The sequence below is a fragment of the Paenibacillus camelliae genome (assembly GCF_023715345.1).
Lineage (GTDB): Bacteria > Bacillota > Bacilli > Paenibacillales > Paenibacillaceae > Pristimantibacillus > Pristimantibacillus camelliae.
On record NZ_JAMBNY010000002.1, the window covers coordinates 1 to 113,354 of the forward strand.

General features: G+C 41.4%; 139 protein-coding genes, 1 rRNA gene and 3 pseudogenes. 26 read left to right on the forward strand and 117 right to left on the reverse strand.

Going from position 1 to position 113,354, the window contains the following annotated elements; genetic code table 11:
- Both M3180_RS05895 and M3180_RS05900 read right to left on the reverse strand, forming a co-directional pair.
- A 16S ribosomal RNA gene (locus tag M3180_RS05895) occupies positions 1-108 on the reverse strand; the annotation flags it as partial.
- Between the two features lie 742 nt (positions 109-850).
- Positions 851-1,237: a LysM peptidoglycan-binding domain-containing protein gene (locus M3180_RS05900; RefSeq protein ID WP_251666375.1), complete on the reverse strand. Its 387-nt coding sequence runs from the start codon at positions 1,235-1,237 to the stop codon at positions 851-853.
- Between the two features lie 166 nt (positions 1,238-1,403).
- On the opposite strand from M3180_RS05900, the gene lexA reads away from it, so the two are divergent.
- The 5 genes and pseudogenes from lexA to ku all read left to right on the forward strand — a co-directional run bounded on the left by lexA (position 1,404) and on the right by ku (position 4,904).
- Positions 1,404-2,039, forward strand: a complete 636-nt coding sequence (lexA, locus tag M3180_RS05905) for a transcriptional repressor LexA (protein ID WP_251666376.1) — start codon at positions 1,404-1,406, stop codon at positions 2,037-2,039.
- Between the two features lie 363 nt (positions 2,040-2,402).
- Positions 2,403-2,756: pseudogene (locus M3180_RS05910) on the forward strand (excalibur calcium-binding domain-containing protein); the annotation flags it as partial.
- A gap of 84 nt (positions 2,757-2,840) precedes the next feature.
- Positions 2,841-2,966: an excalibur calcium-binding domain-containing protein gene (locus tag M3180_RS05915; RefSeq protein WP_251666773.1), complete on the forward strand. Its 126-nt coding sequence runs from the start codon at positions 2,841-2,843 to the stop codon at positions 2,964-2,966.
- A 201-nt stretch (positions 2,967-3,167) separates the two neighbouring features.
- On the forward strand, positions 3,168-3,455 hold the full coding sequence (locus M3180_RS05920) for a phosphatidylinositol kinase (RefSeq protein ID WP_251666377.1): 288 nt from the start codon (positions 3,168-3,170) through the stop codon (positions 3,453-3,455).
- A gap of 615 nt (positions 3,456-4,070) precedes the next feature.
- On the forward strand, positions 4,071-4,904 hold the full coding sequence (gene ku, locus M3180_RS05925; protein WP_251666378.1) for a non-homologous end joining protein Ku: 834 nt from the start codon (positions 4,071-4,073) through the stop codon (positions 4,902-4,904).
- Positions 4,905-4,991: 87 nt separating this feature from the next.
- Here the strand turns inward: ku and M3180_RS05930 are convergent, their stop codons facing one another.
- From M3180_RS05930 to M3180_RS06120, 39 genes and pseudogenes are all read right to left on the reverse strand, one after another.
- Positions 4,992-5,180 (reverse strand): hypothetical protein, encoded by a 189-nt coding sequence (locus M3180_RS05930; protein WP_251666379.1) that lies wholly within the window; start codon positions 5,178-5,180, stop codon positions 4,992-4,994.
- A gap of 283 nt (positions 5,181-5,463) precedes the next feature.
- Positions 5,464-6,792: a type I glutamate--ammonia ligase gene (gene glnA / locus M3180_RS05935; protein WP_251666380.1), complete on the reverse strand. Its 1,329-nt coding sequence runs from the start codon at positions 6,790-6,792 to the stop codon at positions 5,464-5,466.
- A gap of 30 nt (positions 6,793-6,822) precedes the next feature.
- A complete protein-coding gene (locus M3180_RS05940) occupies positions 6,823-7,233 on the reverse strand; it encodes a MerR family transcriptional regulator (RefSeq protein WP_213513186.1) in 411 nt (136 codons plus the stop codon).
- 58 nt (positions 7,234-7,291) lie between these two features.
- Positions 7,292-8,581 (reverse strand): methionine gamma-lyase family protein, encoded by a 1,290-nt coding sequence (locus M3180_RS05945; RefSeq protein WP_251666381.1) that lies wholly within the window; start codon positions 8,579-8,581, stop codon positions 7,292-7,294.
- A gap of 62 nt (positions 8,582-8,643) precedes the next feature.
- The gene (locus M3180_RS05950; protein ID WP_251666382.1) at positions 8,644-9,612 is read right to left on the reverse strand and encodes an AAA family ATPase; all 969 of its coding nucleotides are present in this window, start codon (positions 9,610-9,612) and stop codon (positions 8,644-8,646) included.
- 123 nt (positions 9,613-9,735) lie between these two features.
- Positions 9,736-10,680, reverse strand: a complete 945-nt coding sequence (locus tag M3180_RS05955; protein WP_251666383.1) for a YdcF family protein — start codon at positions 10,678-10,680, stop codon at positions 9,736-9,738.
- Positions 10,677-11,231 carry a ribonuclease FAU-1 family protein gene (locus M3180_RS05960; RefSeq protein ID WP_251666384.1) on the reverse strand — a complete coding sequence of 185 codons (555 nt, stop codon included), beginning with the start codon at positions 11,229-11,231 and terminating at the stop codon, positions 10,677-10,679. The genes M3180_RS05955 and M3180_RS05960 overlap by 4 nt, the downstream gene beginning before the upstream one ends.
- Before the next feature lie 165 nt (positions 11,232-11,396).
- Positions 11,397-13,937 (reverse strand): transglycosylase domain-containing protein, encoded by a 2,541-nt coding sequence (locus M3180_RS05965; RefSeq protein ID WP_251666385.1) that lies wholly within the window; start codon positions 13,935-13,937, stop codon positions 11,397-11,399.
- A 242-nt stretch (positions 13,938-14,179) separates the two neighbouring features.
- A complete protein-coding gene (gene hfq, locus M3180_RS05970; RefSeq protein ID WP_251666386.1) occupies positions 14,180-14,416 on the reverse strand; it encodes an RNA chaperone Hfq in 237 nt (78 codons plus the stop codon).
- Positions 14,417-14,433: 17 nt separating this feature from the next.
- Entirely contained in the window at positions 14,434-15,477 is a 1,044-nt protein-coding gene (gene miaA / locus M3180_RS05975) for a tRNA (adenosine(37)-N6)-dimethylallyltransferase MiaA (RefSeq protein ID WP_432806904.1), read from the reverse strand.
- A 31-nt stretch (positions 15,478-15,508) separates the two neighbouring features.
- Positions 15,509-16,294, reverse strand: a complete 786-nt coding sequence (locus M3180_RS05980; protein ID WP_251666387.1) for a class I SAM-dependent methyltransferase — start codon at positions 16,292-16,294, stop codon at positions 15,509-15,511.
- Positions 16,291-18,483: a DNA mismatch repair endonuclease MutL gene (gene mutL / locus M3180_RS05985; protein ID WP_251666388.1), complete on the reverse strand. Its 2,193-nt coding sequence runs from the start codon at positions 18,481-18,483 to the stop codon at positions 16,291-16,293. Before mutL ends, M3180_RS05980 begins: the two co-directional genes overlap by 4 nt.
- A 57-nt stretch (positions 18,484-18,540) precedes the next feature.
- A complete protein-coding gene (mutS, locus tag M3180_RS05990) occupies positions 18,541-21,396 on the reverse strand; it encodes a DNA mismatch repair protein MutS (RefSeq protein WP_251666389.1) in 2,856 nt (951 codons plus the stop codon).
- Positions 21,397-21,423: 27 nt separating this feature from the next.
- Positions 21,424-21,726 (reverse strand): hypothetical protein, encoded by a 303-nt coding sequence (locus M3180_RS05995; RefSeq protein WP_251666390.1) that lies wholly within the window; start codon positions 21,724-21,726, stop codon positions 21,424-21,426.
- A gap of 121 nt (positions 21,727-21,847) precedes the next feature.
- The gene (locus M3180_RS06000) at positions 21,848-23,371 is read right to left on the reverse strand and encodes a putative amidoligase domain-containing protein (protein WP_251666391.1); all 1,524 of its coding nucleotides are present in this window, start codon (positions 23,369-23,371) and stop codon (positions 21,848-21,850) included.
- 104 nt (positions 23,372-23,475) lie between these two features.
- Complete coding sequence (locus M3180_RS06005) at positions 23,476-24,051, reverse strand: outer spore coat protein CotE (protein ID WP_251666392.1); 576 nt, start codon at positions 24,049-24,051, stop codon at positions 23,476-23,478.
- A 281-nt stretch (positions 24,052-24,332) separates the two neighbouring features.
- The gene (locus M3180_RS06010) at positions 24,333-25,319 is read right to left on the reverse strand and encodes an aromatic acid exporter family protein (RefSeq protein ID WP_251666393.1); all 987 of its coding nucleotides are present in this window, start codon (positions 25,317-25,319) and stop codon (positions 24,333-24,335) included.
- A 44-nt stretch (positions 25,320-25,363) separates the two neighbouring features.
- On the reverse strand, positions 25,364-26,203 hold the full coding sequence (locus M3180_RS06015) for an ABC transporter permease (RefSeq protein ID WP_251666394.1): 840 nt from the start codon (positions 26,201-26,203) through the stop codon (positions 25,364-25,366).
- Positions 26,175-26,963 carry an ABC transporter ATP-binding protein gene (locus tag M3180_RS06020; RefSeq protein WP_251666395.1) on the reverse strand — a complete coding sequence of 263 codons (789 nt, stop codon included), beginning with the start codon at positions 26,961-26,963 and terminating at the stop codon, positions 26,175-26,177. The genes M3180_RS06015 and M3180_RS06020 overlap by 29 nt, the downstream gene beginning before the upstream one ends.
- Positions 26,964-26,986: 23 nt before the next feature.
- A pseudogene (locus M3180_RS06025) lies at positions 26,987-27,571 on the reverse strand (ABC transporter substrate-binding protein); the annotation flags it as partial.
- Positions 27,572-27,614: 43 nt separating this feature from the next.
- The gene (locus tag M3180_RS06030; RefSeq protein ID WP_251666396.1) at positions 27,615-27,803 is read right to left on the reverse strand and encodes a hypothetical protein; all 189 of its coding nucleotides are present in this window, start codon (positions 27,801-27,803) and stop codon (positions 27,615-27,617) included.
- Positions 27,804-27,856: 53 nt separating this feature from the next.
- Positions 27,857-28,381, reverse strand: a complete 525-nt coding sequence (locus M3180_RS06035; RefSeq protein ID WP_251666397.1) for a sigma-70 family RNA polymerase sigma factor — start codon at positions 28,379-28,381, stop codon at positions 27,857-27,859.
- 44 nt (positions 28,382-28,425) lie between these two features.
- Positions 28,426-28,965, reverse strand: a complete 540-nt coding sequence (locus M3180_RS06040) for a hypothetical protein (RefSeq protein WP_251666398.1) — start codon at positions 28,963-28,965, stop codon at positions 28,426-28,428.
- Between the two features lie 24 nt (positions 28,966-28,989).
- Positions 28,990-29,145 carry a hypothetical protein gene (locus tag M3180_RS06045; protein ID WP_251666399.1) on the reverse strand — a complete coding sequence of 52 codons (156 nt, stop codon included), beginning with the start codon at positions 29,143-29,145 and terminating at the stop codon, positions 28,990-28,992.
- Positions 29,142-29,630, reverse strand: a complete 489-nt coding sequence (locus M3180_RS06050) for a hypothetical protein (RefSeq protein ID WP_251666400.1) — start codon at positions 29,628-29,630, stop codon at positions 29,142-29,144. The genes M3180_RS06045 and M3180_RS06050 overlap by 4 nt, the downstream gene beginning before the upstream one ends.
- Before the next feature lie 74 nt (positions 29,631-29,704).
- On the reverse strand, positions 29,705-30,055 hold the full coding sequence (locus tag M3180_RS06055) for a dATP/dGTP diphosphohydrolase domain-containing protein (protein ID WP_251666401.1): 351 nt from the start codon (positions 30,053-30,055) through the stop codon (positions 29,705-29,707).
- A 13-nt stretch (positions 30,056-30,068) separates the two neighbouring features.
- Complete coding sequence (locus M3180_RS06060) at positions 30,069-31,772, reverse strand: DNA cytosine methyltransferase (protein ID WP_432806911.1); 1,704 nt, start codon at positions 31,770-31,772, stop codon at positions 30,069-30,071.
- A gap of 103 nt (positions 31,773-31,875) precedes the next feature.
- Positions 31,876-32,382 (reverse strand): pyrophosphohydrolase domain-containing protein, encoded by a 507-nt coding sequence (locus tag M3180_RS06065; protein WP_251666402.1) that lies wholly within the window; start codon positions 32,380-32,382, stop codon positions 31,876-31,878.
- A complete protein-coding gene (locus tag M3180_RS06070; protein ID WP_251666403.1) occupies positions 32,379-32,627 on the reverse strand; it encodes a hypothetical protein in 249 nt (82 codons plus the stop codon). Before M3180_RS06070 ends, M3180_RS06065 begins: the two co-directional genes overlap by 4 nt.
- Complete coding sequence (locus tag M3180_RS06075; protein WP_251666404.1) at positions 32,624-32,794, reverse strand: hypothetical protein; 171 nt, start codon at positions 32,792-32,794, stop codon at positions 32,624-32,626. The genes M3180_RS06070 and M3180_RS06075 overlap by 4 nt, the downstream gene beginning before the upstream one ends.
- A 55-nt stretch (positions 32,795-32,849) precedes the next feature.
- The gene (locus M3180_RS06080) at positions 32,850-33,242 is read right to left on the reverse strand and encodes a DUF1064 domain-containing protein (protein WP_285855652.1); all 393 of its coding nucleotides are present in this window, start codon (positions 33,240-33,242) and stop codon (positions 32,850-32,852) included.
- Between the two features lie 52 nt (positions 33,243-33,294).
- Positions 33,295-33,606, reverse strand: coding sequence for a LexA family protein (locus M3180_RS06085; protein ID WP_251666406.1), 312 nt, complete (start codon positions 33,604-33,606; stop codon positions 33,295-33,297).
- 134 nt (positions 33,607-33,740) lie between these two features.
- A complete protein-coding gene (locus tag M3180_RS06090; RefSeq protein ID WP_251666407.1) occupies positions 33,741-34,115 on the reverse strand; it encodes a BC1872 family protein in 375 nt (124 codons plus the stop codon).
- Positions 34,116-34,118: 3 nt separating this feature from the next.
- Positions 34,119-34,502 carry a YopX family protein gene (locus M3180_RS06095; RefSeq protein ID WP_251666408.1) on the reverse strand — a complete coding sequence of 128 codons (384 nt, stop codon included), beginning with the start codon at positions 34,500-34,502 and terminating at the stop codon, positions 34,119-34,121.
- Complete coding sequence (locus M3180_RS06100) at positions 34,495-34,734, reverse strand: hypothetical protein (RefSeq protein ID WP_251666410.1); 240 nt, start codon at positions 34,732-34,734, stop codon at positions 34,495-34,497. Before M3180_RS06100 ends, M3180_RS06095 begins: the two co-directional genes overlap by 8 nt.
- Positions 34,721-35,071 carry a hypothetical protein gene (locus M3180_RS06105; protein WP_251666412.1) on the reverse strand — a complete coding sequence of 117 codons (351 nt, stop codon included), beginning with the start codon at positions 35,069-35,071 and terminating at the stop codon, positions 34,721-34,723. Before M3180_RS06105 ends, M3180_RS06100 begins: the two co-directional genes overlap by 14 nt.
- Positions 35,064-35,261: a DUF7167 family protein gene (locus M3180_RS06110; protein WP_251666413.1), complete on the reverse strand. Its 198-nt coding sequence runs from the start codon at positions 35,259-35,261 to the stop codon at positions 35,064-35,066. The genes M3180_RS06105 and M3180_RS06110 overlap by 8 nt, the downstream gene beginning before the upstream one ends.
- Positions 35,254-35,499 carry a hypothetical protein gene (locus tag M3180_RS06115; protein ID WP_251666414.1) on the reverse strand — a complete coding sequence of 82 codons (246 nt, stop codon included), beginning with the start codon at positions 35,497-35,499 and terminating at the stop codon, positions 35,254-35,256. The genes M3180_RS06110 and M3180_RS06115 overlap by 8 nt, the downstream gene beginning before the upstream one ends.
- Positions 35,492-35,737 (reverse strand): hypothetical protein, encoded by a 246-nt coding sequence (locus M3180_RS06120; protein ID WP_251666415.1) that lies wholly within the window; start codon positions 35,735-35,737, stop codon positions 35,492-35,494. The genes M3180_RS06115 and M3180_RS06120 overlap by 8 nt, the downstream gene beginning before the upstream one ends.
- 105 nt (positions 35,738-35,842) lie before the next feature.
- Here M3180_RS06120 and M3180_RS06125 point away from each other — a divergent pair, with 105 nt between their 5' ends.
- Positions 35,843-36,088 carry a hypothetical protein gene (locus tag M3180_RS06125; RefSeq protein ID WP_251666416.1) on the forward strand — a complete coding sequence of 82 codons (246 nt, stop codon included), beginning with the start codon at positions 35,843-35,845 and terminating at the stop codon, positions 36,086-36,088.
- A gap of 119 nt (positions 36,089-36,207) precedes the next feature.
- Here M3180_RS06125 and M3180_RS06130 read toward each other — a convergent pair whose 3' ends face one another.
- From M3180_RS06130 to M3180_RS23030, 17 genes are all read right to left on the reverse strand, one after another.
- The gene (locus M3180_RS06130) at positions 36,208-36,372 is read right to left on the reverse strand and encodes a hypothetical protein (protein WP_251666417.1); all 165 of its coding nucleotides are present in this window, start codon (positions 36,370-36,372) and stop codon (positions 36,208-36,210) included.
- 54 nt (positions 36,373-36,426) lie between these two features.
- Positions 36,427-36,786 carry a hypothetical protein gene (locus M3180_RS06135; RefSeq protein ID WP_251666418.1) on the reverse strand — a complete coding sequence of 120 codons (360 nt, stop codon included), beginning with the start codon at positions 36,784-36,786 and terminating at the stop codon, positions 36,427-36,429.
- Positions 36,783-37,097 (reverse strand): hypothetical protein, encoded by a 315-nt coding sequence (locus M3180_RS06140; RefSeq protein WP_251666419.1) that lies wholly within the window; start codon positions 37,095-37,097, stop codon positions 36,783-36,785. Before M3180_RS06140 ends, M3180_RS06135 begins: the two co-directional genes overlap by 4 nt.
- Complete coding sequence (locus M3180_RS06145; protein WP_251666420.1) at positions 37,094-38,491, reverse strand: replicative DNA helicase; 1,398 nt, start codon at positions 38,489-38,491, stop codon at positions 37,094-37,096. Before M3180_RS06145 ends, M3180_RS06140 begins: the two co-directional genes overlap by 4 nt.
- Positions 38,484-38,819: a replicative helicase loader/inhibitor gene (locus M3180_RS23025; protein WP_432806907.1), complete on the reverse strand. Its 336-nt coding sequence runs from the start codon at positions 38,817-38,819 to the stop codon at positions 38,484-38,486. The genes M3180_RS06145 and M3180_RS23025 overlap by 8 nt, the downstream gene beginning before the upstream one ends.
- A complete protein-coding gene (locus M3180_RS06150; RefSeq protein WP_251666421.1) occupies positions 38,752-39,660 on the reverse strand; it encodes a replication protein in 909 nt (302 codons plus the stop codon). The genes M3180_RS23025 and M3180_RS06150 overlap by 68 nt, the downstream gene beginning before the upstream one ends.
- Positions 39,661-39,668: 8 nt before the next feature.
- A complete protein-coding gene (locus M3180_RS22700; RefSeq protein WP_285855640.1) occupies positions 39,669-39,800 on the reverse strand; it encodes a hypothetical protein in 132 nt (43 codons plus the stop codon).
- Positions 39,787-39,978, reverse strand: coding sequence for a hypothetical protein (locus M3180_RS06155; protein WP_251666422.1), 192 nt, complete (start codon positions 39,976-39,978; stop codon positions 39,787-39,789). Before M3180_RS06155 ends, M3180_RS22700 begins: the two co-directional genes overlap by 14 nt.
- Positions 39,979-40,740: an MBL fold metallo-hydrolase gene (locus tag M3180_RS06160; RefSeq protein WP_251666424.1), complete on the reverse strand. Its 762-nt coding sequence runs from the start codon at positions 40,738-40,740 to the stop codon at positions 39,979-39,981. It abuts the gene before it with no gap.
- Entirely contained in the window at positions 40,733-41,695 is a 963-nt protein-coding gene (locus tag M3180_RS06165; protein ID WP_251666425.1) for a recombinase RecT, read from the reverse strand. The genes M3180_RS06160 and M3180_RS06165 overlap by 8 nt, the downstream gene beginning before the upstream one ends.
- Complete coding sequence (locus M3180_RS06170; RefSeq protein ID WP_251666426.1) at positions 41,695-43,269, reverse strand: coiled-coil domain-containing protein; 1,575 nt, start codon at positions 43,267-43,269, stop codon at positions 41,695-41,697. Before M3180_RS06170 ends, M3180_RS06165 begins: the two co-directional genes overlap by 1 nt.
- Positions 43,270-43,280: 11 nt before the next feature.
- Positions 43,281-43,565 (reverse strand): hypothetical protein, encoded by a 285-nt coding sequence (locus tag M3180_RS06175; RefSeq protein WP_251666427.1) that lies wholly within the window; start codon positions 43,563-43,565, stop codon positions 43,281-43,283.
- 79 nt (positions 43,566-43,644) lie between these two features.
- The gene (locus M3180_RS06180; RefSeq protein ID WP_251666428.1) at positions 43,645-43,908 is read right to left on the reverse strand and encodes a hypothetical protein; all 264 of its coding nucleotides are present in this window, start codon (positions 43,906-43,908) and stop codon (positions 43,645-43,647) included.
- A 41-nt stretch (positions 43,909-43,949) separates the two neighbouring features.
- Complete coding sequence (locus M3180_RS06185) at positions 43,950-44,357, reverse strand: hypothetical protein (protein WP_251666429.1); 408 nt, start codon at positions 44,355-44,357, stop codon at positions 43,950-43,952.
- A 56-nt stretch (positions 44,358-44,413) separates the two neighbouring features.
- Positions 44,414-44,620, reverse strand: coding sequence for a helix-turn-helix domain-containing protein (locus M3180_RS06190; RefSeq protein WP_251666430.1), 207 nt, complete (start codon positions 44,618-44,620; stop codon positions 44,414-44,416).
- Between the two features lie 283 nt (positions 44,621-44,903).
- Positions 44,904-45,656: a phage antirepressor KilAC domain-containing protein gene (locus M3180_RS06195; RefSeq protein WP_251666431.1), complete on the reverse strand. Its 753-nt coding sequence runs from the start codon at positions 45,654-45,656 to the stop codon at positions 44,904-44,906.
- Between the two features lie 80 nt (positions 45,657-45,736).
- The gene (locus M3180_RS23030; protein WP_432806908.1) at positions 45,737-45,988 is read right to left on the reverse strand and encodes a helix-turn-helix domain-containing protein; all 252 of its coding nucleotides are present in this window, start codon (positions 45,986-45,988) and stop codon (positions 45,737-45,739) included.
- 152 nt (positions 45,989-46,140) lie between these two features.
- Between M3180_RS23030 and M3180_RS06200 the strand changes: the two genes are divergently transcribed.
- Positions 46,141-46,587 (forward strand): helix-turn-helix domain-containing protein, encoded by a 447-nt coding sequence (locus M3180_RS06200; RefSeq protein ID WP_251666432.1) that lies wholly within the window; start codon positions 46,141-46,143, stop codon positions 46,585-46,587.
- Positions 46,588-46,796: 209 nt separating this feature from the next.
- Positions 46,797-47,021, forward strand: coding sequence for a helix-turn-helix transcriptional regulator (locus M3180_RS06205; RefSeq protein WP_251666434.1), 225 nt, complete (start codon positions 46,797-46,799; stop codon positions 47,019-47,021).
- Positions 47,022-47,397: 376 nt separating this feature from the next.
- Here the strand turns inward: M3180_RS06205 and M3180_RS06210 are convergent, their stop codons facing one another.
- The 4 genes from M3180_RS06210 to M3180_RS06225 all read right to left on the reverse strand — a co-directional run bounded on the left by M3180_RS06210 (position 47,398) and on the right by M3180_RS06225 (position 50,391).
- Positions 47,398-47,946 carry a putative periplasmic lipoprotein gene (locus tag M3180_RS06210; RefSeq protein ID WP_251666436.1) on the reverse strand — a complete coding sequence of 183 codons (549 nt, stop codon included), beginning with the start codon at positions 47,944-47,946 and terminating at the stop codon, positions 47,398-47,400.
- 217 nt (positions 47,947-48,163) lie between these two features.
- The gene (locus M3180_RS06215; protein ID WP_251666437.1) at positions 48,164-49,201 is read right to left on the reverse strand and encodes a hypothetical protein; all 1,038 of its coding nucleotides are present in this window, start codon (positions 49,199-49,201) and stop codon (positions 48,164-48,166) included.
- A 607-nt stretch (positions 49,202-49,808) separates the two neighbouring features.
- Positions 49,809-50,138 (reverse strand): YolD-like family protein, encoded by a 330-nt coding sequence (locus M3180_RS06220; protein WP_251666438.1) that lies wholly within the window; start codon positions 50,136-50,138, stop codon positions 49,809-49,811.
- Entirely contained in the window at positions 50,128-50,391 is a 264-nt protein-coding gene (locus M3180_RS06225) for a hypothetical protein (protein WP_251666439.1), read from the reverse strand. The genes M3180_RS06220 and M3180_RS06225 overlap by 11 nt, the downstream gene beginning before the upstream one ends.
- A 193-nt stretch (positions 50,392-50,584) precedes the next feature.
- Here M3180_RS06225 and M3180_RS06230 point away from each other — a divergent pair, with 193 nt between their 5' ends.
- Positions 50,585-51,307, forward strand: coding sequence for a stalk domain-containing protein (locus M3180_RS06230; RefSeq protein WP_251666440.1), 723 nt, complete (start codon positions 50,585-50,587; stop codon positions 51,305-51,307).
- Positions 51,308-51,761: 454 nt separating this feature from the next.
- On the opposite strand, the gene M3180_RS06235 is transcribed toward M3180_RS06230, so the two are convergent.
- Positions 51,762-52,355, reverse strand: a complete 594-nt coding sequence (locus M3180_RS06235) for a restriction endonuclease (RefSeq protein WP_251666441.1) — start codon at positions 52,353-52,355, stop codon at positions 51,762-51,764.
- 155 nt (positions 52,356-52,510) lie between these two features.
- Between M3180_RS06235 and M3180_RS06240 the strand changes: the two genes are divergently transcribed.
- Positions 52,511-53,578, forward strand: a complete 1,068-nt coding sequence (locus M3180_RS06240; RefSeq protein ID WP_251666442.1) for a type I restriction endonuclease — start codon at positions 52,511-52,513, stop codon at positions 53,576-53,578.
- Between the two features lie 95 nt (positions 53,579-53,673).
- On the opposite strand, the gene M3180_RS06245 is transcribed toward M3180_RS06240, so the two are convergent.
- Positions 53,674-53,874 (reverse strand): helix-turn-helix domain-containing protein, encoded by a 201-nt coding sequence (locus tag M3180_RS06245; protein ID WP_251666443.1) that lies wholly within the window; start codon positions 53,872-53,874, stop codon positions 53,674-53,676.
- Between the two features lie 138 nt (positions 53,875-54,012).
- Here M3180_RS06245 and M3180_RS22705 point away from each other — a divergent pair, with 138 nt between their 5' ends.
- The 4 genes from M3180_RS22705 (at position 54,013) to M3180_RS06260 (ending at position 57,001) form a co-directional block, all read left to right on the forward strand.
- The gene (locus M3180_RS22705) at positions 54,013-54,144 is read left to right on the forward strand and encodes a hypothetical protein (protein WP_285855641.1); all 132 of its coding nucleotides are present in this window, start codon (positions 54,013-54,015) and stop codon (positions 54,142-54,144) included.
- A gap of 79 nt (positions 54,145-54,223) precedes the next feature.
- Positions 54,224-54,451, forward strand: coding sequence for a hypothetical protein (locus M3180_RS06250; RefSeq protein ID WP_251666445.1), 228 nt, complete (start codon positions 54,224-54,226; stop codon positions 54,449-54,451).
- 382 nt (positions 54,452-54,833) lie between these two features.
- Positions 54,834-55,757: a copper amine oxidase N-terminal domain-containing protein gene (locus M3180_RS06255; protein ID WP_251666446.1), complete on the forward strand. Its 924-nt coding sequence runs from the start codon at positions 54,834-54,836 to the stop codon at positions 55,755-55,757.
- 251 nt (positions 55,758-56,008) lie between these two features.
- Positions 56,009-57,001 (forward strand): DUF3644 domain-containing protein, encoded by a 993-nt coding sequence (locus M3180_RS06260; RefSeq protein WP_251666448.1) that lies wholly within the window; start codon positions 56,009-56,011, stop codon positions 56,999-57,001.
- A gap of 207 nt (positions 57,002-57,208) precedes the next feature.
- On the opposite strand, the gene M3180_RS06265 is transcribed toward M3180_RS06260, so the two are convergent.
- The 34 genes from M3180_RS06265 to M3180_RS06430 all read right to left on the reverse strand — a co-directional run bounded on the left by M3180_RS06265 (position 57,209) and on the right by M3180_RS06430 (position 84,268).
- On the reverse strand, positions 57,209-57,871 hold the full coding sequence (locus M3180_RS06265; RefSeq protein ID WP_251666450.1) for a peptidoglycan recognition protein family protein: 663 nt from the start codon (positions 57,869-57,871) through the stop codon (positions 57,209-57,211).
- Positions 57,871-58,134: a phage holin family protein gene (locus M3180_RS06270; protein WP_251666451.1), complete on the reverse strand. Its 264-nt coding sequence runs from the start codon at positions 58,132-58,134 to the stop codon at positions 57,871-57,873. The genes M3180_RS06265 and M3180_RS06270 overlap by 1 nt, the downstream gene beginning before the upstream one ends.
- Before the next feature lie 18 nt (positions 58,135-58,152).
- Positions 58,153-58,446 (reverse strand): BhlA/UviB family holin-like peptide, encoded by a 294-nt coding sequence (locus tag M3180_RS06275; RefSeq protein WP_251666453.1) that lies wholly within the window; start codon positions 58,444-58,446, stop codon positions 58,153-58,155.
- Positions 58,447-58,479: 33 nt separating this feature from the next.
- Positions 58,480-58,617 carry an XkdX family protein gene (locus M3180_RS06280; RefSeq protein ID WP_251666454.1) on the reverse strand — a complete coding sequence of 46 codons (138 nt, stop codon included), beginning with the start codon at positions 58,615-58,617 and terminating at the stop codon, positions 58,480-58,482.
- Positions 58,617-58,919 carry a hypothetical protein gene (locus M3180_RS06285; RefSeq protein ID WP_251666456.1) on the reverse strand — a complete coding sequence of 101 codons (303 nt, stop codon included), beginning with the start codon at positions 58,917-58,919 and terminating at the stop codon, positions 58,617-58,619. The genes M3180_RS06280 and M3180_RS06285 overlap by 1 nt, the downstream gene beginning before the upstream one ends.
- Positions 58,920-58,932: 13 nt before the next feature.
- Entirely contained in the window at positions 58,933-62,676 is a 3,744-nt protein-coding gene (locus tag M3180_RS06290; RefSeq protein WP_251666458.1) for a hypothetical protein, read from the reverse strand.
- A gap of 184 nt (positions 62,677-62,860) precedes the next feature.
- The gene (locus M3180_RS06295) at positions 62,861-63,424 is read right to left on the reverse strand and encodes a phage tail protein I (protein WP_251666459.1); all 564 of its coding nucleotides are present in this window, start codon (positions 63,422-63,424) and stop codon (positions 62,861-62,863) included.
- A complete protein-coding gene (locus tag M3180_RS06300) occupies positions 63,417-64,547 on the reverse strand; it encodes a baseplate assembly protein (RefSeq protein WP_251666460.1) in 1,131 nt (376 codons plus the stop codon). Before M3180_RS06300 ends, M3180_RS06295 begins: the two co-directional genes overlap by 8 nt.
- Complete coding sequence (locus M3180_RS06305; protein ID WP_251666461.1) at positions 64,544-64,861, reverse strand: GPW/gp25 family protein; 318 nt, start codon at positions 64,859-64,861, stop codon at positions 64,544-64,546. Before M3180_RS06305 ends, M3180_RS06300 begins: the two co-directional genes overlap by 4 nt.
- A 10-nt stretch (positions 64,862-64,871) precedes the next feature.
- Entirely contained in the window at positions 64,872-65,261 is a 390-nt protein-coding gene (locus M3180_RS06310) for a phage tail protein (protein WP_251666462.1), read from the reverse strand.
- Positions 65,258-65,512, reverse strand: a complete 255-nt coding sequence (locus M3180_RS06315) for a hypothetical protein (RefSeq protein WP_251666463.1) — start codon at positions 65,510-65,512, stop codon at positions 65,258-65,260. The genes M3180_RS06310 and M3180_RS06315 overlap by 4 nt, the downstream gene beginning before the upstream one ends.
- Positions 65,512-66,528: a phage late control D family protein gene (locus tag M3180_RS06320; protein ID WP_251666464.1), complete on the reverse strand. Its 1,017-nt coding sequence runs from the start codon at positions 66,526-66,528 to the stop codon at positions 65,512-65,514. Before M3180_RS06320 ends, M3180_RS06315 begins: the two co-directional genes overlap by 1 nt.
- Positions 66,529-66,530: 2 nt before the next feature.
- Entirely contained in the window at positions 66,531-66,731 is a 201-nt protein-coding gene (locus tag M3180_RS06325; RefSeq protein WP_251666465.1) for a tail protein X, read from the reverse strand.
- Positions 66,728-69,655, reverse strand: coding sequence for a phage tail tape measure protein (locus M3180_RS06330; RefSeq protein WP_251666466.1), 2,928 nt, complete (start codon positions 69,653-69,655; stop codon positions 66,728-66,730). Before M3180_RS06330 ends, M3180_RS06325 begins: the two co-directional genes overlap by 4 nt.
- A gap of 148 nt (positions 69,656-69,803) precedes the next feature.
- Positions 69,804-70,094: a phage tail assembly protein gene (locus M3180_RS06335; protein WP_251666467.1), complete on the reverse strand. Its 291-nt coding sequence runs from the start codon at positions 70,092-70,094 to the stop codon at positions 69,804-69,806.
- A gap of 11 nt (positions 70,095-70,105) precedes the next feature.
- The gene (locus M3180_RS06340) at positions 70,106-70,624 is read right to left on the reverse strand and encodes a phage major tail tube protein (RefSeq protein ID WP_251666468.1); all 519 of its coding nucleotides are present in this window, start codon (positions 70,622-70,624) and stop codon (positions 70,106-70,108) included.
- 15 nt (positions 70,625-70,639) lie between these two features.
- Complete coding sequence (locus M3180_RS06345; RefSeq protein WP_251666469.1) at positions 70,640-72,073, reverse strand: phage tail sheath family protein; 1,434 nt, start codon at positions 72,071-72,073, stop codon at positions 70,640-70,642.
- Complete coding sequence (locus M3180_RS06350) at positions 72,073-72,390, reverse strand: hypothetical protein (RefSeq protein ID WP_251666470.1); 318 nt, start codon at positions 72,388-72,390, stop codon at positions 72,073-72,075. Before M3180_RS06350 ends, M3180_RS06345 begins: the two co-directional genes overlap by 1 nt.
- Entirely contained in the window at positions 72,383-72,889 is a 507-nt protein-coding gene (locus M3180_RS06355) for a hypothetical protein (protein ID WP_251666471.1), read from the reverse strand. Before M3180_RS06355 ends, M3180_RS06350 begins: the two co-directional genes overlap by 8 nt.
- A complete protein-coding gene (locus tag M3180_RS06360) occupies positions 72,886-73,482 on the reverse strand; it encodes a phage tail protein (RefSeq protein WP_251666472.1) in 597 nt (198 codons plus the stop codon). Before M3180_RS06360 ends, M3180_RS06355 begins: the two co-directional genes overlap by 4 nt.
- Positions 73,479-73,799: a hypothetical protein gene (locus tag M3180_RS06365; RefSeq protein WP_251666473.1), complete on the reverse strand. Its 321-nt coding sequence runs from the start codon at positions 73,797-73,799 to the stop codon at positions 73,479-73,481. The genes M3180_RS06360 and M3180_RS06365 overlap by 4 nt, the downstream gene beginning before the upstream one ends.
- Before the next feature lie 2 nt (positions 73,800-73,801).
- Positions 73,802-73,981, reverse strand: coding sequence for a DUF7210 family protein (locus M3180_RS06370; protein ID WP_251666474.1), 180 nt, complete (start codon positions 73,979-73,981; stop codon positions 73,802-73,804).
- Between the two features lie 13 nt (positions 73,982-73,994).
- Positions 73,995-75,029 (reverse strand): major capsid protein, encoded by a 1,035-nt coding sequence (locus tag M3180_RS06375; RefSeq protein ID WP_251666475.1) that lies wholly within the window; start codon positions 75,027-75,029, stop codon positions 73,995-73,997.
- Positions 75,030-75,031: 2 nt separating this feature from the next.
- Positions 75,032-75,412, reverse strand: a complete 381-nt coding sequence (locus M3180_RS06380) for a head decoration protein (protein ID WP_251666476.1) — start codon at positions 75,410-75,412, stop codon at positions 75,032-75,034.
- A gap of 1 nt (position 75,413) precedes the next feature.
- A complete protein-coding gene (locus M3180_RS06385; RefSeq protein WP_251666477.1) occupies positions 75,414-76,526 on the reverse strand; it encodes a head maturation protease, ClpP-related in 1,113 nt (370 codons plus the stop codon).
- Positions 76,504-78,081, reverse strand: coding sequence for a phage portal protein (locus M3180_RS06390; protein WP_251666478.1), 1,578 nt, complete (start codon positions 78,079-78,081; stop codon positions 76,504-76,506). The genes M3180_RS06385 and M3180_RS06390 overlap by 23 nt, the downstream gene beginning before the upstream one ends.
- A gap of 53 nt (positions 78,082-78,134) precedes the next feature.
- The gene (locus M3180_RS06395; protein WP_251666479.1) at positions 78,135-78,362 is read right to left on the reverse strand and encodes a DUF6148 family protein; all 228 of its coding nucleotides are present in this window, start codon (positions 78,360-78,362) and stop codon (positions 78,135-78,137) included.
- Between the two features lie 24 nt (positions 78,363-78,386).
- Positions 78,387-80,258, reverse strand: a complete 1,872-nt coding sequence (locus M3180_RS06400) for a phage terminase large subunit family protein (protein ID WP_251666480.1) — start codon at positions 80,256-80,258, stop codon at positions 78,387-78,389.
- A complete protein-coding gene (locus M3180_RS06405; RefSeq protein WP_251666481.1) occupies positions 80,248-80,775 on the reverse strand; it encodes a hypothetical protein in 528 nt (175 codons plus the stop codon). The genes M3180_RS06400 and M3180_RS06405 overlap by 11 nt, the downstream gene beginning before the upstream one ends.
- A 288-nt stretch (positions 80,776-81,063) precedes the next feature.
- Positions 81,064-81,258 carry a hypothetical protein gene (locus M3180_RS06410; RefSeq protein WP_251666482.1) on the reverse strand — a complete coding sequence of 65 codons (195 nt, stop codon included), beginning with the start codon at positions 81,256-81,258 and terminating at the stop codon, positions 81,064-81,066.
- Between the two features lie 178 nt (positions 81,259-81,436).
- Entirely contained in the window at positions 81,437-82,171 is a 735-nt protein-coding gene (locus M3180_RS06415) for a hypothetical protein (RefSeq protein WP_251666483.1), read from the reverse strand.
- A gap of 118 nt (positions 82,172-82,289) precedes the next feature.
- Entirely contained in the window at positions 82,290-83,108 is an 819-nt protein-coding gene (locus M3180_RS06420; protein WP_251666484.1) for a coiled-coil domain-containing protein, read from the reverse strand.
- A gap of 100 nt (positions 83,109-83,208) precedes the next feature.
- Positions 83,209-83,439 carry a hypothetical protein gene (locus M3180_RS06425; protein ID WP_251666485.1) on the reverse strand — a complete coding sequence of 77 codons (231 nt, stop codon included), beginning with the start codon at positions 83,437-83,439 and terminating at the stop codon, positions 83,209-83,211.
- Between the two features lie 613 nt (positions 83,440-84,052).
- Complete coding sequence (locus M3180_RS06430) at positions 84,053-84,268, reverse strand: hypothetical protein (RefSeq protein ID WP_251666486.1); 216 nt, start codon at positions 84,266-84,268, stop codon at positions 84,053-84,055.
- Positions 84,269-84,962: 694 nt separating this feature from the next.
- On the opposite strand from M3180_RS06430, the gene M3180_RS06435 reads away from it, so the two are divergent.
- Positions 84,963-85,172: a DUF6471 domain-containing protein gene (locus M3180_RS06435; protein WP_285855642.1), complete on the forward strand. Its 210-nt coding sequence runs from the start codon at positions 84,963-84,965 to the stop codon at positions 85,170-85,172.
- On the forward strand, positions 85,165-86,610 hold the full coding sequence (locus M3180_RS06440) for a recombinase family protein (RefSeq protein ID WP_251666487.1): 1,446 nt from the start codon (positions 85,165-85,167) through the stop codon (positions 86,608-86,610). Before M3180_RS06435 ends, M3180_RS06440 begins: the two co-directional genes overlap by 8 nt.
- A 16-nt stretch (positions 86,611-86,626) precedes the next feature.
- On the opposite strand, the pseudogene M3180_RS06445 reads toward M3180_RS06440, so the two are convergent.
- A pseudogene (locus tag M3180_RS06445) lies at positions 86,627-87,061 on the reverse strand (ABC transporter substrate-binding protein); the annotation flags it as partial.
- Positions 87,062-87,214: 153 nt separating this feature from the next.
- Entirely contained in the window at positions 87,215-88,717 is a 1,503-nt protein-coding gene (locus M3180_RS06450; protein WP_251666488.1) for a carboxypeptidase M32, read from the reverse strand.
- A 122-nt stretch (positions 88,718-88,839) separates the two neighbouring features.
- Here M3180_RS06450 and M3180_RS06455 point away from each other — a divergent pair, with 122 nt between their 5' ends.
- The gene (locus M3180_RS06455) at positions 88,840-89,151 is read left to right on the forward strand and encodes an iron-sulfur cluster biosynthesis family protein (protein ID WP_251666489.1); all 312 of its coding nucleotides are present in this window, start codon (positions 88,840-88,842) and stop codon (positions 89,149-89,151) included.
- A 115-nt stretch (positions 89,152-89,266) separates the two neighbouring features.
- Here the strand turns inward: M3180_RS06455 and M3180_RS06460 are convergent, their stop codons facing one another.
- The gene (locus M3180_RS06460) at positions 89,267-89,788 is read right to left on the reverse strand and encodes a DUF309 domain-containing protein (protein WP_251666490.1); all 522 of its coding nucleotides are present in this window, start codon (positions 89,786-89,788) and stop codon (positions 89,267-89,269) included.
- A 117-nt stretch (positions 89,789-89,905) separates the two neighbouring features.
- On the opposite strand from M3180_RS06460, the gene M3180_RS06465 reads away from it, so the two are divergent.
- The 4 genes from M3180_RS06465 to M3180_RS06480 all read left to right on the forward strand — a co-directional run bounded on the left by M3180_RS06465 (position 89,906) and on the right by M3180_RS06480 (position 93,244).
- Positions 89,906-90,409, forward strand: coding sequence for a hypothetical protein (locus M3180_RS06465; protein ID WP_251666491.1), 504 nt, complete (start codon positions 89,906-89,908; stop codon positions 90,407-90,409).
- Between the two features lie 2 nt (positions 90,410-90,411).
- Positions 90,412-90,699 carry a YxcD family protein gene (locus tag M3180_RS06470; protein WP_251666492.1) on the forward strand — a complete coding sequence of 96 codons (288 nt, stop codon included), beginning with the start codon at positions 90,412-90,414 and terminating at the stop codon, positions 90,697-90,699.
- 237 nt (positions 90,700-90,936) lie between these two features.
- Positions 90,937-92,844 (forward strand): glycosyl hydrolase family 18 protein, encoded by a 1,908-nt coding sequence (locus M3180_RS06475; protein ID WP_251666778.1) that lies wholly within the window; start codon positions 90,937-90,939, stop codon positions 92,842-92,844.
- Between the two features lie 184 nt (positions 92,845-93,028).
- Positions 93,029-93,244: a hypothetical protein gene (locus M3180_RS06480; RefSeq protein ID WP_251666493.1), complete on the forward strand. Its 216-nt coding sequence runs from the start codon at positions 93,029-93,031 to the stop codon at positions 93,242-93,244.
- Positions 93,245-93,323: 79 nt separating this feature from the next.
- Here the strand turns inward: M3180_RS06480 and M3180_RS06485 are convergent, their stop codons facing one another.
- From M3180_RS06485 to M3180_RS06535, 11 genes are all read right to left on the reverse strand, one after another.
- Positions 93,324-93,509, reverse strand: coding sequence for a hypothetical protein (locus M3180_RS06485; RefSeq protein ID WP_251666494.1), 186 nt, complete (start codon positions 93,507-93,509; stop codon positions 93,324-93,326).
- Between the two features lie 51 nt (positions 93,510-93,560).
- A complete protein-coding gene (locus tag M3180_RS06490; RefSeq protein ID WP_251666495.1) occupies positions 93,561-94,091 on the reverse strand; it encodes a PadR family transcriptional regulator in 531 nt (176 codons plus the stop codon).
- 87 nt (positions 94,092-94,178) lie between these two features.
- The gene (locus M3180_RS06495) at positions 94,179-94,925 is read right to left on the reverse strand and encodes an ABC transporter permease (RefSeq protein ID WP_251666496.1); all 747 of its coding nucleotides are present in this window, start codon (positions 94,923-94,925) and stop codon (positions 94,179-94,181) included.
- Positions 94,918-95,625 carry an ABC transporter ATP-binding protein gene (locus M3180_RS06500; RefSeq protein ID WP_251666497.1) on the reverse strand — a complete coding sequence of 236 codons (708 nt, stop codon included), beginning with the start codon at positions 95,623-95,625 and terminating at the stop codon, positions 94,918-94,920. The genes M3180_RS06495 and M3180_RS06500 overlap by 8 nt, the downstream gene beginning before the upstream one ends.
- 186 nt (positions 95,626-95,811) lie before the next feature.
- Complete coding sequence (locus M3180_RS06505) at positions 95,812-96,942, reverse strand: YheC/YheD family endospore coat-associated protein (RefSeq protein WP_251666498.1); 1,131 nt, start codon at positions 96,940-96,942, stop codon at positions 95,812-95,814.
- A gap of 24 nt (positions 96,943-96,966) precedes the next feature.
- On the reverse strand, positions 96,967-97,911 hold the full coding sequence (locus M3180_RS06510) for an NAD-dependent epimerase/dehydratase family protein (protein WP_251666499.1): 945 nt from the start codon (positions 97,909-97,911) through the stop codon (positions 96,967-96,969).
- A 1-nt stretch (position 97,912) separates the two neighbouring features.
- Entirely contained in the window at positions 97,913-99,238 is a 1,326-nt protein-coding gene (locus M3180_RS06515) for a UDP-glucose dehydrogenase family protein (RefSeq protein WP_251666500.1), read from the reverse strand.
- Positions 99,235-100,053: a GT-D fold domain-containing protein gene (locus M3180_RS06520; RefSeq protein ID WP_251666501.1), complete on the reverse strand. Its 819-nt coding sequence runs from the start codon at positions 100,051-100,053 to the stop codon at positions 99,235-99,237. Before M3180_RS06520 ends, M3180_RS06515 begins: the two co-directional genes overlap by 4 nt.
- A complete protein-coding gene (locus tag M3180_RS06525) occupies positions 100,050-100,895 on the reverse strand; it encodes a glycosyltransferase family 2 protein (RefSeq protein WP_251666502.1) in 846 nt (281 codons plus the stop codon). The genes M3180_RS06520 and M3180_RS06525 overlap by 4 nt, the downstream gene beginning before the upstream one ends.
- 5 nt (positions 100,896-100,900) lie before the next feature.
- Positions 100,901-101,974, reverse strand: coding sequence for a glycosyltransferase (locus tag M3180_RS06530; RefSeq protein ID WP_251666503.1), 1,074 nt, complete (start codon positions 101,972-101,974; stop codon positions 100,901-100,903).
- Positions 101,967-102,992 (reverse strand): phosphotransferase, encoded by a 1,026-nt coding sequence (locus M3180_RS06535; protein WP_251666504.1) that lies wholly within the window; start codon positions 102,990-102,992, stop codon positions 101,967-101,969. The genes M3180_RS06530 and M3180_RS06535 overlap by 8 nt, the downstream gene beginning before the upstream one ends.
- A 172-nt stretch (positions 102,993-103,164) precedes the next feature.
- Between M3180_RS06535 and M3180_RS06540 the strand changes: the two genes are divergently transcribed.
- The gene (locus M3180_RS06540) at positions 103,165-104,949 is read left to right on the forward strand and encodes a glycosyltransferase (RefSeq protein WP_251666505.1); all 1,785 of its coding nucleotides are present in this window, start codon (positions 103,165-103,167) and stop codon (positions 104,947-104,949) included.
- Positions 104,950-105,041: 92 nt separating this feature from the next.
- The gene (locus M3180_RS06545; RefSeq protein WP_251666506.1) at positions 105,042-106,025 is read left to right on the forward strand and encodes a glycosyltransferase; all 984 of its coding nucleotides are present in this window, start codon (positions 105,042-105,044) and stop codon (positions 106,023-106,025) included.
- A 187-nt stretch (positions 106,026-106,212) separates the two neighbouring features.
- Here the strand turns inward: M3180_RS06545 and M3180_RS06550 are convergent, their stop codons facing one another.
- The 3 genes from M3180_RS06550 to M3180_RS06560 all read right to left on the reverse strand — a co-directional run bounded on the left by M3180_RS06550 (position 106,213) and on the right by M3180_RS06560 (position 108,356).
- Entirely contained in the window at positions 106,213-107,292 is a 1,080-nt protein-coding gene (locus tag M3180_RS06550; protein WP_251666507.1) for a glucose-1-phosphate thymidylyltransferase, read from the reverse strand.
- 245 nt (positions 107,293-107,537) lie between these two features.
- Complete coding sequence (locus M3180_RS06555; RefSeq protein WP_251666508.1) at positions 107,538-108,116, reverse strand: TetR/AcrR family transcriptional regulator; 579 nt, start codon at positions 108,114-108,116, stop codon at positions 107,538-107,540.
- 42 nt (positions 108,117-108,158) lie between these two features.
- Positions 108,159-108,356, reverse strand: coding sequence for a hypothetical protein (locus M3180_RS06560; protein WP_251666509.1), 198 nt, complete (start codon positions 108,354-108,356; stop codon positions 108,159-108,161).
- Between the two features lie 114 nt (positions 108,357-108,470).
- Here M3180_RS06560 and M3180_RS06565 point away from each other — a divergent pair, with 114 nt between their 5' ends.
- The 3 genes from M3180_RS06565 to M3180_RS06575 all read left to right on the forward strand — a co-directional run bounded on the left by M3180_RS06565 (position 108,471) and on the right by M3180_RS06575 (position 111,487).
- A complete protein-coding gene (locus M3180_RS06565) occupies positions 108,471-109,340 on the forward strand; it encodes a class I SAM-dependent methyltransferase (protein WP_251666510.1) in 870 nt (289 codons plus the stop codon).
- Positions 109,341-110,060 carry an RluA family pseudouridine synthase gene (locus tag M3180_RS06570; protein WP_251666511.1) on the forward strand — a complete coding sequence of 240 codons (720 nt, stop codon included), beginning with the start codon at positions 109,341-109,343 and terminating at the stop codon, positions 110,058-110,060.
- Positions 110,061-110,206: 146 nt separating this feature from the next.
- The gene (locus tag M3180_RS06575) at positions 110,207-111,487 is read left to right on the forward strand and encodes a CapA family protein (protein WP_251666512.1); all 1,281 of its coding nucleotides are present in this window, start codon (positions 110,207-110,209) and stop codon (positions 111,485-111,487) included.
- Positions 111,488-111,550: 63 nt separating this feature from the next.
- Here the strand turns inward: M3180_RS06575 and M3180_RS06580 are convergent, their stop codons facing one another.
- A complete protein-coding gene (locus tag M3180_RS06580) occupies positions 111,551-112,042 on the reverse strand; it encodes a DUF4825 domain-containing protein (protein ID WP_251666513.1) in 492 nt (163 codons plus the stop codon).
- Positions 112,043-112,068: 26 nt separating this feature from the next.
- Entirely contained in the window at positions 112,069-113,310 is a 1,242-nt protein-coding gene (locus tag M3180_RS06585) for an MFS transporter (protein ID WP_251666514.1), read from the reverse strand.
- Positions 113,311-113,354: the final 44 nt, after the last annotated feature.

Here is a 113,354-nt window from a genome sequence, read left to right on the forward strand (position 1 = left end):
CCGCCGCTAACTCTCAGGAGTGCAAGCACTCCATCAAGTCCGCTCGACTTGCATGTATTAGGCACGCCGCCAGCGTTCGTCCTGAGCCAGGATCAAACTCTCCATTAAAGTGTTTGATTGCTCATTACTGTAAGTTTTTTCAATGCGAGAATCGCTTGAAAAAATCTTCTATTTCGCTTTTTATCAACAACCCAACGGGGTTGAATTGTTGATGGCAGTTCTTACTCGTTGTTCAGTTTTCAAGGAACAATTACACTTCATATTAATGAAGCTTTGTTGTTACCGTCACATCTCAAAAAGTGACGAGATAAATATCTTATCACACTTATTCATTTCATGCAAGCTTTCTTTCAAATTAATTTATGATTATTTATAATCACTTATATATTTGAAATTCATTTACTTGCCTGATTACTAGACCGTTTTCTCGGCCGGAACAATAATGTACCATAGATGAATATCATTTGACAACCCTTTTTTTCAAAAAACAAAGCTACCTAATTTAGGCAGCTTTGTTTTTACGATTTCTAGTATGGGTATCAACAATCAACATATACCGTTCAATGATTCCTCCGTACGAAGTCGCAAGTCATTCCTCATTAACAACATGAGTCGCAGAACCTTACACAATGAAATCAAGGAAGACAAAACTTCAACTTACAATTTATTGTAAGTATGCGTTGCGTTACTCTCTCAAATATCTATTACACTCACTAAAGCCAAGACAATCAGGATCTATAGTAAGTGATTTTGTCGATGTCATTATTACCTCTCACTAACTCCGCTCAAACTGCCCTATTGTAAACGATCGCGTTAACTAGATAATAACAGTATATTCAGCGAGTTCTCATTAAGGAATGAGCGGAATGATGAGCTGATCTCCCGGCTTTATCGTATTATTCTGCATTTGATTCCGTTCTTTAATAAGAAAAACAGCGTATCCCTTGTCATTTACCGAATCAAAGTGACGATCGGCAATGCTCCATAATGAATCACCAGCGCTAACAGTTACCATCTTCTCCCCTTCCATAGCCATATCCGATACAGGCGTAGCCGCTGTCGTGCGAATTAGAAAAAAGCTAGTAACAATGATTGCTATAGCAATAGCTGTAAGGATCATCTTATAGAAATTAGAGTTTACATCGCGGACAGGTTGTTTATTTTTATACTTTGAGTTATTAGAAGAATTCAAAACTCTTTCATAACGATTATATGCATATGGATTATAAGCTGACATTACGATCATCTCCCCAAACATTTGTTCTGGTTTTATGATATACGAACATATGTTTCTTGTCAATCATTTCTAGTAAAAAATAAGAACATACATTCCTAAGAACTTATGTTTGTACGAACTCGAGTTCTGTGTTATAATTTCCCTAATAATAGATGGAGTTGATCTCATGAATAAGTTATCGAAGCGCCAATTAGAAATATTAGAATTTATTAAACAGGAAGTTAAGGATAAGGGCTATCCACCCTCTGTTCGCGAGATCGCAGAAGCTGTCGGCTTATTATCAAGCTCTACGGTTCATGGTCATCTGGATCGACTTGAGAAGAAAGGCTACATTCGCAGAGACCCTACGAAGCCTCGTGCAATAGAAATTCTTGGTCAAGAAGATGAATTCAATGATATCGGTGATAACGTCATTCCGTTTCCTGTAAAGCAAATCCCTATTATTGGTAAAGTAACTGCAGGGATTCCGATTACAGCTACCGAAAATATTGAAGATTATTTTCCACTATCTTCACACTTTATAGGAGAGCATAATGTATTCGTCCTTAATGTTGTTGGGGATAGTATGATTGAGGCTGGCATACATAATGGAGATTTAGTTATTGTCCGTCAGCAACAAACCGCTAATAATGGAGATATTGTTGTAGCGATGACTGAGGATGATGAAGCAACGGTGAAAACATTCTATCGTGAGAAGGATCATATTCGATTGCAGCCAGAAAACTCCACGATGGAGCCAATCATATTAAACAATGTTACTATTCTAGGAAAAGTAATCGGACTATTCCGTGATATGCACTAACAATAATAGTTATCCATTCTGACCATTATGCAATCAATTCACCGCATAGATGGTCTTTCTTTTTTTTCAATTCATAGCTTGTTATATTGCAATAACTAACACACAACTTGAATAACTTTATGGAGGTATACAGTGAAGAAGAACTTTCTGTATGTACTCGTATGTCTACTCTTGCTAGCGGGATGCAGTACCACTAATAGTACGGGCGGAGGAACCAATAAGCAGCTACCCTCACTAGAAGAGAATGCAAACGAAACACATGCTAACCAATCCTTAGAAACGCTTGAAAGCAACTTTACTCCACTCGAGGGTTCATCTTCTCTAGAGGATGAGTCATTACTTGCTGCACCGAATGATGAGCAAACTTCGAATAGAGTTCAAACAGAGCCAGATGAATATGATTACGTCCTTATTTTCCCAAGTGATCGTTATCCTGAAACCGCACTTCATATCTATAATGCGATTGAAAATGGTCACTCCGATGTTTGTACGATTGATCGCGAGGGCGCTGATGAGAATCGAAAGCAATCGTTGCAAGGTATTGACACAAGAGATGGCTATGATCGCGATGAATGGCCCATGGCTATGTGTGAAGAAGGTGGATACGGTGCGAGTGTAGCCTATATTGACTCCAGCGATAATCGTGGCGCAGGCAGCTGGGTTGGACATCAGCTATCAGCTTATGACAATGGAGAACGTGTATTATTTATTGTAGAGAAGCCTCAGCTTTCATTCCCTCTCGGGGAGGGATCGAAAGACAACACAAAAGTGTCTGAAGATATTGATGAAACTCCTATAGAGGTGAAAGTAACTTATAATAATTGCTCAGAAGCACGCGACGCAGGGGTAACACCTTTGTTTGAGGGTGAGCCTGGCTACAGTAAAAAGCTGGATCGAGATGGTGACGGTATTGCATGTGAGGCATAATGATGTTAGCAATCTATCAAATTAATTATCTGAATCTAAATTGATATTAAAGGGATGCCAGTGATGGCACCCCTTTTTATATTGTACTAGTTGTTATCATAGTACTAAAAAAATTATTTTCACAAGGATAGGCGATTACCATATGCAACATAGTCACTCCTCCATAGACTATAGTGTATTAATTTATAATGGAGGTTGAATATGGAAACAAGTAGCTACAGAGATATTTGTATGTCCTGCATGCATAAATATGTTGGAATACAAACAAGTGACGGTATGACTCAAGATGGATTTATTGCACATGTTGATAATGAATATGTTACGTTGGCTATTCCATCAAACGAAATGATTGGCGGAATGCCAATGCAGCAACAAGGCTATAGACAGTTTGGCTATTACCCTGGCTTTTATCCGAGAAGAAGGTTTTACCAAAGACGTTTTCCACTTGCAGCATTAACAGGACTTTTTTTACTTCCATTCTTCTTATAAAAGATGAGGGGGTAGATAAGATGATCTTATCTACCCCCTCATCTTTCTTCATTGTGTGGCTCATTATGAACCACGGTCAAATAGCCTCCTTCTCCCCCTCTAGATCTTATTCATTAGTATGTGCATTACACCATTTCCTTAAAATTGAATTCAACTCAAACGTTCGTCTAGATCAACAATATGAAAAAATCATATTATGGATTATCTTGATCGAAGGAGGTAGATAAGATGAACAACAGACGTCGTAGAATTAAAGTTGTTAAAGTAAGACCAGGACAAAAAGTCCTAATCATCGGTGTAAGAAGACATCGCCGTCGCCGCAGCTAGTCTAAAACCTCCCAAGTAATGTTCGATCCTGAAGGAAAGATCATTGGGACTACTGCAAGAAAACCTAAAACTCTTGCAATTATCGTGAAATAGCATGCCATCTAAATGGTATGTGGGTAGCATCCATTAGGCCGATGCGCATAATGAATTTTTGCTGCCCGCATACTGCACTCACTCTTTACTAAAGTGGGAGAGGACAATTCTGTCCTCTCCTTCTTTAATTTCTAAAGTATGAAGCATATTATTATTCAAATGCTGGACATAATAAGGTAAAAAGGAGTGAATGGAATGCATACCGTATGGAAAGGTGCTATTAGCTTTGGCTTGGTCCATGTTCCGGTCAAGATGCACTCTGCTACCGAGGATAAGGACATTCATTTCAGACAGCTACATAAGGAATGTAAAATGCCTATTTCTTATGAAAAAAAATGTCCACACTGTGACAAAGCTGTTACTTCAGATGATATTGTGCGAGGCTTTGAGTATGAGAAGGATAAATTCGTAATTATTAAAGATGAAGAATTAGAAGTGATTAAGCCTGAATCTGCTCGTTTAATAAAAATATTGGACTTTGTTGATCTAACCGACATCGACCCTATTTACTTTGAGAAGCCCTATTATCTTTCTCCCGATCAGACCGGGGGTGGCGCTTATAGTCTTCTATTGGAGGCCATCAAGCACACTGGTAAGATCGGAATAGCTAAAATCTCGATACGCAGCAAGAGCAGCCTTGCTGCTATTCGTGTCGTAGATAACTGCTTATGCTTGGAAACGATGCATTTCCCTGACGAGATCCGTGCCATCAATCAAGTACCAAATTTGCCTCAAGCGACTTCAGTAAATGATAAAGAATTAGAAATGGCTAAAACACTCATTGAGCAGCTAAGTGAAAAGTTCGATCCAACGAAGTATAATGATGAATATCGTGCAGCCTTATCAGAGCTCATTGAACAAAAAATTGCTGGTGAGAGCGTCGATATCGTCAATGCACCAGCTGCAGTGAAAACGAATGTTATCGATCTGATGGCTGCATTAAAAGCCAGCATTGAAGCTACGAAGCCTGAGCCCCCAGCACCTAAGAAGAAAAGACGAACGAAGAAGTCCGAAGAAAAAATATCGTAATCAAATATGTACATTGCTAAACATATGAAAATGGCGCAGCAAGGTGCTGCGCCATAAAGTGGATGAAATGACCGTCTCATTTTTTGCTTACTTAGCCTCTTTCACCCACATACGAAACTTTTTCTGATCAACGCAATATTCTATCCCTGACAACTGATAATCGCTATCCTTCAACGAAAAGTTAATTTTAAGATTGAGAATTAATTCGATCTCATCCCTACTGAAAAACATTTCTGTTTCATCAAGCTCAGGAGTAACCAGCATAACATTTATCATCGTTTTTCATCCCTTCTATTTCATTCCTATTAACCTACTGAACACAGCAAGTTTACTTGATTGTTTATTAATCATATTATCTATATTCATAGTATGTATTGCCCGTATAGACCAAATCCTCAGGTCATTTACTTTTTAGCATTTCACCTATATGTGTGCCTAGAGCTTTCCCTGCAAATACTCTAGTAAATAGATACATCACCGTATCACTGCTAGCATACGTTCTATTTTAAAACTAAAACCCGAGCAATTACGGAATGTAATTGCTCGGGTTTATAATCCATTAATAATGCGTCAAGTATTGATCAAGCTCCCATTGGTGAACCTGTGTGCGATACATATCCCACTCGATTTCCTTTAACTCATAGAAATGTGCAAGGGCGTGATCACCTAGTGCATCACAGATTACATCGGAGCGTAGCAGCTCATTCAATGCTTCTCTGAGATCTGCAGGAAGACTATATATGTTCTCATCTAGGCGCTCTTCCTCTGACATAATATAAATATTACGATCAACTGGTGCTACGAGCTCCATCTTATTGCGAATGCCATCTAGACCTGCTTTTAGAATTACAGCTAGTGTCAAATACGGATTTGCAGCAGGATCAGGATTGCGTAATTCTACTCTCGTAGATATTCCACGTGATGCAGGGATCCGAATCATTGGTGAGCGATTGCTTGCGGACCAAGCAACATAGCATGGTGCCTCATAGCCTGGAACAAGTCGCTTGTAGGAATTAACAACCGGATTCGTTATTGCTGCCATTGCTCGCGCATGCTCCATCACTCCAGCCATAAAATGACGAGCTGTTTCACTTAAGCCAAGTGGATCCGTTTCATCATAAAATGCGTTTTCATCTCCTTGGAATAAGGATACATGACAGTGCATACCAGATCCATTTGAGCCGTAAAGTGGCTTAGGCATAAATGTGGCATGCAGACCATGCACACGAGCAACCGTTTTGACAACAAGCTTGAACGTTTGAATTTGGTCTGCGGCTTTAATCGCATCTGCATATTTAAAGTCGATTTCATGCTGACCTGGAGCAACCTCATGGTGTGATGCCTCGATTTCAAAGCCCATCTCCTCTAAGGTTAGAACGATATCGCGTCTGCAGTTTTCTCCAAGATCCATAGGGGCCAAGTCGAAATAACCGCCATGATCATTCAACTCTGTCGTAGGATTACCCTTCTCATCCGTTTTGAATAAGAAGAATTCAGGTTCAGGGCCGACATTCATGCTAGTGAAGCCCATTTCTTCTGCCTCTTTCAATACGCGCTTTAATATACCGCGCGGATCACCGGCAAATGGAGTACCATCAGGCATGTAAATATCACAAATTAGTCGGGCAATACGATCCTCGTGGACCCACGGGAAGACAACCCAAGTATCCAGATCAGGCACAAGATACATATCAGATTCCTCGATACGTACATAGCCCTCGATGGAAGATCCATCGAACATCATCTTATTGTCTAGTGCTTTGTCTAATTGACTTACCGGTATTTCTACATTTTTTATGGAGCCTAATAAATCCGTGAATTGCAAACGTATGAAACGTACGTTTTCTTCTTTAGCGATGCGTTTAATGTCTTCTCTCGTGTAACCCATCCTATCATCTCCTTCTAACCTTAGGCTAAATTAACGCTTATGCAAAAACCGAGTAAGCTGGCCTTGAATAATTGATGTTTGTCCAGGCCGCTTTTCGAGTAGCTGCTGCTTCAGCATACGGTGAAGCTGAGTATCTGACATTTCTCTGCGTTTTACTTCAGATTGCTCACTAACCTTCGTTGCTTCTTCGGATTCTTTAGAAACCGGATTCATGACTTGCTTTATTCCAGCAATGTTAACGCCTTTCTCGATTAGAGACTTTATTTCAAGTAGACGCTCTACATCATTAAATGAAAATAGTCGTTGATTACCGCCTGTTCTTGCAGGAACAATCAGCTCATGCTGCTCATAATAGCGAATCTGTCTTGCTGTTAGATCGGTAAGCTTCATCACAATACCAATTGGAAACAAGGCCATATTTCTACGAATTTCGTCAGCCATATCGCACCATCCTTCCCGTTGATTAATGACTTCATTGTACCGACACGTCACATATATGTCAACCTATGTAAGGTTTAATTACAATCTGGTCATTTTTCAGCATCTTTTCTAACGATAATAGGATACCGTATTTAACATGTGCATAGGTCAGACCACCCTGCATATATGCTATATATGGCTCTCGAATCGGCGCATCCGCAGACAGCTCAAGACTCCCACCTTGAATAAACGTACCTGCTGCCATAATAACGGCATGCTCATAGCCAGGCATGTCCCATGGCTCAGGGGTAACATGTGCATCAACAGCTGCTGCTTGCTGAACACCCTGCACGAAGCTAATGAGATGATCGGCTTGTCCAAAACGCACAGCTTGAATCAAATCAGTTCGCTTTTCATTCCATTTTGGCTTTGTTTCAAAGCCAAGCTTCTCAAATACAGCAGCTGCCAGCACACTGCCCTTTACAGCTTGAGAAACAATATGTGGTGCAAGAAATAAGCCTTGATACATCGCTCGCAGTGTGCCGAGCATAGCTCCAACCTCTAAGCCAATGCCAGGGGCTGTTAATCGGTAAGCAGCTGCCTCAACATATTCGGCTTTTCCTGCAATATATCCACCTGTTTCAGCGATACCTCCACCAGGATTTTTAATGAGAGAGCCTGCCATCAGGTCTACGCCTACCTCTGTAGGCTCTAACAGCTCAGTAAATTCCCCGTAGCAATTATCAACAAAAATAATCGCATCCTCTGTTAGCTTTCTTATTTGTTCCACCATGTGCTGGATTTGCTCAATGGTGAACGAAGCTCTCCAATCATAGCCCCGAGAGCGTTGAATGCCAATAACCTTTGTTCTAGAAGTGATTGCTTTCGCAACTTCCTCCCAATTCACTTGTCCATCGTCAAGCAAATCAACGCATGCATACGAAATACCCCAATCTGCTAATGATCCTGAATTGTCTTTCTCTTTCCCAATTACCTTATGTAAGGTGTCATACGGCTTACCCGTAATATATAGCAGCTCATCTCCTGGACGAAGGACCCCGAACAACGCCGTGCTAATCGTATGCGTTCCTGATGCAAAATGTGGTCGAACAAAAGCTTTTTCCGCTCCGAACACATCAGCATATACGAGATCTAACACCTCTCGACCGCGATCATTGTAGCCATAACCGGTAGAGCCTGAAAAGTGATAATCACTTACTTTATGCTTCTGAAACGCTTGAATAACCTTCCACTGATTGCGTTCTCCGATACGCTCGACCTTTACAAATGCTTCGCTTACTTCTTCTTCTGTGGCCTGAAGCAGCTGCTCCAGCTGCTCCCAGCTTTCATTATTCTCTTGATGTATCATGTTACTGTTCACCTCAACCATAAATTAGGCATCTCTACCTCACAATAGAGATGCCGCAGCAGTTACTTAATATCTTCTGAGCGAATGCTCATCAACTCATTTTTACTCGGCGTACCTCGCGGGTAATGATTCATTAGCCGCACAGCATGCTGCCTAACTGCCTTCTCCAGCAAATTCCTTACATACCTAGCATTACTGAATGAAAACTGCTCGGTTTGCTTTGCCTGCATAATTAGCTGCCTTAGCTTAAATGCGGCATGCTGCGAAAGCACATAATCCCTTTCCTTCATCATTAACTCTCCGATCTCCATCAGTTGATCGGTCGAGTAATCTGGAAAGTCAATAATAAGGGGGAATCTAGAGGGTAGACCGGGATTCGTAAGCAAAAACTGCTCGATTTCATAAGGGTAGCCCGCAAGTATCAATATAAATTGATTTTTCGAATCCTCCATATGCTTCACGAGCGTATCAATCGCTTCTTTCCCGAAGTCCTTCTCACCACCACGAGCTAAGCTGTATGCTTCATCAATAAACAATACGCCGCCCATCGCCTTTTTAATGAGATCTCGTGTTTTTTGAGCAGTGTGTCCGATATATTCGCCTACTAAATCTGCACGTTCTACTTCAATCAAATGCCCTTTGGATAGTACGCCCATCTTCTGAAACAGCTTCGCGACAATTCTAGCGATGGTTGTTTTCCCGGTACCAGGATTACCCTTGAAGATCATATGATAAACGTGACTAGACTGACTTAATCCCATCTCCTGTCGCATGCGACTAATATGCAATAACGCATAGATCTCATAAACAATTGCTTTAACCTGCTCCATTCCTACCATGGCGTTCAATTGTTCTTCGAATTCCGCAAACAGATGATGTGTGTTCGTCTTCTCTTCTTGTATGGTACGCTCCTCCAGCGATGGAGGCTCAGATATGACCGGTGTAGGCTCAGGGTTACGCAACACAACATTTATTTGCCTTGATGGCCGAGAATGTATGATGGAATCGCTAGCTATCACTTTACTGCTCATAGTATGCATCACCTTTCCTTATAAAGCTGAGCAAAGAAATCGTAGTAAAAGTGTATTCTAGCTAGTACCAACATATTAAAAGATTCCGTTACTATAATACAATATGACCTTCAGGGCATGATATCATAACGTAATTCCAAGTGGTATAAGCAGCTTATTAAGCTGCCACTTTGTATAAGCTAGCATTTCTCTCGTGTAATGATAGCCTTCATTCAGAACCTCCGTCTCGAAGCCTGCTGTTTGCACATGACCAAAATCAACAAAGCTCGCAATATCTTCTGCACGCTTTGTATGGTAGTGATGTGTAATAATCATAACGGAATGAATGCCATGTAGATCAGCAACTCTTTTACTAAAGCTTAAATTCTCATATGTATCTCTCGAATGACTTTCTAACAGCAATCGATCCTCAGGAATACCGGCGTTTAGCAAATAATTTTTCATGCCCTCTGCTTCCGTTAAGCCTCTGCTTTGTTCAGGCTTTCCCCCGCTTAATATGAGAGAATCCACATAACCGTCCTCATATAGCTGGATCGCATAATCTAATCTTTCCTTCAACGCCGGGCTCGGCTGGTTATTCCACATTGCTGCTCCTAATACAATACCCGCATCGGCTTTTACTAATGGCTTCTGTTCATTAAATACAATCATGTAATAGGCGAACAAGCACCAACTCAGAACAAGACATGATGCAACAATGATCAACTGCACTATCCTCGCTAGAGGACCACGTTTACGCTTGCCTTTGCTACGCTTTGACTTGGCCTTGCTGCGTGCTACAGCAGCCTTTCTTGGCTTTGCTAACGACTTCGCTGACTTTGCTGTCGTCTTACTGTTAGCAGCTTCAGAACCAGCCGCAGCTTTGCCGTTTACAGCTCGCTTGCTCTGATTGCTTGGCTTACGAGACTGTACTGCTGCTGCAGCCTGTTCATCGAAAAACTCATCAAATTGACGACCAGCCTTCGCTTTAATATTCCCTTTATTGTGCTGCGGCCTTGATTGCTTACCTGCGGCTGCTCGATTGGCAGCATGTTGATTTCTTTTTTCAGCAGGTGGTCGCATCGTCATGATTCACTCAGCTCCCACGCTTTATCATATAGGCGCTTATGCTTCATGCTTAATGTGAAAAACCTAAATTTCCCGTTGCGAATCATAGACATTACTCTTGATGCCGTTTTTTGCGCAAGTACAACATCCTTATAGGAAATATCCCCCGCCTGATAAGCTTCTTCTAGCTCATCCTCATCCATAAGAAATACTTCGCCACTTGGCAGCACAACTACATCCAAATACAAATCATCAAACCATGGCACCTTCTGCTCGGTTAGCCCCTGGTTTTTACAAACATCTATGTACCACTGTACCACTTTCCCATCCTGATCAAACATCGTTGTAACGACATAATGCTCTCCTTTGGGGAAATGCTGCATCCATACATATCCCTCATCAGCAAGACATAGCTCCTTACCTCCATACACTTTATATAACGGTTCTCTGAGCTCGTGGATACGATAAAAGGTAAGAAGGCCGTGGAATTCTTTCTGATCAACCGACATACAGGAGTAACTTTTGCGAATAATCCTTCTCCAATTTGCGCGATCTGAGAATTTTCTTTTCATAGTTTGCTTACCTTTCTTTTTGATCAATAAACACCATATTTAAAGCTTACCATAGTCAGAAGCAATATCCAACATTTACGACAAAGAGAGCGCCAGAAATTGTTCTGGCGCTCCTGATGAGTATTATTGTATAACATATTTCACCCATTACTCTTTATTCCTACTTTATTGCTGTGCCTCATGATTCCCTTCCATGTTCAGCAGTTCTTCGATTAAACCACCGATATCATTACCTGAGCTTTGCCCGTCAGTGTCTGAATCTGTTGGCTCCGTAGGCTGTTCCGGATTATCGACTGGTGGTGTCGGTTCAGTCGGTGCAGTTTCCTGCGGCAATTCTTCAACTGGTGGTGTTGGCGTAGGATCTGTCGGCGGATAAGGATTTCCTTCCACCCATTCCTCATCCTCTGGTAGTTCATTGTCCCCATCCATTGGAAGCTCCGGAACTCCAAAATCACCATCAGGAATATCAATAGATATCGTATTCGAAGGCGCGCTTGATATTTCGTTTTCTAGATCATGCGCAACAACATAATACTGATAGTTGTAGCCTGGGAATACACTCATATCTTGGATCGTAAGCGTCCCTTCCGTTTCTGCGAAATGTGTAAAGCTTCCACTATTTTGCTCCATACGGAACACTTCGAATGTTACGTCCCCTTCATAATTAATACTCCAATCAAGCGTTACAATACCATTCATCTCATCGTACGTATACGATAAAGGCCCCATTTCAATGGAAGGTGGCTCTACAACCTCTTCCTCAACGACTGTAAAGTTCTGTTTAGGAATGGAAGCAAGAGCCGGCTTCATCACTTTCGCAAACAACGAAGTAGCCTGTGAGCTTCCTTTCTTCAATAAATGATCTTTATCGGTATTGTCATAGCCCATCCAAACAGCTGCCGTCCACTCAGGTGTATAGCCTACAAACCATACATCGCGGTTTTCGCTTCCTTTGTGCCCTGGTATACCGTGCTGAGTCGTACCAGTTTTACCTGCAACTGGACGATCAATTTGAGCTCTCTTCGCTGTACCTGCCTCTACGACCGCTTGCAGCATTTGAGTTAGATACGCTGCTGTTGATTCCTTCATGAGTCGTTCAGCTTTTGGTGCAGAATATTCTTTTGAATAGTTGTTACCTTTAATACTGCGAATCGTATGAGGGTCAACACTCATCCCATCATTAGCAATGACACTATATGCTGTAGCCATTTCCAGTGGAGAGAAGCCTTGTTCTAGGCCACCTAATGCACTGGATAAATTATATTCATTCTCGTTCAGGCCGACGCCGAGCTTCGTTGCAAATTCATTGGCTTTCTTGAAGCCTACTTCATTCAACAACCAAACAGCTGCGAGATTTCGCGACTCCTGTAATGCTAATTGCATCGTTACAGGTGTTGCTCCCCATTTATCACGTGGACAATAATCTCCAAAGCAGGTGCGATCAATATTTAAGATGCTTGAAGGTGATAAATTATCATGCTCTAGTGCTGGTCCAAAAGCAATCAGCGGCTTATAGGATGAGCCCGGTTGTCTTTTCTTCGTGACGCGATTCCAGCCCTTCTTCACATAATCGCGACCAGCAGCCATCGCTTTAATCTCACCCGAGCTATGATCCATAATAATCATTGCTCCCTGTGCGAGCTGATCATCTACACTTTCCTCAAAGTTTTCAGCATTAGCAAACTCTGCATCCATAATATCTTGAGCCTTCGTATCTATCGTAGTATAGATATGAAATCCACCTACACGTAGCTCTTCCTCTGATAGCCCTGTCATCTCGATTGCTTCCTCGACGACATAATCAATAAAGGCAGTATATTTAGAATTCGAATACTTTTCCGCATGATCCGGCTGAACATATTCTACTGTCTTCGCCTCGTTCATTTGCTGCTCTGTAATGTAGCCTTGATCATACATAAGCTGAAGCACTACTGCACGACGTTCAAAGGAAGCCTCAGGATTGTTAATCGGATTATACCGATTCGGTGCCTTAGGCATCGCCGCCAGTGTTGCTGCTTGCCAAAGCTCTAAATCCTCAAGCTCAGTATCAAAATAGTACTCTGCTGCAGATTTAATCCCGTGTATACCTTTCCCGTAATAAATTCGGTTTAGATACATCGATAAAATTTGTTCCTTGGACATTTGATTTTCGAGTGCTACTGCAATCGAAGCTTCTGTCGCTTTTCGGAAAATCGTTTTATCGGCACTTAAGAATACGTTTTTTGCAAGCTGCTGCGTAATGGTACTACCGCCTTCAACCGCACTTCGTGCAATAATATCCTTAACAACCGCACGTCCAATTGAGATAAAGTCAAGCCCAGAGTGCTCATAGAATCGTTTATCCTCTGTTGCAACGAATGCATCGAGCACGACCTTAGGAATTTCAGAGAACTCTGCTATTTCTCTATTTTCATTCACATCGACTAGTCGGGCAATTTCAATGCCCTCTGAATCATAGATAATCGATGCTTCACCAAAGTTAAGCTTATGACCATGCTCATCCAAAATTCTTTCACCATTAATGATAATGGCAGAATATCCAAGTATTGCGGCTACGATACCGAATACAATGGCGAAGAATAAACTGTAAAACCAAATTTTCCCTTTATTTTTCTTTTTCTTTCTGGGCTTTTGCTTTGTTTTTCCTGACTGCTGCCCACGGTCCTGAGCTTTACCGTTAGCATTGCCTTCGCGATATTCACTCATGCTGACCCCTCCTAATCCCATCAATCTCTCTAATTTGATGCCTAGTATAAACTTTAAAGCAAACAACTGACAACTTTTACAGCAAATACAACGAATAAGCAAAACAACATAACAACAACAATGAGGTGAAGTAACGACCAACGACAAAAGCAACCGAGCCTAGGCAAGGTTGCTCCTGCGAATCGCTATTAACATAGACGAAACAGTAAGAAAAAAAGTTTCAGTTAAATTAAGCCGCTCAACTATTGGCTCAGCTCTTGCTGCATAAGCGTAACGTTGCGTTGAGGTACAAACGTTGAGATCGCATGCTTATAGACCATCTGTTGACGTCCTTCGACTTCAATAATTATCGTAAAATTGTCAAACGCCTTAATAAGGCCTCTAATTTGAAATCCGTTAATAAGAAAAACGGTAACTTGAATTTGATCCTTACGCAATTGATTCAAAAATGTATCTTGAATATTGATAGATTTGTTCATGTGAACGTTACCCCCGTCTACTTAAAAGATTGATTAGTACTATATTCAAGATGGTCTTGAAACTTTCCTGCTATTATAGCATGAATTGATTGTAAAATCTCCTCAAAATTTTGGTCCATATCCACGAAGTGAAGTCCCTGCATATGACGGAACCAAGAAAGCTGGCGTTTGGCGAAGCGTCTTGTATCCCGTTTTAGTAGTTCTACTGCACGCTCATAGCTTATTTCCCCTTGCAGATAAGCGATAATTTCCTTATAGCCAAGCGCTTGTCTTGGGACAGCATGCATTGGCAGCTCTCTAGCCAGCAGCGCACGCACCTCATCAACCAAGCCTTCCTCTAGCATAAGATCTATGCGCTGCTCGATTCGTTCATACAGCTTGGCGCGATCACGTGTTAAGCCTAGAATAACTAAATTGTATGGACTTTCCTTCTCTTGTCCTCTTTCCTGACCACTTTGATGCTCGCTATAGGGCTTGCCTGTTAAATGTTGAACCTCTAACGCACGAATTATCCTGCGTGTATCGTTAGGGTGCAAACGTGCTGCAGCCTCGGCGTCAACTTGACTCAGTTTTAGATGAAGCGCTTCGTTTCCGTGCTGCACAGCATATTGCTCCATCTCTGCACGGAACTTATCATCTGAGCCATGATCAACAAAGCGAAACTCATAGCATAGAGACTCTATATATAACCCAGTGCCGCCAACGACGAAGGGGAGCTTTCCACGTGAATGAATATCTGCGATGAGCGCTTTTGCCTTTGCTTGAAAATCAGCAGCTGAAAAAGATTCCTCCGGATTGCAAATATCAATTAAATGATGAACGATGCCTTCTCGTTCTTCCTCTTTTATTTTAGCGGTGCCTATATCCATGCCGCGATAAACCTGCATGGAATCACCAGAAATTATTTCAGCATTGTACCGTTTTGCCAGCTCAATGCTTAATGCCGTCTTCCCGACAGCCGTCGGGCCAACAAGCACAAGCAGTGGCAGCTTACGATTGCTAGCCTCTTGCTGCATCTCATTACCTTGCTGCATTGTACGAATGATCTTCACTTCCTTCACCAATAACAGCCTGCACACAGCAGGCAGCTTACTATATAATTTGTATTTTACCGTAGGCTACCCGATGACCGCGTGCTTGCTGGCATCTTTCAAAGCCTAAACGCTCAAACTCATCACTCATACTGTGCTCCTTTAAGAGCACGCATTTACGAGCTACGCGCTTAGCCTGGTCAATCACAGCATGAGAAAGCGCGTGCTTATTCGCTATATTGCGAATTGAGCCTATGGCACTTGATTCATGCAGCGGCTGACGGAACATGGGATCAAAGTAGACAATATCAACACTTCGATCCGGTAGAGATGACAAATATTGCTCGTGATCAGCAAGCTTCAGTTCAATTCGCCGCATCGCCTGCTCAATGACTGCTGGCTCAATCCTATAGTTTGCTAATCCCTCTCGAACAACGATATAAAGCAGCTGTTCACTTTCAAGTGCAACCACTTGACCGTCTGAGCCCACTGCCTGCGAAAATAGCAGGCTATCACTGCATAGGCCAGCCGTACAATCTAACACGACATCCCCTTGCTCGCAGCCACTATATTTGATCAAGCTTTCCTCCGCACCGTGCAGCATCGCTTTAAGCTTTGGCAGCGCCATGCTCGGATGGTAAATAAATGGCTTATCTAGCTTGTCACGCTCATATAAACGTAGTTCATGTTCTGTAGCGACCAGCATAAAAGGAGCACCGCTGCGCTCCATTAGCTTACGGACGCTCATCTGCCTGCGCGGTATTAGCTGCGCATTCAGCTCCCGAGCCAAACCTTGCGCATATGCAAGCAATTGCTCGTGCGGCGCCTGCGAAGTCGTAACGATCAAGACATCACCCGCTTAAACATTTTTTCCAGCTGATAGGTAGAAAGATGCACAATGATCGGACGACCATGCGGACAAGTGTATGGCTGCTGACAAGCAGCAAGTCTGCGAAGCAGCATCTCGCCTTCCTCACGATTCATTCGATCATTAGCTTTAATTGATGCTTTGCAGGAGCACATGATCGCAGCCTCTTCCCGAAGCTTCGCGATATCAATTTGCCTTCTTTCCTGCAGCACGTAATCGATCATTTCTTCAACGACAACTGCTTCTTGCCCTTGCGGCAGCCACTCTGGATAAGCTCTCACCAAATAGGTTTGCTGACCGAAAGGCTCCATATATACGCCGGCCTGTTCAAGATAAGGCAGCAAATCCTTTAAGCTCTGCGCTTCACCTGGTGTAAATTCCAGCGTAAGCGGCACTAGCAGCTGTTGGCTAGCTGCTTGCGGCTGACCGAATTTCACCAAATAATACTCATAATTGATTCGTTCATGTGCTGCATGCTGGTCAATAAGATATAGTCCATCCTCTGACTGTGCAATAATGTACGTACCATGATGCTGTCCAATCCAGTGCAGCTCCGGAAAAGCATGCAACGATTGCTTCTGTTCAACTTCCTGATCGTTCGCTGCGGCATGAGCTGTAGTAGACCAGCCCTCCGATTGAGCTTCTACAGCTGATGGAGCGACTGTATTTATCGGAGACACGCCATAAGCAGGGGCGTCTGTCGCTGACGGTATAGACGATATATGTGAAGCTGTTGCTGCATATGCTTCACGTTCAGCTGTGTCATAGCGCTCATGAGCACTCTTCGTCGCTTCCGTCTCATATGCAGTTGCATTCTGCTCATTCAATGCGCTATGCTCCACCCCTTGTCTCTCATCACGCCCTCCAGTATAGCTGCTGAAGCTATCAGGCTTACGGTATAACCGCTCTGCGGCATCCTTCGGAATGCTCACGGAATCTCTCCCTGGTGCACCCATACCGTATTCTGATGCTCGTCCATCAGAGTAAGCAGAGCTCTTCTGCTGAGCTGCCCCCCTCTCCCCCGCTCTATTAAACGAGAGGGGGGAGGTTCCAGAGGGAGCATGCTCGCCCTGTTTATAGGATATTCCACCATCCTCCATATGGAATGAGATAGCTTCCTGCACAAAGGAAGCACCCTTCCGCTCAGCAGGCTTGATCGAGTCGAGACCTGGCGTATAGCGCAAATTGCCAAGCTTTTCTCGCACGATCCTCTCTATTAAAGCCTTCAATTCCTGCTCTTTGCTAAAGCGTACCTCGAGCTTAGATGGATGCACATTCACATCTAGCAGCGCAGGATGCATTTGAATTTCAAGAATCGCAAGAGGAAAGCGATTGATAGGAAGCAAAGTATGATAGCCCTCAAGCAGTGCGTGATTGCAGGCAATGCTCTTAATATATCGACCATTGACGATAACCGTAATCCCATTGCGGTTCGCACGCGTAAGCTCGGGCTTTGAGATATAGCCTAGCACCTCATAATCGGGGTCCGAGCCATCGATGGCGAGCATTTGCTTAGCTGCACTCGTACCATAGATTGCTGCTAACACCTGTAGTCGATCTCCCGTTCCTAGCGTTCGCAGCAATACATTACCGTTATGCTTCAGTGTGATCGCAATGCCAGGATGTGCAAGCGCAATTCGGTTCATATAATCCGAGATATGACCGAGCTCTGTTTGCACTGTTTTCATATATTTTAATCGCGCAGGCGTGTTGAAAAACAGATCCTTCACCGTAATACTCGTACCTTTCGGCGCATTATACGGCTCATTCGCCGTTAACTTTCCGCCTTCAATGGCGATCCGATGGGCTAACCCCGATGCCTCAACAGAGGAGATACATTCTATTCTTGCGACCGCTGCAATACTCGGCAGCGCCTCACCTCGAAAGCCAAGACTCGCAATTCGGAACAGATCGCTGCTCGTAGAAATTTTACTAGTCGCATGCCTCTCAAAAGCTGTTAGCATATCCTCCTGCTCAATCCCATCACCATTATCGACAACACGGATGAAGGTTAATCCACCCTCTTCAATCGATACGTCAATCGTTGTGCTTGAAGCATCTATCGCATTCTCCACTAGCTCCTTCACGACCGATGAAGGTCGCTCCACCACTTCACCTGCAGCGATTTGGTTCGATAATTGCTCATCAAGCAGCTTAATTCTAGCCATCGTCTCTCCTCCTCTCCTTGCATTCATCTCGTTGCGGCATATATTAATATTAAAGTTTTAATGTAGCTTTTGTTTAAGCTCGTTCAACAAATTCATCGCCTGCATAGGTGTCATATTGAATAGATCGGCAGTCTTTAGCTGCTTCAACACCTGTTCTTCATGCTGTGGCAGCTTTGTCTTCGTAGTAGGTGCTACAACTGGCTCCTCGAATATCGACAGCTGAACGACTTCACCCTGCGGTAATTCACCAGTCGAAGTCTGATTAGGCATCTCTGGCGCCTTGTCAGCATCCATCTCCTTTACAAGCACAGCCGTTCCAGCTCCCTGCAACGCCTCGTATGCCGCCTGTGCGACATGAGGTCGTAAGCCAGTCGTCACGGCCGCATCATTGTCTTCGCCAAGGTCAAACGGCAGATCAAATCGTTCCTCATCATGATCATCAATGACAGACAGCTTTGCAGCTAGCTCTGCCGAGTTTGATCCAGAGGCAACACTTTGTTGCTTCGATGAAGACCGCTCTTCTGCTTGTCCACCAATCTCAGAATCAAGCAGACCATAAGCACGCTGTATTATTTCATCTGGTAATCCTGCAAGCTGAGCGCAATATATACCATAGCTTGTATCAGCAGCACCTGGAACAAGCTTACGTAAGAAGGTAACCTGATCTCCACTCTCCTCAACCGCCATTCGCGCATTCGTTAACGTGCTTAACGAATCAGACAGATGGGCCAGCTCATGAAAATGAGTAGAGACAAGCGCCTTGCAGCCAATCGTCCCATGTACATACTCAATGACTGCCTGTGCAATAGCCATTCCTTCTGCCGTTGACGTTCCTCTTCCAAGCTCATCTATGATGACCAGGCTGCTTGCTGTGGCCTGCTCTGTCATCACTTGAATATCCTTCATCTCCACCATAAAAGTGCTTTGTCCGCCGATCAGATCATCTGCAGCACCGATTCGTGTAAAGATGCGATCCGTTAACGGAATGACCGCTGACTGTGCAGGAACGAAACAGCCGATCTGAGCCATGATGACGATTAAGGCAACCTGTCTCATATAGGTGCTTTTACCCGCCATATTCGGTCCAGTAATGAGCAAAATCGATTGCTCCTTGCGATCAAGATGCGTTGCGTTGGCAATAAAGGAAGCACTGTCCATCATCGCTTCTACGACTGGATGTCTGCCTTCCTCAATATTCATATGATAGCCTTCATGCATGGCTGGCTTTACATAGCGCTGCTCGGCACTAACAAGCGCGAGACTTTGATATACATCCAGCTCAGCGACAACGGCAGCGACCTTCTGTAATCTTGCCAGATGCTCCATAAGATGCTCTCGAAGCTCTAAAAATCTGCTGTACTCGAGATCAACCATCTTTTCCTCAGCCTCTAGGATCAGTCTCTCCTTCTCCTTAAGCTCAGGCGTTACGTAGCGTTCTGCGTTAGCTAGCGTCTGCTTTCGTTCATATCGGCCTTCCGGTAAGCTGCTAATGTTCGCTTTGGAAACCTCAAGATAATAGCCAAACACCTTGTTGAACCCGATCTTCAGCGTTCTAATCCCCGTTATCTCACGCTCACGATGCTCCAGATCAGCTAACCAGCGTTTACCGTTAGAGCTCGCCTCTCTTAACTGATCGAGATAAGCATCATAGCCAGCTCGAATTAAGCCGCCTTCACGCAGCGATAACGGTGGATCATCGACAAGCACTGTATCAATAAAATCAGCAAGGTCCTCGCAGCAGTCAAGCGAGTTGACTACGCCAGTTAGAACCGAATGACCTGACTGCTGACAGAGCTCTACAAGCGACGGCACACGGCGCAGAGACAGCTTTAGCGCATGAAGATCCTTCGCATTCGCATTTCCGTATGAGATACGCCCTACTAATCGCTCCAGATCGTAGATCGGCTGCAGCTCTCTGCGTAGATCGTCACGCAGAATCATATTTTTATATAGTATTTCAACTGCATCCTGTCGCTTCTGTATTTCTTTCAAACTAAGCAATGGCTTATCAATCCAACGGCGCAGCAGCCTCGTACCCATCGCCGTTTGCGTACGATCCAGCAGCCATAGCAATGAGCCCTTCTTGCTGCGATCGCGAACGGTTTCTGTAAGCTCCAGATTACGACGCGTATAATAGTCCAAGATCATATACTGCTGTGGCTCATAGCTTGACAGTATCGTGAGATGCTTCAAGCTCCGCTTCTGTGTGTCCTCAAGATAGCTAAGCAGTACCTTAACCGCACGACGGCGAGCACCCTTCAGCTCACTAAGCTGAGAGGCAGAGAACTGCTGTTGTAGCAACTCCTCATCACATTCTGGCCAGCCTGTTAGCGGCACATTGCGGTTCCAGCTGCTGCCGTCCTTCAGCTGCTGCAGCACATGCTCATCACCAACGAGCTCGGAAGGACTATATAAATTTACTTCATCAAGCAGGGAGCTGAGTGACCCAGGAAAGGAAGTTACATACAACTCTCCTGTTGACAGGTCACTGCTAGCTATACCATATACGCCATCAAGCTCAACTACTGCTCCTATGAAGTTATTGCCTTTACCGTTCAATGTTTTTTCTTCCATCACGGTGCCAGGCGTTATCGTTCTCACAACCTCACGACGTACGACGCCTTTCGCCTGTGCAGGATCCTCTACCTGTTCACAGATCGCTACTTTGTAGCCCTTCTCAATTAATCTAGCGATATAGGTTTCGGCAGCGTGGTAAGGAACACCGCACATCGGAATTTTCTCTGCTGTACCGCCATCACGACCAGTCAATGTTATTTCTAGCTCACGAGAAGCATTAACTGCATCCTCGAAAAACATTTCGTAAAAATCACCTAATCGAAAAAAAAGAAAGGCATCAGGTACCCCTTTCTTTATCTCCAAATATTGCTGTATCATCGGTGTATAGGTTGCCACACGACTCCCCCCATTGCATTCCTATTATTAAAACGGAAGCTCTTGTCCTGCAGCTACGAGCTGCTCAAGCCGTTTCGTTATTGCATACTCAGTTAAGTCATTATCTAATATTCTTCCATACCATGCTTCCATCTCACGTCGCTCAAGCTCTATATGCTGTTCATTGTAATCGAATTCTACTTTGTTAATATTGCTAGCTGCCGAAAATAAGCATATGGCATTAAATAGCATCGTTATTTTTAGTTCATCCTCTTCGCCTTCAAGCTCATCATAAAATGATAGTGCTAGTCTTGTTGGCTCCTTGTCAGAAGTGAATCCTTGATTGGACACTTTGAAGCCTCCTTAATCGCTTCTTATAGATTCTACTATTTTATCATGAGTGGTGCATCTATTCGAGTTTTTTTGCAAAATAAAAGGATTGTCTCGCCTGGAATAACAAGGCGAAACAATCCTATGTATAAGCTTTATCTATCTCGCCAGCCTCTAATAAAGACCAGCGCTTGCGTATATCATCCTGTTCATTCCATGTTTTACGCTGCCTAATAGCATGCTGCAGCGGAGCAATAGCCTTCTCGAGCTTATACTCTGGTGTATTCGAGGCTAGCTTAGAGAGTAGCTGAAGCATATCTAGCGCCTTAGCGTGTAATTGTTCTCTGTCTTCCCCCGCATATGCATCATCTAGCCAGTCAGCTGACTTTAGCTGGATCGCCAGCTCTTTATTATGCAGTACGGCAATATAACAGCATGCTATTGCTGCTTTCGTTAACGCTGGCGAAACTAGCCAGCTCGGAAGCGTGCGGTATTCGAAGCCACCATGAAATTGCCTACGATAATCACCCAAGCCGCCAAATTTGCGAAGACGTCCAGCTCCATTTTGATCTGCAGCAGCTGCAAATGGAATGGCAAGTGCCGCATCCAATATACGCAAAACTCTTGGCGTAAGCTGGACACCGCTAATATGGAGATGTCCGCCAAGCGCAATGCCTCGTACCGGCATACCTCCAGCAAGCCATCGTAAGCGTTTATCTGTAATCGCTGTCGCTGTCTCCTTCAGCAGACGATACAGAGAAGCAAACAAACGGTTTGGATCGGTCTCTGGCGGCGGTCTAAGCTCCACAATTGGATGGATTAGTTTATTTCTATACCACAGTGCATCAATGCCCACATACATACTGTCGCTCTCTAGCAAGTATTCTGTCGCTGAAACAACGCGCTGCTGGTCATTGACGAGAATAAATTCTGGATCTGCTCCAAGCTGAATTCTTTCATTACGCTCGTTATGATCCACTGCTTCTGCTTCCCGCTTCCAACGTTTCATCCACGCTGTAATTGCCTCACTAAGCAGCTCTCTGTCAATAGGTAGCTGCTGCTTCGCAATAGACCATACACCTCTTATGGCCATGCTGCCCGTACCACTAACAGCGACAAGCACGGAACCGACATCTAGCCATAACGCGTACAATGCACGGCAGGCTGCTACCTCCAAAGCACGAAGCGTCCATTCAGACAGCTCAAAACCGGAATGCTCAATGAGATGCTCATCATTACGTATAGCAGGGTAAGCGGCTCCTAATGGCTTTAATGCTTCATCTACCCTTCTCCAGCTAAGCATCATATGGTCTATGCAATGGACAAGGTATAATCTCTCATCATTAAGTCTCTGGCTGACTCTTAGCCTTGCTGACTTCCATCGAGACTGCATATCGGCTGCTGAATAGTTTTCGTAACGTCTAATTCCAGCGTTGATCTTGTTATGCTTCAATGAATAATCGCTGCCGCTATTATGCTGTAGTACAATACACGGTGCATGCTCTGTATGCTCTAATCTAACTACATCATTTAGCGAGCCTGCCAACTCAACTTGATGGTGCAGAGCTTGAGCATGCTCCATTGCCAGACTCCCATCAAACAGACTAACAGGATCTCGCAGCACCATCTGCCGCCCATTACTGTCCACTTGAAGCAGCATGTGCATAAGCATATCTTCCTTCTTATTGGAATTACATTCAAATAAAAAACGAAGAGGGCTTTCGCCCTCAAGTTTTGCCGCCAAGCGACATATGCTATCGATAACTAACGTTAGATCTCATCCTCGTCAAGTAGATCTTCCAAATCGTCGAATTCCTCTTCGGACTCATCAACCTCTTGATCGTAATCGAAATCCTTGCCATCAATATCTGGGCAACCACCAGGTACAACAGCAACAGAAACCTTCGTCTCAGCAATCATCTCAACTGCGAATTCGCGCTCAATGCGAACAACGACAGAATCACCGTTGGACGATATATTCGCCTCAATACAGTTTGGCTCCGTAATCGATTCTGCGGACACCTCCGTCGTTGAGGCGCGATGCTTAGGATCTAAGTAATATAAAGGTACATTTTCTACGAACTTTACACTTTCCTTTGCTACATCTGTTTGAGAATTGTTGTTGTACGAGTACCAAATATTAATGTCATAAGTACCGATAACTTCAACTCCACCATTTGACTTGACCGCCTCATACTTAGTGTTTATAACCCATGCACCAAGAATACTTGTTGGTCGATGCGGTGGGGTTACTGTATGAGTAGATGTACTAAACTTACGACCTTTCCCGCAAACAGCCTTTGTAATAATTTCTCTGCATCGGAGCTGTTTATTTGCTTTAGACATCGACTTAACCTCCTCCATACAATCATTCACTTAAGTGTATGCAAGTGCTAGGCGTTTGTTGATTACTGTAGTCCAACAATTGCAAACATTTTTTATTCAAGTATGTAATATGGAGTCGTAGCCTACATCTACGCCTATTCGATTCGACCCAAAACTCCTTTTACATGTTACTTCATGAATATGAAAGAAAAGCTTATTCTATGACACATCTATAAAAATGTGCACGAATAAGCTTTTTACCATGATATTTTTATTATCCTATTAATATGAAGCCAACTATTTCAGCCTGTAAGATTAGACTTTTCTAGCAGGCTTTGATCTGTATTTCCTCTCTTTTTATAGCGTTTCGCTATATCCAGGTAGCGATTCATTTCATGCATCAGCATAAGCAGAGAAGCTCTGATCTCAAATTCATCACGCGTCTTTGGTAGCTCCATTGCACGGAATTTTTCAGCAAGCTCTTGCAGCTTAACTCTAACCTCTCCTACATATACGTCAGATTGCGTGTCTCGTCCAAGCTGCTCCAGCAGCTCTGCCACTGGCTCGGCATGCTTTAGTTGACCATGGACTCTCGCAACCATTTCCATCATTTGTCCTATCGTATCCAGCTGCTGTCTTCTCATCTCAAAATATGTAAGCCAATATCCTTCATTGCTCCACAGCTGGTTTTCCTTACTGCGAATAGCAATCATTATTCCTTTTTCGATGTCACGATGTGCATCGAGCAGCTCTTCCCCGCTCCACACGTAGGTAGGCTCGCGTAGCGTCTTAGCCAGCGTATAACAAATTTGATAATAATTCGATTCAACCGCTTCTCTAAGCTTCATAAGCTCACGTTCAACATTAGGCATGTACAACATATTAATAAATGTCGCCGAACCTAGACCGACTAGCAGTAAACAGATTTCATTCCATATAATACCGGTAGTTACTTCACCATAGGAATAAATATGAAACACCGTAACACAGCTTGTAACGATGCCTTCCTTAAGCTGGAAACGTGCCATGATCGGAAACGACACAAGGATGAAAATCGCAACGGTCCAATGATAAAAGCCAAGTGTAACAAAAATAATCGAGGCAAAGCCTAATCCTAGCACCGAGGCAACGAAGCGAGAAGCTGTTTTCGTAAGACCTTGCTTTCGCGTTACCTCGACGCCAAGAATAGCTAATATTCCTGCTGATAATGCAGGCTCCAAATTAAAATAATGTGCGACATAGATTGCAACGATAGCTGCAATCGCTGTTTTAATGACTCGAATCCCCATACTCATGCTCCTAGCTGTTAAGATGTCATTAGTATAGCGATTGTTTAACGATCTTTCCAGCCAGAAGTCACTTTTCGTTCTAAGAAACTGACAGCCTGATACATAAATGTCGCAACAAAAGCAATAACGACGAGCGTTGACAGCACTAAGGTGAAGTTAAACACCTGGAAGCCATATATAATGAGATAGCCAAGCCCTACTCGAGCAACTAAAAATTCACCAACGATAACACCGATCCATGCTAAACCAACGTTCACCTTTAACGTAGAGATAATCACTGGAAAGGCAGCCGGCAGAATTACATAGTAGAAGGTTTGAAAGCGAGTTGCACCGAAAATCGTTGCAACCTTAAGCAAGCCTTCCTCCGTTTCTCGAAAACGATTATAAATATTAATGGTCGTTATGATGACTGTCACAAGAAGCGTAATGGCTACGATGGAGCCAAAGCCTGGTCCTAGACCTACAATAAGCAGTGGACCGAGCGCAACCTTCGGCATACTGTTCAGCACAACTAAAAATGGATCAAAGACACGTGCAACGAATGGAAACCACCATAATAGTGCAGCAATAAGGGTTCCAAGCAGTGTACCGAGCAGAAAGCCCGCAATGGTTTCCGCCACGGTTATACCGATATGCGGTAGAATGCTACCATCTAATAGTGAAGTATATAGATGATTAGCAATTTTGCTTGGCGAACTAAAAATAAGTGGATCGACAATGCGGGCTTTACTGCTCCATTCCCATATCGCAATAAACCCAACGAGTAAAATCATTTGTGTTAGCAGCACTAGCATGCTTTTTCTGCGCATACGATCCTTATATTGCTTATGAAGAGTTGTTAACGGCGCAATCATGTTATTCGACACCCCTTTCCATCTCTTCATCGAGCTCATACCATATTTCATCGAAGCAGGCTTGATAGGAAGGATGCTTTCTCGCTTCGATAGGACCAGCAGCTCGCAGCTCACGTGGAATGGTCACGATTTTACGAATATGGCCTGGGTTACGTCCTAATACAACGACTCGATCACTTATCGCCACAGCCTCTGCCAAGTCATGTGTAACGAGAATAGCTGTTTTGCCTAGACGATCTAGCGTGGATTGAACAAGCTCCTCCAGCTGCATTTTAATATGAAGATCAAGTGCGGAAAACGGTTCATCCAGCAAAAGCAAGTCTGGATCGGTAATTAAGGTGCGCGCAAGCGCGACGCGCTGCCGCATCCCTCCTGACAGCTGATGAGGATACTTGTCTGATGATTGCTCCAAGCCAAGCTCATCAAGCAGTGAAATTATTTTTTGCTTAGACTGCGCATTCACTTCTTTGCGTATCTCTAAGCCTAGCATTACATTTTGCAATATGGTGCGCCAAGGATATAGATAATCCTGCTGCTGCATATAGCCTAATCGAGAAGAGGGCGAGGTGATCGCCTCGCCCAACATCGTAAGCTCTCCATAGGTTGGGGCTATTAGTCCTGCGATCATGTTAAGAATCGTCGTTTTTCCGCAGCCACTAGGACCGACAAGGCTAATAAATTCACCCTTATATACCGTAAGATCAATATGATCGACAGCAAGATGGGCACCAGACGCGTTGACATAAATATGAGACAGCTCCTTGAGCTCTAGTACCTTTTGTCTACTCATAATCAGATCTCCTTATCGACAGACTATTGGATTGCTTTCTCTGCAAATGTCGTATTTACAATGTCAGCATGCTCCGTACGCTCAGTCAGTTCACCTGCACTCGTCATTACATCGATTAGGTTGTTCCATTCCTCTTCGTCAACAATTGGATCCGTTGCGAATGATCCTTGAGCCTTGTAACGTTCAATGGAGCTAGCCATAATGTCTAGATCCACATTCTCGAAGTAAGGTGCGACAACCTCTGCGATTTCCTCTGCTGAATGCTCCTCCACCCATTGCTGCGCCTTGAATACAGCATTCGTGAAGCTTTGGACAACATCGCTATTTTTGTCAATATAGCTTTGCTTCGTCATAAAAACGGTATAAGGCAATAATCCACTTTCTACGCCAAAGGAAGCAACAACATACCCTACACCTTCTTTTTCAAATATCGATGCAGTTGGTTCGAACAACTGAACATATTCACCCGTCCCTGAAGAAAACGCTGGTGCAATATTGGCAAAGTCAACATTTTGAATCAGCTCTAGGTCAGCATGTGGATCGATGCCGTGCTTTTTAAGTGTGAATTCACCTGCCATTTGCGGCATACCACCTTTGCGTTGAGGTAAGGCATATTAGATAAACCTATTGTTGACGTAAAAAAAGACCACCTCATTTTACTGGTGGTCTTTTTCCTGCAATATGTTTTTTACCTGTAACTACTTCAGAAATTAATAATTTCATTTTTGTTTGTTGATTAACATCCATACCATTTATAACTTCATCTACCGTTTCATCTATTTCATTTCCGTCTTGATCAACAAAGACCATCGTCACTTCTAATCCTTCCTTCTGAGACATTTACACCACCTCTTAGATGATTTATATAAAACATATGCATTAGAGAAATTGTCCTAAAACAAAACCATCTGAATCTCTTGACTGAACTTCTTATATGCGCGCTGGATCATTTCATCCACTGATCCTTTTGATATGCCAAGCATGTTAGCCACGTATTCGCTGCTGAAGCCTTGACCTTTGACCAACATGAACACTTCCCTTTCTCTGGGTGAAAGCTTAGCTAATGCGCTTTTAATTTCTGTTCGTTGCTCATCTGTGATCGTTGTCGAGGACCTGCTCTCATATCCCTTTGCGTAGTTCTGTAAGATGTGCGGATCTACTAGCACAGTGTTTTGATACACTGACCTACGCTCTATCCCTCGGCTTGGTCCCGGCTTCCTTCCGTGCTCCAGCCATTCGATTACATATGTCAAGTCACTTATTATTGAACCGATAATTGATATATCATCGTCAAGCTCATCATTGTAAACATTGTCAGCAATGCGTTGATCTTTCAATTGTTTAAGCTCTGTTCGCTTGGTCTCCCAAGTTCTTCGAGTAGCTTTATAAGATTCTTTCATTGCCTGCCAATCGTACATGTCATTCCCCCCTTTAGGGAGCCCCCGAAGGGGCTAGTCGTTACTTAAAACAATTCGTCATCGTCATCGACTGGTGGGTCTGAGAAAGGCAAATGTTGACCTTCTCCATCCACTTGTTCATCCTCAGCTTGTTTCTCTTCTTTTTGCTGCTCATCATCATCATCATCTTCTACATCCTCATCAATGTACTCTTCGATCGTTGTTTGATTCTCATCGACTTCGACCGTTCCATCAGCATGAATCTTGCCTTTCAAACCTTCGCGGAATTCTTCAATATCCATATCAGATTGTGTGATGCTCAACGCTACTGCCTGTCCAGTGAAGCTAAAGTATTCGAATGAATGCTTGTTGCTCTTTCCAGGATTAACAACAAACTCTAGCACTGTACGCTTAGCATCTTTAGAGTTTTTCTTGAACTCAGCTGTAAGTGATTCAAGCCCTTGTACACTGATCTCGACCACTTCTCCGACTAATCCGTTAAGCTCAACCTCGTTGTCGATACTGCCAGTTACATAGAATTGCAGAAGCTCCTTTTTGCTATCTCGTGTCATTTTGTTAAAATGAGTGCTTAATTTGATTTCCATATATATCAATCTCCTTTTAATGGTTTATGAATTGATTAAATACACCAGTGTGATGATGCAAGCCGCTGTAATGAATGCCATCGTGTTGGAAACTCTTTTGTTCTTATCACCTGTAGCTGCTGCAGTGAGTAATGCAATGATCATGATGAATGCGATAACGATAAAACCTGCAATCTTCATGTCCTTATCCCCTCTCTGAGCTTCCGCTTTTCAATGCCAGCGTTTAGCTCGATCTTGGTCATACCCAGTTGCTTAGCGATCTTACTGCGCGATAGAGTTGGATTCGCTCTAATGTAATGCCATTGCGCATCGGTCAACTCTGTTGTCGTTATCGATTCAAGAAGCTCATCATTTTTCGGTGCATCTGAATCTGAATCATCGTTTTTGACTGCCACTTTCGCCGCTCTAGCCATCGCGGTTTCTCGCTTGAATGTTTCTCTCAGCTCATCAAACGAAACACTAGGATTGATGTAATATTTCATGCGTGAGCCTTTGACTTCTTTGCCAATAATCAAGTCCACGCTTTTCAAGAAAATTAAGTATTTCATCAACGTGTTAATGTTGATCTTCAGCTTCTCGTTAATCTCAATGCACGTAATGCCTTTGCCGTGATTTTGAATGACTTCGTATATTCTCTTGTGTGTATTAGACAAGTTCATGCTCATGTTTATCACCTCACTTCCACGCACGTATGTTCGGTTTATAGGGTGCAAAGGGCCGCTTCACACCCTATATGTGGTTATTTCTCAATCTTCATTCTTGCTGGGATATCCATCATTTCTGGCTTTTTCACTTCCATATGCATCGCGCAATGTAGGTTCCAAAACGCGGCTGCTAAGTGATCTTCAGCATTGTCACCATCGAGGTATTGAAAGATATGCCGTAAAGAGCTTGTAATAAACTCTGATACTGGCATGCCCTTCTCCCAATTGCGGCAATCACCATATTTGATATGGCCGTATTCGAGCCTCTTAGCTAATCGATCAATAGCTACTGGAGAGATAGCAGCATACATCCCTTTGCCTGGTGGTCGATCTCGTAAGGCGCCAGTCTCGAATTGTTTGAATGGTTCTTTAGCTTGTTTTGTCATTGTTAGCTCCTTTCTATATCGATAACTGCAACTGTCCATGCTCTGGTGCTTTGTATCTCTCAAAAGCGACTACTTTTCCATTGCCTACACAATGCTCCGGTAAATTAGCCTCTGTAAGTACTTCTGCTAAGTCAGGACATACACTATTTCCGCAACGTGCCACTTGATCTGATTTTGTAACGGGCTTGCCATTGACTTGGTACCCATTGATGATGTAATTACTTGGAAAGCCTTGTGCAGCGTACAATTCATGTGGCTCTAGCATCCTCATTCCAATGTCTACTATTTGATAATCAACACCCTCAATCGTGACAAGGCCGAATCGATCTTTGGTTACCACTGTTTGAAGCGGATCATTAAGTGATTGACCAACGCTGCTGCCATAATAGGCAATCAGGAACGCTCTTACCTCTGCGTGATGTGCGCCACTAGCCGTTATCGTGCTGATTGGTTGCCGCATGTCTTGGCCTATCATGTTGTTGCGCATCGTCATCAAATGACTGGTTACAAGAGCGAATCTATTGCTTGTGTCTTGCGTTAACACAGGATCGTTTAAGGACTGACCTCTTACTCCATTTGCGGTCGTTTCCGTATGATATTGAGCGAGAAACGCTGCAACCATCCCCATTGCATGTGCAGCTCCTGCAGGTCGCTTTGATCCTTGACCAGATGTAATGGTATGCAAAGGCTCATTAAGTGAATGTCCCGTTGCTCCTGTACGAAACTTAGTAATATGTGGCACTACAAGCATGTGATGATTGCCTGTCGTAACAGTTCTTAATGGCTCGTCAACTTTGCTTCCCGGGTGGCCTGATGTGTTTACACCCAAAACAGGAGTTACTAGCAAGTGTTCGGCTTTAGTTGTTATCGTTGTGAGTGGGTCATCAATGCTGTATTGTAGCCTATCTCCACCAAAGCCAGTTTGACCAATTCGGACTATAAACGGATTAGGATCATTGACCACAAATTTCATAATCCCTCTAGCAATTCTGCGTTTCGTGTTGTCGGCCAGCTCCTTCTTCCGCTCAAAGATGCTAGGGCAAGGGATTGACCAATCAATAATGTCTGCAGCTGTTTTGTAAGGGAGTAAGCCACTACCCTCTGGACCGTGTGTTGGCTCAGGAAAAACAATCGGTTTACCATCGCATCGAGCTAATAGAAACAGCCGTTTACGGATGGTAGGAGCTCCATAATCACAAGCTCGAAGTTCTTTCCATTCAACCTGGTATCCGAGACGCTTAAGAGCGTTGACGAAACTATTGAACGTTCTTCCCTTTTGTGCCGGATCAGGGTAATAATCACCTTTTTCATCTTTCTTCAGAGGACCCCATGTCTGAAACTCTTCAACATTCTCTAGCATGATAACTCTCGGCCTAACCGTAGCCGCATAACGTACCGCTACCCAAGCTAATCCTCTTATGGTTTTGTCAACAGGTTTAGATCCCTTAGCTTTACTGAAGTGTTTGCAATCTGGACTGAACCAAGCTAATCCTACTGGCCTACCAGCTGCTACCACTACCGGGTCCACATCCCAGACTGATTCGCACCAGTGACGAGTTTCAGGATGATTAGCTTCGTGCATCGCGATAGCTGCCGGATCATGATTAATTGCTTCTTCAACACTGCGGCCAATCGCTAGTTCAATTCCTGTACTCGCGCCCCCACCACCAGCGAAGTTGTCCACGAATATTTCTTCAGGTGAGTAATTTGATTTAATTAGGCGGCCTCTGTATTTACGCTCGAACTTTCGCTGTGATCTTCTGCTCAGCAATTACCATCCTCTCCCTTCTCAAGTACATATGTTCGGTCTAAAAACCGCACTAAAACGGACACTCCTCTGCCGCCTTACGTTGTCGTTCAATCTCAGTTGCTATAAGCGGCTCCGGTGCATACTTCTCTTTCCAATCATCAGGCTTTACGATCTTGCCTTGAGCATTCCGCAGCACCTTGCCATTCTCACCAATCTTGCCCATGTTTGCTGCCATAACGACTCGTGGGAATTGCTCAGGCTCCAAGCCCATGTATGTGAATGTGCCTACTGTGAACACCATGAGGTCAGTTAACGCATCTACCTGGTCCTCAATGGTTTCTGCTCGTAGCAGTTCCGCGATTTCCTCAAGCATCCAACTAACGCGTTTCAACATTAGGTTATCGTTATCACTTGATGTGTAGATTTTCAGAGCTTTGGACAAATTATCGGCTAGAAAAGAAGCGTTTTTCGCTTCATTATCCACTGGCAGCATCGTAGGCATTACTGGCATCGGTTCATCTGCAGCATCATGGAACTTACAAATGTCATAGTAAAAATCATTTATTGAATAACTCATTTGCTTACTTCCTCCTTCTTTTTCATCATCACTACCCACTTATCGAACAACTCAGCTCCAACGTATTTGGTGCTCCTATACTTCGAGTTCCGTGTGACGTAATTTTTATTCAATGTACTTGATGATTGCGGCTCTCCTACGACTTCATAACCTCGCTTTTCAAGGTCCCTGATCGCCTTATCAAGCTCATGCTTGTTCGACCTTTCAAGCTTAACCATTCCTTTTTTCGTTCTCCAGCCGCTCATCGTCTTACACCTGCATGCTTATCGACTCGACCACTGATGCGCTGCTGCTTGCGTTTGTTCAGCTCAGCTAATGCGTATGCTTTATCCCACGTTGTAGCTAGTGGATCGTCATAAACGATTGTTCGCAGCTCCATGTTGGTTGCCTTTCGATAGTTGATTTGAGACATGTTTACACCTCATTTCAGAAACATATGTTCGGTTTTGTAGGTAAAAAATATATGGCTATTTATCCTTTTTCTCCAGTTTCTTGAGCTCCAAATACTTTTCATGAGTGATAAAGCCGCCGAACTTTTGAACATGCTTCATAACCTTCAAGGATCCATACTCAGGATATCGATGTTCAAACATTTTGCGCTTGAGAGGAAACTTTTGATCTTCCATGCCTTTGATATCCACTACAAATTGCCTGCCATCGTCATAGATCACTTTGAAGTCAGGAATGTATGTGATAGCTTGATTCTTCTTGCCATCGGATGTCGTAAAGGCTTCTAGTAGTACAAACTTCGGCTGCATTTCAACGGTGATCTTTCCCTTTTTTATGAGCGGCAATAGCTTTGACATGTAATACAATCCCTCATGGTATGAATCAAATAAATAGAACTCGTAACCTTCCATTTTGGATTGCTTAAGTCGCTTATACTCGTTAGCATCAATCTTTTGAAGCTGCTCACTGTCGATGTAAAAGACTGCTTTGGTCGCGTTGTACTTGTGCTTCTTGGGTTGCTGTTCCTCCGTCTGCTGTACCGCTTTCCTGCGCAACGTTCTCAACCTCCTTATCCAGTATCTTGATCGCTCGTACACCTACAATTTTGATGTAGCCCCTTGCTTCTAGGCGCTGTAAGTGTCCGTGTACCGTTGATACACTCTGCAAACCTACCATTTCAGCTAGCTCGCGATTAGTAGGGGCAAAGCCATTAGCTGCGATATGTGCCTTAAGCTTTCTGAGCACTAGCTTCTGCTTGTCGCTGAGTTTTTGCATGCTGTTCCTCCTTAATCAGTCTTGATGTTCAAAAACAATAGAATTAGAGCCGTCCAAAACGAATGAAAGATAATCATTTCTGCGATAATCATCGCGAAGATACCAAGAATAAAAAACTGCTGGTACGATGTTCTTCACAGCCCCATCACCGCCAATAGAGCAGCTTTTATGATGGCCTCTTGTGCTGTTTTACCGACACCTGCAGGAGATAAGCCGAGTTCATTAAAGTCAGCTATCCATTCATTTGTTTCACTATCCCTTTCAAGTGCTAGAGTCCATCTTTCATCTTCATGCATCTTCCCCACTACTTCCCATGCTGCGGCTATGTCCGTTGAGTATCGAGGAATCTTCGCCCATTCCTGTACACTGCTGCTTGTCGTTCCGTATATTAAATACCAGTTAGGACGATCTTTGCTCGTTGTCTTACGCAACACATATTTGACGATCAGATTATCCAGCTCTCTCCCTGCTGGCATGCTCAGTATCTGCTCTCTTGTTAGTTCATTCATCCTTTACCCCTCCAATAGCTCTGGATTGTCAGTTTGGTTGGCCAACTTAACCAATCCCTCAGCTCGTAGCTTATCGAGCACCCATGTACCATGTTTCGATTTAACTCTGAAAGCTCCATCGTCAAAGACTATGACACCGATCCACTTAGCTGTGATATGTTGCACTATATCTCCTGTAAAGAGCTTTGTGCCGTCTTTAAGGTTGACGGTGCTGTATTGCCCTACTGTGGCTGGATCTACAAGATACCAAGTCGTGTCATGCATGCCAAAGTCGTACTTAATACGTTTGCCAAGATAAACTTCTCCATCGTCATTACAAAGCATTGAATCACTAATTACCCACTCGACATTATCCAATCGCTTACCACGAAACTTATAATCACGCATTTGCTTTCACCTCACGCAAGAATTGACTAATAATACCGTTGTGCTTGTCCTCGTAGCTCAAATGTTCTTCGCTTCTCGTTGTGTAATAAAACACAGCCACGCGTTTTCCTTTCCTTGCCCTCACAACTTCAAAACTCATTGAATTGGCTTTTTCTAGCTTCCAGCCATCTTTCACAAGCCAATCTTTGAATTTGTCGAGATGCTTCACATGCAGTCTATTACGTATTGCCATTCCCTTTCACCTCGCTTAATGTTTGTTGGGCTAAAGAAATCATGTAGATCGACATATTTTCAGATGTCGAGAACATAGACATTGTGCATCCTTCAATTCTCTCTAAGCATTCTACTAGCTTTTGATTGGCTGCCAGCAGCTGGTTATGGTCTGCTTTCCATTGCTCTGCTAGCTTTGTTCCGTTTTCAGCTAGTGCTTTGTATTGATCGCGTTCGGTTTGTGCTTGCTCTAGTCGATGAAGTAATTCAATTCCATCTGCAACAGTTAATACAACAGCGTTAGCATCTGTGATATTGTTCCTTAACTTCGTTTCAATCTCTTGCAGCTTGTCACTCACTAGATTCACCTACCTCGTAGTAAGCGTTAATGTTCTCCCAAACCCACTCATTGAACGCTTCTTGCAATTCTTTCTCTAACTCTTCACCTTCTAAATTTTCATCAATGCCGAGTTCGTCAAAAGTCAATGTTTCTTCACGTTTTGAGCCAACATATCCTGTACTAACGAAAAATGTAACTTGTTTACTCACTAGATTCACTCTCCTTAATTTGTGCAGCACTGATTGCAATTTCGTGCGTTATCGTTCCTTCTGTACCTTCTGGCAACCATTCCTCGCACGAATCGTTAGGTCCTGAATTTATCCATCCTTCTTGATGCATCTGACCGTATTTCCAACAACCGCCACCGATTAACCAATGACCGCAAGACCAGCATGTTTCGCCTTTGGAGTTTTCTGCATCGACCTTATAACCGCTGCGTTCACTCACTAGACTCACTCTCCTCTTCATCCCAATTAGCCAGCACAACATTAAATCCGCACGATTGTAGCAATGTTGTATACCCTTTATGAGAGCTACCGTAAAACGTGTGAGTGGAGAGATAATGAAATTCGTCACCACTCTTGCCGTGAATCCATCCACTATGTTCTTCGATTTCAAGGTAATGTGTTTCTGACTTACATTCTTTAAGTTCCTGCCAGTTCTTGACCAGCTGCGGCTCGCTCATCTAGTTCACTCCTTCCTGGTATCGTTGTACTGTTCAGTGCTTGTTTTCTATTAACCATCTCAACTTTATGGTAAAATTAACTAAATTAAATAAGGTGGTGATATAGTGAAGTCAAATTCTTACAAAATAATTGGCGCTGTTTTTTTATTATTATCAGGAATTATTTATTCTTTGGAACGCGTCTCTACCTTAATTTCAACAAGTATGATTAGAGCTGGATTCTTTTCTGGTCGAATGACAGGAGAAGTACCTAGTGTAGAAACTGCAAATTTCTTTGATAACTTATTTGCGCCTTTGTTTTTATTAATAGGCTTAGTTTCAATAATTTATGGTTTCAAAAGGGAAAAATAAGAATTGAGCCAGCTACTTGCTGGTTTTTTATTTTTCTAATTACAAATTCCTTCTTACTTCTTGTGTCGCCTTATGAATCTACCTTGCATTATCCTTCTTCCGCTTCAACAACCCATCATTCAACTGTACTGACGGAAGTGTAACACCTCTGCCAGCACCTTGCCTTTGTCATTTCGAATGATCTCATATGGCACATCCTGCATGTATGGGTCAACTCTAGGTTGTTTTCTTCTTCGTCTCATCTCCTTCACCTCGGTTAATTTCAGAGCATATGTTCGATCCAAAGGGTGCACATGCTCCTAAAATGGATTTACTGCGTTCCTGTAGCCTTTATATTTCTAATGGGTATGTTTACCCTTGTTAGGTGTTAGGGCGGTTTCTAGAGCCTTCTTCAACGTATTATGCATGGCATGTAGTTGCGCTACATAATCTTTCAGCTCAACATCACCAGCAAGTCCTTCACGCACTTCACGATGAGCAATTTCTTGTAGAGCAGATGCCAGTCCAGTTGTTGATGCTGGATAGTATTTATTTAGGCTCGCCCACTTTGTAGTAGGTGTAGGATCTTTGTCATTTCCGTTTTTATCCTTGCCATTATTCCAAGTTGGAAGTTTGGTGGGATCGGTTGTGCGATACTCCATTAGCATGTAGTTGTGGGTATCGACTTCAAGGCCAAAGCGTTCAGTAACTTTAATCATTTCAGCACCTCTTTCATTTTTTTAAGAGTTCGCTCGTAGCGAAACTCAGGATTCTTGTTCATGTAATCTGTGAGCATAAGCACCAGCTGCTCGTAACGGATATTGGTTAGGTCCAGGATGCGCTTATTCTTGATTATTTCATCTGCCTTTTCTTCATCTGAAGCTAATGGAAATGGCTTGAATGCTTCTAGCTTTTTGATATCAAGGTCCAACTTAGCGACAAATTCACTCACATCTTCAAACTCTTGTTCGTTGGTGATGACCTCTGGCAGCGGTGGGTAGTCAGCTTTGTTCATGCGTGGGTAGGTCATTTCTTATCACCGCCTTGATGTGAACGGTCTAGGTCGAGATACTTACCAAATTTCTTCTGAAACACCATTTCCACCGTTCCCACAGGACCATTACGCTGCTTAGCAACTATAATTTCAATGATGTCTTTCTTCTCAGTTGACTTGTCATAGTAGTCATCTCTATGAAGAAACTTAATATTGTCGGCATCTTGTTCGATGCTCCCGCTATCCTTTAGATCGGACATCATCGGACGCTTCTCTTGTCTCCCTTCAACACCTCGGTTTAATTGAGCCAGAGCGTTGATAGCTATCTTTAATCGTCTAGCCATTCGTTTGAGTGTCTTGGAAATGTAACTCACCTTTTCAGTGGTGTTAGGAAATCTTTTCTCACTCTCGATCAGCTGCAGGTAATCAATAAAAAGAACTATCTTAGTGATCCCTTTTTTCAATAGCTCCTTCTGTAACTTTTTAACCTTACGCTCAATTGCTTCGATTGTGATTCCTGGAGTGTCATCAAAGTAAAGTTCTTGCCTTTCAAGCCACCCCATAGCTTTGTGGTACCTATCCCACTGGTCCATATCTAACGCGCCTGTCTTAAACACTTTTAAGTCGATGTTGCCAATTGCTCCAGCATATCGATTCAACAATTGATTTGTCGGCATTTCCGCTGATATGACCACGTTAGCTGTGTTTGGACTTTTAAGAGAACGAATAGATTCGTTAATCATTTCAGCAGTCTTACCTACAGACGGTCTAGCTGCAGTGATCGTTAACTCTTCCAAATGTAATCCACCCGTGAGATTATCCATGTCTTTTCCAATAGAATAAATGTCGATCTCACCAGCATGTAACGCTTTTTCCTCTATATCCTCCGCATGTTGTTTCAAAGCATCTGACACTTTGACTAGATCATTACTGCGCTTGACCTTACCTAGTTCCTCTAACTCATCTAACTCAGCTCTAAGAGCATTTATAGCTTTATCGGCTTCACCATCAGCTGAAACGGTTAATAACTTTTGTTGAATCCGGTTCTTCAGAGTGCGGACAATGTAATTGTTATGGACAATCCGTTGGTAATAATCGAAATTTATACGATTCGGTAAAGCTCCCTGTAATGCACTTAAGTATGCTACACCACCGATTTGCTCTAGCATTTTGTTTTGTTTTTCTATGTCACCATTTGAATAAGCTACAACAGCTTCAGTGACAGCCATAAGGCCTACACGATCGTTTTCGTTATAAGAATACTTGATTAATTCCAAAATCAAACGATGTCTAGAGTCTGCTACCATTTCCTGTGGTTCTATATAACACTCGAGTACCAGATCCTCGTGTTGAAGTAATATTCCTAGCAAAGATGTTTCTGCTTCTAACTGAAGTTGTTCCTCAGCGGTTATTGCTTGGTAATCACTCATTACTTAACCACCGCCTTTTAATATACTCAGGCATCGGAATGGCTTTCTTTAGTGACTGTTCCAACAATACCGTCTCCTGGTGCGCCAAGTGCTTATGATGGTCATAGAAGTTTCGCTCAGGTTGTTTTGCTATGTCTGAGATCGTAGGAAAAAATGAACTAGTCATTATGTGCTGATTCAAATTCGATATACCTAGCTGAGCATCAACATCAGAGAGCATTTCACACCATAGCTCGAATATTGAAGGGTTCTCCACAAAGTTAGGTGCTTGGTTTGGGTAAGCTGCTGATGCCTTGGCCAGAATCAATGTAACTTCTTGCCTGTTCATTACCTCCACCTCTTAACTGTTGTTGTAAAAACTCTAAATTAGAGCTCACCTTGCTTTGCTTCTTAGCTGCCAATCCTTCCGGATCGATAACCTCGTAATCCTCATATCTCTTTTGGTTTAGAAAAGTAGCTGGATAAGGAATGAACTTCGTTTCTGTTTTAAGTAGCTTGCATGTCTCTGCAAAGTTCATAGTCTTAAAGATTGCCTTATCCGGATCAAAGCCTTTTTCTTTACATAGTTTCTTCCACGCTGATTCTGCTGTTTTTCTACTTACTCTTCTGGGATATATTTCATAGAACTGTTCAAACATACTCTCCTTTTCTTTAATACTTTTCTTTAAAGAAATACTTTCTTTATTTGGGGGAACGATACTTCCCCCCTCTAACCCGTTTTGAGGTGAACGATCCTTCCCCTCAGGGGTGAACAATCCTTCCCCCCTATCGTGATCATTTTGGGGTGAACAATCCTTCCCCCCATCCATTGAAAACAAGTCGATCTGCTGAACCATTGAATCACCACTTTTAGTAAAATTCCACGAATCATAATCCTTGTTAAAAGCTAGTTTTCTAGCAGTGGTGCTAGTCTCGTTTTGAGTAACAACTAGCACCTTTGCCTTAATGAGCGATGCAATTTCTTTTTTTATTGTTCGGTCAGAAAGCCCCGTTGCTTTTTGTAGCCAGCTAACAGCCAGTTCATGATCCTTTCTGCTGTACCCATACGTCATGCGCCATATTTTAATGATGATCTTTAGTTGAGAAGCATTGAATGGGTACAGAACAATTTGATCTAATATTTCATTTGCGATTGGCGTAAAGCCGTTTTCCTTCTGTGGCTTCGCCATTTTCACACCTACTCTCTTTCCTGTTCCTTATAATCACTAAGCAGTTCCTGCACGCTCTTGTTGAGATCATACCAACTCACATTGTTATGACCAGTACGGATCAGCGTCTCAATTTCCTTACAAAGCTCATCCCATTCCATATTGCTCGAGCTCCATAGCTTTGATGATTTCACGTGTTAGTGGCATAATCTTGTCAATAACCTCTTGAGTGATTTCTTCACTCATGCTGCCGCTGTATTCATACAACACCTTTTCAACAACTGGTGTCCATGATGTGCGCAGCTGTTCCTCGACTGCATCATGATCGATGTTCCCCATCTATAAGACCTCCAATTTGTAATGCTTATTTTTCACTAACCCCTTATCGAACAGAGCTAGTTTAATTGCTTGTTCAGCAAGCTCAGGTGTATTATTCTTGGCACTCATATGTGTAATGATGATATGCTCGCCTATACCCCTAACTAGACTGTTCAAGGCCTCTGCGGTTTGTGCGTTGCTTAGGTGACCTGTGTCGCTTGATACTCGGTATTTAAGCCCATCGTGATAATCACCATTAGCAAGCATGTCCTCATCATAGTTAGCTTCCAGGATATACACATCACTCATAGCCATTGCAGAGAGCATGTCCTTTGTGATGGTGCCAGTGTCCATCATGACGCTGATTTTTGTGTCGTGTGTCTGGATCACATACATAAGCGGCTCAGCTGCATCATGCATGACGTTAACTGGTGTAACACTTATGAATGTTTGCCGTAAGCCATCTAAGATGAATGTTTTTAGATGCTTCACTATTTTGCCTGTTTCACTCCGTTTGAGTTCTTTCAGCGTTCCCTCACTTGCATATACAGGAATCTTGTAATCATCAGCGAATGCTATACCGCCACAATGGTCCTTATGCTCATGACTGATTAGGATTGCATCTACCTTTGCCGGATTGAAGTTGTTATCGAGCATGAATTTCTTAATATTCTTTTTGGCTGGTCCAGCATCAATTAAGATGCTGGATTCGCCTGTTCCGATATATACGACTGATCCTTCCTTTGAGCCAGTGGAGAGGACTTTGACAATTGTTTTATTCAAGCTCATCGCCTGCAGCTCTCTCTGCCAGTTCCATCTGAATCATTTTGATAAAGTTATCAAAATCAGCGTGTGTTGTTGTATCACCTTTTGTTCTGAAATTCGCATCAATGTAGGATTTTTTAGCAGACTTTGTTTTATGTCCAAGTTGATCTAGTAGATCGCCTACTTCAATCCAGCGGTCCGTAAAATCATCTGCTTGTTGTTTCGGTTGTTCTGTTGCTTGTTGATTTTTAGGAACTTCTAGTTTAGGAGGTTGGTTGTTTGGGTTCACGTTAACTTCGCTCGTTATTTCTCTGCGTGCCGGCTCTGTATAACCTTCTAATTCATTAAGAGATTCCATGTTGTCCTCAACTACTGAAGCTATGTCGTATTGCGCTTTAATCGAACGAAACCCAACGTGTTTCTTAAACATATCAGGATCAGGGGAGCCATCTTCCATCTTCCAAAACTTCTGATTTTGACCCTTCAAAAGCTTTTGTACTTCCATGACATCCATTAAGACAATTACTGGTTTGTGCCCTTCACGTTTAGCGATGGAGTAAGCGGCTACTACACGACCTCTCGGAAACTTAACTTTGTGATAAATCTTTACAATTACACCTTCATCGTCAGTTTCAGCTTCAAAGGAATCTATCTCATTTTCACAAACAACTTGATTGAATACCCCTTGATAGCCTGGTGATTTTTTAGCTAAAGACAACAACCCTTCATATGAAACTCGGCTATCAAGTTTGCCGCCGTATAAGATAGGGAAAGCATGCTTTAAGGCAGGATCAAGACCCATTCGATTACATTGATACATGAATAAATTGAACTGGGGAATCGTCAGGTCCTTACCTATCGTTTCTTTCATGGTCATCAATTCGTTTGGTCCAAAGTCGCCAATTTGGTGGATAGAGTTAAGATCTGTTTCTTGTAGTTGAGTATTGGATGTTGTTAATTGATTGTTTGCCATTATTCAGTCACCTCAATAGTTAATTTTGTATTTTCAACTGCTCTCGCAGTGATTACCTGGTCATAAGCTGTAAGCTTGCCTGTGTACTCACCAATACCATCGATAAAGGTTGGTGTAATCATGTTGGTTTGCTTGAACAGCACTTCAATGAGTTCTAAGCCAGCGCCGATCTTCTCACCAGTTGAAAGGTATTGATAATCCTTGCCATTCATTTGAATAGAAAAGTCAGGATCGTAGCTATCTGAGGACTTCACATACTTGAACAGTCGTACCGATAATGTTTTGAACTTACTCTGAAGCTCAGCTGCTTGCACCTCTGCTTCTTTGGCCTTGTAAGCCTTGATTGCTTCGAGCAGGAACACTGTCTCACGAAGCTTGGATGTAACCTCATGCTCACGCTGTTTTGCAGCTTCAATGTCTTGTTCAATCGACTCTTTAACACTCAGCAACGCTAGCTGTTCATCAATCTCTTTTAGTTTTTGTTGGTGTATAAACTGGTGGCTGCGGTATTCTTGGAGATCGACATATTCGAGTGATTGTAAGGCTGCTAGAGCATCTTTTTTCTCTTGAACTAACAACGCATGCTTTGCTTTGTATTCCTCAATTCTGCGCTCCTTGTCGGCTTCCACAGCCTTGACAGATTCTTCTTGCAATGGCTGCTTACATCTTCCGCACATGTCCTCTATGACTTCGTTTTTCAGTGCGGGAAACTTGGCTTTTGAATCCTCAACTGTTTTATGAGCGATGTTATATCGATGCTCAGCGTTTTGATATGCAACGTTAGCTTGCTGTCCTTTCGCAATCACTTGTTCCAGTTCTACAATCGCTTGATCGTGCTCATTCCTCGCTTGTTCTAACTCTTCACGAGTGCCAGTGATACCGGTTAGCTTCTCAGCTTGATTCGAAAGCGTCTCTACGTCTCTAGCAGCTTCAATGATTTGTTTATCTAACCTCGGCTTAGCATCCCTAGCCTTAGCTTCAAGATCGTTCATGCTATGTTTTTTTAGCTCGGCAGCTAGCATTGCAGACATTGGATTAAGCTCAATATCCTTAGCTTTTTGATCTGGTGACGTGCGAGACATTTCAGTTAGTACAGTCTTAGATGCTGGTGCTAGCATGCTGCTCATTAACATGCTGCGTTGTTTCTCCCAATGAAGCGAAAAGTAATATGAAGGGAAATAAAGTGCCATGAACTCGTCTTGCGTGAATAATGAATCGACTGCAGCGCTGAACTCGGTTGCTGATTTTGGAATGTCGTTGATATAGAATTTATTGGTCTTTCCTGCGATCTCACGAGTGAATTTGTACTCTGTGTCGTTGACTGAAAGTAGCAGCGAAGCTTGTACAATGTCGTATTTATAGTTGGTTGGTCGCGGTGAATACTTGTCTTTCGTGTAGTCCTTACCGAATAAGTCTTTGCCCCATAGTGTCCAGATGGGAGCGGTACCGATGGTTGTCTTGCCCTCTCCGTTTTTCCCTTTGATGTGATTAACGGTGCTATAGTTGACCGTTAGGCTCTTGATGCCAGCAAAGTTAGTAAGTATCAATTCAATGAATTTGATTACCTTTGTCACGCTAAGCCCTCCTATTTCAGAATTTTGATGAGTGAATCTAGTTCTTGATGACGTTTATCGATTTGTTTTTCAAGGTACATTATCACTGCTTCGTGTAGAGAAAAATCGGTATTATCAATCTTGTTTGTATCTAAATTTAGACTGAATGAATTTAGGGAGACGTTAATAATGTAAGAGTGCTTAGCTTCTAATTTCGATTTCGAACAATTTAACGTATATTCAAGACCTTCAATCTCCTCATGCAATTCGCCAGCTCGCTTAGCAATGCTCAGCTTTTCTTTGATTAGATCATTCATTCCATTTGCTCCTTTTTCTCGGTCATGATACAATGACCATAATTTGATCCTGACCGCTTGAGCCCCCACTCAGTGCGGTCTATTTTGTTTCTGCGGGTCCATCGATGGCGACTGTTTGATATGTGCAGTAGATAAATGCATCTGAACCTGGTACCAAGTCGAAAGCTGATTCATCTTCAAATTCAACGTAGATTAGAACTGGTTTGCCTTTATGCCATTCAATATCTAAGCTGATCACTACCTTATCCATGAATTCCTCATTGATTTGGATCACTGTAATTTTCTCTGTTGTGCGAATCTCGAGCTTAACTAAAACATCCTCATATTCCACTGCTTCATTCATTCTTTTCACCTCCCTTCGATAGAATCACCAACCTATGAAGCTCAATCTTTAGGTACATCTTCCTCGATGCTTACCTCGCCTGACGCGATATCAAAGTAAGTATCATCTGTATACTCAATGCCATGAGCAGCTAGCAGTTTAGTGATTAGTTCATCCTCAAGCGCTTTGAGTCTTTCATATTCAGACTCCAACAATTGACTGCGTTCTGTTTTGACGAATAATTGCGTTGACTCCTCAATCACTTTCTCATTTTCCAATGACACCCTTTCGGCGCTGATTGACTGAGCATATTCAAAGTGACTTTGTGCTAATGCAGATCTCGTATTTAATTCGAGTAACCATTGCGCTTTAGAGAGCTCACGAATTTCAGTCAATTCTGTTGCTGGGATAACCGTTATTACACGCTGGCGCTTGCCAGTTAATGCTTCAAATAATTTGTTTAACATCATTTTCAGTCTCCTTTTTAGGCTCAAATAGCCGTTTTTGGCAAAAAAATAATAAGCGATCAAGATTCGCTGCTTTTTTTCTCAACAATCGCAAGCTCTGCTCCAAGTGGCTCGAGCAATATCTGTGCTGTTACAATGCTTGGATTAGTGGTGCTGCGCTCGATGTATGAGATCGTTGATTTGTGCACACCCGTTATCCCACTCAACGCTGATATGCTGAGTCCATATTTCTTTCGTAGTGATTGCAGCTCCTCGCCAAAGTTCATTTACACCACCCTTTCATGCCACCGACCACGAACGTACAAGTTTAGAAACTGTTCAAAGCGAATGCCTGTCGTAGCTTGTACATTTGTATTGGTGTAATAGTTTCCTAGCAGATCTAGTTGCTCGTCACTGAGTTTGATTTCGCCTGATGTAGTTAGCATGTTTTCACCACTTTCAAACGGCTAGCGATGTGCTCAGCACGATGGATCTCTTTCTGAGCTTGTACAATCTGTAAGTGCTCACGTGCTTTCATTAAGCGTGTTGCGTAGATTATTTGTTTAGACATTACTTATTACCTCGCTTCGCTACTTCTGTTCGTTCAATCATTGGAAGAATACCGTTTTGTTTAAGTAGCTCGTACAAGAACAGCCTGCCTTTTTGTGTCCACTTGGTGCTAACCTTTGAGTTGTCCGCGTCAATAACATGCGTCGTTGTCTGTGTATAACCTTTATCCTGGTGTTTTGCATATAGCAACCAAATGTCTCCTTGTTTGAACTGAACACCTAACTCGTGAAGTTTTTGATTAAAGGCTATAGCGCTCATTCCGTAATCTTTAGCGATCTTGGAAACCGAGAGCAGTGACTTGTTTTGTAGTACCATGTCGTAGTAAGTTGCTTTAGGTTGTAACTCGTGCACTTGCTGTGTTAGCAGCAGATTTTCGGTCCTAAGGTTGTCCACTCTGCGTTGCAAGAAGTCATGAGCTCGTTTTATTACTGCATCTGGACTATTCCAGCGTCGTTCAAGCTCCAAGAAGTATTGTCGTGCTTGCTTGCCTTTCTCATTGCGCTGTAGCATCGAGATTTCTTTTGCCATGTCGATCTTTAGGTGGTGGTCGATTTTATTGTGGCCACCGCTCCCGGTTTGCTTTTCAAAATTGGAAAGCAAAACATAGTCCACATTTTCCTTAAATCCGTATTCAGCCATTCGATCAAACCAAGTTGAGTAATTAGTTTTAATATCCAAAAACTCATGTAGATCACGACCACTTACAAGTAAGTCTCCGTTGTCGTTTGATTGTGTTGGGATTAGTTGATTCATCTCATTACCTCGCTTTCTTTATTTGGATCCAACTTATTTTTGTCTTGCAGGAATATAATCCGACTAGATCGGATATGATGTTAAATAGAAATTGCTTTAGCTGAATCTTCAACTAATCCGAACAGGTCGGATTCTTTTCCGAAGTAAATAACAGTTTCAGGTACGTTATACAACCGAATCAGTTCGATTGATAAGTCACGAGGGATATTTGTCGAATCCTTTTCATATTTACTTATAGTGTCAACGCACTTCCCTGTTTTGATCGCAACTTGCTTAACTGTCATACCTCGCAGTAGTCTTGCTGTTCGAAGGGTAATACAAAACCTGCTCATTCGTTTTCACCTCGCTTCCGTTCGATGTACCACAATCATAAATCCGATCTAGTCGGATTGTCAACCGATCAGTTCGGATTTTTTTCTTGCTAATTCTGTAAATATGCAATATAATGCAAATGAAATCAGTTTGAGAGAGGAAGTATTTATAAATGAGAAAGAGATACACTGAAGTTGAAGAAAAGCTAATGAAAGATATATCAAATAATCTAAAGAAAATTCTTAAGGAAAAGGGTATCATCCAAAGAGAATTAGCAGAAAAAAGCGGTCTATCAACTAGTGCAATCTCCGACTATGTAAACGGAAATAACCTAGTATCCCCAGGAAAATTACAAATGATCGCAGATGCTTTGAATGTAAGTAAAGGTGATATTGATCCAACTTACAAGAGCGATTTTGTTGTTCAAGAGGGCGGTGTTTCATATGGCATAGAAGTAAAAACTAAATTTAATCCGTTCGAAATATTTGAACTTGTAGATAAATACACAGATGATGAAATAATAGAAAAGTACCATCATCAGGACGACGGTGGTACTCTAACGGAGCAACAAATTAGAATGCATCTTCAACACGTTCGGTTTCTAAAGACTCAAAAGTAGAGTCACCATTTTTTATTTTTTCGTATACTTCAAGATCAAATCCATTAGCAATATAAACTTCATGCCAGTTTATTACTAATTTTTCTGGTGAGCGTTCTATATGTACCACCCCTATTATGATTTTTCATACATATATAATACCACAAAAAGCGAACGTATGTTCTTAATTTTATCGACATACATCGACAAGATAAAGAAGGAGTTTAATAATGACATTCATTCTAGGAGAATGCCTATTGCTATCACGATTAAAAGAAAAAGGTATTAGCCAAGCCGAATTCGCAAGACGTATGGAATGCACTGAAGCGTTCGTTAGCCAGCTTATACATAAAAAATCCAATATGTCGCTTGAATTCGCTATTATCGCTGCTCACCTCCTTGAGTGTCGTGTTACTGATTTCTATGTACTGCACCATAAAAATCGAAAGCAATAGGTTAGAGTAGTTTACTACTCTCCCATAGAGAAAAACTTAAGTAATACTTAAGGTCATTCTAATTGAAGTCATACCGATGTTTTGTCGAAGCCTATCACAACAAACTATGTAATATTTTACAACCACCTCCCAGAACATAAAAAAAGAGCTACCCAAATTAAGCTTAGAAAAATGAGGCGCTAGACCTCTCTTAGCTTAATATTGGTAGCTCCAATATTAATAAAATAGTTACGTGGTTCATCTTGCAATAAGATGCATTAAGTAATTACAGCACCCTCTCCGTCGCTTGACCAAGGGCTAAAAAAAGAATGGAATATTTATACTATAATTTATCTATTCTAAAAAGGCAATAGGGTTCATATTACAGGTTTCAGATTTATTGCATGAATGTTGCCATTCTCCAATCCACTAACATTATCGATCTCGCATTGCCATCACCATCAAACATGAATGATACTATATATACATTTTCCATTTCTTCTGCCGTTTCTTTAAGGTCGGGTTTACCTAAAATAAACTTTTTAGTTTGTGAATCATAAAGATAATCCAGGTTGCTTGGCACTTCATTTATGGAATTGTCTGATCCTAAATTTTCAAGTATGGACTTCTTAGAATCACCGATTTTTGCAAATTCAGACTCATAAATATCTAGCGATTCATCAGACAAGCTTATTCCTGCAACTTTATCATTTCGGTACATTATCCTTATTCCGTTCTCATAACTCATAAACCTGGTTATTTCTTCGCCTTCGCCTGTTACTTGTTCGACGTCTTTCTTTTCATCCCCATAACATATTTTCGAATCGAGGTTAATATGAGTGACGCAAAGATCACTCGTTTTTATTTCTTTCAGTCCATTTCCGCTACTGCTACATCCTACAAGTAATAGCATCATTGCAATTAGTCCAACAAGCACTTTCTTCAAGCCTCTTCCCCCTTGTACATTAATTGCTATATATTATAGAGCATATCCTATTACTTTCCAACGATTACCTTTTCATTTTATCGCTAATAAGAATAAAAAATCATGCGATCTTTTGGTAGTTTGCCATATAATCGCATGACCCATTTCCTAACTTATTTATGATGCCTATAAATCATGGAATCACTTGTTAATACTTGCCTTACATTGAAAAAATATATTACTTATACAACTGATCATATATCTTTTCCAAGTTATCCATGAACTCTTTTATCGATTCAGATTCTATTTTTTCATCAATTTCATTAGATGATATTTTATTTATCTTTTCTGCATAGAAGGAGCGGACAGGGCTATGAAAATCCTCTCTTTTCTCAGTTTGGTATAGTTCGTATAGTTCCATCATTTCTTCTCTTTTTCTATCAAAGTGTTCAAGTTCATCTAAAATATCAAGATATCTGTACTGAACTCCTTTAAGTGAAAAAGCTAAACTAAACTCATCAATAGCATTTAATCTGGAAAGCTTTTCTGTAATAACAGTAGTAGGATCATACAATAAGGTTACTAAATAACTAAACTTAACTTTTAATTTACCTACTGATTCTTTCAGATTCTGGCGTTCTATTAAATCAAGATCGCCACGTGCAGTATAATCAATCCAATCTACTAAAGTATTCTCTAGTTCTTTTTTTGATAACGGAATGCGTAGTATAGGTAATCGATCAAATTGATGGAACAAAGCAGATGTTTTTTGTTCTAAATCCTTAGCCCTCACAACTATATCTTTAGAATCATAGAATTTATGCAATAACTTGTAGGCATAGGATTCTAATGCCTCGAAATCAAAAGCTCTTAATACAATCTTTACAGAAGTTGCCCTCTGTTTCACAAACTCATAACCAGCTAATTCTGATTTATCCAAAGTACTATTGTTTAAATTATTAACAAAAGTAGATGCATCCGAAGATAAATTACCTACAACATATAGAACAAACTCATCTGAAGAATTAGTCTCTTTAATCATTTCATTAAGATAAGTTTTCATAGCGCTTTTATTAATTAATCCTTCTGAGCTTTTTACTTGCCCTAACCTTCTCCTACCATCACATAAATCCCATTGAATATCAATTTTATCTGTTTTTTCTCCTAGAATTTCTGGTTCAATATATATGTTTTTCCAGTCACTATTAGTTAGCGAATTCAAAACAGCTACAATTCCTTGAATTTTAACGCCTTTTATTGTATCTCTTCCACCCATGCTATCCCCCTACAGTTACATAAGATTTTTTACAATGTAGTTCTTGCGTTACTTATATACCCATGTAATATAATAGCTCTACTTATTTATTTAAACAATCTTCACCTTTTCTATATATAGATAGTATAGTGTATAACCTATATTTTTCCAATGATCGCCTTTTAACTATCATCCTCTTCACCATTTCATCCACTGTCGAGTGACGTATCTTAAACGAAGTCAGCAGGATACAGTGAGGGCTAGTGTTCTGAATAAGGAAACTGTTTCGAAGTTATTTGTAGAGGATAACGGGTCATTTAGAGGGATAACAAAAAACGAAGCTCTTAAAGCGTTAGAAAAACTAACCGGAAGAAAGAATAAGGAGAAAGACTTCTGGACATAAAAAAGGTCGCTACCTAAACAGTAACGGCCTACTTGAATGGAATTCTAAACCTATTTGTTTGCTTATCCCAGTGGATATAACTTTCTTTGAACAGCCAATTAACAGCATCTTTAACCTGTTGCTCTGTCCTTAGGCTTAGTCGAGATATGCGCTCAATATCGATTTCGGACCATTCGTAACGGTATAGATGAAAAATCACATTGTATATTTTGCGCGCAGTATCGTTTAGCATGGCTCATTATCCACCTCGATACCTTCAATGTCGTCTACACTAAACCAATCTCCATTAACCTTGTATTGTCCATACCGTTTACTGATGTTCTCGACAACACCTATAACCTGCACTCGTTCGAACGGGTCATACATCCGGATAGATAGCGGCACCTTATATTGCATCGACTGTTGCAATGCACGACTGATCTGCTCTACTTCTTGCTCGTCTAGCTCAATTCTTTCTCTACAGTCAAGGGATGCCACATAATCCTCATACATCTGTTTATGCTCAGGCAACATGATCTTTTGTTGCCACAACCCATCACCTGTTCTAGTTGCCACTTGCATTACCTCCGTCAAACTGATTGCTTCTGCTGTGTTGGTTAATTTGATCAATTACTCCTAGCAACTTTGGGTTAAGCTCATCTATACTGACAATCCCTGAGTGATTGAAAGTCCGCACATCCTTCTTAGAGTAGCAGTATGCCATGAATTTCTCTTCGCCTGTTGCTATAACTCTTATATTACGGATACTTACCTCACGCTTGCTATCGATATAGATTAATTGGACGATCTTGCCGATATATTTTTGCATAAGACCACCGCCTTTTGAGTAGTATATATACGCGAACAAATGTTCTTATTTATTTATACTACTAAGGAACAAATAATGCAAGTACTTCGATATAGTCCAACATTCATAGTCCAATAGTCACCATTATTGTAAAAAGATTGGTAAAAAAGAAGGATTTCGTAAAGAAATGTCTAATCTTATAACGTGAAGGGAGATGATTATTATAAAAAAGAAAAAATTATTAACCGGATTACTGATTGGTTCACTGGCATTACTATGTTTTGCATCAGGAGCAGTCGCATCATCACACCTCACCAAGATTACGGCATATCTCAACTCTGCAATTAGTGTCGAACTTAAAGGGAAAACACTAAATTTATCTCAATCACAGCCTATTACTTACAATAACACTACATACTTGCCCCTTAGAACAATCGCAGAAGCAACAGGATTAGATGTTAAATGGAACGCTGAAAATCAACGTATATCCTTAAATGATAAAGTTGCGAAAACACCTGGAGCAAGAACCACATTCTCGAAAGACAAAGTTGTAATCAATAAAACATTCGCTAGTGAATTACTATTAAAACCCAAAAATATTGAGTTCAGTGATAAGCAATACAACGAAGTTGTGTCGGTCTCAGAAATAGGTTATGCAGGTAAAGGTTTCACATTAACTTTCCCAGAAGGCACATCAAAAATAGGAGTAACCTTCGGTGCTCAAGGAAAAGGAACTGATTACGAAAAAATTAAATATAAAGTTATAGATCTAGATGGAAACATCATATCATTTGGTGAAATGGAGCATAATTCAACAAAGTATGTAGAATTTGAATTATCTGATGCAGGAAATAAACTGGAGTTCTCATTTGAGGCTAAATCATACTCCAACAAATTAACTGCTTTTCTTGTATATGACGAAAGCTGGTATGAGTAAGTTAATGGAATAAAAATAACATCAAAACCCTCACTAGATATAACTGTGGGGGTTTTACTCTGATAGTAAAGGAGTGAAAATATGAAGGTAATCCTAGATATTGAGGATGAAATTCTAACAGAGATGCAACTGCATTCAGACATAATACAAGAGGAATTAAATATCATGCTAAGTAATTTATTTGTTAAAACTGTCCTGGAACCAATTGAAATAATTAGGCAAGAACAACATAAGGATAATTGCGCTGAGCTTGAATCGTTCCACGCACTCGTATACAGATTTTTAACCCAATTAGCTCACGATCCTAATAATTTTGCTTTCAACCAACTCATTCTTAGGTTCAGAGATGAGCATATATCCTACACTCATACGTTGATTGATCTGTTCAAAACGTACAAGAGCTGTAATAAAATAAACAACCCGCTCGTTAAGTGAGAAGGTTGTTCAACCGTTATCATATTGTTTTTTTCTTTGCAGAAGCATTATTAGGTGGGTTAACTGCAAGTATCATTTCAATTAACTGATTCCTATTAATAAGCTTTACTCCATTTGAGCGTGCTAATGTATACGCTTGTTCTGTGAAGTCGCTATTAGTAACAACCCAAGCTTCAGATGCTTTGTAATGATTCATAGCAGCATAGATTTCCTGAACAGCTTTTAAGCCCACATTATTTTTATAACGTTTTGCTTGAACAACTATCCTACGACCTCCTTTGGAAATAACTAGGTCAGCTCCGTAGTCTCCTGAGGCTTGAGTCACTTCCGCGGCATATCCGTGCATTCGAAATAGATGCCCTAAGTACTTCTCAAACTGCCGGCCTTCCATCTTATCAATTTCTGCAATACCTGACCGTTTAAGACGTTCTACTTTTTTCATATGTAATATCATTGCAACTGCAAAAAATAATCCTACGACACAACCTGCAGCCAGTGCTGCTATTATTAAATTGTTTGTGAGCTGCCATATACCTAGACCAGCTCCTAAAACTAATAGACCCATAAGTGCAGCGACTGGATCTTCTTGCTTACGCCTTCTTCTTCGTGCCACGACAAAATCCCCCTTTTCTAGTTGTAATTACCTAGATTGTACCATATAATCTTGTTTAATGAGGAAATATCTGTTTATTTTGTCAACTGTATTGAATCTGCATTTGGGTTTGAGTAAATCAGATAGTCAATGAGAGCTATTTAGGAGGATTGGTTATGGAAAACTTTGCAGAGCAAATCAAGACATTAGCCAAACGTACGCTAAAACTAAAAGACAGCATTCTTACAGAAGAAGCTACCAAGACATCTGTTGTAATGCCTTTTTTTCAATCATTAGGATACGATATCTTTAACCCTGAAGAATTTATTCCAGAGTTTACTGCTGATGTTGGTATTAAGAAAGGTGAAAAAGTAGATTATGCAATCCTACAAAATGGCAATCCCATCATCTTAATTGAAGCAAAATCAATCCAGGAAAAATTAGAAAAACATGACTCACAACTTTTTAGATATTTCGGAACTACAACGGCTAAGTTCGCAATTCTCACGAATGGTATTACATATCGTTTTTACACTGACTTAGACGAGCAAAACAAAATGGATTCCATACCTTTCTTTGAGTTCAACATGCTCGATATCCGCGATCACCAACTAATAGAACTTCAAAAGTTTGCAAAAAGCAACTTTGACGTAGAGCACATTATTAATACCGCATCAGAATTAAAATACACTAATGAGATCAAACAGTTTTTACGTACACAGTGGGAGAGTCCTAGCGATGATTTTATAAAACTAATTATTTCTGACATATATCCTGGATTAAAGACTAAGCAAGTTGTTGAGAGGTTTAGTGGAATCGTCCATAAATCCTTGAAACAATTTATGAATGATCACTTAAATGACAAACTGAAGTCTGCACTAGAGACTACAAATGTCGATGTTAGTAAAGCAATTGAAGAAGTAGCTGTAAGCACAGAAACTAGTAAAAATGAACCTGAAATTGTTACTACAGAAGAGGAGATCGAGGGTTATATTACTGTTAAAGTGTTACTCAAGGACATCATTCCGACAGAAAGAATTTTTCATAGAGACAATCAAAGCTATTTTAATATCTTACTGGATGATAATATTCGCAAATGGATATGCCGTTTATACCTCAACAGGAGTAGCAGCAAGACAATAGTTTTAAATGATGAAAACAGAACAACGTACTCGATTGACTCAGTATCAGATATTATCAAGTATAAAGACGAACTTGTTAACGTTACTAAGAATTTTCTTTAATAATAAGCCCCTCCACCATTAAGGCAGAGGGGCTTATTGTTTAATATTTTTCATTGGTTTTACCAACAAAAAAAGAGCCCGCGCAAGCAGACTCTCTACTTTACATATTCAATGAGCTCTGAAATATCCTCTATTTCCAAAGCCACCATAATTTTTTCTAAGTTCTCAGGAGACCATGCCTTTGACTTATTTTGCGCCATATCCCTTACTGTTGGATAGCGTATCCCTGTCATTTCAGATACTTTATTAGCATTCAAACGTCTAGCGTGCATTAACTCATCCAATTTCAATCTCAACACATCTCTCACCTCAATATTATATTATACGAATAGCGAATAAAAATCAACTAATATCGAATAATAATTATACGAATATCGTTGACAAGTATACGAATATCGTATATAATTAAGATAGTAAAGGAGGTGATACATAGGATGTTAAAAGATTGGATTGGGCTTCTGACAGCGGTCATTCAATTGGTAACAGCAATCATGCTAATCAAGACCGCTAGTCAGACAAAGAAAAAAGGAACTAAAAAACGTAAGCCGACCAGCAAACGAAAATAGTTCCCTTGGAGAGGGTTAGCGCCCCTCTCCTCCCAATCTTAACATAGATGATTTGAAAATAAAACCGGGAGATGATTGAATGATTATTGTAGCTAACCAAATTAAGGTAGGAACACAACTTGCTGAAGCTAGTGGAATGATGTACAGCGTGGTCGAGATCATCAAAGAAACCGAAAAATCAATCACAGTTAGACTTTGTAACGATATGGCAAGCTTCAAAGAACATTGGACAATTAAGCCCAATGGAGAAAAAGGCGGCGCAATCAAGACATATCGAAAGACAACTAAACTATATGGATTACTATGAGGGGGCTCCCCTCTAAAGGAGGAATGTTCGATGGAAACAGCTACATTAATCATCAGTATTGCTGCTCTTGCGATTAGTGTTGTAGCGTTGGTAAAAGTGATTAAAAATCGAGGATAGTAACTATGCAAACAACTGCAAAAAGCCCCTCTACCACTAAGGCAGAGGGGCTTCACTTTGTCTATTTAGTAACCTCAGTAATATTTTTTGTTTTAATAACACTTTAATGGACGTAGTTACTACCAGTTGTAGCCATCACATCACTTTTTATAGTTGTACTTACCTAAATTGTACCATATAATTTTGAGAAACGAGTAAAATTTTGTATATTGTTGTACAATTGTTTGTTATTTTACAAAAAACATATTATTAAGGAGAGATAGATTTGAAAAAAATATTTATTACCATACTTTCATTCATTTTATTAGTTACACTTCCTATTACTACATCAGCAAGCTCTAATCCACCTAATTTTTATGTAGATGGACAACTGTTTTTCACCCCTTCAGGTGAACCAGTACCTTATATAAATAAAGAACAACGCACAATGGGATCGTTACGATTGATAGCCACAGCTCTTGGGGTAGAAAGCAAGAATATTAAGTGGGATAATGCGAAACAAACCGCGACGTTAACGAGAGGAAAATACGCGGTATCTGTGACGGTTGGAAAAAAAGTAATTATCGTTAATGGCAAAAACGTTACGATGGACACTGTTGCAGAAATGAAACAAAATCGTATATTTATTCCGGCTCGCTTTATTGCACAAGGATTAGGCATGAAGATCAGCTTTGATAGTGCAACGAATACGGTAAATTTCATCACTGGCGATAAAGACGTAGTTTATCATAATTTTGCCAATTATGGCTTGACACAACTTAAAGAGCTACCGATTGCTATTGCTGCCGGTGGACTAGAGATCACTTACCACGATGCGTTTCTGTATAAAACTAACTCGATGGAAGGAAAAGCAATAAATAGTAGATATAACATTGTTGACTATGACATTGGGTCACATCTTCTATGGATGAAAGTTACGCTTAAAAATAACAGTGATAAAAAGATAGCAAGTAATTATTCTGATCTACAGCTAAAAATAGGAGTGCTAAGTGCTTTTGGTAAAACTTTGTCATACGGGTTTTCTAAAGAAGATGATTACATTTATACTTGGTCTTTAGAACCAAATGAATCTATTACAGGGTATGTGGCCTTCTTAAAAAAAGACGATTCACAGATAGATAGAATTGTGTTAAGTACAACTCATGGAACAGCGAATAATGCAGTACGTATAGCTGAAAAGGTGAATTAATGTTCTTCTGCAGGAGACTGCACTAAAAAAAGAAATAAAAAAACATAATGATTTTTTAAGCAAACGTGAACTTCTTTTGAAATAAAAATAGCCCCTCCACCATTAAGGCAGAGGGGATTTCTTTGTTTTAATTTAATTGCAAACCGAAACAAAAATTCCACATATCGCCAAAATGTGACTTTTGGATTATAATTGTTTGAAGTTGTTAACAAACAAATACTCCATTTGGTGGAGAAAATAAAGCAGGTGATATGATGGAAAAGCTTCCTAATGATAATGTTTACAAAAATGAAGATAAAATGGTTGAAAAAAGTATCGAAGCTTTTATTCTAGGGATAGAAATATACAACAAACCTACAATTAAATACAGGGTAGAAGGGTTTAGCTTCTTTATATGTAACGCATGGGAACTTATGTTAAAATCATATCTTATTAAGACTATGGGTCAAGACTGTATATATTACAAAGACAATCGCGATCGTACAATAACTTTGGAAAACTGTATTCGTTTGATTTTCACGAATGACAAAGATCCACTTCGCCTAAATCTTGAAAAAATAGTTCAACTGAGAAATACGAGCACTCATTTCATTACTACTGAATACGAAATGGTATATGTACCTCTTTTTCAAGCATGCGTATTAAACTATTCGGAAAAGATGTCAGATTTTCACGGGATAGACATGACGTCATACATCCCCCAAAATTTTCTTGCGTTGAATATTTCTATGGAAGCCATTGATAACACAAAAATAATTGCAAAATACCCAGAAGAAATTGCTAAAAAGTTAATTAATGCGAATGAAGAATTACTGAGTCTAAGCAGCGTTAAAAATCCGAATTTCGCTATAGTAATTGAACATCACCATTATATTGTCAAAGATAAAAAGAAGGCGACTTCATTTGTTGGAATTGATAATTCAGCAGATGCAAAGGTGAAAATCATTAAAGAGGTCAGGGATATAAGCAAAACACACCCCTACAATGCAAAAAAATGCATTGAACGTATTAACAAAAAGCTCGAAGGTTTAGATATTAGTGTTAAAGTTAATCAGCATTCATTCGGCTTATTGACTAAATACTATTCTCTCAAGGGTAACGACAATTATCATTATCCTTTTGAGACAGGGACTATTACTTATCATTCTTATTCTCAACAAACAATTGACCTGATTGTAAATGAAATTAAAAATGACCCTGTCAATATCATTCACAATATCAAAGAAGCTTTAAAAAACAAATAGAGATAACCCCAGGGGCAAAGGAATTCTAAGCACGCCTTGTGCCTACTCCCATTCGGGAACCCAGCCTTATCCTTCACGAGTTATCTCCGTTAACTATATTATACGAATTTTCGAAATTTATGCAAATTTTTTTCCGTATAGGGCAACAAATTAATTTAGAATATTAAAAGATCTACTGACCTTTTACCGACAGTAGATCTTTTATGTTTAAGTTAACCGCATTACAACGACATTATTGAGCCAGTTTAATTCACTATTAGTAAGAGTTCGAAGCTGCACCTTTTCCAGCCACTTCACATCGGTTATAACCTTTTGATCGAGCAACTTTTGAATGTTAAGGCTGAGCACTTTCCATTGATAATCAGTAAGCTTCAATTCTTCATCATCTCCTTTTTGTACCCCGTTTACAAGATCAGCTATAAACTTATCCATGCTGATAACAGGACATGCTTTCCAACTATAGCCTGGATATTGCGAATGGCCTTTTACTTCCTTTGCATTAGATAACTCTTGCTGCAGCTTACGAACTAACCATATGGCAGCTGCATATTGCTCAGTGGTTGGATGTTGCGTCCTAAAGTCACCGACTAAGCAGATGCCTAGTGCGTGTTTGTTGCTGTTGCCAACGTGGTATGTCACAACATTGTGATCGTGGCACTTATAGATGGTACCATCACGCTGTATCACATATGGATAAGCGATACCAGGCCAGCCGTTAGTGTTTACGTGGTACGTTGCAAAAGCCTCAGGGCTTCCTGAAACAGTAAGAGAGTGATGGATCGCGATGGATCTAATATCACTCTCTTTACGTGTACTGTATCTTTTTGTTTTGTGAGTAAGCAGCTTGCCGCGTAAATCAACAATTTGCATCACTCATCACCCTTTGTAGATTGCTTGACCAACTGATGCCCATAGACAGCACAGGCTCCCGTTATAACACCTTGAATGATTACCTCTACTGTCCAACCTAACAAGCCGCAGGACAACAACACAGCTGCTACAGTAACGATATAGACAATAGTCCAGTCTGGCACTCGTGGAGTCTTTTTGAGTGTAAAGCCAATTACCCAACATGCAGCCAATACGATTAATAACCTCGCATCAATAAGACCTTGTACGATTTCCCAATTCATTTAACATCATCCCTTCAATTAATCCATTTTTATTGGCAGCCTGTCTAAGATTCTGCCAAGCATCTGATCCTGCCGGTTGTTTCGTTCGGAAAGCTCTTTTCTCATCTCAGCAACGTTCTGATTGACAGATGCCACTTCCTGAAATGACTCAGCAAGTTTATCGATCGTTGCAATATAACGGGCTTCACGATTGTCATTCTGCTTCATGATCGTTTTATTCTGAAGCCAAAATGCAGCACCAACCGCTATGAATAAAAAAAAGAAGATGCCCAGCCCTTGGGCAACTCCTACTTCAAACAGTTTGTCTACCATCCCCATACCCCCATTTTGGCAATAAAAAAAGACCTACTCTGTAGTGGTCTCACCTTCGTTTATGATTTGATTGTATTCCTCCAGCGTGATCCATCCCTTGGTAACTGCGTTTTGTAGGCCTTGCTCATTGAGCTTACCTGTGTCATGAAGTCGTTTAAGTGTCTCGAACATTATTCAGCACCTCCTAGACTATCTAAGATCAGCATATCAATGAGAGCTTGCTGTTGGTCTATACGCACTTGCATTTCCTGCTCCGGAGTGAGTGGCACATCGATCTCTTCAAACCACACTTCACCATCTGCATTAGCACATAAGATGTGACCTTTGCCGATTTGCGCTTCTGGGAATGCAGGTTGCTCATCGATAAGCACGCCATCTGATGTGTCTAGTTCTGCATTCTCCGGTGCATCCATGTTGTACATAATTGAAGTAACAAGCTTTTCGCCTTCCCAATTACCTTTAAGTAAATACATGAAATTTCCCCCCTTATAAGACTTTGTAGCCTAACACGTTTTGCGAAAGCTTTCTGACGTACTTTGCGCCAGCAGTAGTACCAGAGTGTGCAGTATACACATTACCACTTGAATCTACCGCTACACCTTTACCTAGCGTCATACCACCATTACGCCAAACCTCAGTGCCATCGCGACCAAACTTTCTAACTTGCGCTCCGGAGGTACCGGATACAGCATAAGCATAACCTGCATCATCGGCAGTTACAGCGTCAAATGATGAAGAGTTAGTAATTGCCCATATTTCTGAACCACTAGGGTCAAGTTTTCTTAGAACTTTATTTCCCGTTGTAACATTATGCGCCGTATATACGTTACCAGAAGAATCAACTGCAATACTTCTCGCATTAGCCACGTCTGTCTTTGCCCATACCTCAGTGCCACTTGAGTTAAGTTTTCTAACCGCTTTTCCACCAAGTGCAACAGAGTTTGCACAGTACACATTCCCGGATGAATCAACTGCCACACCTTGACCACTGTCAACATCCGTTTTTGCCCATAACTCCGTTCCACTTGAGTTAAGTTTTCTTATCTGTTTTGATGAGCTGTGTGCGACATATACAGTTCCAGAAGAATCTACAGTTATATCATTTGCAACACCAGCATCTGTCTTTGCCCAAATTTCTGATCCACTGGAGCTGAGTTTTCTTACAGATTTACTGCCAACTAAAACACCGTTAGCCGCATATACATTGCCAGACGTATCCACCGCTACCGCGTTCCCAGAACCAACATCTGTGTTTGCCCAAACCTCTTCACCTAGTGAGTTGAGTTTTCTTATCTGCTTGCCACTTATATGTGCAGAGTACACGTTACCAGATGAGTCAACTGCTACGTCATTGCCACTAACAACCTCGGTGTTAGCCCAAACCTCAGTAGCAACATTACCCGTTTCAATCGCAATCTTATCAAGTGGAACTACATCGCCTGTTCCCCACCCCCCTCCACTAGCTAAGATAAAAGCCGTTCCATCATAGATGAAGGTGTAGATGCGACCTGCAACTCCTTGGAATCTGTCCGTACCGTTGGAGGCATATAATGCTTTAGCGCCAAGTCCATTCACGTTAAGAGTAGGGTTTGTTCCTGTATTTGTATGGAGTTTTACTTTTACATCCATACCAGAGTACAACTTGCTAGGCGCAGGAGATAATGTTAATACGTAAGCCGTTGCCGAACCTGTTGTAGTACCGTACCGTGTCCTGTTATCGATCGCCTGCTTTACCCTCCAAGGAGTCATCATTGCGGTGTTGTCTGCCCCTGCTTCTGCTTCTGCCTCAGTTGCGATTTCGGGAATTGCATCGGTGTACGCCAATGTTTTAGGAGACCCCCAAGTGGTTGAGCCATAAGTCCCTTGATAGTGGTAAATAGCTTGATTACCCTTAGCGAACACAAGAGCATTTACCTTTTGCCCAGAGGTGTCGTGATATCCGTTCAGTGCAAGTATATCCACATAGGAAGTATTTGCAGAACCCGTCATACCCCCAAGAGTCGAGAAGTAGTGGGCTAGACTATCGTCTTTGAGGTTATTCGGTCTAACCGTTCGGTTATCAATGGCCTTGATTGAATTAGCGTTATCAACTGTTTTTTGTACGAATGACGTGTTGGCAGCAGTTGTGTCGTTTGAACCCGTTGCAGCTGTAGGTACTCTAACATTACCCGAAAAATTAGGAGAGTCTAAAGGCGCCATGTCTTTCCAATCGGTCCAAGAACCGCTAAAACATTGTCTAATTCTTAACAACGCAGAAGTTGGGTTATTATAGGATACCGCTATCTGTGCTCTATTTGCTGTTTTATTACTGTAGAACATGGTGTATATGTGCCAATAGAGACCTCCACCTGGCCCATTACCGTGATTTGTTAGAATATACGATTCTTGTGTCGTATTAGGGTCAGAACTACTACCACTTGCCACTGAATTAACCGCGTAAGAATTTACAAACTCTGTATTGGCTATTTGATTATTCTTAGTATTTATATTTGCAGTTGGAGCTGTTGGAGTACCTTTGAAGTTAGGGCTATTTAAAGACGGTATTTCTAACCAATTAGACCATTCATCAGATACTGTTGTTGTTTGATTTCTAAATTGTATGGACTCTGCATAACCAGCTTGAGTAGGATACATAATTTGATAGATTCTATTCGGGCCAGCTTTAACAGTTTCAACCAACGCATACCCTATCGGCCAATTTCCTGAGGAAGCTGAAGACCCTATTGTAAATACGCTCCTACCGTTCGGGTAAGATGATGGTGGGTCAGACGGCACTTTAGCGCTAATTACAGGATGGTTAGCAGCAATAGCCCTCGCTTTAGCAAAAGCTGTTGTTGAAATTCTTGAGCTGTCGTCTTCTGCTGGAGGTTCTGTAGTCGTAGGGGTACCAGTAAACGTTGGAGAGTCCAACTCAGCAATTTCATCCCAGCCCGCCCAAGAGCCGTTCCCGTTAAAATTACCTCTCATAAATACGCCGTTAACAGAATAGTATAGCGCAAACCCTCTACTAGAAGATATTCTTGTTACTTCTAAGTTTCCAGAATGCGGTAGTCCTAAACCGCCCATATTAGAAGAGAATACGTTCATAAAAAATTTACTCTTATCGGGTAATGCGTCAAATATTTGCTGCATAGTAGCGGTATCATTCAACCCAATAGCTGATGCTCCAGTAAACACTCTCCAACCGTTAACCATTTCAGAGTTCAAGTTCTCTTGTAGAGTACCATCCTTATTTGGTTTTGTGTTCCAAGCTGTCCTCTCAGCTGCGGTAATGTGCACTGTTGAGTTATCGGTATGAGTATTTAAGTTTGTCTGTACAGCATTTGCTTTTGCCTGTGCTCCGGTGGTTGTTTCCTTTGCGTTCCAGTTTGTACGCTCTGAGGCTGTGATATGTTTAATTGTATCGGAAGCATGCGCATTGACTTTGCTAGTCGCATCTGACGCTGCTGCGCTTATTGCCGCTGCTTGAGCTGCATTCGCCTTGCTCGTTGCATCACTAGCTGCGGCAGAAATGGCAGCACTTTGCGCTGCATTTGCCTTTGATGTAGCATCTGCAGCCGCTGTACTGATCGCAGCATCCACCTCAGCTTTACGTGCGATGTCATCCGTTGCAGATGGAGCTGCTACTTTAGCCCGCCCATTAGCGTCACGTTTAATCAACGTATTAGCTGTTGCAGCATTAGTCGCAGCGTCTAGTATGGTTTTAATAGCTGCTATTGTCATACCTGGTGCTGTTCGCCATGTTGATCCACCTGTTATGGATTTAATCATATTCGCAAGACCGCTGAGCAACCCCGTTAGTTTCCCTGTGTTGCTTGTTGGTGGAGTTGAGTCACTGATTGTCCGGTTGCCTATTTTATCATCAGTAGCAGCACCGTTAGCAAGTTTAGCTGTCTTTACACTACCGTCTGGATGATCAAGCACCTCAGCTTCTTTGTGTTCCTCAAATTCTCTACGACTAGGAAATACAAGTGACTCGTCAAGCACAGCTGAAACGTTAGCAGCATTACCGATTATAGTAATTGCATCCAATTGCTTCTCAACAGCGTCTGATCCTCCACCTGCTGCGATATATTCAGCCCCTGCTCCTACATTACCGTAGCAATAAAGAATTTCTCCTAAGTCTGGATCTTGTGCGAATACCCCCCACTCTCTAAAGTAAAATCCTGTTGTGACATTATTGCTAGAGAGATATGCGCCGACCGTATATTTTCCTGAAGAAGATACCACGGATTTATTTATGGACAGCCATAATTTAGGGTCGATCAGCGCTGTCATATCCGCAATTTGTTGACCGCTCATAGATCCACTACCAATGCGCATTCTTGTAAACACCAATGGTGTTCCTGCCTGCGCCTTTGCTTGCAGCGCTCGACCACGGTTAGTAATCTGCATATTAAAGTTAGCCATAAGGTTATACCACCTGCCTTGCTATGATTTGATCGCCTACGTGCGTAGCAACACCGTAGTAAATTCGCATAGTACCTTCAGTGATGATTTCAATTTTTTCTAGCCAGCTTCGTTCGTTTTTTACGGAATTGATTGCTGCTAGAAACTCAGTTGCTTTATCTGCTGTAGCTGAAGGATCGTTTGTACGTACTTTGAAGTAACCAGGCTGTCCACCGTACTCCCACCACTCTTGTACCTCACCGCTACCAAAAATCGTTGTCACAAGTTCCTCTACCGCTGATGGTGTGCCTTTGCGCTTATGCCATGATAGTGAACGCGTGACGATCTCACGCTTTTGCTCAATAGGTAGCGTTTGATCATAATAGGGAGCTTGCCATTGCCACGCTAAAGCGTCCAACCACGCACCGCTGATATGATCGACATTGCCTACAAAAAATAAAGATGGGATTATACCAGCGATTTGATTGTTGAGATTATCTAATGCACCAGCTGCATTAACAACATCAACATCGTGCTTTATGCTGCTCGGTAGAATGTCTACAAGCTTTACGGCTGCAATATCAATCATCTTCAAGACCTCCATAGGTTACGTTGACATCTGCCGATAAATCTTGAATGATAGCAACCTCAGTATTTTCTATGACTGTGTACGTTGGGCTGTTGACTACAACGCGTCTAGCCCCCGCATTCATGATTCTGCGCACCAATTCAGAGGGATTGATGTTGCGGCCAATCTTAGCTCGTTGCCACGCGATATATGCAGTTACAGCAGCATCCACCTGTGCCTGAATCGTAACCGAATCAGAAGCGTTGTCTGTATCGATCCAGTACGATAAATCGATAGTATAAGGTGTTGGTGTCGGTGCTAGTACTGTTACTTTATCAGTGAGTGGTCTAATTGATCGATCATTAAGCACAACGTCTACAGCATCAAGTACAGATTGTGTAGGTAGTTCGCCATTGTCCATGAGCACAACAACATCAACCTCGACTGGTGCAGGACTGTATACATAAACATCACTGATTCCGTTGACTGCTGTCTTAGCCCAATACTCATATGCACCACTTGGACCAGCCACAGAAAAGCGCGAGGGTGACGTATAGATGCGTTCACGATAGTTATCATCCGTCTCAATATCTGTACCTCCGCTGCTGCCGTTGAGATTGGCCACGGATGTGGTGAATGGTAGCGGATCAACTAACGTATTGATCTGACCAGGCAAGTATCCATTTCCCAACGTACCTGTTGTTGTACACTGCACCTTAACATCTACACTTATATCCCCTGCTGCAATCTCGGCAAGCTCAACCGTTTCAAAATAAATACTGTTTCCTGGTGTTACCCTCGTACCTAATGGGATAGGCATAGCACTAGTTTGTGGAGTCGATAGGATAAAACGAACCGTATCAATTGCAGCAGTAGCTTGTAATCTGCTTGTCTCAGTCAGAGCACCGATATGCTCCAGAATGTCATCACTTGCATAACGTAATAGATTTTGCTTAGCTGCTTGATTGATCAGCAATTGCTGCTGAATGATGATGTTAGCTTGAGACAACAAAAAAAGCCTTACGGGATCGGCTGGGTGTAGCTTTCGATCACTTAAGGCTTCATATGTCGTTATGACTGCATTTATAATTTGCTCAGCATCTACATCGATAAAGTTAATATCCGGTAAATCAAATATATTCAAGTACTCACCTCCCCAGCGGGTTCCCATCTAACCACAGGCACTAGACGACCATCAGCATCAAATGTTGTCGTTACTGACTTTACTACAGCACGCGGTTCATACGTCTCTATTGCATCTATGGCAGCTGCTACAATTAATGCACTTGCTATTTCCATTGGTTTGTCTAATGCAGACATGTCAATGCCAAGTGATCGATCAAGTGGAACAGATCCTGCTGCGGTGCTTATTAAAGTTACTAAATTCTGTTCAATTTCTTCGAGTTCATTTACTGGACTAAAACTTATTTTACTTCTGCCTATTGAGGTTTCATACATGTTCATCACCTCAGTTGTATTCTTTCAATGTTACTGTTGCTTCGCCGTAAATTACGTTTCCTTTGCTGTCAAACCTTTTCCATGTTTGTCCAACACTCTCGATGTACCATTGTTTTGCACCTAACGGAACACCGCCAATGACAAGCCTATGTGGTGTTCCATCGCGACATAACACAGTTAGTCGTTCCATTTCATTCCTCGGCTTAATGCCGTACCTTATGTCAAACTGCATAGCAAATGATACTGTGTCATTTGCTGGACCAAGATACTCTGACTTAGGTCGCTTCAAATGTATTTCGTGTTCAGCCCATCTAGCTGAAGTGTCTCGCTGGAAGTTATCAAATGTTCGTAACGTATTAGGATTTGCAAGAAAAACCAATGAACCAAATGAACCTATCATTGTGCAGCCCCCTCATGAAACACTCCTAAACAGTAGCCTGCTTCAAGACCGCTTCCCAGCGACACATAGACCACTGTTTCGTTTATTGCTGGCAATGCTGCAGCGTTGTTTTTAAGATGTCTGGGTACAACGACAGGCAACCATCCAGTTACCTTGTTATCTTGATCGGGATTGAGCACTCTGACTTCACCACGCGACACCGATACGTCAGACACTATACCAACTCTTACAATGTTTCGTAGATCCATCATCAATAGTTCAACACCTTTCTCATGTTTACTGTTGTTGTAAAGCCACCGCTGCCAGCTACATTTTGAGTGACCGACTCTACAAAGTAAGTGCCATCGAATTTCCTGTAGCCTATAACCTCAATCGTTACTCCTTGTACGATATCCGGATCTCCAAACAGCACAAATTGCGCCTTACTAGCTTCTTTGTTACGCTTGCGCAACTCATTTTTAGCCAAACGTTGAGCTTCAGCATTTGATTCGACTCGCTGTTGTAATTTGAGTGTGGGGCCTTTCTTATTACCAGGAGCTGAGAATGTACCAGTGTACGTTTTTTTGGCACTACTATCATAGTAAGTCACTGTACACTTCGCATACGCAGCATCTAGTGTGTTGTGAGTAAAGCCGTAGCTTTTCACATCACTAACACCACGTTCTATTTTGCGAACTGGCTTAATCGATTCGAACCGCCTATCATCGTAGACGACAATGGTATCACTCGTGATCTTTAGGTTTCCCCCTTCTTTCTCTACGAGCTGAGCCAAGAATGCTACGTCAGATTGTTGCGTTTGATCAATTCGATCATATCTAATATCATCAATTTCGAATATCAACTTTAAGCCGTTAGCAGTAGCTATTCTCTTAGCGATTTGCGACAGCGAAATCTTTTCCCAAGCCTTACTCTTCTCTTCGTTTTTAAGGCCACCCGCTAAGTCATACGACAGTGCTTTGAATGTTATTACATCAGGCGGACCATCATAGTTCAATCCGTCCACGTAAAAAGTGCCACACTTAATGCGCCTTGCTGTACTCTCTTTTAACCAGTTGTAAAGCACAATATCAATATCTAACTTTGCCCCATCCTCTGGCATCCAAGCACCGCTCCAATTGCCATCCTTGTCATCGAGCATAATCGATACATCGTCAGCTTTACCTGTTCCGTTATCGTTGTAGGAAAATGACATGAGATCGTCTTGCAGGCTCTTCGTGATATCAACATTGTTATATTTGATTTGCACCTCTGCACGTCTGTTATTCATGATTACACCCGCTTCCAAGGTGGCAGGCTACTATCTACAGGCTCAGGTATGCTAGGTACTGTTAAGACTACACCTGCGCTAAATACAGTCGTTGTAGTGTGTTGAGGATTGGCTTGCATAAGTTGAACCATATTCGATTCAGAGCCATACACTTTGTGAGCTATGCTATCCCACATATCTCCTTGTATCGTTGTATACGTCACTTAAATACAAGCCTCCTTTCATTTGCAACCATTTCCTTGAACCAACGTTCGAATTGCGGTCTCATATGCTCTAATGCTGTTGTGACTTGGTTAGCTTCTTTACCTGTACCACCTTGAATTGTTACCTTGGGAGCAAACACAAAACTATTGGAAATATCGCTACCGCCACTGTCATGCCCCATCATACGGTTAACCTCATCAAGAATAGCGTGAGAGCGTGGTTTGTTGTTGATAGGAATAGCTGCTTCAAGACCTGCTTCACCAAATATCGATGCTTTATTAGCAAAACCACCGTCAGCGTATTGGTCGAATTGTCGATAGTCAGGAACGATGGATTGTTTAATGTGTGATGGTGCATATTGCAAGCCACGGGCTTCATCGTAAATCACTTGGACATTAATTTTCTTTTCTGCTGGCAGCAAATCAAGGTCACGGTTTAATGCAGCAACATCCTCTAGCGCCTTGATAAATGCCTGCTGCTGAGCTTCCGACATTTCGTTAAACTTTGCAGCTTGTTCTTCGATTGTGCCGCCTAAATCACTTTCGATATATGCCTTTGCAACTTCGTATATTTGCTCAAAGCTATTATTCACTGCATCGAGATCTTCTTGAGCTTGAACCAAGCTTTCGTAGTTAGAATTAAAAGCTTCTTCAAAATCTGCAAATGCAAAGTCTATATCTGCAAAAACTCTGTAATTTTCGCCCGTTAGCTCATTGACTTTAGCTATTAACGATTCAATTTGTAACGATTGCTCAGCATAATCAAGTGTTGGATCATCTAAAATTGCATCTCGTTGATTAACAAAATCTCGATACTGAACATACGATTCACGAGCTGCATTATAAGCTTCTTCGAACTTAGCTACATTTCCCGTCAATTTGCTGAACTCAGACTCTAAATCATCTATCTTGTCTTGATTATTGATAAAGTTAACTTCAAGCTCACGTTTGGCGCGCTCAGATTCAATTTCATTCATCTTCTCAACTAGCCCAAGTTGCTCTCTGAACTTTCCGCTTTTCGCATCTTCCGCCTTAAGGATGTCTGGATTAAGATCAATCAACTGCTGCTCTATTTCTAGCAATCTAGCACGAGCGGCTTCCAGTTCATCTGTAGGTGTTGCAGCATTTTTAACCACTCTCTGAAGCTCATCGTACTCCGTGATTAAGCTATTAACTTGGCTGGTGTGCTCTTGTACAGACTTATAATTTCCATATGCCTCTTTAATGCTGTCGCCCATGTTCAACAACTCATGACGTGCTTGCTCTTGATGATGCTTGTACGATACAACCATCGCACCTAGACCTGCTATAGCCGTTGTTGCAATCCCCACAGGACCACCCAATAGCCCACTAGCAATACTGAATGCCTTAGCAGCTTTACTTGCATTTCCAATGCCTGTGGCAGCTTGCATAGCGGCTTTGCTAGTCGTTACCAATGACTTAGAAGCATTAACTGCTCCTTTTGCTAGAACAGCTCCACCAAACATCATCGTTAGGTTTTTAATGAGCTCCTTATTCTCGCTGATCCATGCTGTAAAGTCGCGCAACACTGGCATTGCATCCTCGCCAAGTGGGATAATGAAGTCATCTAATAACTCCCTACCAAGCTTACGAAAGTCTGTAGCTAGATTGTCATACTTAACCGATGCAATCTCATCCATAGTGGCTTTTGAGCTGTCAAACTCGCTGTTGATTGTAGAGAGTGCACCTGTTACCTTCTGACCCAAGTCCTCATATTGCGTACCCATAATCGCGATACCCATCGTTTGCTTTTCAATAGGATCATCAATCGCAGCAAGCTTGGATAAGATCATTTGTAAGGCATCGGCACCACGAACACCGCCATCAGAAATACCATCTAGTATTTTTTGAGAGTCACCAAGAATGGACGCTAGTGCCAACATACTGTCTGCGCCTTTTTTTCCACCTGCCTGAAGGTTCTTGACCAACGTTGCTGCTGTGTCCTTGTCTGTACGGGCAACGATTTCTTGATACTCTTTAGTCGCCTTAGAGCCAGTCATAAGCGCCTTGGCGAAATCGTCAATATCAGGAGGGGCGAACAATTGAGCTAATGCATCTTGAGCAGCTGCATCACCAGCATCTTTAATCCGGTTATCGAACTCTTTTACCAAGTCACCGACTTTATCGAGGTTCCAAGCTCCAGCATCCAAGCCTGTTGCGAAGAAATCAAACATTTCCTCTGCGGTGAAGCCAAGCACTTTGAATTGCGGGGAGAACTCATTGATTGTGTCTAGTAACTCACCTGTTTTATTAAGACCACGTTGGGATCCCTGCGCCATAAGGTTGTACGCTTGGTCAGCTGTGATACCAAATTGTCGCATGAGCACATCAGCACTGCGTACAGATTCGTTTACATCCTCGGCGAATACATCTTTGTAAATAAGCGCCTTTTGAGTGAGGTTTTCAAGCTCTTGCCCCTGCAATTGAGTGATTTGTCTAGTCGTAGCCACTGCATCCGAAAGATCAGTGAAGGATTCACCCAAGCCTGCCTTATGCAGTTCTTTAACACTACCCTCGATCAGTTGCATATCCTTGGCTGTAAGCCCCGTAGCAGCTTGTATTTGCGACATAGAAGAATTATATTCACCTATCGCCGCAAAGCTCCCCGTGACCGCTTCAAGACCTTTATCAATTAACGCAAATGCTCCTGCATATTCAGCGACATTACGGAGTGCATTTTTCATGCCGCCAATTGAATCATCAAATTCTTTTACGGACCGTGTTGCTTTATTCGCATCTTGCCGGATCTCTTTGAAGGGGTCAGCAGCAGATAGCTTGCGCATTTCTTTTTGAACGTCATTAAACTCTTTCTCAGTCATGCCTAGTGCTTGCTTTAGGCTTTTATCTAATTCACCACCAAGGCTAAACTTCACTTCATATTCTCTACCCTTGCCCCTACTCATCTACGCTTTCCCCCTCTCTTATTCGACTTCACCATTGCTTCGAGATACAATAAAAACTCATTAAGGGGTAGGCTCATATAAAAAGAAACAGGGGTATACGTATTTTGTGCTAGCATGATAGCCAGCTCACGTATGCCCCTGTCTTTGCCTAACCCGTAATGAGCAAAAAATTTCGCGCCTTATTTGTAACACGAACAAAGTCATATGCTTTTAATGCAAAGATTAATTGCACAGGAACTTTTGCAGCCCTCGCCACAACATAGGCGAGGAATGTTTTTGAATTCTCTTTTACAAAAACTGTTTGATCGTTCCCCTCAGCATTGTACTGTGTTTCAATAGATGCGATGTCACCACCAGTAAGATTCTCGAAGTCGAGGTTTAATTCGGTGTATTCCACATCTTCGAATGTTACAGGTTTAGATAATTTATGAATGCTCATTACGCTCCACCTTACACTCCTAGCTGCTTACGCACTTCAGCTAAGTAGTCCTTTCCGTTAATAACAGCTTTAAACGCGAACTTGTCAATCTCAATGATCGTCAGCCCTTCGGACACAACCTTGATGTACGTAACTTCCAGCTCATTTGTTGTACCCGTTGTCTGACCAACATTCAACGTGCCAAGCTCTCCGCTTTTTGGCATGGCCTTAATCGTCACACGAGCGCCGCTAGATCCAAGCGAAGAATTACCAGTGTTATATACTTGCTGCGACATCCTGAAGTCAATTAAGTGGCTTTCAGGAGCCATAAGTAGCATTGACTCTTTTGTTAGCGTGCGCCACGTCATAGATACCGTCATGCTGGCATAATGTCCTAGCGTTGGGCTATCTACTTCACCAGCGATTCCTGCACCGCTAAACGTCTCTGTTAAGCTCTCAATTGTTGGGAGTGTAACGTCTGCTGCGCCAAGGTATTGAGCTCCGTTTAGATATACGGAGTAATTAATCAGTTTCTCAGGTATTGTTTTCACTTGTTATTCCCTCCCTTAACCAAATAGTCCAGACATGTAGGATGGATCGTACTCAAGTACAAAATCAATTTCTCGTGCCGGACCAGGCGGAGTCGCTCGTACATGGAATCTGATAATGCCATCGATTAGGTTTGTTTCCGGATTTTCAGTGGCTAGGAAATCTATTCGGCCGCCAAGAAGTGCACCTTCAGCGACAAGTCCGTTCAACCAAATATTCGCACTGTCTGTAATTGCCTCTACTAAGCGCCGTCTAACCGGACCATCGAGGTATTGCCAGTAAGACAGGATGAGCGTGTTACCAATCCAATCCATCATGCGACGAACAGGAATAAAGGAGTCCTTAGGATCTGTAACTGCTGGATATGCGCCTGTGCGGTTGCCCCACGCTTTCCATCCGCCTACAAAGTTAAGAGCAGTAACGATGCCCTCACCATTGAGGTATTGTGCTTGATCTGGCCCCAAGAACAGAGATGTGCCATCCTCCAACACAGATGCAGTAGCCTGCAATGACTGATTTGAAGGTGACACATACGGAATGTCGCCATTTGCTGCATCAGTAGAACAAATAACTCCTGCAAGCTGCGTAGAAAGGTGATATGTCTTATTGCCTAGTTGTACTTTAGGATAAGTGTTTATTTGTCGTTCAGAAGTATAGCTGTTGTTGTTTTTCCAAGCAACGACATCCGTATAAGACTGATCGGCAGGCAAGTCAGTTAACGCAATCGCTTTGAATACACTGTTGATATTACCTGCTTTTGCTTTCATAACTGCCGCAACTGCTGGAAGCTGAGAGTAACCGGGAGCAAGCACCAAGCTAGGTACTTGACGGAATCGCGGGAACACTTGATTAAGCAACTCCAGTCCAGTTGGTTGACCGTTCGCGATGCCTCCGATGATGTCGTCACCATCAACTGCTGTCGGATCCAACTTGTTACCACTTACCTGTAAGGAAGGATCAGAAGCTGCTGCACCGTCCTCCATAAGTTGGACTACAAGATTACCTTTGCTATCGTAATCAAGTGTATAATCCGCTTCTAACGCATATGTCGTTGTACCGTCTGAAGATTGAACGACTAGATCGTCTTTTAGCGCACCTTGAATAGTCACAGTTGCTAAACCATCCACCACACTAAATGACTGCGGAGCAAATGTTGTTTTGTGAATCGATGGATCCAGTACGTTGACCAACACTGCTGGTGACATTGCGTACGTGGCAAAGTGCGAATGGATGAACTCACTCAGTGTGAAATTCCAATCCTCGCTGTAGCCGAATGCTTCCACCGCTTCAGCATACGAAAAAACGAGCACTGGCTCATTGACTGGCGCTAGCGCTCGTTGCGATAGATTGATAGGCGCTGTACCAAATACGACAGGCACAGAACTTACTGCTGTTGGCGGTGTTATTGCCGTTGGAACTTCGGTAACAAATACTCCGTGTTTGTATGCCACTATTGATTACCTCCCTTTAATGCGTTTTGATACGCTCGATGCTGTAACGTTCCGACTTGAGCGACTTTCTGCTCGAAGGAATTCAGCGTAGCAGGTTCTACAAAGAGCTTATCAAGATCGCTGTACTTCTCTTTAAGAGCAACAACATGTTGCGGTAACTCCCCGCGAAATACTGTGTACTTAGCCAATACACCGCCCGCTAGGTTTGGACCTGCGTAGATCAATGTTTTGAGCTTTGTAACTGCATCTTTCTTTTTCGCCTGTGGTTTCGTTGTCTGCTGTTGTGCAACTTCTTCTTTTTTCTCTTCACTAGCCATGTAAAAATTCTCCTTCCGTTTCAGAAATAACATGCCCTACTTGCCATTTAGTTTTTGCCCATCCAACCCACAAAGGCATCGGCTGTGCATCTGGGATTTCCCACTCGTAAGGCTTTATTAATTCAAACTTACCGTTAACCACACGTTGCCGTTGTAAGCTAACTCTAACATGTTCCATCAGCGCCAAAATGTCATAGTAACCCGTTGGATGATATAGACCATCATCTAATAACTCCGCTTCTTTGTGGACACCGAAAGCAAGCTCTATTTCAACGGTTGAATCATCTGCCGTATCGACACCTCTAGCGACTGATAAAACGATATACGGAAAGTCTAATTGATCTAAAACCTGCGGGTTCTTTGGATTCTTGAAAGGCAACTTCCATTCATAAACCTTAGGTTCTTTTACCTCACCTGTTTTAGCTTCGGCAGCAGCATAATCATGTAAAATTCGCTCAAGGTCAGACTTTAGATCAAGCATAAGCATTGCTGCGATCATCGAATCACCTTCTGACGTTTAAGTTCATGATGAAGCTTTGTCATAACTACTTCTTGTGCAAAATCTTGAATGTGCTTAACAACTCTAGGTTGCGAAAGCATGACCGGAATAGCTGGACCGCGTAGTTGATCAATCGGCCCTTCACTCCAATGCCCTTTGTCTGTTTTGCGATGCCTTGAATGGGGTGTGCGTTTGAATACTCCTACATGACTACCACGAACGCTAGCAATAAACGCACCAGGTACCATTTTTCGTCCACCCTCTCGCTTAACAGCTGCTTTTAGTGCCTTGGGTTTCTTAGCACTATCACTTTTAGGATTAACTGAAAAGTTGATTAATCGAATCGGTCTGTCTCGTGATTCTAAAACAACACGCATCCTGTTTTTTGACGCTTTGGAGATGTCGATCTTTCGAAGGATCTCGCCGTGTTTCACATGATACGTTTTACGAACTTCACGAGCTGCTGCTGTTCTAACAGATTGTGCAGTTTTATTTAGAGCTGACACGACCGCTTTTTGAGACTTTTTATCGAGCTGACTTATCTCTTTGAGCGTTTCCTGCAATTCTTTTGTGTTTACAGTAAAGAAACTCATGAGCGATTCACCTCAAGTGTGACCATCAGCATTCCCATGTCCTCATCGACAGACGATACGACCGATTGATGTCCGTCAAATACTATCAGTTGATTTTCGACAGGTCGATAACCAAGTGCTGATTCCTCGACAAAGAAAGTCAGATAGTTCACATAAACCCCATCTTCGGTGCGACTCTCACGTCTGTCGCTATAGATATCTGTGTCGAGCACGATCAACACCATTTCCCCGTCAATGTCGTGCTCCTCAGCAAACTCTGCAGCATTAAGAAAGGTAGCTGCAATGTCCGCAGCTACCTGTTGTTTGAATAGGCTCATGGCTATTCACCAGCCTTATTTTCATCCTTAACTTCTTCTTTTGGTGCGACAAACTTCTCAGCAACACCAAGACCAATGAACTCCTTAGCTGTTTTATCATCGATACCCTCAATAACCTCGTTCACACCGTAATCTTTACCGTTGTAATAAACGAGATTCTTCGTCACTTTAACTGCTGCCATCTTCACATTCCTCCTAAGTTAATACTTTAGCCACGATCCAACCGTCAACGTTGTACGGTACTGGAAGTGGTTTGGATAGTAATTGCAACCAGCGCTGTGCAGGCTCTTTTGTTACCCATGATTGAGCAGCAACTTCGCCGCGGAATAGAGCAAACTCCTCGTTGTCGTCCATCATCATGATTGCGCCATAGTGGAAAGAGAATTTCTCACGGGAGCTCATGATTGCAACATGACCAGCAGGGATGAACGGAACTTCTTGGCCCTCGTCATTTGTGTAAGTACCAGTGTAGCTATACACATGGAAACCAACATCACGAAGGTAACCGTGATACGTAACACCGTCAGGCAGCAAGGTAACATCAATGTTACCAACGTCAACACCACGGTTATCAGCAAGTTTTAAGATTTTTTCGTGGCGCATTAACGCAACCGCTGCATTGTAGTCAGCAAGAACAATATCAGGTGTCGGAGCATTAGCATCCATGATTTTCTTGCGCTGCGCAGCAAGCCATTTGATCGGATCGCTAGTTGCTTGATCCCATTTGTCAGCAGAAGCCACCGTGACAATGTTTGTGAAATCATAATCGATGACTTGGCTTACACCCTCACCCACTTGCGTTACCTTACCAGTAAAGATAAGCTCAGCTGCTTGTTGCACCTTACGACGAGTGATTGTCTCATTAAGTTCGATTATGTCACGAGCCACAAGTTGACGCGCACGAACCTCAGGAGATACAGGGTTGATTAGATTTTCACCAGCACGACGAATTTTAAGGTCGTTACCAGTGATTACACGAGCTGGTTTTACAAGAGCTGGCTTGTACCATTGTGCTGTAAAGCCAGTACGAACGATTACTTTACCTGGTTGCAACTCAGATACATAAGGAGCAATTGGTTTGCTACCTTTCAGCGTTTGAATTTCAACTTCTTCAGTGTCAAATGCTTCGCCAGTTTGAAAGAACGTATCAAGAATATAAGTGCTAACAGGCGGCAACTGACCTACCACTTTCAATAATGTTGGACGTGAATAAATGTCTTTAACTGCCATGATTATTCCACCACTCTTTTCGTATAGATTTTTGCATCATTCAGTGCCGCTTCGTGTGTTGCGATTGTATCGGTGCCACCAAAAATCAGAGCGTCACGATTGAACTCACCTTGTACATATGCTGTAGCTCGTGCATCAGCTTCAGAAGCATCGACTTCATCGTCTGCAAGAATGCCTACAGGGATTTTACCGCTATCTTCTGCAGCCGCAGAATCGACAATCGTGCAGATCCAAGTACCATCTGTATCAAAACCAGTTCGAGCCAGTACAGTGCCACGCTCAAATTGAGCATCAGCATCTTGCTCGATGATGATCGATTGTGTGACAATCGGCTGGACCATACCAGCAATTAACTTGTCATAAGGAACACTTGAGTAACCCATATTATTTGCCACCTTTCAATTTATTGATTTCAGCAACAATAGCTGCTGCTTCTGCATCATGATCCACTGTGTTGCCTTGGTTTTCATTTAGTGGAGCTTCTTCTGCCGGAACTTCAGCAGCACCACTTGCTTTTGCATCCTCTTCACGGCCTGCTGCAACATCCTTCACACGTTGAGCCGAAGCTTGTACAATTTCAATCGCTGCCTCTCCTGCTGATGTGCCGTTTTCAATTGCTTTCGCTACGATCTCCGCAGCTCCTGGACTGTTCGCAAGTGCGTTAAGAGCAACAATACGACTACGCTCTGCTGTAACCCCTTCTGTTTTTCCAGCATTCAAAACCTCGTTGTATAGGTCAGGATGCTGAGCCTTCAATTCTTCTAACTTCATCGGTTTATCATTCCTTTCGTTTGTTTGTTGCTGTGGTAAATTCTGTAGTGAATTAATCGGTTCAATACCAATAGAAACTCCATCGGCTGTCATATTTGCCATGACGTTCTTTAGTAGCACATCTTTGAGTTTGTCAATCACCTCTTGAGGTAACTCAAACCCAGCATTAGCGCTATTTGTCGCATCTACTTCTTCTTCAAACATCACACTATTAGCAAATCCCATTTGAACGGATTTATCAGCATTCATCCAAGTTGTTTTTCTCATGAAATCCAATAAATCGGCATCAGACATCTTGGTTTTTGCTTGATACACCTTTGCAATAGCTTTATCGACACCCTCTAGCATTTCGAGATTTGAAGTATGTGCAAATCTGTCACCATCAGTAGAAGTCGCTGCATTGTGAATCATCATCTGTCCAAGCGGGGATATATAAACTTCGTCAGAAGCAAGCACAAAAAAAGTAGCTGCCGACGCTGCTACTCCTGTGATTTTTGAAGTTATTTTGCCTGGATACTCTTTAAGTGCTGTAAATATCTCACTACCAGCAAAAACCGAACCCCCACCACTATTGATGTATAATTCGATATCCTCTCCACCAGCTTTTTCTAATTCATTCAGCACCCTATTTGGAGAAATGGCATCTAAGCCAATCCATTCATAAATGCGAGCAGAAATCCCACTAATTACAGGTCCATTAAGTTTAATCTTCTTCGCTATCTTCATCACCTCCCTTCGATGGATCCGAAATAGGCGTTCCGTTTTTGTTTATTGCCAGGTGCTCGATTCCGTTTTGCTGTCTTATTGATTGCTCGTATGCCAATTGTTTAACATTTGTTTCATACTCACTACCATTAAGTTCTGCAGATTCACGCTGACGTGAGCTGAAGCCGTTGTTAACTTTCAGAATCGCAGCATTAACTTCCTTCACTGGATCTAGCAAGCCTTGTGATGGACCGTGCCACTCTGCCTTTGTATAGGCTTTGAAAATAGCAGGATCATCAAATATGCCAGGCGCATCAATTCGGCCTTTTGAAACTGCTTCGATAAACCAATCTTCATAGACAGGTTGGCAGAAGTCAGAAGCAAGCCATGATCTACGCATTCTGAACATCTTCCAAGCTTCAAGCAATGCTGCTCGGCTAGCGGAATAACTGGCCGTAAAGTGTTTCAATAGCAGTTCGTATGGCAGTTCTAGCGCAGCACCTACTTGACGTAAGATTGAGGTTACAAACGGATCGAACTGCGCATTCGGTCGTCCAGGATTAGCGATATTCGCTTTTTCTCCTGGTTGAAGAAACTGTACAGCTCCATTACCCAAACCTATTTCTTCCTCAGAACTTGGTAAAGGTTCTCCTGTTGGATTTTCAAGTGGTACACCTAAGATATCATCGCTAGGATCAGCTTCTGATTCTATGAATACTGTGAACATTCCACTTATTACAGCAGCCATTAGTTCAGCTTCGGTATATCGTTCAAGCTGCTTCAACGCTTCAATAACAGGCGCAAGAACAGGAACGCCCCGTCTTTGTTCTGGTCTTTCAGCTTCCATAAGGTGCAATACGTTTCTTCGACCTGTTTTCTTACCAAACAATTCGACCCGCTGCCACTTCATGACGTTTGCGCCAGAATAATAATTCGATGCTCCTGGGTGGCGGTCGCTGAAATGATAAGCACAAACCATTCCATCCTTATCTACTTCAACACCTGATTGAATCTTATTGCCATCCAGCAAGACTTGAGCACTGTTTTTAGGTGTACTGCATCGATCAGCTTCCACTAACTTAATTCGCAAGTCATAGACCGTGTGAGGTCGTTTGATCAACGGCAGCAAGGCAAATACATCGCCACTCATCATCCATGACAAAAACGCAAGCTGCTGCAGTTCTACAAAGTTGTGCATGCCTGTTGCGTCACAGTCCTTCGATTCGGACCACAAAGCAAACTCACGTTCAATTTGTTGTTTCAGCTTATTGGCTTGCTCGTCAGTCAGTTTAAGGAATTCAGCATCAAATGCAGGTTTTAACTTCAAGCCGGTACCGACTATGTTTGTACGCATCGTCTTTAGCGCACCAGCAGAGAGAGCGCCACCCATATATAAGTCGCGCGCACGTGGTCGAAGGTTTTCAAGGTTTTGATGGATATCTGAATCAGCATCACCGATCCCAGGATTCCATGCTTTCAAAGCCTTCTTACGCTTACTACCGCCGTGATCGCCATAGCCTTGGTTAAATACTTCTTGCAGCATTTGTTGTCTTGCAATTTCAGAACGTGCCTTCATTCGATTAGCAGCTGCTTTAGGAGCAAATGCTGATATTGCTTTATCCAATATGTTCATGTGTCGAGCGGAACAATACGACGCGTTCTGCTTCTGCCTTTGCCACTTGCAAGGTCAACTTGTTGCTGCCAGTAGCGGATTTGCTGCATAACCTCTTTGATGTTTGCCCGTGTTAATGAACGTCTACCTATCGTATAGGCTTGACCAGTTGATAAAGCCAGCTCAGCGGCAAGCCAAGCATCTAAATGTTTTTGAGCCACTTCTTTTGTGTATCTTGGTCGCATTTTCCTTTCACCCCCTTCCCAGCGTTATAAACCTCTTGACCCTCTACGTTGTCTGCGTGGTGCCGTAACCGCAGTAGTAACACGGATATCCTTGTTTGCAGGCATACAAAAAGGCTGCATATTATCGAGATCCGGAGATAATAACTCGATTGCAGCCCTGTTATATACAGCCAAGTCTAGCGGTTCGTTTCTTGGCTTCGTTTTAACCCATACGTAATATAGTTTTCCTAGTCTCATACGCTGTTGTAATGTTTCGGCAGTTAGTCCGTCAAAATAGTCTCGCTCATAACCTCTATTTCGATCTTGTGTTGTGAGAGGGAAGTGAACATATCCTTGCATCTTCTCGCCTGTCTCATCCACCATCGGAGTCCTGAGCGCACTCACAACTTTGGCTTTCCCCTCGTCTACCCCCAAACGAATTACAGTTGCTTTATAGCGATTATTTACTGACTTGCCGATAATGAGCGGTTTATATGTGCCATCGCCCGTTGATTCCCCTTTGATCGGAAATATGCGCCTTGTGGCTGTTCGTGGCTTGGCCCATCTGTAAACCTCATTTGTAAAGTGACCGCCTGAGTCAATGCACGTACATTGGATATTAAATTGATTCCCCTCGATATCCGTCCACGTTCGTTTTAAGTATTCATCAAGCTCATTCCATACTTGTGGCTGTTTCAGATCTCCATAAATCACATGGTACTCAATGCGCCAGTTCTCATAACCCGCTCCCCAGCCTTGGACCTCAACCTCAAAGCGATTGTCTTGCGTATCGACAGCAGCTGTAAGAATCTTGACACCATCCGGCACATCGGCATGGTAAAGTTCGCGGCGATTGTACAGAGCATCCTCATCCAGTTGCTCGCCCTTTTCTTCCCAGGTTTCACCTAAGGATGTATTAACCCAAGCTTTCAACGCTTCAGCGCCGTTTATATTCGCTTCCCTAAAATCTTCGACAATCGCATTCCAAGACTTCCAAGGTGAAGCAAATTCGTTAAGGTGAAAGCCACGGACTTTATTAGCGGTTGCTTGAGCGATCCACTTTCCTTCATTAGCTTTCCATTCTCTTTCATAGTGAGCTGCACCGCACTCGATGCAAGCCATATAAACCTCTGTGCAACGCTTCGCTACACGGTCGTATTCAAACTTGATTTGAGCCCATTTATAAGGCTGATAGTGACCACAACTCGGACAAGCAACGCACCATTGTTCCTTTGTGCTTTCGTTGTATGATGATTCGATACGCGAAGCATCCTTAATTGTCGGTGTACTTACCAGGACAATTTTTCTATTATGAAAGGTCGTGGTTCGTTTCGTAACAAGTGTTACTGGATCACCTTCTGTTCCTGCTGACGGTGGATAGCGGTCAACCTCATCGGCTAACACAATTCGTATCGGTCTCGAAGCTAGTGAGCTTGGTGAATTGGCGCCAGCCATTGTAATGTGACCACCTGCAAAAGTTTTGTGCAGCATCGTGTTACCACTGTTTCTACTTTTAGCATCGGACATCTTCTTTGCGATCTCAGGTGTATCTCGTGTCATTGGTGCTAGGCGGTCTTTCGAGAAGGCGGTTGCCATCTCTAGAGTCGGCTGCACTAACATGATAGGCGCTGGATCCTGATGCACATAATATCCAATCGCATTAAGCAGCAGCTCTGTTTTACCTACCTGCGCACTAGACATGACAACAATACGCTCAATATGCTCGTCACTCAAAGCATTCATAATCTCACGCATATAAGGTGATCGATCAGTGCGCCATTGACCCGGCTCGGCAGATGCTTCTGATGAAAGCTTTCTATAAGTGTCAGCCCATTCGCTAACCGTTAACTTTGGCGGTGGAGCTACAATTTTTGCTATGTTGCGGAATAAAGCAAAGGTCTTTTTGTCAATCGCCATCTACATCATCCCTTGCATCTCCACTAAACTTCTCAGGATCATAATTGGATAACTCGAACAGTGCTTCGTCAATCGCATCACTTAATTTGCTTTTTATAACTTGTAGCCCTTGTTCACCTACCAGCTCAGGAGCCAATCTAGTAGGTATTGCCCGTGCACGCTGCCTAAAAGAGCTGAGCATATCATTCATGACCTGCTCAACGTCCTCAGCCTTATGCAATTTACCCTGCATTTCAGCAAGCTCTAAAGCGGCCATCTCCGCTTTAATTCGTTCATGCTCCGTTTTGTGATCTTGATATGTTGGCTTTCCATCATCACGTTTGCCACCTTCGGCATGTTCAATGTATGCCTGGACTGCGTTTGCTAGATTGTACTTCCCTCTACTAACTTGCTTTAAGATTCCCTCAGATGTAATCTTGCGAATCCAGCGATCCGATTTGCCGATAATGGCCGCCAGTTCCGCAGTACCAACCTCCAATTCATCGATCTTCACTTGTTCCGCTTTCTTTTTGGACATTTCAGCACCTCACTTCCGCTTTATCGCATTTATTAGTAGAATCTGATTTTCCGACTTAATTTGAAGGTATTTTTCAAAATCGATTAATTTCGCTTATCAGAAACGGAAACGGAACTAAAATTTATTTTTGAAATCTAGCGCTATTTCGCGATCGCCAGCACCCGCAGTCATTCAGGAGCTCCAGAAGGACCCGTTAACCCCCCTCATACTTCTCAGAAGCCCTCAGCGCCACGTACAGTCGTTCGATTCGATAGTTAGACACTTAATACCATCTAGATTATAAGACGCTTAAAACACGCTTATTCCATCATCTTGTATTAATAGCTTCGTTGTCTCTAGCTCATCCTGCCTTGCCATCTGCTTTGGCACTTCCTTAACTACACTCTGCACATTAACCACATAGAACAGGATCGCCAGCAGCGCAGCCGCGCGAGTCGCCGCCGTAGCCCTATATCTCTTTAACTGTTTATTGGGACGTTTCACGATATGCACCATCTTTCTCTTTAGTATTCTCTTTGCTCTTTAGGTATAAAGGGATAATAACCTCGCCTGGTATAGTCTTAAAATAAAAGTTCGGCTTGTATCCTTCAAAGAACGGTTTATCCATCATTCACCCTCCTAACATATGTTCGGTTATAAGACAAAGAAAAAAGCACCTCTCTTAAGGCGCTTCTATATATATCCCGTATTTTTTTAGCAATCTGTCGTTATCTTTATCTCTCATCTTTTCTGCTTCAACTATAGCCGTTAAACTATATCTCTCACTTTGAGACATCTGAGAAACAAATATTTTGGAATAAAATTCTCTGTCTTTCTCTTCCTCAAACTGATTTTCAATAAATGTAAGAATAAATAATACATCATCGCAGATATTTGAAAGCTCAGGAATTATAGAAACTATTTGCGACCCAGCAATATTTAATGGATTGGCGTGTGGATAATTTTTGTTAGACACATCAATTACCACCCTATTTAATAAATCAATACCTGTATCTACATCGTGTTTTGTGAAGTCTTTTAATTTTTCAATATTAGTTTTGTACATACTTATTAAATTAAAGAAAGTAGTTTCAAATCTCTGTAATTGCATATTTTTTCTTTGTTCGGTTATCTCATCAGCATTTCTTTTTAATTCTTTTCTACTCTCTCTTAATTCAATTCGTTGCAATTTTAACTCTTCCCTTTGATAAATATTAGAGACGATTACACCAACTAACGCTAATCCTGTAAATAGTGCATTAATAGCACCGAACATATCTCCAAACGTTCCCGCGTTCTTTATAGCCTCTTTTCCAAACGCAATAAACATAATAATTCCATAAGCTATCCAAATGACAAATATAATTACGAACAAATAACCGATATTATTTTTAAGCCAGTTTACGACCTTCTCCATATCTACCCTTCCCCTTATTATGTAATTTCCAAAATTATACTTTACGAATATCTTTCATTGTTGAAAAATGTATGGAATATAAGAAAAAGAAAAAGCGACATAAGGTGCTATAGCAATTTTAGATTATCTTATACTTTTTAAGTATTTCTCCATATGTTTCATCGTCAGAGTGAAAGTATATTTTATATAAATACAGTGAAGAAACACTAGTTGATAATTGTGCATCCACCATTCTCATAAAATCTTGCTTTTGATTATATGTAACATCTTCTAATTGATCTATGTACTTGATTATATATCTGAATTTACCATATGCCCCCTGTACATTTCCCAGATATACATATTCAGGGTAATTATCACTATCTCTATAAGAATTAACATTTTTAACTCGATTAGTTGATATGAGTTTATCAAGAATCTCTTCTAATAGTTCATAACCTTTCAACTTAATATAATCTTGATGTTTAGAGTAAATATTCTCAATGTCTTTAGCATGAGCATCTAACAAATTGAAAATGGTATTTTCAATTCTTTGCAACCTCATATGAACACTATGTTCTGTAAGTTGAATATTATTTTTATGTAATTCATTTTTGTACAACTCAAGCTCATTCTTCTGAATATTTAAAGCTTCTTGTTGCTGTTCTAATACAGTTTTTTGTTGATCTAAAGCTTGTTGTTGCTTAATTAATGATTTATTTTGTTGCTCAAGTGCTTTGTTTTGCTGTAACAAAGAAATAACAACACCTACAAAAGCTAAGCCTGTAAATAGGGTGTTTAACGCTCCAAACATATCTCCAAATGTCCCTGCGCTGTTTTTATCTGTATCGCTCTTAAAAAAGAATCTCATTATAAAGATATAACTAATCCAAACAACAAGCACTAGAATAAACAATCCATATTTCTGAATCCATTCACTTTTCTTTCTCACATTCATATCCTCTTCTCCTTAAGTATGTAATTACCAAAATTATACTAGGAGATTGTAGATATGAACATACATAATTCAACAAAAAAAGCTACTCGTTATGAGCAGCTTATGCTAACCAATCGTTTATTTTATCGATGTTATACAACCATATAAGAATCCCTATTAAACCAAACAGACTTATTAAGAAACCTGTTGTTCGCTTACTAAACTTAAATAAGTAAGAAATAACAATAGCTATAATACATGGAGCTAAGACGAATATAGCTGCTGTTTTAGTAACCACTGAAAATAAGTTATCGATCGGTGAAGTGTCTACACCTTCAAATATATTATTCACCAATACCACCTCCTTTTTATCATTATTCGACAATTGGAAGTGGTTTCCTTTAACGAGTGAAATAAAAAAGCCACTCGATTGAGTGACTTCTGTTTGTATATCCTATACTTTAAAGCACGTATTAACAGCGTTCGTTATTAAAAGATTAACCCACAAAAACCCGCTTAAAACCATTAAAGAAAAGGGCTCATAGCCGCCCTCTTGCTTCGCAATTCACCGCCTAGTCTACGCTGTTCGCTCCGACCCGTGTTTTTATAAATATTTTTCCCTGCCCTGTTATCTTTATGAGATAGCTTGAGCTATCGAATGCTCTTAAGATCTTTAAAGAATACGTATCTAGTAACTAAGTACGTATAAAGGGATAAGAGCATTATACAAAGCATTCGAAAAGTGGTCAAAAGCGATATTTCGTTAAATTCGGTCAAATTCAGCCGTTTTATTAAAATTAAAAGCTGACGAACTCGCTTAATCACAGGTTATCTCGCGTTTAGCCAAACATATGTTCCGATGATTACTCGTGAATGCTCCTGTTTTTGTAACATTACTGTAGCATTATTGTGCCGTTACTGTAACATTACTGTAGCGTTACAAAAGAAAAAGCACCGCTAGGGTGCTAAATTAGATGGCTTCTATCTTGATGTTCTTTCTCTGGTTCAAGATATTCCTGAACAGAAAAAGATTTAACCAAGTCCATGTTATAATAAGTTCCTCCCAAGTTCACAAACTTGTTCCTGCTCAGCTCTTTTACCAATTCATCTTTGTTACTACTCGAAACTATTTTATCAAGAGTTTCTTGGCTGGAATAATATAAAAAAACTTTGTATTTCATCACGCTCTACCTCCCTTCTGCCATTTTATATCGGCATCTGGAAGGAATTAGTTTATAGCGTGGGCAAGGATTCGAACCTTGCTAACCATAACCACGCATATTATAAATCGGCTGTTCAAGGCACAACCGCAAGCCTTCGACTGAGATAGCCCCGAACCCTTCGCCACTCTTACTAAGGCGGTAGCTAAGCCCCCACGAGCTGCATCTTCAGATGGCGGTTAGCCCATCACCTACACTCACCTGTGGTCAATGAGCGACTTGTAGCGGTCGTCACACTACAAGCGGAGGCAGAACTCATTTTCATGAGCAGAAGCAGCGTAACAAAAATAGACCCCTTTCGAGGTCAAGGAATAAACAACATAATCCCTGCAGCATGCCACAAGTTGAAGGTGATGCCGCACCCCCTTTCTAAGCTACAAGGATATGTTAAAGCACCAGCTTCACACCCTTAATGATTGTGTGAGCCTACAATGTAGATGCTCCGGTTAAGTCGGTCGAGCTAGTGCCCTTGATATTCGAGATATAGGTTTACGTTCGAGCTATCCGTTAGCGACTACATCTAGCTGCGTGCCTGTTAACCTCTCTCACTATATAGTGGCAAACGCTAGACAAAACCAAGCTCTTGCGGACGACTCAAAATACATTGAATAATTTACAAATAAACCTTATAGTGTAATGTAGAGGTGATTAATTTATGGTGAAAAGCGAGATCAAGTCCGAAATAACTCGGAATGGCTGGACTATGACAGAGGTTGTTGCAGCCCTCAACCAAAAACACGGTAGAAATGACACTGTGCAAAACTTGAGTAATAAGCTATCGAAAGGAACTTTGCGATACTCTGAAGCAATGGAAATAGCAGAAGTAATTGGTTGCAGATTGGAGTGGAAAAAGGTTAATGGTTAGAGCAGCTATTTATATCCGTGTAAGTACCGATGAACAAGCAAATCAAGGAAACTCTTTAAGTGAACAAGAACATAGATTGAGGTCCTACTGTGCTGCAATGGGTTGGGAAAACATCCAAGTGTATGTTGATGATGGCTATTCTGCTGGATCGTTAGATAGACCGGCACTGACTAGCATGATGAAGAATGTAAGGATGCTGAAGCATGACGTTGTTCTCACCACTAAGTTAGACAGGCTATGCAGAAACCTTTTGGACTTATTGAATGTTATTGATGAACTAGAAGAATATGAATGCCAGTATACATCTGCAACCGAGAGTTTCGATACCTCTACACCTGCTGGAAGAATGGTATTACAGATCCTTGGCGCTTTTGCTGAATTTGAGCGTGGCCGTATTCGTGAGCGTGTCAGAGAAAACATGAGATCACTTGCAAGAAACACTAATAAAGCTATAACTAAACCGTGTCTTGGCTATGACGTAGTAGATGGCAAGTTTCAGATTAACGAAAAAGAAGCTGAAATTGTAAGGATAATGGTCAAGATGATACTTGAAGGTGACGGTACAAGAACAATTGCTAAGAAGTTAAATTCTATGGGATATTTGACCAAGGCGAAAAAACCATTCACTCAAAATCATATTGGAAAGTTATTAAAAAGAGAAATGCTTTACGGAGCTGTCGTTTATAATAGGCGCACAATGCATAAAGGCAAGGAAATCATTCGGCCTGAGAGCGAATGGATTATTGCTGAGGACCATCATGAGGGTATAATTTCAAAAGAAGAATACTTAAAGGTACAAGAAGTTATGCAGTCTAGAAGGACATCCTGGAGCCGTAGTGATGATACTAGATATTTGCTTTCCGGTTTGGTTAAATGCACTCATTGTGGCGAAAAAATGGTTGGTCGTTATAGAAGAAAACCAAGCGGAAGAGAATATTTTCATTATGTCTGCGGTAAATACATGAAATCTGGTTCATGCTTCCACCACTTTATTTTGAGAGACAACCTAGAAACTACAGTAATCAGCAACTTATTATCAATGAGTGAAAAACTTAAAGGTGAAGTTAGCGAAAACAAACAGAATGAAGATGAGCTCAGACTTGAAATTGAATTAATCAAATCTCAAATGACTAAGTTAAACTCAAAAATGCAAAGACAGATTGAATTGTATGAAGATGGTGAGATTGATAAAAACGAATTTCGTGCCGCTAGAGAAAGAGTCAACTCACAAAAAGAAGAATTACAACGACAACTCTCTAAAGTGATCAACAGCCAAGAATCCAAAAAGATTGAACTAGCTGAAAAATTAGAAGATAAGCAAAATGAATTAATGTCTGATGACAGGCTTGTAGTAAAAAATGCAATTAGGCAGATTGTGCATGAAATAGATATTACTGATGGAGAAAAGGTGAAAATCAAGCTGAGTATGCCCAATTAACAAGGTATACTCTTTCTCCCTTTGGTTGGCCAAGGAATACTTCACCCTTTAACGACTGCCAATCAAAATTATCGATCTTTTCGCGTGATACTAAAAACGTCCCGTCCGTCTGTGTAACCTGGGCGAAATTGATGACCGGATCATCGCTTCCTTGCTGAGCAACATAAATCGATGTTTCAGACCCAACTAGTGCAACATCGATGACGTTGGAAAGCAGCGATGTCATTGTTTTGTCCCCACCTGGGGTCGTTATAAGCTCAATATCGATGCCTTCTTCAGCAAAAAATCCTTTCTCAATCGCTACGTATTGCGGGGCATAAAAGAGTGAACGAGTCACTTCCCCTATACGTACAACTGTATTTCCCTTCTTATTATTGCCGCAGCCTGCTAATATCGTGGCTGAAGCAAGTATAAGCGAGAGCAATACTAGTAACGTTTTACTCCTTTTCATTACTACTCCTCCTTGTATTGTCGTGCTATAGCCTATTCACTTCTCAATAATGTGGTGCGTACATTGTGCAGCAGACCACTAGTAATTAACAAAAAAAAGCCTCTCACGACAACATACTCAAATGAGCAGATTGTGGTGAGAGGCTATTGTTACTTAAGAGAGCTTATAGATCTCTTCGTATTTTTCTTTCAGATAGTTTATCAAGTACTTAGGATTCAGAGGCTCATCTGTAATCCCTTCTATAAGCTCCTGAGGAGTTTTCATACGACCAAATTGATAGATGCGCTCAGTCAGCCACTCCTTAATGGGTAGGAGCTGTCCCGCTTCGACCTGCTTCCAAAGATCCGGCATGTGTTGCTCAAGCGTATGTGCGAACTGCGCAGCATACATATTGCCTAGAGAGTATGAAGGGAAATATCCAAATCCTCCACCTGACCAGTGCACGTCCTGCAGTACACCTTCTGCGTTGGTAGATGGTGTTATCCCTAAGTATTGCTCGTATTTTTCATTCCACACACGCGGTAAATCCTTAGCCTTTAAGCCTTCATTGAATATCATTTGTTCGATTTCATAGCGAATTATGATGTGCAGATTGTAGGTCAATTCATCTGCTTCAATACGGATTAGTGACGGTTGAACAACATTGTTACCTCGGTAGAATGTATCTACTTCAATATCATTGAATTGTGGAAATCGTAACTGTAAATCTCGATAGTAGCGATTCCAGAATGACCGGCTTCTTCCAATCATATTTTCCCAGAAGCGAGACTGTGACTCATGAATCCCCATTGATGTGCCTGTCGCGAGTGTTGTACCTGTTAATGTATCGCTAATGTTTTGCTCGTATAACGCATGACCGCCCTCATGAATCGTTCCAAAGAGCGCACTTGTTACATCATCCTCCAGATACCGCGTCGTAATACGAACATCATTTACATTTAGGCCTGTAGCAAATGGGTGCACACTTTCATCTAACCGACCCGCTTCAAAGTCAAAGCCCATCTCTCTAAGTATGAATAAGCTGTAGTCCTTTTGTGCCGCAATATCAAAGCTACCATTAAGAAACTCAGTATTAGGCTGGTGCGGGCTAGCAGCAAGCTTCTCTGCAAGCGGGATAAGCTCCTTCTTCAGCTTAACGAACAATTTATCCAGCTGCTTCACCGTCATTCCTGGCTCGTACTGATCAAGCAGTGTATCATAGCGAGTTTCATGAACGCCCCATAGGTCAATCATTTCATTCGTAAGATCAATAATTTGCTGTAAATATGGCTCAAAGCTATCGAAGTCGTCCTTTTCCTTGCATTCCTCCCACATCGATTCGGCTTGCGTTGTGAGCATAACATATTTGTGATTAAGCTCAGGAGGGATTTTAACACTGCGATCATAATCCTTACGCGTTTCAGCAACGAGCCTTTGATCTACCTCAGATAGCTGACTCCACTGCTCCTTGCTTTCTAATTCAGTAAGTAAAGTGCCAAGCTCCTGAGAGGTAGACAGACGAAACATCTCAGCTGATAGCGTTCCAATAACCTCGGAGCGGGTATCCATACCCTTTCGTGGAGCTCCAGTTCGTAAATCCCAATACAATACAGCTAATGCCTCATCATACTGTTTAATCGTTTTATTAATGCTGCGAAACTGCTCAATGAGTGACATCTCGATCTTCCCTTCTAGTCATAATTGATCATACTAATTCGGCTTAGCTTGCTTCTAGTCAGCGATCATTCTATAATTTACTATATCCTAATCGGCATAATGAAAACAAAGGTGATGAACTAATGCGTATTACATTTACAACAGAGGCAGTACATAAACTACAGCTACTGCTTAAGGATAAGAAGCTTAAATTTCTACATGATATTGAAGGCTGCGGCTGTGTTGTTAGCGGTGTGCCAACATTAACAACGATCGATTCACCTACTGAGGATGATCGTGCGGGGGAAGCAGATCCACTTCCTTTTTATTATGAGCCAAGGCATAAGGTGTATTATGAAGATCATATGAAAATCCACTATGATACAGATAAAAATGCCTTTAGCTTAAAAAGTGACGCTCAAATATATACGTTGAATTTGCGGTTTGTTCCTTAAAGAGCTATGAAAGGAAGGCAGCTTATGTATTGTTCATCAACATACGAAGCTGTCTTTTTTTCTCTGTAAGACCATACTCGTTGCAACCGCAATACAGTTTATTTTATGTAATCCATTACTTTCTATCCCTAGCCTTTGCTTTTAATGCTGCTTGGCGAGCTGCAATAACGTCACTTCGATCACGTAGCGTATGGCGATGAATAATAAAGTCCGGTACACTCGCACTCTCTTGACCCCAGCTAAGTCCTCTTGCTGCAGCTTCCTTCTTGCATAGCTCCAGCAGTTCCTTATCTAAAAACGGCAGCAGCATATCCTCATAGGCTGCTTGCTTCTCACAGGCTTCAATCCGTTGCTTAAGCATTACTGCAAGCTGTGTAGGATCCAGCCCAATTCGTTCGCTTGTCTCTTGCTGTAGCGCAGCTAACGCAGATTGATACATTCGATTTGCACCCCGCCTATTCTCTCTACGTTCATGATATTGTCCGACTGCCACCTGAATACACATGACCCATAGCTTGCCAAGCCCATCCTGCGGGTGTTCCTTCCAATATTCCTCTAATAGCTCATGACATTCAAAATAATCACGCGTAGTATGAAATTCTATTAAATAATCGATATATGTAGATGGATAATTCATCGCTTCACCTTCAAAATTTATTTAAATGATTAGGATTTTTTGAAACCAAACATTATAATAGACGTAATGTCTTACTATAGCAACATTAAGCAAAAAAATCAGGAGGGAATCAATTACATGAAAAAAGGCTTTTTTGTTATGCTGGCTCTAACGGTGTTTCTAGCACTGGGCCTTGGCTTCAGCGATACTGCTGATGCAAAGCGTGGTGGCGGCTTCAAATCGAACAAGCAGAGCTTCACGCAAAAAAAGGACAACACGACGCAACAATCGAACAGTGGTGCTACATCTGGCACTAAATCTTCAACAGGTTCTGCAGCTACAACAAAATCTGGCGGTCTATTCGGCGGCAGCTCCTTTTTGAAAGGAATGGCTTTGGGTGGACTAGCTGGTCTATTGTTTGGCGGTATGTTTGCCAACATGGGTGCTTTCGGTGAACTCTTCGGCCTACTCATCAATATCGCGGCAATCGTTGCCATATTTATGATTATTCGAGCAGCTTGGACTTATATACGAAACAACAAGCCAGCTGCAGCAGGCCATAACAATCGCAACAACAATTATTACGATCAAGATCGTAATCGTCGTGATGAAGAAGATCGAAATGGAAGAGGTCAATTCTAATTATGCGAATCTACACGGATGAAATCATTAATGCGATTTGCCTGAATTTGGCAGATCGCCGCGGTGTAAAGCCAACGGATGTTGAGGTACAGCTTTCTTGGGAAGAGGAGTATGGCTATACAGCAGAGGTTTGGGTGAACGGTCGTTCACAATATTTGCTACAAGCGAACATTATGGAAGCTCTGGAGCAGTATTTTTACTCTGAATATCAAATCCGCGTATTTCGTTCAGATATTATTCTTGGCATTGATGAGGAAGCAGAGCAATTTTGGGCTGAAGCAAGAGCTTAAGCTCTACTACTCACTCGTTTAACAGCGCCACACGGTCAACCAGACCGTATGGCGCTGTTTTTTATTTTCCTTCCTTATTTACCTTCCTATATGCATTAGTGGCAATACTCTCCTATACTAGTTGAAAGCACCCTATATTCCTACTATTCTCATAAACTTCCACATTACAACACTTCTACATTCCATGTATACTAATGATAGATTCATATAAGGAGAGTGATGGTAATCTTGAAGCGTATGTGGAGATCCATGCTGCTATGCTTGCTCGTTGCAGTCTTGCTGCCCGTTGGACATTTTACTGCAGATGCAGCAAGTATGACACAATATCGTGTCTATCAAAACGACAAGCCATTAAAGGAATTTGCTAGGGAAAGTCAAGCCATTGCCTATGCGAAGTATTACAGCTACAGTCATGTAGAAAAAATTAGCAATCGCGAATGGGTGTGGCATAATCTTCCTAAGTATAAGGTGTACATAAACGGTGAGTCTTCATCGAAGCTTGAATATGCGACCTTAACTGAAGCAAAAAAGGCTGCTTCTTCTCATATTAATGCATATGTCCGTGACCTCGAAGGAATTGGCTGGGCTTATGAAAATTTTGCTAATTATGTGCTCTATCAAGGAGATAAAACATATGATCATTGGCAATTCTACAGCTTAGACGATGCTAAGAAGGAAGCAAAAAAGTGGACAAATGCGCACATCATGAACGTAAACTCTAAGCAATGGGTGTGGGATAATTTAACTGCATCGATGATTAAGGAACAACGTGATGCTACAGCAAAATACAGCATCTACAAAGATGGTGAGCTGGCTGCTGGCAGCAAATCGTACGCATTTCTGAAGGATGCGATCGAAGCTGCAAATAAGCTTAGCAATAGTGAGGTAATCAACACAGCTACGGGCAAATCAGTTCATCAAAATCTATTAAACTTTGAGGTGTACAGCCAAGGCAAGCTAGTTAAGCTTCATTCTACCCTTGATGCTGCTGTAAAAACAGCTAAAGGGCTGTATGCAGCCGAAGTGAAGCAAGATGACAAACTTCTTTGGAGCAGTGTTCATTATTTGTCTGTATATCAAGGTGAAAAGCTAATTAAAAGCTTCCACTCCATTAACGGAGCGCTCGCCTATGCGAAAAACTATAGTAACTCCTACATTATGAATCAAGACGGCCGCAAGCTATGGTCCTCCTCTAAAAATTTTGTTTTTATGGGTTGGAACGGCTCAAGCTCCGTAACTACAATTAAAAGTCACATTAGTAATACACAAGGCTTAGATATTGATTCACCAACCTGGTACTACGTTGATAATGAAAACGGTGCTATGAATAGCAACGTTAGTGCAGCGCTAGTAAATGAGATGAAGGCTCAGGGCATCGATATTATTCCGCTCGTTCACAATCAATTCGATAAAGAGCTTACAACAAAGTTTTTAGCGAATGAAAAGGCTCAGGACCGCTTTATCAAGGAATTGATAGACAGCCTTGTCTCAATTAAAGTCAAAGGTCTAAATCTTGACTTTGAAAACCTTGCTGCAAGCGACCGTAACCAATTTACAAGCTTTGTTCAGAAGCTAACGAAAGCGGCTCATGCAAAAAAACTAACCGTTTCCATTGATCTAATGCGTGGCGATGTTCGATGGAATCATCTCACAGCCTATGATTATGAAGAGCTCGGTAAAATTGTTGATACGGTCATTATGATGGCCTACGATGAGCATTGGACTGGGTCAGATACGCCTGGATCTGTAGGCAGCATCGGCTGGGTTGAGGAAGGCATTAAGCAGTATTTAGAATATGGAATACCTCGCAGCAAGCTAATTCTTGGAATACCGTTCTACTCTCGCGAGTGGCGCATTGACAGTAACGGCAAGCTCGTTGACAACCGTGCCATACTAATGAAGGATATCGATAGCGTTGTTTCGAGCAATAAAGCAACCCGTACCTATGATGAGAAGGCTGGCCAGTACAAATATACGTATACAAAAGATGGATATACGCATGTGTTCTGGGCAGAAACAACGGAAAGTGTGCTTGCGCGTGTAAAGCTTGCTAAGGAGTATGATTTAGCCGGAGTTGCGGCATGGCGACTTGGCTATGAAGATTCTTCCTTATGGGAAGCGATGCTTAAAGTGAAAGAGCAATAATTATTTAATTATTTATTTTGTATTGTGCACGACAAACATTGCACTAGTTTCTAACCTTATAACGCAAAAAGGGCGGGTAACGAGCTTAATAGCTCACTACTCGCCCTTTTTCAATAATCGGTTTAAATGCTATCAATTGGATAATGCTATTAAGCTTTAAACTCATCGAACAAGGAGTGTGAACATGAGAAAAGTAAAAATTACACGATTTGATAAGTTTATGCTTCTCACCGTTGCTTACGGAGGACTTGGATTAAGTTTGTACTCTCTCATTCGAAAAAGTACGTATTCAGATGATCTTCTTTCCTCTATGATCGGCATTATACTATCAATCTCGTTGGTACTTGCTGTGCATCATGGATTGAAAAAACATCGAAGTAACAATGACGAAGTAGAGTGAACAAAGTATTAAACAAAATATTGATTAAAAGCAGTGTACTCTCGAAAATCGACAGACTTCAAGTAAAATTTAGCATCCTCTAGCCCACATTCTCTTGACTATCGAATATATCAAAAATTGCGTCAAGTCGATCTTCCAAGCCATCAAGCCTATCTATAATTCCTTCAAAACGTTCGTCATCTTCCACCTTATTAAGCACTTCTGTTTTTACTGCTTGTAATTCAATCAATACTTGATTTAGCAGCTCGGCCATTTGCTCAGTCACCTCAAATTCCTCCTCAGTAGTACCTTTATTTTCGAAAAAATGCTAATTAGTTCACTGCTGCTCGTAATGAGCAATTAACTTGTCTAACAGCTGCAGCTGCAGCTCATACTGCTTATAAAGATTTTGGAACAACAGCTCCACTACTCCATCTACGTTCATGAATTCTTGTTTTATTTTAATCCCTGCCTTCTGCTGCTCCAGCTCCCTGGTCAATTGCTCGCGCTGAAGCTGTAAGCAAGCGAGTACCTCCTCACGACCAAGCTCCTGTATAAAGCTTAGTGCTGTATACAGCTGACTTGGCAGTCGTATAGATGAGGCCTGCAATGCTTCGCGAAGCAGCTCGAGAAAATGCTCCTCTCCTTGCTTCGTTATTTTATATATCGCTTTTGAACGATTCCCCGTCTGCTGTAGCGCATCAATCTCGACTAAGCTTTCGGATTCCATTTTTTTTAATGCGTGATAGATCGATCCTGGTAATATACCTGCCCAAGCATCTGTTTTGCTTTGAGATAATACTTGTTGAATCTCATATCCAGACATTGGCTTCATCCTAAGCAGTCCTAACACCATCAATCTAGCCATATCATCACCTCAATATCAAATATTCAATATTGAGTATTAGTGTAGCATAAAGTATTCTCGTTCGCCAGAATCTGGAGCTGCAACCTATTATGCTGTACTTGATTTCAACATTAATTGATTCGTATCCCATCGGAACGTAATACTAGCGATCAGTATAGCAATCATGATATATAAGACAAGGACGATTAAGCTAAGTATAGATATGGAACTACCAGCTGATTGCATCGTAGATATCAAATTCGTGTAATGCTCAAATGGTAGTAATTTACCTATAAATGCAACCCAAGCAGGCGCACCGTCCAACGAATAAAACGCACTACTCATGAAAATCATCGGCATTTGAAGCAAATTAGATAGCATATTAATTTGAGCTTCATTTCGCGCCGCATTGGCAATAACGAATCCGATGCTTGTAAAGCATATTGTCCCGATCATAATGATAAGCTGAGTAAGCCCGATGGACCATGCCGTTAACTTCATTCCAAAGCTTAGCATACCTATTAACCAAATACTCCAGTTCATTGCGACACCAATCACTGTTCGGGCAACTATCATTACAGCAATAAATTGCATTAATGGCATAGGCGTTAGCATAAGCAGCTTGTATACGCCTCTACTGCGCTGCCAATGAACCTGAAATGCAATACCCTGCATCCCCCAAAACACTGTACTTATTGCCGTAACGCCGCAAATAATGTGGAGCTGCTGCTCAGGGTTATCAAAAAATATAGCTAACCCAAACATAAGGACAATCGGCAGCAATAAAGAATAAAACAACGTAATTTTATCACGTAATGACGTAACGAGCATCGATCGCATTTGTACTTTAAGCATAGCATTCATCCTCCCTAGTCAATTTCATATACAGCTGTGTCAGGCTTGCTGCATCATACTTATTACAGAGCTCGGCAGGCTCACCTGCGGCAATGATTTTACCCTGATCGATGACCAGTACACGCGTTGCCAGCTGATGTACCTCATCCATATCATGAGATGTAAATACTATCGTTTTTCCTTGCTGCTGTAGCTCAAGCATAAGATTATGAATGTCCTGTCGATTACGTGGATCGAGAGCAGCTGTTGGCTCATCCAAAAAGAGAAGTGTAGGCTCATGAATGATCGCAACCGCAATTGCTAATCTCTTCTGCTGTCCTCCTGATAATTTTGCTGCCTCTGTATGGGCAGCATCATGAATTCCGCAAATCCTTAAGCATTTCATTGCCTCTTCCTTGGAAATTGATTTCTTATAAAAGGAGGCAAACAACAGCAAGTTTTCCATCGCACTCAGCCCCGGAAAAAAAGGAACGGCTTGAAGCTGAACGCCTATTTTCCCTTTATAAGCAGTATCCCAGTGCCATATCGTTCCTGAGCTCGGCTTTTGCAGACCAATAAGCATCTCCAGCATCGTTGATTTTCCGGCACCATTTGGACCAATAATCGCTATGATTTCATGTGCTTGAATCGATACATCGATATTGTTCAGAATCATTCGCTTGCCATACTGCTTAACCAAGCCTTTAGCTTCAATGTACATCCTTCATCACCCTTTAGTCAATATTAATTAGTCAATGTTGAGTATTTATGTTTAATTATACAATATCCGATGATTAACACTTTGTAAAGTAGATTTTATTAGTTATTTTCAGTCAGTAAAAAAAAGTAAGAAGACATGTGCAAGCTAATAAGCTTGCCTCATGCCTTCTATCGTACTACGTGATTTTTACAACAGGATGCTGTTCAATACCGTCCTCGTTTCCATTACTACTTTTTTTTCATCGACTAAGTGCTCTTTACTAGTATTTTCCTTCATTGTTTTATTTAGAAATGCTGCATATTTTATCGGATTTGCAAAGGTTGCTTTCCACTTTTCCTCTTCCTTAGCATCTCGAAACGTAATGCGCAGGTCACGGAAATTCACTTCAATTAGCCATGGATGCTGTTGTTCATCGAGCGCAATATCTAAGCCGATATCGGCCACATGAGGAAGACTTTTATCCAGTGTCTCTGCAATACGAATTCCTAGATTTGCGATTTCCTTCTCGATTTTAGCAGCATTCCATCCCCAAGTTTGAAAAATATCGGATGCTTTTAATGCCTTTCCGCGACAATGAAGATTCGTCACAACTGCTCCTTTTTGAGCCATTCTACCGACTATACCCGTATATTGCCATTTACCATTTCCGTTTTTTTGCACAGAAACACGAAAATCTACCAATTTTCCTTCGTGAGACATTAATGAGATCCCCTGCTGTACAAGATAGTTTCTTCGTTCTCTCTTAATCATTTTAACAATTTGTTGGATAGTGACATTTTTGCTCTTCGTTCGACCTAGCACGTTAATATCAGCAATGGGTCCCTTTGATGATTTTCTTATACGAATTACTCCCTGACCAACCGAAGCTGTGCTAGGCTTAAGAAATAAGCTATCATACTGCTTTAATAATTTCTTTACAGCGTCATAGGTGACTGAATGAGTATCTGGAAGATAACGAGTGAGCTCATTATTTTTAGATAAAATGCGGTGAATCTCCAATTTAGATACAACATTATATTCATTGATAACTAAGATTCCTAATTCCTTCAGTCGTTTTATAAGCTTCATAGAATACTGACTAGAGGTTCTAGTTCGATTAATAATGACAGATGGGAGAGCTTTTTTTACTTGAATAGAATGAATACCATCCCAGCAGAGAACTGTTCTTTCTGACCAATTAATATCGTAAAGTGAAAAAAACACGATATTTTCTCCTGTTTTACGAGCTGCTTCTATATAAAATTCAGGCATCTCAAAGCTATGCCTTCCTTTCATTAATTGCTGCAGCATTGGTCTAGAATATAAAATTCCAATCATTATTTTCCTCCTATGATTATCATTCTATTTATACAAGTCTGTTATATAGCTCCATTGCTGCGCCATTCCTTCTTTTAACGAAACAATAGGGTCATAATCTAACTCAGCTCGTGCTTTCGTAATATCTGCACGTGTCGTTAATGGATCACCAGGCTGCGCATCAATATAATCTATGATTAATTCTCTTCCAGCCAGTTGCTCGATTTCCCGAATAACCTCATTAATAGATGCCGTTTCCACACCGCCAATGTTAAAGATCGTTCCATGCTTGCTATAATGCATAGCACTAATATTGGCCTTCACTACGTCACTTACAAAGGTGAAGTCACGTGTCTGTTCTCCGTCTCCATAAATCGTTAACGGTTGATTCAGTAGAGCCGCCTTCATAAAACGGTGAAATCCCATATCGGGTCGCTGTCTTGGTCCATACACAGTAAAATAACGTAATGCGGTAAATGGTATTCCATATTGTCTATAATAAAGAGAGCATAACTGCTCTCCAGCTAGCTTTGTTAACCCGTAGGGCGAGATTGGTTTAGTCGGTGATTGCTCAGAGCTTATAGGTCCACTATCTCCTCCATAGACGGAAGAGGATGAAGCATATACGAGTTTTTTCAGGTTTGGAGCTGACTTGCATGCTTCGAGAATTTTTTGTGTAAGCAAAATATTAGCCTGCACATAGTCACTGAAGGACGCTCCCCAGCTATTGCGCACACCTGCTATACCTGCTAAGTGAAAAACAGCTTCCGCTTCTCCGATATAAGAATTCAAATCGACTTGCAGCAAATTAACATTTACGAAGCGATAGTTTGGATGGTCTAGTAGGTGCTTCACGTTCTCATTTTTGATTCTCTTTTCAGTGGTGTGATCCATATCATCGATACCAGTTACATCGTGTCCTTGGTCTAGCAGCGCATCACTTAAATGTGAGCCAATAAATCCTGCTGCCCCAGTAATTACAATCTTCATATCAATTCCCCTTTGCAATACCTTCGTAATGCCAGCCTAAACTACGCATTTCATCTGGATTTAGATAGTTTCTTCCATCAAAGATTAACGCTTCTTCTGTTCGGCTTAACCATTCATTCCAAGGATAATTGGAGAATATTGGCCATGGGGTAGTTAATAGGATAGCATGAACACCATTCGGGGCATTATCTTTATCCGTTATCACATTTACCTTTTCTTTATCATGTTCAGGCAAAGCATTTTTCCACTGAATTTGTGCAGACGAAGATATCGTTGGATCTAATACTCTGACCTCATCCACTCCCTTATTAAGCAATTGCTCAACTAAACGAATACTTGGTGATTCTCGTTGATCATCAGTATCCTCCTTAAATGTAAGGCCAAGCACTAATACACGTTTACCTTTGAGCGAGAGCTTTGATTCAATTTTTTGTAAGAACCATTCAATTTGCGAATGATTGACCTGTTTGGCTTGCTCTAGTAGATTCAGCTGTATTCCATTTTGATGTGCAAAATACAATAGCTCATCGACGTCCTTCGGAAAGCATGAGCCACCATAACCTAGTCCAGCCTGTAAATGATGCGGTGAAATACGAGGATCCATCCCCATTCCTATCGCAACCTTCTCGATATCTGCACCGATTAGATCTGCTAGCCTAGCAACTTCATTAATGAATGAGATTTTAGTAGCTAAAAACCCATTGGAGGCATATTTGATCAGCTCTGCGGTTTCATAATTACATACAAAAAATTTCGTATTGAGTGGCGTATAGAGCTGTCTCACTTTCTCGATCGCCTCTTGATCCTCTCCGCCGATCACCGTTCGAGATGGGAATTGTGAATCATGAAGTGCTTTTCCTTCTCTTAAAAATTCAGGATTTGAGATGACTTCGATGGAATGATTTTTCGTTTTGACCTTTTCAAGTAATTGCTGCTTCATCCATCGGTTCGTCCCTAACGGTACGGTGCTCTTCGTTACAACGATTTTAGGCTCATTGATTTGCTCAGCAATAACGTCCATTACTTGCTGTAAATAGGTTAAGTCTGCCTTACCGCTAGAGGTGGACGGTGTACCAACAGCTATCATTAAAATATTGCTTTTCGTAATAGCCACCGTACGATCAGCAGTAAAAGTAATTTGTTGTTTTTCAAGTAACTCTTGTAGCAATAGCTCCAAGCCCGGTTCTACGAATGGTAGAATCCCTTTGTTTAGCTTTTCGACTTTTAAGCTATCAACATCGTATCCTATTACTTCATGACCGATACTAGCTAGAACAAGTGCAGTCGTCGTGCCCACATAGCCCGATCCGATTACTGTAATCCTCAATTTGTTTTTCCCCTTTCTTCTGTGCTCTCGTGTCGTTTTTTCATTCGTTTCGGTGTCCATGGCCGGACTTTACGACTTGCTTTTATCATAAAAATTGCTGATTTTCCAAAATCAATCGCAATTCGGTTTTGCTCCTCTGATAGCTTCTGCGCTAATATAACAGCATTAACACCAGCAGATATAAATACAATGTCGCACTCAACATCTTTCATTTTTGACATGACTTTTGATATTTCCTCATATCGATTAATCCGGATCAATTTTACGAATTGAATATCAAATGCTTCATAGTTTTTACTGACTAAGTTTTTAAATTCATTGGCCCACCGTGATATAACCACTACCTTTTTCCCTTTGAGCATCTCCCAAAACTGTTGGTGCTCAACCATATGACGATTTACAAACGTATGACAAAGTCGATGAGGATGGATTCCGTACGCTTCAAAGCAACGATCTGTCAGTGGACGCAAATATTGTTCATCAGCCAATACTTCCTTGTCTTTATAGTGAGGAATACCGACGATATCCGCTTTTTTGATTGAAGCGATCAAGTCATCCCGAAGCTGAGTGTTCGGCAAGCGGACCCCTTTCCAGTTCGTGGTGCGAGATAATCTTCCCCAACGAGTAGATAATACTTTACGAATGGGCAGTACCTTTCGCTGACTTAAGCAAATGTTCTCACCATCGCCAACACGAACGATAGACAGCGGAGTTTTATTCGTTAATGCGTTACGAACCACTTCGATAACTTCTAGCGTCGATAGCGTTATCGTATCATTCTCTGTTGCGTCATCCTGCTGATTAGCCATATTCATTTTTTTATCAACCTTCCTACCTTGAGCCTTCCTCCAACCCATTTGAATTCCGCTTTGTACTTATCGCCCCAGCGCTTTAATGCTTCTTCATATAAATATCTCGTTACACTGGCATACTTCTTGCGGTTCTCAATACGTGAATTGTTGCTCGAGTGCTTAAGTCGGTTATAAAGGGATTTGTTTATTAATTTGAATTTATGCTCATCGGCCAGCTTCAGCAATATTTGTCGATCCTCGGCATATCGACCATTCTGTGGAACTTGACTTGACCAGCCACCTACTTTACGGAGTGCACTCGTACGATAAAATCTAGGGTAGATCATAGGATGATAAGTGATAAATTCATAGTTGCTATTAATTTCTCGTTTTTTCTTTTCGTTCAAAAATTTGATCTTTCCGTTTTTCTCTAGTCTCCATACCTTTTCGTGGCCATATACGACAGCTGTTTGTTCACTTGCTTTCTCCATTTTTTTCAAGCAAACCTTAAGTGTGTTCTTTTCATACCAATCATCTGCATCCAGTTGCGAAAAGTATTTCGTATCCACTAATGACAACGCATGATTCAAGGCATAACATACACCTTTATTCTTATTTAGCCTTACATAACGAATTCTCGGATCTTGTAAATAACGTTCAACAACCTCTTTCGTTTTGTCCTTTGAACCGTCATCAACGATGAGCAGCTTCCAATTTGGAGTGGTTTGTTTTAATATGCTATCAATAGCTCTTGTAATAAATTTTGCACGATTGTAGGTCGGTATAACTACGGTTACAAGCGTTACATTCAAGCTACTATCCTTATTTTGATCCTCTAGCTCTGTAACTCTATTGTTATCATTCATATTTCTCACCTCTCTTTAATTAATTGGCTGTAAAGCTCCTCCAGTATCCTAACTTGCTTAGATGAATCGAAGCTATTTTCCACTTTTTCACGTCCTCTTTTCCCCATTTCCATACGCACAGATGGATTTTGAATTAAATATTTAATTTTTATTGCTAGTAATCCAACGTTTTTTTCTGGAACGAGTAGACCCTCCCATTTGTCGGTAACCAATTCTGGTATTCCGCCGTGAAAGGTAGAAACGATAGGCAAGCCTGTGGCCATTGCTTCTTTTATCGCATTGGGAATCCCCTCTTGATTTCCATCGTTCGTTGTAATACTTGGCAGACAAAAAATATCCGCTTGATTAAGCAGCTCTGACATTTCAGTGTGTGGTATAAGTCCTAACAATCGAACGTGTCGGGAAAGCTTGAGATCTGATATCAACTTTTTTAATGTTTCTCGTTCATCTCCTTCTCCGACGATAACGAGCTGACTCGAAGGATGTTGTTCAACAACCTTCTTAAAAGCTTTCACTAGATAACGAAAGCCCTTCTTTTTATGAAGTCTACCAACTGCCAGGATCGTAATATTTTCTGTTTTGGGTTCACGCTCTATATAGGTAAACCTATTCAAGTCAATGCCACTGTACATAATTCTAATTTTGCCCGGAGGGCATCCCCATTTAATTAGCTTTCGCTTCATATGCTGAGAAGGAACTGTGAACAGATCACCTACCCTGAATAGCATTGGTAACTTTTTCTGATACGAACTACAGTTATCTTTTACCGAAGGTAAATCAAACCCGTGAAAGGAAGTGATCATTGGGATACCAGTACGTTTTTTCACATTCATTAAGCTGACTCCGGTGCTTCCAAAACGAGCGTGTATTAGCTTAATCTTTTTCTTTTTGAATGACTTTGCTATCTCGTTTGCACTACGAGGAAGATACTTTATCTTGCGGAATGGAAAACGATCTACATTCATTTTCTTCCGCGTATACACAATGGGCTCAAACGCTTTAATATTTTTTAGTTCCTCATATATAAAGGTTTCTGATGGACGAAGATAACGAGTGCGGACAAATGCAATTTTACGCACTGTTCTCCCTCCCATCCTTATAGCGGTTCTTCAAGAAGTAATGACGATCAATATAGGAGGCCTTTCGCTTTTCTTGCTTAATTCTGTGCTCAAGCTCCTTCGCATTCATGCCAATATACTTTTTTTTACGAAGCATTCTTTCAAAAATGTGAGGGAATAATAGGTCGATATAAACTAGTTCCTTATCATCTGCAGATAGTGGATGAACTCGCTCATACGTATTCATCATGCTAGTAAATGACTGATTATTAAACGAATGTTTTTTTGTAAACATACTATAAATTCGGAGAAGATCCTTAGAAGGAAGATCATAGCGAATATCCTCAAAATCAATGAGTACTTTTAATGGATTGTCATTAATTACATTGCTATGGTGCAAATCCCCATGCACCAATGTCTTGTCATTCGGCGGTCTTTTCACATATTGATCATAGTTGCTGTTTTCTAGTGCCTTCAGCGCTTTTGTTGCCATTCTAATAAAGAAGTGTATATATTGATGAATGATTTCTTCATTCTTATTTTTCAAGCTTTTGTGATCGACGAGCCACCTTTCCATGGTGTGTATTCTATCTTTATATTCTGTTTTCCAATTGTGGTGTTCATAGATGGTTATACCAGTAGGATAGTATAGACCTTGGGAAGCATGATGAAATCTAGCCATAGCATCTATTATGGACTCGAGGTCCTTCTGATGTTTTAATTGAGAGCTTTTACCTTCAACCCATTCATATAAGACATAGGGAAATCGATTGAATTGCATGAGCAAATCACCGTTAATCGTAGAGATTGGAAGTGCGAGACTTACTCCTTTATCAGCTAGCATTTTCTCTGATATTGCAATGAAATGTTGTCGTTCGGGGGCTATATACAGACTCTTTAGAGCATATTTTTTGTCTTCTTTAGTAGTAACTTTAATAACGACACTAGAATTTTTTACATATTTAATAATCTTCCATTTTTTTATTTTGAAACCATATGAATCTTCCACATTTTTTTTTAACTTATCAATTGTTTTCACGCCCCATCCTTGCTAGTTAATCTTCTTTCACTTTATTCATAAAAAATTAAAAAGCTTGGGCAAGTTAAACTTTTTTAAAAAGCTTTGTAAACTCTACTTTCGTCCATACATTCTCATCTAAATTTTCATAGATTATGAATAAATCGATTTCACATCAAGGAAGTGATACTTTTTGAACCGGATCGCAGTCGTTCGTCCTGTTTTTTTACCAATCAATGATTCTTCTTATTATAGTGAGCTTACTCATCTCAAACGTTATGAAGCTTTCGTTTTTAGTAATAAGCAAAAAAATCTCAAAGCGTTCCCGTATAAAAACGTCGTGATAACACCAGATCACAACAAGCTGGAGCAGATGCTGCGAGACAACTTTTTCAAATTGATTCACGCACAAGATGTACAATCAGGCATCAATTTATTGAAAATCAAACGAAAGTGGAAAATTCCACTTCTTACTTCCTTTCAGCACTCCGATTCCATCGAAACATTAAGCATTGAAAAAAAAAAGCTAACTGAGCTGTTTTCTGTAGGTGATTACTTTACAGTTCCCTATCTTTTTATGAAGGATGAGCTCATAAGACATGGCTGTCCTGCAAATAAAATTACCGTACTGTACAGTGGCGTCGATCTTAACCAATACACTAATAAAGAACGTACTCTACCCTCTAACGGTCTAATTACGTTGACGTATGCTGGTAACCTTAACGATAGAAGTGGCGTTGAAATACTGATAAAGGCATTTCAAAAGGTTAATCAATCAAATTCTAAAACACGCTTAACGATTATCGGGGACGGAAAAGCAAAAAAACGTTTAATGAGACTAACTAAAGAGCTCGGACTAAACAACAAAATATATTTTAAGTCGTCGCGTTCGGACAAAGAGGTAGTAAAACAACTAGAGAAGTCGCATATATATTGCGAGCCAACGATAAAAGATCGTGGTAGAAATAGAGACAGAATGACTAATATGCTGAAAGCAGCAATGGCGTGCGGAACTCCAGTTATATCAACGGTTTTACCAGGAGTCTCTGATCTGATAGAGGACAACAGAACAGGACATCTAATAAATGTAAACAATGTGGATGCATGGGCGAACAAAATATTGACTGCTATAAGTCTGGGAGCTTCTTGGAAGCTACTAAGTAATCGAGCTCGCGCTAAAATTGAGGCAGATTATAATCTTACAGTACAAGCAAATATGCTAGAACAACTGTATGACAAAGTGATTAGAATTCACGAACAAAAAGAGCAGAGGCAGCCTTTCTTCAGCGTCATTATTCCAACACATAATCGCGAACGCTTTATTAAACGAGCGATCAACAGCGTGTTGAAGCAAACGTGCCAAGATTTTGAACTGATCATCGTAGATGATGGTTCAAGAGATCAAACAAAAAACGTAGTTAGTACGTTTGGTAATCGGATCCGATATGTCTACCAGGAACAACAAGGACCATCTAGTGCAAGAAACACAGGTATCCAATTGGCAAGGGGTAAATATATTGCATTTCTAGATTCGGATGATCAATTTGTGCCTGAAAAACTAGAAAAAAACAAGAAAATTCTAGAAGATAATCCAAATACTCATTTTTTATATAGCTGGTATTACGAGAGTAAAAAAGGTAGGAAAATAAGAGTAATTGATAATCTCAAGCATTATGAGGATATAAGTAGATTCCGGAAGAAATTATACAAAAGAGCATTCACTATAAGGACCTCCACTGTAGTTATTCACAATAGCTGCTTTGAGAAAGTAGGGTTGTTCAATTCCAAATACCGTTATTCCCAAGACTGGGATATGTGGCTTCGCCTGTCTTGCTATTACAAAGGATACTGCCAAAAGACCCCTCTATCTGTATATCGAAGACACCCTCGCCCTAAAATATCATCTGGTAAAAATCATTTAGAAATAAGAAAGAATGCCAAAAAATTATTCGCGAAGGAAGGAGTCAAATTTTCATGAAACAAAGCTCCCCTGTCATCCTGCATCATAAGTATTCTTTAGAGGATGGGCATGTAACGAAGCAAATCACGAGTGTCGAAGGGTTCCGTGGAATGATGATTGTACGCAAAGCTAAGGAATATCGAAAGTCTACGCCGTTTAAATCAGTAATTACGCTGAAGGAGCTTAAAAGCAATCCTCAGTTTTTGAAGCAAGCTAATGTCGTTGCTTTTCATATACACCACGGCTCTCAAACAACAAAGTACGAATTCTTAAAAGAAAAATACGGGCTGCCCATGTTTGTCGGCTTTCGGGGGAATGATGCTACCGCCTTTCCAAGGAAAAAGAAAAACTTAAAGCAGTTAAAGAGGCTCTTTAAAACGGCTGATATGTTTTTTCCAGTATGCGAACATCTAAAGCGAAGAATAATGCAATTAGGTTGCCCGGAGGATAAAATTCGTGTGTTATACGGGGGATTAGATTTAAATCGATTTGAATACCGCCCACGCAAATTAGACTCCCAGGACAACATTAGATTTTTGGCGGTAGGTCGTTTTGTAGAGAAAAAAGGATTCCATCATCTCCTTCGTGCTTTCGCAAAGGTAAGAAAGACACACAAAAATATAACATTAACACTAATTGGCAGAGGGCCCTATGAGACAGAGTATGCTCGACTAATTAATAAACTGAATTTGAAAAAGAATGTGGAAATTGTACCTTGGGTTGACTATCAAAAAATCCAGTCTAAATACTACAGCTCCCATATTTTCTGTGCTCCTAGCATTACCGATCAGAATGGTAATCAAGAGGGAATCCCAAATACATTGAAAGAGGCCATGGCTACAGGCATGCCAGTTATTTCAACGACCCATGCCGGTATACCTGAGCTCGTTAAGAACAATGTATCTGGATTGTTAGTTCCGGAAGGCTCTGTTAAACAGTTGGAAAAAGCAATGAAATGGTTAATCGAGCATCCTGAGCAATGGGCAAAGTTAGGGGAAAACGCTCGTAAAAAAGTCGAAGCTGATTTTAATCTCGCTATTCAATTGAAAAAACAAAAGGAATTTTACAATGAAGTTTTACTGAAGCAACAATAAACAATCAGTTGCAAATGCAAGCTGCTTTTAGTCCTCAACTAGAAGCGGCTTGCTTTTATAATTAGAGTTGAATGCTCCTTTAAATTAAAAAATGCATTCCTCAAAATAACATCGGACAGCTAATCCTAAGTCATTCTAAGAAATGCATAAATGAGTTATTGACACATAGTTATCTCGTCGTTAGCTTCTACTCTTCACATGGTAAATAGATAGAGGTATGATCTCCAAGCATCAACTCGGTAAAATTCTGTTTTTGAATTCGGCTTATTATTTTTACTTCCTCGCCAATGATACTATCTGATATCCGATATGGGACTTGATCTAATTTCGCACCTGCCATAACGATACTTCTCTCTAATTTACAGTTTATAATTGTAGCATTGTCTGCAATCGATGAATACGGACCAATATATGAATTTTCAACGACGGTGTTAGCACCAATAATAGCCGGTCCTTGAATAACACTATTTACGATCTTTACATTTTCTCCAATCAACACCTCATCAGATATAATTGACTGTGCATCAATTGTACCTTTTATATTAGAGTGTTTGATTTGACTGAGAAAATACTGATTACATATGATTAAATCCTTCGGCTGCCCTGTATCCTTCCACCAATAGCTAGAGCTATAAATGCCTAGCTCATACTCATCATCGATAAGCTGCTGTATCGCATCTGTAATCTCATATTCTCCTCTAGCTGAAGGATGAATCTTCGAAATAGCATCATAGATCGTATGCCGAAATAAATAAACACCATTAATCGCTAGATTACTTGGTGGATGTTTCGGTTTCTCTACTACTCTATGAATCGTATTACCGTTCATCTCCACAACACCAAATTGCTCAGGTGAATCTACTTGACTTACTGATATTAATCCATCAAGATTTTCCGACTGAAATTTCTCTATTAGGGGCAGCAATGAGCCATCTATTATATTATCACCCAAATACAATAGAAAATCGTCATTTTGAGTAAATGTCTGTGCTATACGCACAGCATCAGCTAATCCTTTAGGTTCATGCTGCTCAATTAATGTTATTCGAATGTTCCATGGTGCACCACCCTGCAATACTTCGTCAAAAACAGTTCGAAACAGTGGCGCAACGACAACAGCAATATCCTTTATACCAGCTTGAATCATCCTTTCGATTCCATAGAATAATACTGGTTTGTTCATAAGCGGCAAAAGATGCTTAGGTCTAGAGAAGGTTAATGGTCGTAATCGTGAACCTTTTCCAGCACACAATATCAAACCTTTCAATTATTTCCCCCCCTTCTATTAATCAATGCTGGCATATAAACTGAAACTCTTCCAATTACTATATGTTAAACAAATGAAGTTGACACGGTATACGTCCTATTCTCATATATTCATTGCATAGTTGTTCTAACAAAATGAAAAAGCTGCCCTCTGTGCACGACAGAAAACAGCTTGTACAGTTTAAGACAAACGATGTTTCACATTATTGTATATGATTAAACGAAACAGCTTAGCGTCATTGACGTTCATTGTCTAAGCAAGGAGAAAAAAGCATTAGAGGTTGTACGTACAATCGAAATATCGTCCATCGTCTCCGCCAGCATCAGACTGCCCTCGAGGGAAGAAACAAATAAATAAGCACTTTGCTCTGGCGAAACCTTATCGCGAAACTCTCCACTAGCTATTCCTTGCGCAAGCAGCTCTGTAATGTACGTATGCAAGCATGCAAAAAATTGGTGGATGCGCTGATGAACCGCTTCTGCTTCGGCTGGACTTTGCTCATACATCGCGATGAACGGACAGTTCCCTTTATTGCCCCTATCTTCAATTTCCTTTTGTAGCAATTGAATAAAGCTCTCAATGCGCAGCTGTGCACCTAGCTCACGTTGCCCAAGGGAAACCTCTAATGCGGATTCATACCGGTTGCCCCAGAAATCGACCACCGCATACAACAGCTCTTCTTTGCTTGCAAAATGATAATATAAATTGGAGCGGGATACTCCGCTTTGCTCCACTACGTCATCGATACTCGTATACTTAAAGCCCTTGCTTAGAAAAAGCCTTGCCGCAATATGTATTAATTGCTCTCGGTTTCTTGCTACCATATTCATTACACCTCACAAAACTAGGACTGTTCAGTCCTAGTTTTATTTATATTCCTCATAAGCGGGCAAAATATAGCGATGACCACAAAATTTACATTTCAGCATTATACTTTGTTCACCGAATGCGTAGCTAACACAGTCGTCATCTTCAATATCGAGCATCTCTCTGCCGTGCTCATCATAGTCGCTTGTTGCAAAAAAAGACGTTTTATTACCGCATTCACATTCAAAACGTAACATAATCTCAGACCCTTCTACTAAAAATATAGCTGGCTTCGTTGATTTTAGTATCGCAGCTTCGTTATAATAAGCGATGATATCATAACAAGAAGCGATTAGGAAGGAAACATCTGAATGTACATAGCTGATCAGTGGAAAGATTTTGAAGTAATTGATACAGGAGCAGGAGACAAGCTGGAGCGTTGGGGCAACTATATTCTTCGTCGCCCGGATCCGCAAATTATTTGGCCTATAGAAAAGGAAGACGAGCAATGGAGAAAAGCTGATGCTCATTACTTCCGCAGCTCCTCAGGTGGCGGTCAATGGCAAATCCGCAACAAAGAAATGCCTGAACGCTGGACAATTAGCTACAATGAACTTAGGTTTCATATTAAACCAACAAGCTTTAAGCATACTGGCTTATTCCCAGAGCAAGCGGTCAATTGGAGCTGGATGATGGATAAAATCCGTAAAGCCAATCGTCCGATCCGCGTGTTGAATCTATTCGCCTACTCTGGAGGCGCTACAATCGCCTGTGCAGCTGCAGGTGCAGAGGTATGTCATGTCGATGCAGCTAAAGGAATGGTTCAATGGGCGAAGGAGAATGCCGTGTTATCCGGTCTTGAGGAAGCACCGATAAGATACATTACCGACGATGTATTCAAATTCGTTCAACGTGAACAGCGTCGCGGCAGACAATATGATGCCATTATTATGGACCCTCCTTCCTACGGACGTGGACCAAAGGGCGAAACATGGAAGCTTGAAGAAAATCTATTTCCGTTTCTGCAAACCTGCATGACCATTATGAGTGACAACCCGCTTTTCATGCTCATCAACTCCTATACAACTGGACTTTCACCTACTGTTTTGCAGCATTTGCTAACGATGAGCATGGGTAGTAAGTACGGTGGGGAAATTAATTGCGGAGAGATTGGTTTGCCGATAACACGTTCTGGTCTAGCTCTTCCATGTGGAATATTAGGACGTTGGGAGTCGAAGTAGATGAAGCCGGCAATTCCGATATTGTATGAGGACAATCATATTATCGTTGTCGAGAAGCCACCAGGCATTCCTTCACAGGAGGATGATACTGGAGATGCAGATATGCTAACGTTGATTAAGGACGACATTAAGCTTCGCTATCAAAAGCCAGGCAATGTATTTCTCGGACTTGTACATCGATTGGACCGCCCTGTCGGCGGCGCGATGATCTTCGCTAAGACCTCCAAGGCTGCCTCAAGGCTTTCTGATGCTGTCCGTACCCGTACCTTCGGGAAAACATATATGTGCATCGTTGAGGGCATCCCAGTCGCTCAGGAGGCCGATCTGCTTCATTACATCCGTAAGGATTCAAAAAAGAATCAAGTGACCGTGTTTAATCAGCCCGTTGCTGAAGCTAAGGACGCCAGACTCAGCTATCGTGTCATCGCCTCGAACAATGGCACTAGCTTAGTCTCCATCCAGCTTCATACAGGAAGGCCGCATCAAATTCGCGCTCAAATGGCCTTTATCGGCCACCCGCTTCTTGGAGACGTTAAATACGGCAAAGCGGCAAAGCAGCGAGGTCACGGTACCATTGCATTGTGGTCGACAAGTGTTACAGCACCACATCCGACGTCAAAGGAAGTGATGAGCTTTACTTCCTTGCCGAACTCAGCTGAAGCTCCTTGGTCTCATTATACAGCCCAGCAGCTTCAACAAGCTGTACACTGGTACACGTAGCAATAAGCCGCTCAAGTGAGAATGTTTTACACATGAGCGGCTTATATACGTTCACTTGAGCCTCACGCAACATCTGAAGCTGTGTGCACGTCTTTATATTGGAAACTTAGCCTTTCTTACTATCTACTTTAATAGGACGTGATTATTTGAGACAAAAGCGACAATCAAAGCGAAAGCTGCTATGGATATTCAACAGTGTGCTGCTCATCTTTATAGCTGCGGGAGCCCTATTGATATTCATACTATTGAATTCAAAGGATGCAGCTCCACAAGACCCTAATAACAGCAGCCTTAACGAGCTATCAGCCCAGCAACCAGGCAGCAGCGTAGCTCCAACACCATCGCCTACTTCTACTCCAGAGCCTACGCCTACACCACCACAGTATACGGATGCTGTGTGGATCGGTGTTGGAGATATTATGAGCCACACCCCACAGCTCCCTGGTGCATACGACAAAGCGACAGACAGCTATAATTTTAAAGACGTCTTTTCACCGATTGCTGACATTGTTGCTGATGGTGATTGGGTAATGGCTAACTTAGAAGCACCGATGGCTGGCAAGGATTACGGTTATACTGGCTATCCGTTGTTTAACGCACCAGTTGAACTCGCACAGGCATTATGGGATAACGGCTTTAACATCCTCTCTACCGCTAACAACCATACGCTCGATAAGGGTGTAACTGGTGCAATGCTTACACTCGATCATGTTCAGCAGATTGGTTTTACAACAGTGGGATCAGCGAGAGATGCTGAAGAAGCAAATACGAGTGTCATCGTTGAGCATAATGGAATCGCGATGGGGCTGCTGTCTTATACGTACGGTACAAACGGCATTCCGATCCCTGAGGGTAAGGAGTATATTGTAAATTTGATTGATCAGGAACGTATCATTGAGGATATGAATCGACTACGTCAGGATGGCGCAGATGTTATTACGATTGCGTTGCATTTTGGCAATGAATATCAGACCCAGCCCTCAGAGGAACAGAAAACATTGGCTCGAGCTTTAATTGCAGCGGGAGCAGACATTATTGCGGGCTCTCATCCCCATGTATTGCAGCCTTACGAGCTAGTGACAACAGTGGATGAACTTGGAGCCGAACGACAAGGCCTAATCATATATTCCATGGGGAATTTCATCTCTAATCAACGTGGTGACTCTAAGGACTATGGTGCAATATTTCGCGTAGATCTTAGAAAGCACTACGATACAGGTGCTATCGAAATTAAAGATGTAACGGTCACACCAACCTGGGTTCATCGCTATAAGCCAGATCAATACTACAGATACCGTGTGTTACCAGTCGAAAGCACGCTAGCTGCACGTGATGACGTCTTGTTAAAGCAATCCGATTATGAAGCACTTGAAGCAAGTCATATGATGCTTACCGATCGTCTGTCCTCCATGCTTGATAACGAATAGATGATTGCAATGCCAGAACAAAAAAAAGCTGCAGCCTAGAATCGAATCTAGACTGCAGCTTTTTTATTCAACAAGAACAAAAAACTGATTAATTTTGTCCTCATCCTCTAAAAATTGTTGCATTAATTCTTGTAATTCATCCTCGCTAGTATACCCACCTAGCTCCATACCGTACCATTTTTGAACTGCCTGCTTCTCCACTTTATATTGGTAATCATCGCCAAAGATAAACGTAATCCAATCCACGTTTTGAATTAATGCAAATAGAAATGTTGCGTTATATAGGACCGTTTGCTTCACGCTCTTCTCTGACATTTCAGCATAATCACTATATGTTATTACTACCCCGTATGGTTCAGATTTCGTTATAAGCTCGAAGCGTTCTACTTCTTCTCCGCTCCGTAATTGTTGTAAAATATTGCCTACAGCACTATTATCACCAACATACGAGCCTTTGTAATGAAATAAATCCTCATTCGGCTTACTAGACTGACACCCACTTATGACAAGTAATAAACCTATGGACATCAATATAAAATTAATAAATTTCCGCACTCGATAACTCCTTTATGAACAGCTCATTAGATCAGTTGCTTTTGCTTTTTTAGATGTGTATACATCATAATGGACAATATTGCACACAGCAGTGCGCTTACACCAATAAACAAATATCCTGCTTGATATCCTCTAAGCACAGCAATCGCTGGTTCTGCACGATACATATGCTTAACCCCATTAATAATTAATCCGATTACATAATTACCTATTACTGTGCCGATGCCCATAATCGTCACAATAAAGCTAATAACAACGTCACTGTCATTCGGATAGCGCTTAGCGATAAATGCCATAACTGTAGGATAAATCGGAGCTACACCAGCACCTGACAGGGCAAAAAATATGGCATAGCCTTCCCCTCCCAGGACAGCGATAAACGTACATATTGCTGCAAACATTGACACGATAATTACCGAAAGATTATAACCGATCCGATCAATAATAGGTCCAAGTAAAAGGCGAGCTAATGAAAAACCGATAAAGAAATACGACAGCATTGCCGATGCAGATAAAGTGCTCCACTCATAGCTTTTCTCAAGGTAGTTAACTAACCAGCCTCCGACTGACAGCTCGGCAATTACGCCGAATGTTAGTATGCCAACAAGCAGCCATAAGGAATAATCACTCGCTAACGTACGTAACGATTTACGATCCTCAGCCTTAATCTCATCTCCTGGAAATTTCCCTAGTACAGTTGGAATAATAGGAATAAGTGAAAAGGCAAGAACGATAAAATACATCAATCCCCATTCAACGGTGTAGCCTAGAATTGTAATGCTCATTAGCCCCGTTGCTAATAGCGGAGCAACAATTGAGCTTAGCCCGTAGAAGAAATGTGCTAGATTCATCATCGTACCTGTATTTCTAGTAAAAATACGCGCTGCGAGAATGGCCAGACCGATCTCCAGCATCCCGTTCCCAATATAGAGCAGGAAAGTCGAACCGATCAAGAAGGAATAGCTTTTCGAAATCCAAATCAATAATCCAGCAACGATCATTGACGAGAAAGATATGACCGAGGTGGCTTTAATTCCTATTTTACGAACAAGCAAACCAGTAAACATGCAGGCAATTAAATACCCTAGCGAATTTAATGACAGCAACGTTCCAATCTGCGCTTCATCTAAATCAAAAGACAGCTGTATGCGTGGTATGGCTGGTCCTTTAATATTTTCCGATAAACCAAAAATAATAAAGCCTAAATAAACGGTTAGTAGCTGCCAAATATAATTTCGTTTTTTTCTTGGTGCTGGTATTGACGTCATCTGATTCTCCCTCTGTCATAAAAATCCCACGGAAAGACCGCTGC

Excerpts from the sequence above, each read along its gene's own strand:
- M3180_RS06140 (WP_251666419.1), bottom strand. The coding sequence starts at position 37,097 with ATGACCTACCCACGCATGAACAAAGCTGACTACCCACCGCTGCCAGAG.
- M3180_RS06270 (WP_251666451.1), bottom strand. The coding sequence starts at position 58,134 with ATGAATTGGGAAATCGTACAAGGTCTTATTGATGCGAGGTTATTAATC.
- M3180_RS06225 (WP_251666439.1), bottom strand. The coding sequence starts at position 50,391 with ATGCAAAAATATATCGGCAAGATCGTCCAATTAATCTATATCGATAGC.
- M3180_RS06000 (WP_251666391.1), bottom strand. The coding sequence starts at position 23,371 with ATGCACATGCTGCTTCAAGTGGACAGTAATGGGCGGCAGATGGTGCTG.
- M3180_RS06475 (WP_251666778.1), top strand. The coding sequence starts at position 90,937 with ATGTGGAGATCCATGCTGCTATGCTTGCTCGTTGCAGTCTTGCTGCCC.
- M3180_RS06505 (WP_251666498.1), bottom strand. The coding sequence starts at position 96,942 with ATGATTGGAATTTTATATTCTAGACCAATGCTGCAGCAATTAATGAAA.
- M3180_RS06075 (WP_251666404.1), bottom strand. The coding sequence starts at position 32,794 with ATGTCTCAAATCAACTATCGAAAGGCAACCAACATGGAGCTGCGAACA.
- lexA (WP_251666376.1), top strand. The coding sequence starts at position 1,404 with ATGAATAAGTTATCGAAGCGCCAATTAGAAATATTAGAATTTATTAAA.
- M3180_RS06440 (WP_251666487.1), top strand. The coding sequence starts at position 85,165 with ATGGTTAGAGCAGCTATTTATATCCGTGTAAGTACCGATGAACAAGCA.
- M3180_RS23030 (WP_432806908.1), bottom strand. The coding sequence starts at position 45,988 with ATGAGCAGGTTTTGTATTACCCTTCGAACAGCAAGACTACTGCGAGGT.
- M3180_RS06085 (WP_251666406.1), bottom strand. The coding sequence starts at position 33,606 with ATGCAAAAACTCAGCGACAAGCAGAAGCTAGTGCTCAGAAAGCTTAAG.
- M3180_RS06305 (WP_251666461.1), bottom strand. The coding sequence starts at position 64,861 with ATGTATGAAACCTCAATAGGCAGAAGTAAAATAAGTTTTAGTCCAGTA.
- M3180_RS06420 (WP_251666484.1), bottom strand. The coding sequence starts at position 83,108 with ATGAATGTGAGAAAGAAAAGTGAATGGATTCAGAAATATGGATTGTTT.
- M3180_RS06565 (WP_251666510.1), top strand. The coding sequence starts at position 108,471 with ATGTACATAGCTGATCAGTGGAAAGATTTTGAAGTAATTGATACAGGA.
- M3180_RS06190 (WP_251666430.1), bottom strand. The coding sequence starts at position 44,620 with ATGAACTTTGGCGAGGAGCTGCAATCACTACGAAAGAAATATGGACTC.
- M3180_RS23025 (WP_432806907.1), bottom strand. The coding sequence starts at position 38,819 with ATGAACAGGCAAGAAGTTACATTGATTCTGGCCAAGGCATCAGCAGCT.
- M3180_RS06150 (WP_251666421.1), bottom strand. The coding sequence starts at position 39,660 with ATGGCGAAGCCACAGAAGGAAAACGGCTTTACGCCAATCGCAAATGAA.
- M3180_RS06310 (WP_251666462.1), bottom strand. The coding sequence starts at position 65,261 with ATGATAGGTTCATTTGGTTCATTGGTTTTTCTTGCAAATCCTAATACG.
- M3180_RS06430 (WP_251666486.1), bottom strand. The coding sequence starts at position 84,268 with ATGAAATACAAAGTTTTTTTATATTATTCCAGCCAAGAAACTCTTGAT.
- M3180_RS06560 (WP_251666509.1), bottom strand. The coding sequence starts at position 108,356 with ATGTTACGTTTTGAATGTGAATGCGGTAATAAAACGTCTTTTTTTGCA.
- M3180_RS06265 (WP_251666450.1), bottom strand. The coding sequence starts at position 57,871 with ATGCAAATTGTTGATTTACGCGGCAAGCTGCTTACTCACAAAACAAAA.
- M3180_RS05920 (WP_251666377.1), top strand. The coding sequence starts at position 3,168 with ATGGAAACAAGTAGCTACAGAGATATTTGTATGTCCTGCATGCATAAA.
- M3180_RS22700 (WP_285855640.1), bottom strand. The coding sequence starts at position 39,800 with ATGGAATGGGATGAGCTTTGTAAGGAAATTGAGACGCTGATCCGTACT.
- M3180_RS06375 (WP_251666475.1), bottom strand. The coding sequence starts at position 75,029 with ATGGCAGTTAAAGACATTTATTCACGTCCAACATTATTGAAAGTGGTA.
- M3180_RS06460 (WP_251666490.1), bottom strand. The coding sequence starts at position 89,788 with ATGAATTATCCATCTACATATATCGATTATTTAATAGAATTTCATACT.
- M3180_RS06315 (WP_251666463.1), bottom strand. The coding sequence starts at position 65,512 with ATGATGGATCTACGAAACATTGTAAGAGTTGGTATAGTGTCTGACGTA.
- M3180_RS06465 (WP_251666491.1), top strand. The coding sequence starts at position 89,906 with ATGAAAAAAGGCTTTTTTGTTATGCTGGCTCTAACGGTGTTTCTAGCA.
- M3180_RS06480 (WP_251666493.1), top strand. The coding sequence starts at position 93,029 with ATGAGAAAAGTAAAAATTACACGATTTGATAAGTTTATGCTTCTCACC.
- M3180_RS05960 (WP_251666384.1), bottom strand. The coding sequence starts at position 11,231 with ATGAAAAGAAAATTCTCAGATCGCGCAAATTGGAGAAGGATTATTCGC.
- M3180_RS06525 (WP_251666502.1), bottom strand. The coding sequence starts at position 100,895 with ATGAATGATAACAATAGAGTTACAGAGCTAGAGGATCAAAATAAGGAT.
- M3180_RS06400 (WP_251666480.1), bottom strand. The coding sequence starts at position 80,258 with ATGGCGATTGACAAAAAGACCTTTGCTTTATTCCGCAACATAGCAAAA.
- M3180_RS06180 (WP_251666428.1), bottom strand. The coding sequence starts at position 43,908 with ATGAATGAAGCAGTGGAATATGAGGATGTTTTAGTTAAGCTCGAGATT.
- M3180_RS06385 (WP_251666477.1), bottom strand. The coding sequence starts at position 76,526 with ATGAAGATAGCGAAGAAGATTAAACTTAATGGACCTGTAATTAGTGGG.
- M3180_RS06010 (WP_251666393.1), bottom strand. The coding sequence starts at position 25,319 with ATGGGGATTCGAGTCATTAAAACAGCGATTGCAGCTATCGTTGCAATC.
- M3180_RS06405 (WP_251666481.1), bottom strand. The coding sequence starts at position 80,775 with ATGTCCAAAAAGAAAGCGGAACAAGTGAAGATCGATGAATTGGAGGTT.
- M3180_RS06355 (WP_251666471.1), bottom strand. The coding sequence starts at position 72,889 with ATGATCGCAGCAATGCTTATGCTTGATCTAAAGTCTGACCTTGAGCGA.
- hfq (WP_251666386.1), bottom strand. The coding sequence starts at position 14,416 with ATGAACAAATCTATCAATATTCAAGATACATTTTTGAATCAATTGCGT.
- M3180_RS06005 (WP_251666392.1), bottom strand. The coding sequence starts at position 24,051 with ATGTCTAAAGCAAATAAACAGCTCCGATGCAGAGAAATTATTACAAAG.
- M3180_RS06035 (WP_251666397.1), bottom strand. The coding sequence starts at position 28,381 with ATGTACGATTGGCAGGCAATGAAAGAATCTTATAAAGCTACTCGAAGA.
- M3180_RS06545 (WP_251666506.1), top strand. The coding sequence starts at position 105,042 with ATGATGATTGTACGCAAAGCTAAGGAATATCGAAAGTCTACGCCGTTT.
- M3180_RS06045 (WP_251666399.1), bottom strand. The coding sequence starts at position 29,145 with ATGAAGATTGCAGGTTTTATCGTTATCGCATTCATCATGATCATTGCA.
- M3180_RS06285 (WP_251666456.1), bottom strand. The coding sequence starts at position 58,919 with ATGTATTTACTTAAAGGTAATTGGGAAGGCGAAAAGCTTGTTACTTCA.
- M3180_RS06455 (WP_251666489.1), top strand. The coding sequence starts at position 88,840 with ATGCGTATTACATTTACAACAGAGGCAGTACATAAACTACAGCTACTG.
- M3180_RS06585 (WP_251666514.1), bottom strand. The coding sequence starts at position 113,310 with ATGACGTCAATACCAGCACCAAGAAAAAAACGAAATTATATTTGGCAG.
- M3180_RS06215 (WP_251666437.1), bottom strand. The coding sequence starts at position 49,201 with ATGGGTGGAAGAGATACAATAAAAGGCGTTAAAATTCAAGGAATTGTA.
- M3180_RS06155 (WP_251666422.1), bottom strand. The coding sequence starts at position 39,978 with ATGGGGAACATCGATCATGATGCAGTCGAGGAACAGCTGCGCACATCA.
- M3180_RS06070 (WP_251666403.1), bottom strand. The coding sequence starts at position 32,627 with ATGAGCGGCTGGAGAACGAAAAAAGGAATGGTTAAGCTTGAAAGGTCG.
- M3180_RS06380 (WP_251666476.1), bottom strand. The coding sequence starts at position 75,412 with ATGGGTTACTCAAGTGTTCCTTATGACAAGTTAATTGCTGGTATGGTC.
- M3180_RS06390 (WP_251666478.1), bottom strand. The coding sequence starts at position 78,081 with ATGAAGGCACGTTCTGAAATTGCAAGACAACAAATGCTGCAAGAAGTA.
- M3180_RS05965 (WP_251666385.1), bottom strand. The coding sequence starts at position 13,937 with ATGAGTGAATATCGCGAAGGCAATGCTAACGGTAAAGCTCAGGACCGT.
- M3180_RS06145 (WP_251666420.1), bottom strand. The coding sequence starts at position 38,491 with ATGAGTGATTACCAAGCAATAACCGCTGAGGAACAACTTCAGTTAGAA.
- M3180_RS06335 (WP_251666467.1), bottom strand. The coding sequence starts at position 70,094 with ATGAGCATTCATAAATTATCTAAACCTGTAACATTCGAAGATGTGGAA.
- M3180_RS06330 (WP_251666466.1), bottom strand. The coding sequence starts at position 69,655 with ATGAGTAGGGGCAAGGGTAGAGAATATGAAGTGAAGTTTAGCCTTGGT.
- mutL (WP_251666388.1), bottom strand. The coding sequence starts at position 18,483 with ATGGCTAGAATTAAGCTGCTTGATGAGCAATTATCGAACCAAATCGCT.
- M3180_RS05900 (WP_251666375.1), bottom strand. The coding sequence starts at position 1,237 with ATGTCAGCTTATAATCCATATGCATATAATCGTTATGAAAGAGTTTTG.
- M3180_RS06250 (WP_251666445.1), top strand. The coding sequence starts at position 54,224 with ATGATTATTGTAGCTAACCAAATTAAGGTAGGAACACAACTTGCTGAA.
- M3180_RS06030 (WP_251666396.1), bottom strand. The coding sequence starts at position 27,803 with ATGTCTCAGAAGGAAGGATTAGAAGTGACGATGGTCTTTGTTGATCAA.
- M3180_RS06435 (WP_285855642.1), top strand. The coding sequence starts at position 84,963 with ATGGTGAAAAGCGAGATCAAGTCCGAAATAACTCGGAATGGCTGGACT.
- M3180_RS05940 (WP_213513186.1), bottom strand. The coding sequence starts at position 7,233 with ATGGCTGACGAAATTCGTAGAAATATGGCCTTGTTTCCAATTGGTATT.
- M3180_RS06350 (WP_251666470.1), bottom strand. The coding sequence starts at position 72,390 with ATGGCTAGTGAAGAGAAAAAAGAAGAAGTTGCACAACAGCAGACAACG.
- M3180_RS06570 (WP_251666511.1), top strand. The coding sequence starts at position 109,341 with ATGAAGCCGGCAATTCCGATATTGTATGAGGACAATCATATTATCGTT.
- M3180_RS06450 (WP_251666488.1), bottom strand. The coding sequence starts at position 88,717 with ATGTCACTCATTGAGCAGTTTCGCAGCATTAATAAAACGATTAAACAG.
- M3180_RS06090 (WP_251666407.1), bottom strand. The coding sequence starts at position 34,115 with ATGAATGAACTAACAAGAGAGCAGATACTGAGCATGCCAGCAGGGAGA.
- M3180_RS06360 (WP_251666472.1), bottom strand. The coding sequence starts at position 73,482 with ATGAGTTTCTTTACTGTAAACACAAAAGAATTGCAGGAAACGCTCAAA.
- M3180_RS06520 (WP_251666501.1), bottom strand. The coding sequence starts at position 100,053 with ATGAATATGGCTAATCAGCAGGATGACGCAACAGAGAATGATACGATA.
- M3180_RS22705 (WP_285855641.1), top strand. The coding sequence starts at position 54,013 with ATGTTAAAAGATTGGATTGGGCTTCTGACAGCGGTCATTCAATTGGTA.
- M3180_RS06195 (WP_251666431.1), bottom strand. The coding sequence starts at position 45,656 with ATGAATCAACTAATCCCAACACAATCAAACGACAACGGAGACTTACTT.
- M3180_RS06510 (WP_251666499.1), bottom strand. The coding sequence starts at position 97,911 with ATGAAGATTGTAATTACTGGGGCAGCAGGATTTATTGGCTCACATTTA.
- M3180_RS06470 (WP_251666492.1), top strand. The coding sequence starts at position 90,412 with ATGCGAATCTACACGGATGAAATCATTAATGCGATTTGCCTGAATTTG.
- M3180_RS06495 (WP_251666496.1), bottom strand. The coding sequence starts at position 94,925 with ATGCTTAAAGTACAAATGCGATCGATGCTCGTTACGTCATTACGTGAT.
- M3180_RS06185 (WP_251666429.1), bottom strand. The coding sequence starts at position 44,357 with ATGATGTTAAACAAATTATTTGAAGCATTAACTGGCAAGCGCCAGCGT.
- M3180_RS06135 (WP_251666418.1), bottom strand. The coding sequence starts at position 36,786 with ATGATTAAAGTTACTGAACGCTTTGGCCTTGAAGTCGATACCCACAAC.
- M3180_RS06080 (WP_285855652.1), bottom strand. The coding sequence starts at position 33,242 with ATGGAAGGTTACGAGTTCTATTTATTTGATTCATACCATGAGGGATTG.
- M3180_RS05950 (WP_251666382.1), bottom strand. The coding sequence starts at position 9,612 with ATGAGCAGTAAAGTGATAGCTAGCGATTCCATCATACATTCTCGGCCA.
- M3180_RS06230 (WP_251666440.1), top strand. The coding sequence starts at position 50,585 with ATGATTATTATAAAAAAGAAAAAATTATTAACCGGATTACTGATTGGT.
- M3180_RS06395 (WP_251666479.1), bottom strand. The coding sequence starts at position 78,362 with ATGCGACCAAGATACACAAAAGAAGTGGCTCAAAAACATTTAGATGCT.
- M3180_RS06095 (WP_251666408.1), bottom strand. The coding sequence starts at position 34,502 with ATGCGTGATTATAAGTTTCGTGGTAAGCGATTGGATAATGTCGAGTGG.
- M3180_RS06275 (WP_251666453.1), bottom strand. The coding sequence starts at position 58,446 with ATGGTAGACAAACTGTTTGAAGTAGGAGTTGCCCAAGGGCTGGGCATC.
- M3180_RS06490 (WP_251666495.1), bottom strand. The coding sequence starts at position 94,091 with ATGGCTAGATTGATGGTGTTAGGACTGCTTAGGATGAAGCCAATGTCT.
- M3180_RS06055 (WP_251666401.1), bottom strand. The coding sequence starts at position 30,055 with ATGACAAAACAAGCTAAAGAACCATTCAAACAATTCGAGACTGGCGCC.
- M3180_RS06100 (WP_251666410.1), bottom strand. The coding sequence starts at position 34,734 with ATGGCAATACGTAATAGACTGCATGTGAAGCATCTCGACAAATTCAAA.
- M3180_RS06280 (WP_251666454.1), bottom strand. The coding sequence starts at position 58,617 with ATGTTCGAGACACTTAAACGACTTCATGACACAGGTAAGCTCAATGAG.
- M3180_RS06205 (WP_251666434.1), top strand. The coding sequence starts at position 46,797 with ATGACATTCATTCTAGGAGAATGCCTATTGCTATCACGATTAAAAGAA.
- M3180_RS06500 (WP_251666497.1), bottom strand. The coding sequence starts at position 95,625 with ATGTACATTGAAGCTAAAGGCTTGGTTAAGCAGTATGGCAAGCGAATG.
- M3180_RS06260 (WP_251666448.1), top strand. The coding sequence starts at position 56,009 with ATGATGGAAAAGCTTCCTAATGATAATGTTTACAAAAATGAAGATAAA.
- M3180_RS05945 (WP_251666381.1), bottom strand. The coding sequence starts at position 8,581 with ATGATACATCAAGAGAATAATGAAAGCTGGGAGCAGCTGGAGCAGCTG.
- M3180_RS06365 (WP_251666473.1), bottom strand. The coding sequence starts at position 73,799 with ATGAGCCTATTCAAACAACAGGTAGCTGCGGACATTGCAGCTACCTTT.
- M3180_RS06295 (WP_251666459.1), bottom strand. The coding sequence starts at position 63,424 with ATGATTGATATTGCAGCCGTAAAGCTTGTAGACATTCTACCGAGCAGC.
- M3180_RS06040 (WP_251666398.1), bottom strand. The coding sequence starts at position 28,965 with ATGGAAATCAAATTAAGCACTCATTTTAACAAAATGACACGAGATAGC.
- M3180_RS05955 (WP_251666383.1), bottom strand. The coding sequence starts at position 10,680 with ATGACGATGCGACCACCTGCTGAAAAAAGAAATCAACATGCTGCCAAT.
- M3180_RS06320 (WP_251666464.1), bottom strand. The coding sequence starts at position 66,528 with ATGAATAACAGACGTGCAGAGGTGCAAATCAAATATAACAATGTTGAT.
- M3180_RS06120 (WP_251666415.1), bottom strand. The coding sequence starts at position 35,737 with ATGAGCGAGCCGCAGCTGGTCAAGAACTGGCAGGAACTTAAAGAATGT.
- M3180_RS06555 (WP_251666508.1), bottom strand. The coding sequence starts at position 108,116 with ATGGTAGCAAGAAACCGAGAGCAATTAATACATATTGCGGCAAGGCTT.
- M3180_RS05930 (WP_251666379.1), bottom strand. The coding sequence starts at position 5,180 with ATGATAAATGTTATGCTGGTTACTCCTGAGCTTGATGAAACAGAAATG.
- M3180_RS06415 (WP_251666483.1), bottom strand. The coding sequence starts at position 82,171 with ATGGAGAAGGTCGTAAACTGGCTTAAAAATAATATCGGTTATTTGTTC.
- M3180_RS06370 (WP_251666474.1), bottom strand. The coding sequence starts at position 73,981 with ATGGCAGCAGTTAAAGTGACGAAGAATCTCGTTTATTACAACGGTAAA.
- M3180_RS06240 (WP_251666442.1), top strand. The coding sequence starts at position 52,511 with ATGGAAAACTTTGCAGAGCAAATCAAGACATTAGCCAAACGTACGCTA.
- M3180_RS06050 (WP_251666400.1), bottom strand. The coding sequence starts at position 29,630 with ATGAGCATGAACTTGTCTAATACACACAAGAGAATATACGAAGTCATT.
- M3180_RS06175 (WP_251666427.1), bottom strand. The coding sequence starts at position 43,565 with ATGAATGATCTAATCAAAGAAAAGCTGAGCATTGCTAAGCGAGCTGGC.
- M3180_RS06165 (WP_251666425.1), bottom strand. The coding sequence starts at position 41,695 with ATGGCAAACAATCAATTAACAACATCCAATACTCAACTACAAGAAACA.
- M3180_RS06020 (WP_251666395.1), bottom strand. The coding sequence starts at position 26,963 with ATGAGTAGACAAAAGGTACTAGAGCTCAAGGAGCTGTCTCATATTTAT.
- M3180_RS06065 (WP_251666402.1), bottom strand. The coding sequence starts at position 32,382 with ATGAGTTATTCAATAAATGATTTTTACTATGACATTTGTAAGTTCCAT.
- ku (WP_251666378.1), top strand. The coding sequence starts at position 4,071 with ATGCATACCGTATGGAAAGGTGCTATTAGCTTTGGCTTGGTCCATGTT.
- M3180_RS06200 (WP_251666432.1), top strand. The coding sequence starts at position 46,141 with ATGAGAAAGAGATACACTGAAGTTGAAGAAAAGCTAATGAAAGATATA.
- M3180_RS06015 (WP_251666394.1), bottom strand. The coding sequence starts at position 26,203 with ATGAAGAGATGGAAAGGGGTGTCGAATAACATGATTGCGCCGTTAACA.
- glnA (WP_251666380.1), bottom strand. The coding sequence starts at position 6,792 with ATGGGTTACACGAGAGAAGACATTAAACGCATCGCTAAAGAAGAAAAC.